The sequence below is a fragment of the Rothia sp. HMSC069C10 genome (assembly GCF_001812205.1).
GTDB lineage: Bacteria > Actinomycetota > Actinomycetes > Actinomycetales > Micrococcaceae > Rothia > Rothia mucilaginosa.
On sequence record NZ_KV808303.1, the window covers coordinates 86,460 to 170,782 of the forward strand.

Sequence of the window (84,323 nt, forward strand, 5' to 3'; positions counted from 1 at the left end):
CCACCAGAATGCAATGAAGATGCACGGTCATTCATCCAACCCAGATGAGGGTTATCCCAGGTGTACATACGGGACCCAAGGAAATTGGCATCCGAATAGAAAGTAACACCCGCATGTGCCGGAGGTGCTACCGCACCGAAAGTCACCGCAGCCACACAGGCCGCAACAGCAAGAGACTTATTAAAGATCCTCATCAGAATCTCCTTTCAAAAGAATGACGCCGCGGTCATTCATATCCACAACCCGCAATCATTAGCGAGCCGAAGTCAGGAAATCCATCGCATGTCCCAAACCGAATTTGAGAGTGCGATTCTCATATTCCCTGTGACTTGAATTAACACTAGCACACCTAGACTATTTATTTAGTGACCTAAATCACTTATGTGATAATATGTGATTTACCCGATTTAGATATATTTAAATATTATTTACTACATTTACAAGACAAAAAATCCAGATAACATCACACAACCCCACCACAAACAACGCATCAAACCCCGTGGGTACCCACATTCATGTGAAAAACTCAACACCCCACTCTAACAAAAAAATCACCCAAACCCCCAATAAAAACCCCCAACAAAAAAGGTTCCGACGCGCACACAACGCATCGGAACCTTTAAACACCAAACAGCCGCCAGGCTACGACGGAATCTGGCCAAACACATGGCGGCGAACCCACGCATGCATCGCAATACCCGCAGCCGTCGCCGCATTCATCGAACGCGTTGACCCAAACTGCTCAATCGACAGAGTATCCCTAGCCGCCGCATGCAACTCCTCCGACAAACCCGGGCCCTCCTGACCAAAAACCAGCACACACCTCTTCGGCAGATCATACGTCTCCAGGGGCACCGAATCCGGAAAAATATCAATACCAATAATTTCCAGACCCTCAGCCTGCGCCCACGCCACAAAATCCTCAATCGTCGGATGATGACGCACATGCTGATAACGATCCGTCACCATCGCACCACGACGATTCCAACGGCGACGCCCAATAATATGGACCTCCTTCGCCAACATCGCATTCGCAGTACGCACCACCGTGCCAATATTCAAATCATGCTGCCAATTCTCAATCGCCACATGAAAATCATGGCGGCGCGTATCCAGGTCAGCAATAATCGCGTCCATCGACCAGTAACGGTACTTATCCACCACGTTACGGCGGTCGCCCTCACGCAGCAGCTCCTCATCCCAATGGTCGCCCTCAGGCCACGGACCCTCCCACGGGCCCACACCCACCTCAAAACGGGCAGTACCCTGCTCAGTACCCTCAACAGCCTCAGCTACAGCCGCCTCAGCAGGCACAGCCTCAGCAGGTACAGCCTCAGCAGGTACAGCCTCAGCCGCCTCACGATTCTCAACCATCACAACCACCTTCACGCCAACAACCAGCGCCACTCCGGCGCCCACAGAGCCATCTTACAGACAAAAACCCGCACCACCAGCCACACACAGTAGCCAGCGGCACGGGTTCACCCGCCGCAGCGGAACGTCTTAAAAATTCACGAGGTCCTAGTCCAAGCTAGTAGAGACTAGTCCAGGCCCAGCTCATCCTTCGAGTACGCGTACAGGCACGGAACGCCCGCAACCTCTTCCACATGCTCCTTAGCGCCGGTCGCACGGTCAACAATCACAGCAACCGCCACAACCTCAGCGCCAGCCTTACGCAGCGCCTCAACAGCAGTCAGCGCAGAACCACCGGTAGTGGAAGTGTCCTCAACAGCAACCACGCGGCGACCCTCAACGCTCGGGCCCTCCACCTGACGGCCCATGCCGTAAGACTTCTGAGCCTTACGCACCACAAACGCGTCAATCGCACGGTCCTGATCACCAGCGGCACGCATAATCGCGGTACCCACCGGGTCAGCGCCCATGGTCAGGCCGCCAGCAGCCTCAAACTCGATGCCGTTCTTATCCAGCAGGTCCAGCATGACCTGACCAACCAGGCGAGAAGCCTCGTGGTGCAGGGTGATGCGGCGCAGGTCAACGTAGTAGTCGGCTTCCTTGCCGGAGGCGAGGACCACGTGCCCGCGCACCACAGCCAGCTCAGAAATCAGCTGGCGCAGGCGTTCACGGGCTTCTTCAATGGGGAGATTTTCAGAAAGCTTAGTCATAGTTCAAGTGTAGCGGCTCACGTACAGGCGGCGCAGGCTATTCCCTGCACTATTCCAGCCCTAGGCTATTCCACCACGCGACCCACCGACGGCGGCAACGCAGCACGCAACTTCGTCAGCATCTCCTCATACTCGGCGGTCGGGTCGGAATCAGCCACGATAGCGCCACCGGCGGCAAGAGTCACCGTGCCCTCATCGTGCGCCACGAGCGTGCGAATCACAATCGACAGGTTCGCCGAACCATCCGCCGACACAAAACCCAAAGCACCCGAATACACGCCGCGAGCGCGACCCTCCAGGCCCTCAATAATCTGCATGGTCGAAGGCTTCGGCGCACCCGTCATCGAACCACCCGGGAAGCACGCCCGCGCGGCAGCCACCGCGGAAATTCCCTCACGCAGACGCGAACTGACCGTAGACACCAGCTGATGCACCGTCGAATAGCTCTCCACGCCCATAAGCACGGGCACGCGCACGGACGCCGGGTCAGACACCGTAGACAGGTCATTACGCAGCAAATCCACGATCATGAGGTTCTCGGCGCGGGTCTTCTCATCGGTACGCAACCATGCCGCAGCGGCGGCATCTTCTTCCGGGGTGGCGCCGCGAGCAATCGTGCCCTTAATCGGCTTGGTCTGCGCGTTGCGGTGCGTATCCACGCTCAAAAAACGCTCCGGCGAAGAAGAAAGCACCGAAAAATCACCGCACCGCAGATACGCCGCATACGGTGCCGAGTTGTGGGCGCGCTGGCGGCGGTACAGCTCAAAGAAAAGCTCCGGGCTCGGATTGGGGATGCGCGCGACCGTCTGCGCGGTAAGGCACACCTCGTAGCTGTTACCCTCGTAAATTTCGCGCTGACTAGTGCGAACGGCATCCATGTAGGCTTCCGCGGCAGGTGCCGGGAAGAGCAGGGGCTCGGTGAGCTCGGGGGTATTTACGGGGGCATTATCTGAGGCACTCTCCCCCACCGCGCTCAGCGCCGGAGCCAGCACCGTGCTCAGCAGCCGCTCCGCCGCCTCACACCACGACTCATCGCCCACCAGCCAGCTACGCGCCGCAGCCCCCGGGCGGGCATGCTCATGCACCAGGTAGCGGACCGCCGGCAACCACAGAGAATCCGGGGTCGGCGCCTCATGCGCCGGCAGGTAGCCGGGCACCGGGTGGCCGTGCTCCATGCCCATGGCGGCACGCGCCTCATAGCCGAAATAGCCCACGTAACCGCCACGCAAACCCGCGGGCAGACCGGTTGCCGCCGCGGTATCCGGGTGCACGCGCGGTGCGCGGGCGAGCGCCGCCTCCAACTGGGCGAAAGGGTCTTCCCCGCCAGACTCAGCCGCCGCACGCGCCGAATCCACGCGCAGGGGCGACAGCTGCGGCGGGACCACGCCCACATACGAGGCAACCGACATAGGCGACTCCTCACGCGCCGAATCCAGCCAGAAGGAATACTCGGCACCACCGGTCAGCAGCGGGTACGCCTCCTCGCAGTTCACCGCGAAAGGAAGCGGGCGCACGATAAGCTCCCGCGTCTGCGCATCCCACGGGATGCTCTGCAGAATACTCGGCAGGGCATGAGGGGACGCAGAAGCGGGAGCGTTCGGGGTAGAAAAAATACGGTCCGCGGAAGTTTCAGTCACGGACTCCATTGTATGGCGTACAGGCGAACTGGCGGTTTAGTGAACGACTGCGGGTGCTTCGCCGTTTTCGCTGGTCATCGGCAGACCGGCAGCGAACCATGCGCTGGTGCCGCCCGCAATGTTGTGTGCGGCGTAGCCGTGCTCGCGCAGGAAGGTTGCAGCGCGGTTCGAACGGCCGCCACCGTGGCAGATGACGTAGAAGTCTTCGCCGGGTGCGGGCAGTTCAGCCAGACGCTCAGCGATGGTACCGAGGGTGATGTGCTTGGCGCCGGTGGCGTGGCCGCCCTCCCACTCGTAGTCTTCACGCACGTCGATGATGGTTGCGCCGGCAGGAACGTCGCGGGGGTCAACCTGGGGTACAGCGGTCATGGGGTTCTCCTTTGAAATGGTTAAAAATGAGCCGGTCGGCACGGCGGGGTGCCGGGTGGGCATAGTTATGGTTCCACTCTAGCGCTTTGGGGGTGCGTGGCGCATCTAGCCCGGTATTTGGGGGTTTGCGAGATTCGGAAGCAGTGCATACGAAAAAATCGAAATGGTTTTTCATGCACTGAATAAGAGTTTATTCTGTGAAATATAGGTGCGTGCCATGTATACATATGCATGGGCAAGGGTATACACTTATACACATATTGCCCGGGTCACACAGAACCCCGGGCTTGCACAGAAAAGAATTACCACCATGTCCAACACCATCACAGGTGCCGAACCCAAGGACACCAAGACCTTCTTCGGCCACCCGAGCATGCTCGCGAACCTGTTCACCGTAGAAATGTGGGAGCGCTTCTCCTTCTACGGTATGCAGGGCATCATGATCTACTACCTGTACTACACCGCCGACAAGGGCGGCCTGGGCCTCGACAAGGACCTCGCCACCGGCGTTATCGGCGCGTACGGTGCAGTCGTGTACCTCATGGCAATCCTCGGCGGTATCCTCGGTGACCGCATCCTCGGCCCCGAGCGTACCCTCTTCTACTCCGCCATCGGCATTATGGCAGGTCACATCTCCCTCTCCCTCATCCCCGGCGTGCCGGGTGTGGTGATTGGTCTGCTGCTGGTCGCTATCGGCTCCGGCGGTCTGAAGAGTAACGCATCCGTGCTGGTCGGTTCGCTCTACAGCGACAACGACTCACGCCGCGACGCAGGCTTCACCATCTTCTACATCGGTGTGAACACCGGTGCACTGCTCGGCCCGATCCTGACCGGTTGGGGCTGGCAGACCGGCGGCTTCCACCTCGGCTTCGGCCTTGCCGCAATCGGTATGGCTGCCGGCCTGATTCAGTACTCGCTGACCCGCAAGAACCTGCCCGCCTCTGTGCACCACGTGGGTACCCCCTTCACCGGCGCCCAGAAGCGTAACTTCTTCCTGGCACTGGTCGGTATCGTCGTCGTTCTCGGCATCCTGCTGGCGACCGGCCTGATGACCGCAGACAACCTCAAGAACTGGGTCATGGGCTTCATCTTCATCGGCGCTATCGCCCTGTTCGCACAGATGCTGACCGCTAAGGATGTCACCGCTGATGAGCGTTCCCGCGTCACCGCATTCATCCCCCTGTGGATTGCAAACTCCGTATTCTGGGCACTGTACCAGCAGCAGTTCACCGTCATGGCGGTGTACTCGGACGAGCGCCTCAACTGGAACATCCTGGGCATGGAGCTGACCCCGAACCTGGTCAACTCCATCAACCCCGTCTTCATCATCATCTTCGGCATGATGTTCTCCGCCCTGTGGACCAAGTGGGGCGACCGCCAGCCGGTCACCACCCTGAAGTTCTCCGCAGCGCTGATTATCATCGGCCTGGCGTTCTGGATCTTCCTCGCTCAGGCGGGCGTTCAGAGCGTGAACGTCGGCTGGATCGTGCTGATCCTGTTCGTCTGCACCATCGCCGAGCTGATTATTTCACCGGTGGGTATTTCGCTGGCGACCAAACTCGCCCCGAAGGCGCACCGAGTGAACATGATGGCGCTGTACTTCACCTCCGTGGCAATGGGTACCGTGCTTTCCGGTTGGCTGGCTCCGTTCTACAGCATGGAGACTGAGGTTCCCTACTTCACCTGGATGGGTATTATCACCATCGCGACCGGTATTCTGCTGTTCCTGGTGCACAAGCCGGTTCAGAAGATGATGCGCGGCGTGAAGTAGCCACAAAGCTGCTTGTCTAGGCTGCTGACTCGCTGTTTTCAGGCGGCGTGAGCGTGTATAGGCGAGCGTATATTAGGCTAGGGGCCCCGAATCCTTGAATTACCAAGGGTTCGGGGCCCTTGCTGTATGCACTTGGTGCATGCCCTGGTGTATGTGCCAGCAGTCGGAGCGCCGGAATGTTGAAGGGAGGTTCAGGAGGGGCGGGTTTAGGGGCGTTCGGGGCGTTTTCCTTAATGAGACAATCCGCGCAGATTTTCTTATTAAGCGCCTTAATAAGAAAATCGAAGTGTATTGTCTTATTAAGACCCCCACCCCACGACCAGCAACCAACACGCAGGAGGAGGAACCATGCCCTCAGCCATCACCTGGCCCGCCCTCACATGGGAGCCGCAAACCCCCTGGGTGCACCGGGACGCCCTCGCCTCCCGACGAGCAACGCGCCGCAACTCCGGCACCTTCTCCAGCGCCGTACCCGCCTCCATTGCTGAGCTCAACATCGAACTCAGCCCCGCACTGCGAGCGCGCCTCCAAGAGAACGCCACCGCAATGACCCGCTTCGATGAGCGGCTCCACCACATCGGCAGCATACCCTTCTCCGCGGTTCTTCTGCGCGGCGAATCCGCCTCCAGCTCGCAAATTGAAAACCTCACCGTTAGCGCACGCAGGCTCTCGCTTGCCGTCCTGGGTGCAAGCGGGTCGAAGGTCGGTGTTAACGCCGAGCTGGTGGCGCGCAATGTTCACGCCATGCGTGCAGCCCTAAACACGGCAGAGAACATTAGTGTCGATAACATTCTGGCGATGCACCGCGAACTGACTCGCGGCCTGCAGCAGGACTCCGGCGTGCTTCGCACCCAGTGGGTGTGGATTAAGGGTGATTCACCCGTGACCGCCGACTACGTGGCACCGCATCACGAGCGGGTTCCTGCCGCCCTCGAAGACCTTGTAGCCTTCATGAACCGCCGCGATATTGACCCCCTCGCACAGGCGGCTATCGCGCACGCCCAATTTGAGACAATCCACCCCTTCACCGACGGCAACGGTCGAACCGGGCGAGCCCTCATCTCCGCGCTCCTGCTCGCCCGCGGCGTCACCCGCCACGTGATTCTGCCCGTCTCCTCCGGCCTGTTGCACGATACCGAAGGGTACGTTCAGGCGCTCACCGACTACCGTGCAGGCGACGCCGAACCCATCATCGAGCTCTTCATCGACGCCACGCAGAAGGCAATCACCAACGCAGAAATCCTGGCGCAAGACATTGAAATCTTGCGCGATGAGGTGCTGTCCATTGCCCAGCGCAAAACCCCTCTCCTGCGTTCCCTCGCCGACCTGTGCTGCACCGAGCCCGCCTTCACCGCGCGCATGGTGGAGGAGCACACGCAGGGGTCGAAAGCCAGCGTGTACCGCCTCCTCAACCGCATGGTGGAGCTGCAGATTCTGCGTGAAGAACGCGTCAAAATTCAGGGGCAAAAAGTGTGGACTGTCCCCGCTCTCAACCGCGCCCTCGACGACTTTGCAGCACGAGCGGGACGGCGCGGATAGATGCGCCTCCGGGTTCGATAACCCACGCGAAAATTCTGCGGCTGTAGGCGGGTTCCCATGCACGGAACTGTGACGATTTATGTCTCCGCATGAACACACATGACGAACATTAGAGTCAAAAAGGACGTATTAAGCCACGAACAGAAATCTACTAGACAGCCCTCAACCACGGGTCTAAGGTGAATCCATAACAAACCGGAAGGCCCCTTCCGGAACAACCCTTCAACCCTTAGCCGAGGAGAAAATCATGGCACTTTACCTGGTAGAACTGACCCCCGCACAGCCGTCCAAGGACGAAGCAACCGCACTCATCGAGACCGTCAACTCGTCCCTGACCAACGGCGCCGAGCTCATCGAAACCCAGGTCTCCGCAGACCACAAGATCGTCTTCGTCATCGTCGAATCCGAGAACACCGCATTCGGCCCCGACCTCGCCGCAGCAATCGGTGAGCGCGCAGCCGTCGCAGGCCCCGACGCAGTCCGCCTGGTCGGCGCAGAGCTCGAAGACATCAAGAAGCTCAAGAAGGACGCAGACTACCTGGTTGAGTGGGACATCCCCGCAGAGATCACTATGGAACAGTACCTGACCCGCAAGAAGGCAAACGCCCCCAAGTACGCTGAAGTACCCGAGGTTTCCTTCCTGCGCACCTACGTTCGCGAAGACACCGCCAAGTGCCTCTGCTTCTACGACGCACCCGACGAAGAAGCTGTTGTTCGCGCCCGTAAGGCCGTCAGCACCCCCATTGACCGACTGTTCAAGCTGCACGCATAGACGCGATGCTCCCCTCTTAGGAGAAACCCCATGTCTGAGTTCACTCTCGAACCCCTCTACGACTACCCCCAGCGCGAGCAGGTGCTCGCACTCGCCCAAACCCACGCTAACGCGGTTGACCGTGGCGAGCGTTCCCCCTTCGAAAACCTGCGCGAAATCGCTAAGGACGGCCTGATTACCCTGGGCCGCGACGGCGGCTCCCTGGTCCCCCAGGTTTCGGTAGCGTTCGACCTTGCCACTGAGGATGCCTCGACGGCGTTCTCCCTGTGGGCTCACCGCTCCACCATCGCGTTCTTTGACGCTGTGGGTCGCGAACTGCCCGAGGGCCTGTCGGATGCGACCGTCAGCGGCACCACCGCAATGGCGGCGGCCTACAAGGAAGCTTCGGGCCTGGCACCGATCAAGGTTGAGGGCACCCTCGTTGAGGGCGGCTTGAAGCTGAACGGTTCCGTGTCGTGGGCGTCGAACCTGTATCCGGGCGGCGTGATTGTTCTTCCGGTGGCTGTGCAGAACGCCCCGGAGAGCCACCCGAACCGCTACATCGTGACGGTTCGCCAGGATGTTGAGGGTCTGAGCATTGACTACCACCGCAACCTGCTGGCGCTGAACGGCACCGAGTCCGGCACCCTGAAGTTCGAGGACGTTTTCGTTCCGAGCGAGGACATTCTGAGCGACAACATTGAGGCGTTCCTGCACGATGTGACCGCGCCGTTCCTGCTGGTTCAGTCGTCGTTCTGCCTGGGTCTTGCCGCTGGCGCCCTGCAGGAGGCTGCTAAGCACCTGGACGTCTCTCAGGGCGTATTCCGTCCTGAGTTCCCGCTGATTCTGACCGAGTACCAGAGCCTGCGTGAGGAACTGATTCGTCTGGCGTCTGAGCCGGAGCGTGCTGAGCGTCGTGACCTGCTGAGCCTGCGCCTGGGTGTTTCGCACTTTGCAACCATTGCTACTCACTTTGAGCTGCAGGTTGTTGGAGGCGCCGGTTACGTGGCTGATTCCCCGACGGCTCGCCGCCTGCGTGAGGCGACGTTCCTGCCGGTTCAGTCCCCGACCGAGGGTCACCTGCGTTACGAACTGGCGCGTTACGATCACTTGGAGAACCTGCGTGACGCTCTCTAAGCCACTGAGCTAGCTGTAGCGAGTGTTTTTATTCGCTCTTTGCATCAATACCCTGTATATGCGATTTATTGCATATACAGGGTATTGATGCTTTCTGGGTTATATACGCGACATAGAGCCCACGATAAGAGAATATATGCACCACTCAACGTATCCCTGCTCATATTTACAGCCGTTTAGCTGTGACCCACGCTTGTATACGCGTAGAATGATGTGGAATTTTATACACCACCACATTCACCTCAGGAGCTCCCTTTGAGCATCTCTAAGCTTCTCGGCTTTGACTGGTCGATCCACGGCGACGGCCGCAGCATCAAGCCCGGTTCCTTCGTTGCCCCGAACGAGCGCCTCGCATGGCCGATTACCATCGGTATCGGCGCGCAGCACGTGGTCGCAATGTTCGGCGCGACCTTCCTCGTGCCGATTATTACCGGCTTCCCGCCGGCAACCACCCTGTTCTTCTCGGGTATCGGTACGGTCCTGTTCCTGCTGATTACCCGCGGACGCGTCCCCTCCTACCTGGGTTCCTCGTTCGCATTCATTGCACCCCTGGCGGCTGCTATGAACTCGCACGGCCCGGCCGGTGCCCTAGGCGGTATCGTCATGGCGGGTGCGGCGCTGTTCCTGGTCGGCCTAATCGTTCAGTTCGCTGGCACCGGCTGGCTCACCAAGCTCATGCCCCCGGTCGTGACCGGTTCGATTGTGGCGCTGATTGGCTTCAACCTGGCAAAGAGCGCTAAGGACAACTTCATGGTGGCACCGGTGACCGCGCTGGTGACCCTGTGCTCCATCATCCTGATTTCGGTGCTCTTCAAGGGCATCATTGGCCGCCTGTCCATCCTGCTGGGTGTGGGTATCGGCTACATCACCGCCGTGATTCGCGGTGAGGTAGACTTCTCCAAGATTGACAAGGCTGTGCAGACCCAGGGCATCATTGGCCTACCGCAGTTCCAGACCCCCGAGTTCCACTGGGAGCTCGCAGGCCTGTTCATCCCCGTGATTCTGGTGCTCGTGGCTGAGAACATCGGTCACGTGAAGTCGGTGGCTCAGATGAGCGGCGAAAACCTGGACGACTACTCCGGCCGCGCCCTCATGGCGGACGGCCTGGCAACCACCATCGCAGGCATGGGTGGCGGTTCGGGTACCACCACCTACGCTGAGAACATCGGTGTTATGGCTGCAACCAAGGTGTACTCCACCGCGGCGTACTGGGTGGCTGCTATCTTCGCGATTGTTCTGTCGCTCTTCCCGGGCTTCGGCGCGGCTATTGCGTCTGTTCCTGCGGGTGTTCTGGGCGGTGCCGCAACCGTGCTGTACGGCATGATCGGTATGCTCGGTGTTCGTATTTGGAGCGAGAACCGCGTGAATTTCTCGAACCAGATTAACCTGACCACCGCCGCTGTGGCGCTGATTGTGGGTATCGCGGACTACACCTGGACCTTCGATGGGATGACCTTCGCCGGTATTGCTCTGGGTACCGCTGCGACCCTGATTATCTTCCACCTGATGACCTTCATTGCGAAGTACACGAAGGCTGCTGGCGACCCGCTGGAGCCCTTCGACCCTGAGAAGAGCACTGAGGGACACTAAGTTCTTCACCGCCCGTTGGAGTAATTCTCCTGAGGCGTAGGCTGTAGAAAAGCGGCCCGGATGGATTGGTTTCCATCCGGGCCGCTTTTGCATGTTAGCCCGATATTCGGTTAGGCCAGGCGGTATGTCGTATTGCGGTTACCTCGACCACCTTCACGCACGATTACGCCCTCTTGAAGGAGCTTCGTGAGGACGTACCGGACCTGCGGCTTCTGCAGCTCAGCAAAAGGCTCAGGTAGCACAGCCATGATGTCCTCGATACCGGCGGGGTAACGCAGCGAGCGCAGGGCGAGGAGCACCGCCTCCTGACGGTTACTAGGAACCGTAGGCGACGATTGGCGCGGGTCTACTTCCGACTTCTGCTGCGGTGAACCAACATCGGCGGCACAAGCACCAGCCAGAGGCTCCCTGCTAATAATCGCAGTAAAACGAATGACCCCATCAACGAATTGGATGGGTTTCAGCCCTGCCTGACGCACCGCCTCCTGGGCAGTGTAGATGCCGCTACCTTCACCTTCGATGACGCGGTATCCGTCTTCAGGGGTTGTTACATGCGTGCAGATGTCATACAGGCGGTCATTCACGCGGGAGCGTTCGCCGTACTCTTGCAGACGCTGGAGAGTGATTCCGTATAGACCACCAGGGTTCTCTACAGAGATTCGGTCGGGGAAAATCCTGACGCGCACCTCTTCGGTATCTGCTTTGGGGTTGAGGCTGCGGTGTACGAGTGCATTCGACAGGATCTCGCGAAGGGCAATATCGGGTACTTCCTGCCCGTTGATGAGGTGCCCGTTGGACAGTTCGACAACCGGGTGTGCCAGGTTCCGCTTGACCCATGCCAGAGTCTCTTCGAGCATCGCGGGGATGGGGCCATCCGCCTCGAATTTGTCGAGGTTGCGGGCTTTACCGCTTGGGTCGATGACGACTCCGGTGACTTTGAGCGAGGGCCTGAACTCCTGAGGGTAAGAACCCAAGGCGTACAAGCCCGCAAGGGAAAGATTATTGGTTCCGAGGGCAATAATTCCCTTACGGCGGAGGACTTCTTCATCGGAGCTTCCGGCGAGGCGGCGTGATTTAGCACGGACGTCTCGCAGATAAGCAGTTTTGAGGCCTTCGTCTAGGTCAGCCAGGGAGGTGTATTCTACCGGCTCCTCATCGAATCCGGTGCGTGTCCGCTGAGCTACCATCAGGTCGGTTTCGTGGCGGCTCATTTCGTGGTCACCGTCGCCGGAACGCACGTACGCTTTACCGCCAATGTAGGCGGGGCGTTCATAGGGAGGCAGCGGAGGGATTGCGGCGACAAAGATTTTGGCGTCTTCGTAGAGGATGGTGCCGGATTCCATGGTGTTCGGCGGCTTGAGGCCCCTGCGGAGCTTGTTGCCGAGGGTTTTTTCTAGGTCTGCAGGGTCGTATACGCCTACAGGTGCAAAGTCATTATTCTCGTCGAGGCCGCAGATAATGATTCCGCCCGTGGAACTATTGGAGAAGCTACTCAGGGTTGCGTCTAGGCTTCCGGGGTAGCCTCCGTGGGCTTTTTTAACCTCGATAAACTGCGTATCGCTGCCGTGAGTGCACAGTAGTTTGATGGTTTCAGCAAGCCATTCGGGGGTCCATTCCACGTTGTTCATACAAAAAATTTTAGTCTAGACACAAATTAGATGTAAATCAGACACAAAAATTTGAGTCTAGACATAAATTTTTATGTCTAGACTCAAATTTTTTATGTGTAGACATAAAAGTTTATGTCTGAGTTATGTCTGCGGAGGCTCACCTAGCCGCTAGTGCTGGATAGCTAGTGCTAGGCGGCTAGGACCGTTCGGCGAGCATCGCCTCAATCGTCTGCGCCACACCGTCCTCATGGAAGGGCGGGCAAGTGCGCCCCACCTTCGCAATGAGCGCCGGCTGCCCCGAGGCCATGGCGAAGCCCTCCCCCGCCCAGCAAAGCATCTCAGCGTCATTCGGCATGTCACCAAACGCCATCACCTCGTGCGCCTCAATGCCGTGGCGTGCCGCGAACTTCTCCAAAATCCGCCCCTTATTCACGGTCTTAGAGCCCATCTCGATGAGCGGCTCACCGACCACGCCGCGGGTCACCGACACCAGCGAACCCACCGCCTGATGCACGCGTGCCTGCAGAATATCCGGGTCCATGCCGGGCACACGAATCAGGTACTTAATGACCGGGGTTGAACCAATACGTTCGAGCGCCTCGGCGATTTTCGCCTCCACCACGCGGGCGCCCTCAAGCACCTCACCGCCGTCGTGCGGGCCCTGAATGTAGACGGTGTCCACGGTTTCGAGGGTGTAGGTGGCGTCGGGGAAAATGGGCTCCAGCAGCTCGTGAGTACGGGCAATCACCGCGGGATCAGCGCCGTTGACTTCTTCCACCTCGTTCGCGCCCAGGTGGTACACCACGGCACCGTTGGAGCAGATGGCGTAGGAGTCGAAGTCGGTCTGCTCGCGCAGGGGCGTGAGCCAGCGGCTCGGGCGGCCGGTGACGAAGACGATATCAATCCCGGCGGCGCGGGCGGCCTCAAGGGCGCGCAAGGTACGCGGACGGAATCGGAAATCGTGCCCGATGAGGGTGCCGTCCAGGTCGCTGGCGATGAGTTTAATCATGCAGATATGCCTTCAGTGGTGGGGTGTATCGGTGCTGGTCAGGGTGCAGGGCTGGCAGGGTGCGGGTCTGGTGAGACTGTGCCGGTGTACCGCTATGCCGCCGGTTCCGCGTAGGTGACGGTCAGGAACGCACGACCCAGACCGTGGCCGAGCAGGTTAAAGTTCACGACGGCGGGGCTGGCGTTCTCGTCAATGTCGAGCTTCTCCACATCCACGGCGGTGACGCAGAAGATGTAGCGGTGCGGGCCGTGACCAGCCGGAGGGGCAGCACCCAGGAAGCCCGCCACACCGGCGTCGTTGCGGTGCGTCAGGGCGCCGGCGGGTGCATCCGCGCCAGTGTCAATGCTGGTCACGTTGGCGGGAATGTTGGAGACAGTCCAGTGCCAGAAGCCGCTGGGGACGGGCGCATCCGGGTCGAAGCAGGTCAGTACGAAAGACTTGGTGCCCTCGGGGAATCCGCTCCAGGACAGCTGCGGGGAGCGGTCCTGACCGCCCGCCAGGCCGAAGAGGGCGGAGCGCATCCATTCGGGGGCGGTGCCGCCGTCCTGAACGTCGGTGGAGGTCAGGGTGAATTCGGGTAGTTCGGGCAGGCCCGCGTAGGGTTCGCGGGGCAGGGGCGCGGTGCCAATGTTGGTCATGGTGCTCCTCAGCGTTGGGGTGCGGGTGGATATGGCGACGCCGGCGGACAGAGTGAGCTATCCGCCGGCGAGGCGTGAATTTTTTAGCCGTTGAGTACGGCGTCGAGTTCTTCGCGGGTGGGCGGGTTAGCGCCCGCGCGGGAGACGGTGATGCCGGCTGCGGTTGCGGAGAAACGCAGCAGGTCGGCAATCTCTTCTGCGGTCAGTGCGGCGACCTTAGCGTGTGCCTCGGAACCGGCAATGCCGCGGTCGAGCAGGCCAGCAATGAGCGCCGCCATGAGGGAGTCACCGGCACCGACGGTGTCCGCAACCTCAACGCGGTGTGCGGGCTGGCTGATGCCCTCGGGGTACTTCTTGGTGAAGGCGATGGGGCCATCTTCGCCGCGGGTGATGACCATCAGCTCTGCGCCGAGGTCAAGCCATGCGCGGGCGGTGTCGTCGAGGGAGCGCTCGGGGTAGAGCCACTGCAGGTCCTCGTCGGATGCCTTCACGACGGTGGAGAGGGAGACGAACTTTTCAGCCCATGCGCGGCCCTCATCAACATTGTGGATGAGGGTGGGACGGCAGTTCGGGTCGTAGCTGAGCAGGGCGCTGTCGCGGGCGGCTTCGAAGGCTGCGGCCACCACGTGCGCGCCAGGTTCGAGCATGGCGGCGATGGAGCCTGTGTGTACCGCATTGGAGGTGCGTGCCAGTTCGGTGAGCTTCTCGGCGACGGAGTCGAGGGACCAGGTGATGTCGAATTCGTACTCTGCTGCGCCGTCGGCACCGATAGTTGCCTGGGCGACGGAGGTGCGCTCAGCACTGTGTTCGAAGGGCAGGGTCACCTGGGATGCTTCCAGGTGTGCGTCAATGCTCTTGCCGTAGGCGTCGGGGCCGTAGTGGCCGACGAAGTTGGTGGGGTGGCCGAGGCGGCGTGCGCCCACGGCTACGTTCATGGGCGATCCGCCGGGGTAGGCGCGGGTTTCTCCGTCGTGCTGGTGGACGACGTCTACGAGTGCTTCACCGATTACAGTCAACATGGTTTCAATTTTACCTATGTTTTCCCATGTCGTGGGGTGTGTTTTTGTGGGTATTTGAAGTGGTTTTACTTTTCCTTTTGAGGGCTTGTGTTGGCTTGCCGGGCGGGTGCAGGAACTGACTTTTACCTCTTCTGACTTTTAGCCCCAATATCACTAATTTTGAGGCTCTAGAGGGGTTCGCACGGGTTAGACTTAAACCGACGCCGGGTCTTTAACGCCCGGCACGGTATTGACGCGACAGCACCGTCGCGCCTACCCTCCAACGACGAAGTTAGGAAGAAGGTCATACGTGACGACTGCAACCGCTACCTGGGTTAACCGTGAGGCTACCGCAGAGGAGCTGATCCCCCTCATCGGTAAGCTGCACCGCGAGAACGGTGTGGTGCTGAGCATTCACGGCCGTAGCCTGGTCAACAAGTCTGTCATTGAGCTGCTGAAGCTGCACGATTTTGTATCTCACATTGATGGTGCACCTCTGAACCCCGCACACACCCTGGAGCTGGTTCGCGCTCTGGCTGAGCTGAACCTGGGTGCATGCTCGATTAACATTGCTGCTCTGCACAAGGCTCACCGTGAGGCTGGCTCCCCCGAGCTGTCCATGTGGCTGCCCGAGCAGCTGGGTTCCTCCGTGAACCACCAGGGCGACCAGCCTAAGGAGCAGGACGTTGTGCTGTACGGCTTCGGTCGTATTGGTCGCCTGCTGGCTCGTATTCTGCTGGAGCGTTCCTCCTCGCCGCTGGGTTCTGGCCTGAACCTGCGCGCTGTTGTGGTGCGTAAGAATGGTGACAAGGACCTGGTCAAGCGTGCATCCCTGCTGGAGCGCGACTCGGTTCACGGCCCCTTCAAGGGCGTTATTGAGGTGGATGAGGAGAACAGCACCATCATCGCTAACGGTGTTCCGGTTCGCTTCATTTACTCCTCAGACCCGACCACCGTCGACTACACCGAGTACGGCATCAAGGACGCTCTGCTGGTGGACAACACCGGCCGCTGGCGCGACGTTCCGGGCCTCGAGCAGCACCTGAACCGCCCCGGTATTTCTCGTGTTCTGCTGACCGCTCCCGGTAAGGGCGACATGAAGAACATCGTGTTCGGCGTGAACGATGACGTCATCACCGATGAGGACAAGATTCTCTCCGCAGCATCCTGCACCACCAACGCGATTACTCCGGCACTGAAGGTTCTGGATGACGCATACGGTGTTGAGCGCGGCCACGTTGAGACCGTTCACGCATTCACCAACGATCAGAACCTGATTGACAACTTCCACAAGGGTGACCGCCGCGGTCGCTCCGCTGTGCTGAACATGGTCATCACCGAGACCGGTGCTGCAAAGGCTGTTTCTAAGGCTCTGCCGCAGCTGGAAGGCAAGCTGACCGGTAACGCTATCCGCGTTCCCACCCCGGACGTCTCCATGGCAATCCTGAACGTGAAGCTGACCAAGCCCGCAGGTTCCGCTGAGGAGCTGAATGAGCTGTTCCGCCGCGAGTCCATCGACGGCGAGTTGCGCCGCCAGGTGGGCTACTCGGATTCCCCCGAGGCTGTTTCCACCGACTTCGTGGGTTCCCGCACCGCAGGTGTTGTGGACTCGCTGGCTACCGTGGTGACCGATGACTCCGCAATTGTCTACGTCTGGTACGACAACGAGTTCGGTTACTCCTGCCAGGTGATTCGCGTTCTGGAGCGCATGGGCGGCTACGACGTGCCCTCCTACCCCGCTAAGTAAGCTACCCCAGCTCATCTAGCACACATATAGCAAACCCACCGGTACATATAGCCATTTGGCTATATTGCCGGTGGGTTTGTTTATGAGGTTATCTACGCAGATAAGCGGTGCCGCGCAGAAGCTCAGAAGAGCTATGCGAGCGGTAATTAAGCCTTACGGCGGTACACCACACCCTGATGCGCCCGCAGCGTGAAGCTCGAAGGCACCGGGCGGTTTGCCGCATCCACCAAGCCGGACGGGACCTTCACGATCACATCCTTCGAGCCGGTGTTCAGGGCAGCCCAGCCGCGCGTAAAGGCACGAGTCTGAGCGGTCTTCTGAGCAATAATGCCGCCGACCGGATCCCCCAGGTCATAGGAAAGCTCCGGGGCGTGCGGGATCTCGTCGTAGGCGTCGTGGTGGGTTGCGCTGATGCCGGTGAAGGCGCCTCCACCAAACACCCAGAAGCCCGCCAAACCGTACAGGAAGTTCTCATCCGTACCGGTAATAGCAGCCTTGCGGTCGCTGAGCGGGGTACGCAGAATCGTCACCTTCTTCTGCGAGGCGGCGCTACGGCCACCCAGACCCGCAAAAGTAGTACCCAGGTTCACGTCGCCCGCCGAGCCGTTCGCAATCTCACGACCCTGCATCACGGCGTACGGCGAAGACAGGTAGTCGTTCGGACCCCAGCCGAGCCACACCTCCTCAAAGCCGCCACCGTAGGCGCTGTGACGCTCCCACTTGCCGTAACGCAGACGAGACTCAGCAATATTGGGCACCAGAATCTTGCCGATTTTATTCAGCTCAATACCGGCGTACGCGACCAGAAAATCCAGGTGCTCACGGATCTTCGTCATAGACTCCACACCCTGGATGGGCAGGTTCAGGTCGTAGTAGTCGTTCTCGATGTCGTTATCCGCCATGACCCCGTCGAAGGGTGAGTTGCGCATTTCGCGCACCACAGCGTCCACCCAGTGCCAACGGTAGTCGGCGTTCCACACCTGCATCTGGAAGTGCTTGGGGTAGCCCTTCCACTCGATACGGTCGCCGTTGAGGCGGTGGGCGAAGAAATCCTTACCGGAGTTCGCCATCGATTGCGCCAGCGGGTAAGAGACACCCGAAGAATAGATCGGGCCGGGTTCATAAGAGCGGGTGGAAGACAGGCACTTGTACGCCAGCACCACCATTTGAGGTGCACGCTTCTTCAGGTAGCGTGCCGCGTCCAGTTCCCAGGGCTGCAGGATTGCGACAGAGTAGTTCTTGACCGCAAAATCAAGCTGCTGCTGGGTAATGGGCTTACCGCCGTAGCGGACCCAGGCACCAAATTTGCCGGGTCCGCCCAAGCGGGTGAGTTTATTCGCCATCGTACTCCGGGTCGAATTCGGGGGCGCGAGGGGGCAGCTTGCCCAGCTCGCGGTAGATCGTGTTGTAGCGGTCCATGACCAGTCGCAGCTGGAAGAAGCTGACGATACGGTCGTAGGCGTTCACACAGTAGCGTTCGTAGATGCTGGGCTCCTCCATGAGGGTGCGCAGCGCCGCCGCGAAGCCGTGAATATCGCCGGGGATGGTCAAGATACCGCAGTTACCGATTTCGTGGCCGTCGGGGGCGACCAGCACATCGTCGATGAGCTGGGACATACCGCCCACGTCGGTGCTGACCAGCGGGATGGACGCAGCCATCGCCTCGAGCGCCACAATCGGCTGACCCTCATTGTAGCTGGGCATGAGCAGCAGGTCGAAGCGGTCGAGCATCGCACGCACGTTCACGGTGCCGTGGAAGGTGATGTACTCGCCCATGTTGAGCTCTTCGATGGTACGCAGGCACAGTTCGTAGTACTCGGGCAGGTGGTCCTTGGGGCCGAGCACGTCCAGGTGGAAGTTCACCAGACCCTGATCGCGCAGCACCGCGAGGGAGCGAATCAGATCGGTCAGGCCCTTAATGGGCACCACGCGGGCAATGAACACAAAGCGCCACACGTGGCCGCGGCCCTCAGCGAGGATGCGGGCACGCGCCGCCTGGCGGGCGTAGTAGGCTTCCGCCACGGACTCGATGAGCATACCGTTGGGCAGAATGATCGCGCGGTCCTTCTCACCCTCGTTCATCTGGTCGATGGGCGCGCCAATACCGCGTGCCTCTTCCAGAGCCTTGGGGTACAGGTAGGTTGCCATGTCAGCGCTGGGGTAGCAGAAGCGTCCCATTTCGACGAACCAGACGGACCAGGCACGCTCGTCAAGGGTGACCGGGCCCAGGCCGGGGTGCTCACGCTCCTCGTTGAGGAAGGCGTAGTCGGTGGTGACGGGCTTCGCCATGTTGCGTTCGAGCTTGGTGTTCACGGTGTCGCGAATGTACAGGTTATGCTCGGTCAGCAGGAAGCTGGTGCCGTGGTCACGTGCGGCTGCGGCGGCGATGAGTGCAGCGTAGCCGGTGGTGTGGGCGTGGTAGACGCGGGCGTGCGGCATCCGCTCGTGCAGGATTGCAAAGAGGATGGAGACGAAGTCGCGCACCTTCCAGAAGAGCTCACCGAAGGGCACCTCGGAGAAGAAGCCCAGACCCGCAATCGCCTGCATGAACTCACGGGTTCCGAAGAGGCCGAAGAGGTTGTAGCTGCGGGTTGCGGGGTTGATGCCCTCGTCGTAGAGCTTCCAGAGGGGGTTCACGTCGCCGACGATGAGGGCACTGAAGCCGTCCATGAGGCGGTTAGTGAGTGCCTGACGCTCCGCAAAGTTCATGCGCAGTGCGGAGGGGTCGCAGGCTTCCGCGAAGGCGTCGCGGTTGACTTCCAGGCTCAGGTACAGCACCTTGACCCACTTGACGTTCTCGGGCATGCCGTAGAGGTCTTCGTGGGGGGAGTTCTTATCCCAGGCGATGTGAATAATGCCGTAGGTCAGATCCGGGTTTTCGCAGACGATATCGTGCACCACCGCAGACACACCACCCTTGAGGTAGGGGTAGGTGGATTCCATGATGATGGCGACGTCAACGTCCGGGTATTCGGGGTCGCTGTAGTGGGGGCCGGGAGCCGGAAGCTGCAGCGGCGCGTAGTGGTTTCGGTACATCTGTTCAGTCATTGTCGTATGTATCTTTCGCGGACCGTGCGGTTCTTACCAGGCGAGGGCTCGACGCCAGAAGAGGGAGTACTCGGGGGCTGCCCACGCCTGACGGTAGACGCGGTAGCATGCGAAGGCGAGCACCGCCTCGCCCGCGATGATGGGCAGGTAGCCGGTCTCGTTGGGCAGGATCATGAAGGAGATGAAGAGCAGCACCAGGTGCGCTGCGGAGAGCAGCTGCACGGTGACGTACATGGTCATGTACTCGATCTGGTAGATCAGCAGTGCCACTGCAACGAAGAGGAACGCCACGACCAGGCCGGAGAGCGCCAGCGGGTAGGACTGCGGCAGGAAGATGAACATCAGGATGCCGGTGACAATAGCGCTGGCGATGTAAATCAGCAGGGAGTTGCGGATAGCGCGGTTGGAGGTGCGCAGAGCCTTGGAGGACTCCTCCTGAACGCCCTTGTAGGGCAGTCGGTCGAAGATAGTCCACAGGTGCTGGATGCTTGCGTTGACGCGGTCTGCTTCCACCACGAAGAAGTAGTTGTAGGCGATAACGCAGGGGATCAGGCTCAGGTAGATTGCCACGACGTTGATTTCACCGCCGGTGACCAGGAAGAGCATGTACTTATCAGCCCAGATGATGGAGCCGGTGAAGAAGCCGCGCAGGGCGTCGAGCGCAATGTCCTTGAGCGGGATGCGCGCGAAGTGCAGCAGGTGCACCAGGTCCTTACCGAGGCTCACCAACAGGATGAGCGAACCAACCAGCGGCGGCAGGAACCAGATGACGGGGTAGCAGTACAGGGCAAGAGTGTAGCCAAGCCACGCGATGAACCAGATGATGCGGTTCTTCGCGAGGTTCGGGATGACCAGCAGCTGCGCGAACGCAATGTTGAGAACGCCCAGGACGAAGAACGCACCGAATGCAGTCGGGCTCCAGTGAAGGACGAGGGCGACCGGAATTGCGAAGAGCAGCACCAGCGGCATGGTCATGAAGAAGAGGTAGAGCCAGTTGCGGGTGAACGCGGTCAGGTCGGTAATGTCCTGGAACTGCGGCTCGGACATGCGTGCGCGTACGGCTCGTGCTTCGGCGCGCTTGAGCTGGTGCTCAAGGGTTTCAGCGTGAATGCGCAGGCCTTCGCGGGCGTCCGCAATCTTCTTGTGCTCCATCTGGATAGCACGGTAAAGGGGCAGGCAGGCTGCCTGGCTGAGCCAAGGAACGGTAATGGACGCCGCCAGAATCACCTGGATCAGGGGTACACCATCAAGGTTGTACCGGTTAATGGTCGGGGTAACCATGGGGAAGACGGTGGTCAGCAGGGCGACCGGAGAGACGTAAAGCAGAAAGTTAATGAGGAGGCGCCATGCGCTATTGCTTTTTTCCTCAGTACCGTGGTTGGTAGACAATCTTGCAGACTTTCAGTCGATAATCGTAAAGATTAGGGGCAGTGTGTTTGAACAGCACCGTGTGACGCGCCAGGGGAAAGAGTCGTCGTACCGAGAAGTGCCGGGTCCCCATGGCTTGCGCTGATGCCGCCGTGAATCAATATACGGCATATATCAACTAAAACCTTTGGTTTCCTTAACCCTCTACTTGATATTTGGAGGGATTTAGGACACACCCACATAATGCGCATCACACAAGAATGCAAAACATCTAGTGAGAGCAATATTCTATGCAATATACGCGGGGTGCAACAACCTTGATTTGGGTGCTCCACGCGAGGTGCTGACGCGCTGGCACACCGGCACAAGGTTCACCCAACCAAGGATCCCCCGCACTACCTGTGCATGCACCATGTGTCCCTGCGCAAAAGCATCCCGGCCCCTCCCACCGGGAGGGAACCGGGATGCTCTAAGCGACCCTAACGGGCCTTAGCTATTTAGGATGCACTCGAGAGAGTACGCAGTGCCACGGACACTACAGCCAGGCGCGGGTGACCCGTGACGTCCAGAGCGGCCTCGCCAATCTCCTTCAGGATGCGGTCGATGTTACCCACGCGGGTCGGGTGCTCTTCAATCCAGGTAGCCAGTGCCTTCTGCGCACCGTCCACGGTGGAGAAGTCACCCTTCGCGCCCTCTGCCACAGACAGTGCCAGACCTGCAGCGGTCTCGTAGAGGCTGCCGCGCAGTGCCTGACGTGCCAGGATCTCCCAGCGGTCGCTGCGGGGCAGGTCGGAGATGAGGCCGAGCAGCTCGTCCACCTTGAAGCGGTCGTAGGTTGCGAAGTAGACCGGTGCCAGCGAGGTTGCCTCGAAGTCGTGGTCGCGTGCCGAACGGATGACGTCCAGCAGGGCGTAGCCCTCGAAACCGCGGATCCAGATGACGATGAGTTCCTCGGGCAGGCCCCATGCCTCGCCTGCGTCGCGCTTTGCACGAACACGCTCGCGGGAGGTACCGGAGAGGTACTCGGGTAGGTTATGGCGCATCTCGACGACGGAACCGAAGGTCTCCAGCAGTTCAGAGATGCTGGTGCCAGCAACCACGCCACGCTCGGTGATGAACCAGCGGACAGCACGATCCAGAACGCGCTGGTTGTCGCGCAGAACGGTGAACCATGCATCCAGCGGGGTCTTCGGGGGCAGTTCGCGGTGCAGCTTAGCTGCGGTGCCCAGCTCGAAGAGCTCGCGAGCGACGATGAAGGCGCGTGCGACGGAATCGATACCGACGTTGAACTCCTCCATCACGCGGTATGCGAAGGTGATACCGCCAATGTTGACCAGCTCGTTAGCGACGCGGGTGCAAATGATTTCCTTACGCAGCGGGTGCGAGTCCAGGTGCTGACCGAAACGCTCGACCAGTGCTGCCGGGAAGTAGCTGCGCAGAACGCCTTCCAGGTAGGGGTCGTCCGCGAAGTCGGTCTGCTCCAGTGCGTGGGTGAGGTAAATCTTCACGTACGCAGCCAGGACGGACAGCTCGGGGCGGGTCAGGCGGTCGCCGGTGGTCTCCAGACGCTCGTCCAGCTCCTCGTCGGTGGGCAGGAACTCGACGGCGCGGTTCAGGCCGGCGTGCTCTTCCAGGTCGTGCATGAGGCGCTTGTACAGGTTGGTGCCCAGGAAGGAGCCGTGGAACTCACCCTGCAGCAGAACGTTCTGCTCAACGTTGGTCTCGAGGACCTTGCCGCCGACCTCGTCCTGCAGGGACTCGATGAAGGAAGCACGCTCTTCGCTGGACAGCTCGCCGTGTGCCACGAGGCGGTCCACCAGAATCTTGATGTTGACCTCGCGGTCACTGGTTTCCACACCTGCGGAGTTGTCGATTGCGTCGGTGTTGAGGATGACGCCGTTGAGCGCAGCCTCAATACGACCCAGCTGGGTGAAGCCGAGGTTACCGCCCTCGCCAACAATCTTGGCGCGCAGGTCCTTACCGTTGACGCGCAGTGCGTCGTTAGCCTTGTCGCCAACCTGTGCGTTGGTCTCGGTGGAGGCCTTCACGTAGGTACCGATACCGCCGTTGTAAATCAGGTCGACCGGTGCCTTGAGGATTGCGGAAATCAGCTCGGTCGGTGCGAGCTCGGTGACGGACTCGTCCAGGCCCAGAACCTCGCGCACCTCGGGGGTGATCTCGATGGACTTCAGACCGCGAGAGTACACGCCACCACCGGCGGAAATCAGGTCGCGGTTGTAGTCCTGCCAGGAGGAACGGGGCAGGTTGTACAGGCGCTGACGCTCGTCGAAGGACACTGCCGCGTTCGGGTTCGGGTCCAGGAAGATGTCGCGGTGGTCGAATGCTGCGACCAGGCGGGTTGCCTTGGAGCGGAGCAGACCGTTACCGAACACGTCACCGGACATGTCGCCAATGCCGACTGCGGTGAACTCTTCGGTCTGAGCGTCGTGGCCCAGCTCAGCGAAGTGACGCTTGACGGACTCCCATGCACCGCGTGCGGTGATGCCCATTGCCTTGTGGTCGTAGCCGACGGAGCCGCCGGATGCGAAGGCATCGCCCAGCCAGAAGCCGCGCTCCAGGCTGATTGCGTTTGCGGTGTCGGAGAATGCTGCGGTGCCCTTATCCGCTGCAACCACCAGGTAGTAGTCGTCAGCGTCGCGTGCGATAACGCCCTCGGGGCGGACAACAGTCTCGGAGCCGTCGGTGCCAACTGCGAGGTTGTCGGTGACGTCCAGCAGAGAGCCGATGAAGACCTTGTAGGACTCGCGGCCCTCGGTGATCCATGCGTCACGATCCACTGCGGGGTCGGGCAGCTGCTTGGGGTAGAAGCCACCCTTCGCGCCGGTGGGGATAATGACGGCGTTCTTCACCATCTGTGCCTTGACCAGGCCGAGCACCTCGGTGCGGAAGTCGTCGCGGCGGTCCGACCAGCGCAGGCCACCACGTGCGACGCTACCGAAGCGCAGGTGAACACCCTCAACGCGCGGGGAGTAGACGAAAATCTCGAACTTGGGGCGGGGCAGGGGTGCGAAGTCAATCTCCTGCGGTGCCACCTTGAACGCGAGTGCGGGGCGGTCAGCAAGGTATGCGTTGGTGCGCAGGATAGCGCGGATGACCTTGCCGAGGGAACGCAGGTAGCGGTCAGCGTCCAGGGTGGGGATCTGGTTCAGTTCCTCAACCAGGGCTGCTTCGATTTCGTCACGGCGTGCGTTGCGCTGCTCATCGTTGAGACCGTTGTTCGGGTCGAAGCTGACCTCGAAGAACTCGACCAGGTGCTTGGTGATGGCCGGGTTTGCGAGCAGGGTGTTCGACATGAAGGACGGGGTGTAGCCCAGGCCCAGCTGAATCAGGTAGTGGTTCAGGGCACGGAACAGACGTACTTCCTGCCAGGTCAGGCCCTCAGCCAGGATCAGGCGGTCCAGGGTATCGGACTCGCGCTCACCGAGCAGGTAGGCGTTCAGGGCATCCTCGTACAGGGAAGCCACAGCGTTTGCGTCCACGCCCTCGGGGAATTCAACTCCGAAGTCGTAGAGGTAGCCGTAGTCTTCGCCATCCTCAGGCTTGAACTCGTAAGGCTTCTGATCAACAACGACCAGACCCATATTCTGCATAACCGGCAGCAGCTCGGTGAGGGTGTGAGGTGCGGACAGGTAGGTCTTCAGTCGGGTGGTGTTGGCTTCGCCGGCTTCAACCTTGATTGCGGCGGGCTTCTGGCCCGAGAGAGATTCAAGAATCACGATATCCTCGATTGCTTGTTCTACTGTGTAATCGGCTCGGTAGGCTGCACTAGTCGCATCTGCCCAGGCTGATGCGAGTCGGCGGCCTGCCGCTCCGGGTTTCCATGCCTCAATAGCAGCTGCGGTTGCTTCCACCCAGGAGCGGGCGGCTTCTTGCAGTCGCTTTTCGAGAGCTTGATGATCCGTCTTCGGCACATCATTGGGGTTGGTGAGCCGAATGCGGAAAAATAGACGCGCCAGCGATGAGGAGGACAGGTACACCTCATGGTCGATGGCACTAAAATCAAATTCCTGTTGGAACACCCGCTGAATACGGGAGCACACGTTCGTGTTGTAACGATCCCGAGGCAGGTACACCACGGCGGAAATAAACCGGTTGAACTGGTCGGCGCGCAGGAACAGGCGGGTCTTGCGGCGCTCCTCCAGGCCCATGATGCCGCCGAACGTATCGGTCAGGTCATTAGCGGAAGCGTGCAACAGCTCCAGGCGCGGGTAATCTTCCAAGGCACCCAGAAGCGCCTTGTCAGAGTAAGAACCGGGGTGGTAGCCGAGGCGGCGGCGCACCATCGCGATACGCTCACGCACCAGCGGAGTCTCAATAGCGGGCAGTGCGTACGACTGACGGGTGAACAGACCCAGAATGACGTACTCACCAATCACGCGGCCGTTCAGGTCGAAGCGGCGCACACCAATGTAGTCCAGGTAGTCGTTCCGTGCTACGGTGGAGCGGGAATTCGCCTTCGTGATGTACAGGGGGCGCGGGAACAGGGCACGCTCCAGGGTCTCGCCCGAAAGGGGGATGCGGCTCTTACCCTCCGTGGTGCGCAGAATACCGAGCGCCGAACCGGGGCGGTCCACCAGAGAAATAGCGCCGGAGGTGCCGTCCAGCACGCGCTCCTTAACGCCCATAAACACGAAGTTGCCGCGGGTCAGCCAGCGCAGGAAGTCCTGTGCCACCTCCACACGGGAGGCAGGCTCCACACCGCGCGGGTTAGCGGCGTAGGATTCCTCGCCGTGACCCAGGGTTGCGCCGCGCAGGTCGTACATGGACTGCGCCAGGTCGAAAACGCGGGCGACCATGGCATCCAGGTCGGTGTGGCAGGCGCGAACATCAGCGAGGACGCGCTCAACTTCCTTCTCGCAGCGGCGCTGCTCTTCCTCAGTGAGGTAGCGGGTCAGGCGAACCGCAATCCAGGCTTCAATAGCGACAGTGGTACCCGCCGGGGCGTTCTCGCTGAGCTTGAGGGAGGGCACGCCAAGAGTGGCGGTATCGCCACTGGCGAGGTTGCCGCGCATGCCGGTGCCGCGCAGGCTCAGGAGGGTACCGTCCGGGCCGCGTTCAGCGAGGAAGGTGGGGTGAAGAATGGTGACGAAACCACCAAAGTGCGCGGCAAGGCATGCGGTCAGGGAGCTGACGATGTGCGGCATGTCGTCGGTCGCGACGTACAGGGTGGTGTTGTACTCGTCGTTGCGTGCGGCAACGACAGGGGTCTTGGGCAGGCGGATTTGAGCCAGCGCACGGTGGGTGCGAGCCAAATCCTCTAACTCTGCCGGGGTGAACTCTTCACGCTCATCTTCGGGGCTGTTCAGGAAATACTGCTCGACCCATGCATCGGCGCCAGCGAAGTGTGCCATAGCCTTGTCAGTCATTGACAATCTATCCTCCGAATATCGGTATCACTTCACTGTGACGGTGTCTGTGTGGTCTCATGTGCGCGCCGTGGCGCGCGAGCACTTATACCAAGCTTATACCTTCGAGGTGTTTCTGTCAGACATATCGCTCTTGTGAGCGTAGAAATTATTTTTATCTTCTTCCCAAATCCAGCACGCATTTGGTACGGGTTCAAGAAAGTAGGTGCATCTTGAGGGATGGACACGTACAGTGAAACTATGAGTTTGCGTACTGAATCTTTCCTGGTGGGTCTCATTGGTGACGGCATCACCTCCTCCCTGACCCCTCCCATGCATGAGGCGGAGGCGGACGCGCACGGGGTGCGCTACCTGTACCGCCCTGTCGACCTGGACGCCCTGAACCTGGATGGCGCCTCCGCACCGGCGCTTCTGGATGCTGCGGCACTGCTCGGCTTTAACGCTTTCAATATCACGCACCCGTGCAAGCAGTCGGTCATGGAGCACCTGCACGAGCTTTCGGATGCGGCACGCGCCCTGGGTGCGGTCAATTGCGTGGTGATTGGTGAGGACGGCAGCTTCTACGGCGATAACACGGACTACTCCGGGTTCATTGCGGGATTGAAGCGCGGCCTGCCGCAGGTGGCGGAGGATCCGGCGCGCCTGGAGCACGTGGTGCAGCTGGGTGCTGGCGGTGCCGGTAGCGCCACGGCATACGCCCTGTGCCGCCTGGGGGTGCGCCACCTGAGTCTCTTTGAGCGTGACGCGGCGAAGGCGCAGGGGCTTGCGGAGCAGCTGGGTGGGCTCTTCCCGCAGACCCGGATCGAGGTGCTGACCGACGATGAGCGCTTGATTGAAGTTCTACTAGAAGCTCAGGGTTTGGTGAACGCAACCCCGGTGGGTATGCACGTGCATCCGGGTATGCCGTTGAGTGAATCGGCACTGAGTGCCGGGGTGTTGCGTGAAGGCCTGTGGGTTGCGGACGTCATCTATCTGCCGCAACAGACGCAGCTGGTGCGCGCGGCGCGTGCCGCCGGATGCGAGGTGCTAACGGGCGGCTACATGGCGGTGGGTCAGGCGGTGGATGCATTCCGCCTCTTCACCGGGCTGGAACCGAACGCTGAGCGTATGGCGGCGCATTTTGAGACGCTGATTGCGGCTCAGCAGCGGGCTTAGAAGGTTAAACACGCAGGTGGGGATGGATAGCTAACTATCCATCCCCACCTGTATTTATTCTATATACGGAATATATTGTTCGGGTTATGCATCCAGCTCAGCCAGGGACTTCTTGTACCCTTCACGAACCGTCAGCGCACCCAACGCCACGAGCACACACATGGCAACCGTGAACACGGCGGGCAGCACCGCATTATGCAGGTCGGCACCGGCGAGGCTCGTCGCCACGGCGGGCGCCACGCCTCCAGAAATTGCGAAGCCAATCTGGGTACCCAACGCCAGGCCGGTCACGCGCACGCGAGTCGGGAACATCTCCGCATAGAAGGCGGGCCACACGCCGTTCGCCATGGAGTACAGCGCACCGTGCATGAGCACGCCGTAGGCGAAGATACCCACCCAGTTACCCTCGGTAATCGCGCCGAGGTACGGGAACATCACCAGGGACGAAGCAACCGCACCGGTAATGAACACGGGCTTACGACCGATCCGGTCGGCAAGCATGGCGGCGAGCGGAATCGCAATCAGGCCGAGAGTGTTGGAGGCGACCGGCACCAGCAGCATCGTGCTGCGGTCAAGGTCGTAACCCTTGGTGGCGAAGGACAGCGCGAAGGTCGTGAAGACCATGTTCACAGTGTTGACCATGGCACACACGGCGATGGTGAGCACAGCGCGCTTGTGGTGTTTGAAGACCAGCGTGAGCGGGGATTCGGTGAGCTTTTCGCGCTGCAGGTAGGCGGGCGGCTCGGAGAGGGTGCGGCGAATCAGCCAGGCAGTCACCACCACGAAGGCGGAGAGCCAGAAGGGTACGCGCCAGCCCCAGCTCAGCAGGTGCTCGTCCGGCAGGGCGGCGAAGGGAATGAACACGGCGGTTGCCAGTAGCGAGCCGAACTGGGTGCCTTGCAGGGTCCAGCTGGTCGTGAAGGCGCGCTGATGCTCGTTGGCGTGCTCCAGGGAGATGGAGATGGAGCTTGCCTGCTCACCGGCGGCGGAGAGGCCCTGAATCATGCGGCAGATGACCAGCAGGGTGGGGGCGAGGATACCCGCCTCGCTGTAGGTCGGCAGGCAACCGATTGCGAAGGTGGCAAAGCCCATCAGGAAGAGCGTGAGCATCAGGACGAATCGGCGGCCGTAGCGGTCACCGAGGGGTCCAACGATCATGGCGCCGAAGGGACGCACAACGTAGGCGACGCCCACAACCACCATGGACTTGAGGATGCCGATGGCGGCGGTGTCTTCGGGGAAGAAGATGCGGTTGAGCACGATTGCGGCGGCGGTGCCGTAGACGGCGAAGTCGTAGTATTCAAGGGCGGAGCCTATCCAGCTGGCGAGGGCGGCTCGTCGTGGTGATCGGGCGGGCGCGTCGGTGCGTCGGCTCATGGGTGGCTCCTTCGGTGCTATACCCGTTGGGAGGGGCGGGGCCGCGGTGTGGGCGGCCCGTGCGGTTTGTCATTGTGTCCTTCCAGTGTAGGGAGCACCCCGCCTGTTTTCCATAGGGTTACCTAAGTTCCCAGGGTTTGAAGTAGTAATAGCGGGTGGACACCTCCAGCCCCCGTCAGTTCATGAGCAATAAAAAATGAGGGGTTGAGCATAACTACTCGTTTGCTCAACCCCTCATCATTTATTTATTAAATATTCTCCAGCTCAGCATTGCCGCTATTCGACACAGAACGCGCCTGCCACACCATCGCACCCAAATGCACTAGCAGGCCAAGAATCGGACCCACATACAGGGCAAGAAGAGTGCGAGTCAGAAGAGGCAACGGCGACACCGCCACCACACAAGCAACCGCAGCCGCCAGCACCCAACCGGCCACATACGAACGGTGCATATTCAATGCAATCACCAGCGACCCTGACAGCACCAGAAGCGCCAGGAAAGCAGAAGCAAACACCAGAAGTGCAAGCACCGGAGAAGTCACCACCTGAGCGTATGCTTCAACCTCTGAAGGCTTCGGCGGATAAAGCAGACCAAACAGCCACGGCCCCAGCACGTAAGCCGCCGCAGCGCCCACAAGACCCACACCCAACAGTGCACCAGCAGGCTTCGCAAAAGCACGCAACGGATGATTCTGTTGCTTCAAGAAAGCAGACACCGCCACGCCCTGAAAAGCCTGCAAAGGAATCATAATCGGCGAGCGCGTAATCGAAATCGCCAGAATCAGAACCGCCAAAATAACCTGTTGTAGCGGGTCGTTTGAATCGATGCTAACGTTCAGCAGAAGCGGCAAGCCCATCATAAGAACCGCATTAGCAGTCGACGACCCCATCGACAGCGTGTAGTTATACAGCAGACGGCCCGAGGAAACATCCGCACGAGAGCTAAAAACTCGCCGAGCTTCTGGAAGCAGAAGCACCATCAGCAGCCACAGAAGTACCGGAGAAACCGTTGCGGCTTCAAGACCGATTAGATGTGCAGAGACCAGACCGACCGCACAGATAGCTACGATACGCCAAATAGCGTCGAACCCCAACACACTCGCGAAGAGGTACCAGCTTTCCTGGCCAGCAGACGCACCGTAGAGAGTCATGTGCATGGCGTAGAGGGCCACACCGGCACTCAGGAGCAGCACACCGCTAAACCCGCTCAAAGGAATCTGGGCAGGAGCCCACAGAGGGCTCGTCACTAAGGTCAGCCCGCCCACAATAAGACCCACTAGAGCACCCACGGGTGCAATACGTGCACCAGTTTTACCGTCGCGGCGTGCAGTACCCACAGCGCGGGTAGCTTCCTGCTGGATACCTACCACCACACCGTAGAGGGCAAAAAGAAGCGACCAGAAGAGAAGGAACTCCGTCAGGCTTTCGCCCTCCAGAAACCGTTTCACCACAACGGTAATTCCTAGAGAAGATAGTGCAGCTAAACCGGACGATCCCAAAATTGCCATCGAATGACCACGAGTCATTTTCTTCGGCTGGGACTCTGCCGATGATTCCACGCTATCTCCGTTCTCTACTGGTCGCACCTATAGAATTGAAGTCTTTACTTTACGACGTGCTCGGCAAGGTTCTTAACACCCTGCCACTTCTTCGCCAGAGCCGCCTTCGGTAGCAGAGTCAGCGCGTGAGCACGCGAAGAGAAGCGAATACGAGCCACGCGGGCAGCCTTCGTCCAACCCAGGGCAGTCATCTCTTCAACCATGGTGTTGTAGTAGCGGCGCTCCTCCTCAAAGCGGGTACCCTCAAGGGCGCGCCAAGACGAGTCAGAACCACCGTGACGGCGGTACATGAACGCAATCTGCGGGTCGTAGTACAGGGAGCCGCCGCGCATCGTAATGTCGAGAATCAGCGCCATGTCCTGGATAACGTTCAGGCCCTCACGGAAGCCGGTGCCCACGATAGCGTCCTTACGCCAACCCAGGGACGGGAAGTAGAACCACGCGCCGCGCAGCAGGGAGGTAGCCAGCTCCTCACCCTGCAGAACAGCCTCACCCTTGGGACGGTAGAACGCCTTAGTCTGCTCCACCAGAGTGTTCGACAGGCCGTTGTTCTCATCAATCACGACCACGCCGGGCTGGAAAATGGACGCCTCGGGGTGCTTAGCCGCTGCATCCACGAGCCACTGCACGTAGTTGGGGAGCATGACGTCGTCAGCACCCATGACGGTGACCAGTTCGTTCTCCACGAAGGTCAGGCACTTGCGGTAGTTCGCGTTCGCACCCAGGTTGGTTTCATTACGCATGTAGGTGATGCGCTCGTCCTTCAGCGACTCGAACCAGCCAGGAATCGAGTCGTCCGGGTAGCCATCATCGACAACAATCAGGCGCCAGTCCGGGTTGGTCTGACCGACCACAGACAGTACAGCCTGCTTCATCATGGCGACGTCGCCGTAGTAGGGGAACAGAATATCAACGGTCATAAGGTATTACTCCAGGTCAAAGGGGTAAAAAATACTAAAAGAAAATTATGGTTCCTACTGCTCGCCCCGTGCAGAGGATTTACGGCCTAAGCCAGATGCACCCTCCGGCTGCTCCTGAAGCGCCTTCAAAATGGCGACTTCCTCAGCCAGGATACGGGTCTTCTCCGACAGGCGCGACAGCTCCAGGGTCAGGTGAATACTGACGCCCATGAGCAAAAGAATCGACAGCAGGAACAACAGGTTCACCGGCAGGGCAACACCCACAAAGTCCGCCACACCGTTTAGCAGACTCGGGAAAGCGCCCAGCACGATAATGACCGCGCCGATAATCAGCCACAGGGCGGCGTACCGCTCCTTCATGCGCTGGTGACGCACCTGCACAATCACAAAGGCACACACCAGTACGGACAGAATGAGGAAAAAAACACTCGCGCTCATGATTACTTCTCCTCGGGGCGGCGGCTCACCGAAATGCCGTAGGCAAACAGTGAACGAACCAGATAGACAGCAGACTTCAGCGGACCGGAGGAGGGGGTACCTCCCTGACGTTCACGCATATTCACCGGCACCTGACGCACCTTCAAGCCATTGTTAATAGCCATGGCGGTGATGTCGATTGTGTCGCCCAAATATTCGGCGGGCAGGTTGCGGCAGTAGAAGTCGATGCCGCGGCGGTTAGCAATCTTAAAGCCGCTGGTCACGTCCGTGAACGGGGTGCCCGCCGAGCGGGTGAACAGGAACGATAGCAGGCCCATCGCCCACTTGCGTGGACCTGACACCTCATAGTCGGCAGCCCCCTCCGCAAAGCGGGAACCAATTACAATATCGTAGTCCTTGATTGCCTCAATCAGCGTGGGGATACTTTCGGGGTGGTGCTGACCATCCGAATCCACCTGCATGGCGTAGTCGTAACCCATGCGCTGCGCGTACTTGTAGCCGGTGCGCATGGCGGCACCCACGCCCATGTTGTAGGGCAGGTCAATCACAAAAGCACCCGCCTCACGAGCCACAGCGGAGGTGTTGTCGGTGGAGCCGTCATTGACCACCACCAGGTCCACGAAGGGCACCGTCTCCTGCAGCTCAGTAATAGTGCCGGGCAGTGCTTCTTCCTCGTTCCAGGCGGGCATAATCACCAGCGTACGAGGATACGTGTGGGGGGTAAGAGGCGATGTGGGAGAACCCATAGGGCAGCTACCCCTCCTAACGAATGTGTCTTACCGTGCGTGTGAAAGCCGGCATGCCCTAGTAGACATACCGACTTTCATCATATCAGTGGTTCCGCAGTATCTCAGATTTAGCGCCAGAATGCAGACCACTGCACGAATTTCTGCAGATGCGTGCACCCCCGTAGGAGCGCTGAGGCACCGTTTAGTTATCGCATTAGTTATCGCACGCGCTAATACGGTACAGAGTCATCGGACCCGAGGAGTACACCGGAGTCAGAACATCCGTATCGATAGCAGCCACGAGGCCGTCGTAGTTTTTCTGGGCGTCCGGGCCGAAGTTCAGCTGGTTCTCCAGGTGAACGTACCAGTGGGCCTTGTACTCGTTCACTTCGCGGCACACCTCCGGGTTTGTACGAGCGTCCTTGAGGTTGTGCATAATCGCCGAGTACTTGGGTGAGGTCTCAAACTCGAAGTGGTATCCCGTCAGGTGACGATCCGCCAGCGCGTAAATATAGGCGCTACCGTCCCAGGGGTTATTCACGATCACATCGTCCTTCGGTACGATCTTCGGGATTTCATTAATGACGTTCATCTCGTCCTGATTCAACACCACCGAGGTCGGGGTCAGGCGGTATTCACGAGAGACCGCCTGGGTCGTCTCCTGCACCGAAGGAACACGCGAAGAAAGACCAGCAACTACCAGTACCAGGATCATCGCGACACCCATGCCGATGGTCGCAACCTTCAAGCGTGCCGGGCGTGGTGCTCGGCGCGCAACCCAGGTAAGCAGACCTTCTACGAAGCCACCCAAGCCGATACCAGCTAGGATCACTGAGGGGAATACCACCAGAGCCGCCAGGCGGAAGTGGTCGGTGTACCAGGGGCCCACCATCAGCAGGCGGAACTCACCGCGCGGCACCGAGGCGGATACAATCCACAGGTAACCAATCAGCCCCCAGCTGGCAATCAGCCACAGGTTACGGCGCTTGTACAGCAGGTACCCCACACCCCACAGAACCAGGAAACCCGCCAAGTAGGAGGGATTAAACTTATCACCCAGCTGATTACCATTCTCCAGGCCCAGGAAGAGGAACTGATAGAGGGCCTCACCCTCGGTCAGAATCGGCGACCAAGTATTACTTGCAAACTCAGCGGGACGTAATACACGCCAGGCCCCTACACAACCAGCCAGGAAAGCCAGTAGCAGGATGGAACCCACCCATTTCTGTCGAGCAATCAACTCATGCGAACGCAGGACCTGCGCCACACCAGCCAGTAGCAGGGGTACAGCAAAGGCTGCGGCAGAAACCACCGCATTCGGATGCACCAGCGCCAGACCCGCAAGACCCACCAGGGAGGCTAAACCCAGCGATAGGGATGCCGAATACTCGCGGCGTACCATCACCTGTACCAGGTACACCATGAGTGCCACAAATGAAGGTAGCAGGGCATAGCCCAGCAGGTTCGGGAAAAGCACACCCCAGCGCAGTAGCAGGCCCGGGAAAGCCGCAAAACCGCAAATCATCGCCGGAATAGCTAGGGCCTGCAGGCGGCGCAGCTTCGGGATGCTCAGGCTCAGCGCCACCAGCGAGCAGGGCCACAAAATGCCGGAAGCCAGTAGCACGGTCACAATGGTGGCGGTCGCAATACTCGTACCCGTGGTGCTATAAATCAGGGACACAAAATCGTGCCAACCCGCCGGGTAAAACGTCGGCTCCTGGTTCGCAGCAGCGACTGCTCCAAGGGTCAGGCTGGAGGCATCGCCGTGCTCCTGAATCCAGCGAATCGCATTCATATGGAAGGAATTATCCAGGCTCTGCGAGAACGCCTCCGGACCATACACCATGTCCTCGGTCATATGCGTCACCAGGAACCCGCCCAGCACCGCACCCATCACGGGCCAGGTCACCGGAACATCGTTACCCGGCCAAGCCGCAGAGGTCAGGGCAGGCCAGCGGCGGCCCACCAGCCACATGAGACCAGCAGCCACAGCCACCATCACGGCAGCGACCGGCACAAAAGAAATCAGGCTCCACGGAATGCCGGTCTTACCCAGCACAATCGCAGAGACAGCCACCAGGGCAAAAGTCAGCAGCGGCGCATAAAAAACACGCAGACGCACAGGAACACGCAACGCCCAGCCCATCGCATAGCCGGGACCAAAAGCCAACACGACCGCAAAAAGTAGCAGCGGAATAGTTGCCAACCAGCTCATTAACCCTCTTCTCCCCACAGTTCACGCACCGAAAAACCCCTCAAATACGGGGCGCGGTGCGCTTTCGCGTACCAAGCAAGGATACCCTAGAGCCCTCTTCACCCCCGCAAAACCCCCAGAAGAGAGAGGGATAGCACCTCAATCATGTGTTGCAGGGCGCTGGTTGGGCTGTCTGTGTGAAGCTCCCATATGACGAAGAATATGACGTAATATTTCACGCCCTACGTCATGAAAGGTGCACCTAAGAAACATAGGGCAATAAATAAGGTGTTCAGCACCCATTAGCTTTACTCTGAAACATATCTCCCCTTAACAAAGGGTCGCCCAACGCATACACATCTGGACGACCCCTCAAACGCAGCCGCAGAAGAAAGGGTCGATCATGACCGAAACCATTGCAGCACAGGCACCCATCGCCGACACCTCCGAGCAGTTCAAGCTCGCCTTCGGCCACCAGCCCGCCGGCGTTGCCATCATCACCGCCACCGACGAAAACGGCGAACCCGCAGGCTTCACCGCCTCCTCGCTGACCTCCGTCGCCGCAGAACCGCCCATCATCGCCTTCTCCCTCAAGGCAAACAGCGGCTCCGCAGCAAAGATCGCGGCTGCTTCCTCCTTCCTCGTGCACATGCTCGACGCTGAGAATGTCACCCTCGCGAAGAACTTCGCAACCCACGACTACCCCCGCTTTGAGGACCCCAGCACCTGGGAATTCGTCCACACCGGTGAGCCCCTCGTCCACGGCGTGCGCCGCGTACTGCGCGCAACCCCGCTCAGCCGCGTTGAGGCAGGCCCCGCACTCGTCTTCACCGCGCAGGTTGAAGAGTTCATCCGCAACGACTGCGAAGGCACCCCGCTGGTCTACCACTCGCGCAACTTCCACGCGCTGGGCGACCACTCCAACGTGAACAACTACAGCATCTAACCCCGCGCAGGGGTCACGGGGCGGTATTCGACGACCATGAGGCGACGAATGCCGCCCCGCGGCGTACCCTGAACATAACAGCGCACGCGGCACATGACAGCGCACAGCATTACATTGCAGAAGGAATAGTTATGACGGCTCAGACCACCCAGCCCGCTTCCCTCCCCTGGCTCGAAAAGCTCATCGCGATTCCCACCATCTCCGGCAGCTCCAACCTGGAACTCATTGAGCTCATCGAAGCCGAGTTCGCCCGCTACGGTTACAGCGGCGTGCGCACCTACAACGAGGACGGCACCCGCGCCAACCTGCTGGTCACCGTCCCCGCAGCGGACGGCACCACCCGCGGCGGTGTTATTCTCTCCGGCCACACGGACGTCGTGCCCGTCGCCGGTCAGGACTGGGACGCCGACCCGTTCACCCTGCGCGTGGAGGGTACCCGCGCCTACGGCCGCGGTGTCTGCGATATGAAGGGCTTCCTCGCAGTCGCCCTCTGGCTGCTGCCGCGCGTTGCCGAGGCGAAGCTGCGCACTCCCCTGCACTTCGCGTTCTCCTACGACGAGGAAATCGGCTGCGTCGGTGCACCCTCCCTCATCGAGGAGTTCGTGGCGCGCGACCTCGCCCCCGACTACGCGATTGTGGGTGAGCCCTCCAGCATGCGCATCATCGACGCGCACAAGGGCGCGCACCGCGGCCGCGTCACCTTCACCGGCGTGCCCAAGCACGGTTCCCTCGCCACCCACGGCGTGAACGCGGTTGCTGCCGCTGGCGAGTTCATCACCTTCTTCACCGATATGGCGGACCAGTGGGAAGAAGAAGGTCCCTACGACGAGTCGTTCATCATCCCCCACTCCACCGGTAGCGTGAACCTGGCAAACGGCGGCCTGCAGTACAACATCGTCGCCGAGCAGGCGGTCGTGGAGTACGATGTGCGCACCCTGCCGCAGGTGACTACCGAGTCCTTCGTGGAGCGCATTGACCGCGAGATTTCCGAGGTGATTCTGCCCGATCTGCAGGCACGCGCCGCACGCGCGGAGAAGCTGACCGGCGCGGAGCCCGGTAGCCTCACCTCCCGCGTGGGTGTGAAGCATGAACTGCTCGCCGCCGTGCCGGGTTTGGGTACCGAAGACGACGCACCCATCGTGCGCCTCGCCCACGAGTGGCTCGGCACCAACGACGCACCGCAGAAGGTCACCTACGGCACCGAAGCGGGCCAGTTCCAGCGCGCCGGCGTGCAGAGCATCATCTGCGGCCCCGGCGACATCGCGCAGGCGCACACGCCGAACGAGTGGATTGAGCTGGAACAGCTGAGCGAATGCGAGCGCTTCTTCGAGGCGATTCTCGGCTGGGCGAGCGCCAAGTAGCAGCCACATAGCAGCCGTGTAGCGGCGTAGAACCCAGACCACGGCGGTTCATAAGAGCCGCACGAAAATTACAGAAAATGCCCGGGTACCTCAAGAAGGTGCCCGGGCATTTTTGCGCTGATGGCGGGTGGTGTTGGCGGGGTTCAAGTGTTGGTTGAGCCATGGATTTAACGATCGGTTGAACTGTGGGTTTAAGTATGGGTTTATGGAATGAGTCCAAGGTGTGGACTATGCCTGTTTTTCCCCTCATCCACCACATTTATTTTTAAACGAAAAACCCGAAAAACCGCTTATGTCTAAGGGTGAAATAACACAAAAGTATTGTCTTCCAGGGGTATTCAAGGTTCCATAGATGCCAAAGGGTAAACACGCCACTCGGGCGGCATAACCCCACACAAAACCACACCTCCCTCACGCTCGGCACTGCACACCCGGTCGAACCCCGGTTCACCACCCGCAGTTCACTACCTGAAGGACACCCCGTGTACACCATCAGCCCCTACCTCGCCGAATTCCTCGGCACGCTCATCATGTGCACCATCGGCTGCGGCGTCATCGCCAACGTCGAACTCCGCCGCTCCAAAGGCCACGGCGACAACTTCTTCACCATCGCCTTCGGCTGGGGCTTCGCCGTCACCTTCGGCGTCTACGCCTCCCACGCCTACTCCGGCGGCCACCTAAACCCCGCCGTATCCATCGGACTGGCAGCCTACGGCGAATTCCCCTGGGAGAAGGTCCCCGGCTACATCATCGCCCAGGTCCTCGGCGCAATGGTCGGTGCCGGACTGGTCTACCTCAACTACCTGCCCCACTGGAAGGCAACCGCCGACAAGAAGATTAAGCTCGGCGTTTTCGGCACCGTCCCCGCTATTCACAACTACTTCACCAACGCCCTCTCCGAAATGATCGGCACGTTCATGCTGGTCTTCTCGGCACTGTACACCGGTGTGAACTTCAAGCCGTCCATCAGCGGCGGTGTGGAACTCTCTCTCAACCTCAACGACGTGCTCAAGCCCCTCGCCTTCGGCTTCATGGTCACCGTACTCGTGATCGGTCTGGGCGGTCAGACCGGCTACGCTCTGAACCCCGCCCGTGACTTCGGTCCGCGCCTCATGCACGCCCTGCTGCCCATCCACGATAAGGGCTCCTCGCGCTGGTTCTACGCGTGGGTTCCGATCTGCGGCCCGATTGCCGGCGGTTTCATGGGTGGCGCATTCTTCAAGCTCTACTACGAGGGTCAGGTCAGCCCGTGGCTGTTCGTCTCCAGCGCCCTGGCGATTGCGGTTCTGCTCTTCGCGTGGTGGGCTAATAGCCACCTGTACCGTGCACCCAGCTCCGAGGTTATCCCCGAGTTTGAGGATACCCACGCTACCGCGGCGGCACGCGCGGCAACCTACACGCCGACCGGCTCCATGCCGATTCTGCTCCCCGAAGAGGTGAAGGGCAACCGTAGCACCCGCGTCGTCAACCAGGTGATTGAGGACGACTAGTCTTCCCGCCCGAGAACTTCCCTGTCTAGGGTTTCATCTAAAAACGGCGAACCCCTCATTTTCATAACCTGCACAATATCGGTCAGGTTATGAAAATGAGGGGTTCGTTGCGTCTACCTCACGGAAGGAGGTTCATTCAGGGGTGCCGAAAAGAAATACAGTCTAGAAAGGTCCTAGCTTAGGAATAAAAAGAGTCATCTCCTGAACGATATACTCTGCATCTTCCAAAGCCTCTTCAGCTTCCTCCACAGCTATAGGCTCATAATCCAGACCAGGATACTCAACCTCGTGGCGAGTTCGACGCAAGCGAGAATACAGCTTACCCACCGCATCATGAGGGCCTCGCTGAGCACGCAAGGCATCACCCACCACGATATGACCTCCCCGAGTAGTTGGACGCAGACCCTGCACCGCCAAGGCGGCAGTCATGGCTAGTCTCGAAGCATCATAGAGGAGCGTATAGGCACCTTCCGAATCATCAACTACCAGACGATGCGCCGTCTTTAGATGCCGGCGAGCACGCAACAACAGGCCTTGAGCATGCTCACGATTTACAACGACCCGCTCCAGCTCGCCAGATTCAATCAGCTCAAGAATGCGTTCCCGGCCTACAGTCCAGGGACCCGGGGTTGGGGCATTAGGCTTCAGCGTGGACATCGTTTACCTCCAGCTGCCCAAAGAGAACCTCCATAGGACGCGACCGCACAGTCTGCACGAAGCCGTCCTGCGAGTTCCAAGCCTCAGGAGATAGCCGCTTCACGTTTACCTCATAGCCAAGCTTCTGCTCAGCATCATCGATAGCCTCATACAGCTTCTGCCGTGAAGGGGAGCCCACAACCAGCACATCAATATCATTCGGCACGTGCCCCGCCACCCCAGAACGACGGCTAGCCCACGAACCATAAATAGCAGCACCCTCAATATTGGAAACGCCCTGCAAAGTATCCCGGAGCACCGGAACGGGGCCATACGTTACCAGAATCAACTGACGCATCGCCTGGCCCACCGGATTATCAACCTTGGCTTGCACCATACGGGTCCTACCAACATTCTGGACAGCCACCAAACCGGACTGTTCCAGACGATTCACCTCTCGGGAAACAGTCGGCAACGATGCACGTGTCGCATCAGCAATCTGTGACACCGTGTATTGCTGCTCAGGGTGAGAGAACAGCAATGCCATCACTTCACCCTGCAGGTCACTACGCAAGATGGGAAGGAGGCTAGGAGCAGACGTTTTCATAACATGAATTATATCAATCATGTTATGAAAACATCTGCTAATTTGGAGGGGTACTAGGCCGCGGCGGTAGCCATTGCCAGCGCCCGGTCATGCTTAGCCGCGCGGCGCTTCTGAATCGCGCGCACCACCCAGATGCAGACCGCACCCAGGACCGCGCCAGCAGTATTATTCACAATGTCATCCACATCAAAGGTGCGGTAGGTGAAGCCCGCCAGACCCCAGTTGCCGGTCAGCTGGCTCAACTCAATGAAGCTCGACAGCGCGAAGCCACTCAGCGCCGTGGCGCGCAGACCCCAGCGCAGGCAGCCCGCAGTAAAGAAGCCCAAGGGGATGAACATGGCGACATTGAAGAAAAGCTGCGCATACACGGTCGTTGCGAAGCGGCGCAGACCCATACCGGCAGTCAAATCCCATGCCTGCTGCCAGCTCCAGCCCACGTAGAAACGCGGGTAGTACAGCTCGGGGTTCGTGACGCTATTGGAAGAGCCAATCGGGGTCAGCGTCAGAGAAAGAATAGAAGCAAGGAACAGTGCAAAGGACGCAGTCAACAAGTACTGGCGGATGCTGTGCGCTCGACCGGTCTTCTTGGCACGCAGGCGCATACCAATAAATCCGATAATGGAGAGCGCGATAGTAAGCGCCGCAATCTCGATGGCGAAGGTGCCAATCATGTGTTTACTGAGCAGTTCCTGCATGCCGCGTGTTCCTTAGGTCGTGAGAGTGAGTTATATGAACCCCACCTATATATATGCCTGTTCTAACATATATTCCCGGTGGTATATAGCGGGTTACCGTTCATACCCGCCGCATATCGTTCACCACCAGTGTAAAAGACCGCTCTATGGCTCACCCTAGGCGAAACTGTGAAAAAGCTGTACATGCGCCCGCACACCACCACAGCCGGCGCCGTCAGTACAGAACATCCGGCGGGAACACCGGCGCAATATACCGACCAAACAGCAACACAAACAAGAGCGCACCCGCCAGAGCTGCCACCATCGCGCCCACAACCTGCACCAGCCACAGCATCAGGAACTTCACCATCTTGCCCTCAGAGCGGGCGGTCAGCGCCTCCACCATGGCGGTCGAAAACGTCGTAAACCCACCCAGCAGACCGGTCGTAATCACCGTGCACCAGAACGCCACCTGATCCGTGGCGTTATAGTGCACCCCCAGCGCGCGAGGATTAGACACCGGCATAATCAGCAGGCCGTACAGGAACGAGCCCACCAGGTTAATCACGAACACCGGGCTAATAATCGACGACTCCGTACGCAGGCGAGGCGACATCGCCTTATCCAAGAAGAAACGGGTCATCGCACCCAAACCGCCGCACAGGAAAACCATCAGAGCGAAAAACATTAGCGGCCCTCCTCAACATCACGGGCGGGCACCAAGCGGGACGCCACAAAACGACCCGTCAGCATGCCCGCCGCGGCGGCAACCAAACCACCCACCAGCAGCACCGCCACAGCCAGCATCATATATTGAGCATGCACCGTGTACGGCAGAAAAATCGTCTGCGCCAAAACCGCCGCAATCGACGAATACGTCGTATAGCCGCCCATCATGCCAGCACCAAAAAGCAGACGGAACGAATGAATCCGCTCCTCACCGTCACGGCGCGCGTAGGCGTTCCACACCATCGTCAGCAGGCCCAGCGTAAACGAACCCAGCAGGTTCGCCACCAGCACGCCGCCGGGAGTGTACACGCGGCACAGCGCACCCGTACCGCCTCCCAAAAAGACAAGAAAAGGGGCAGGCACACGGCTCAGAACGCCTCCTATCCATTGTCGGATACTCGCGCGGTTCCTCATCGCCGTACACCTGCCCTTTCGTCTCGTACTAGTCTTCAGAGTGCGCCGTAGCGCACAAACGCACACTAATACTTTACTCTGACCCGAGCTTGCTACCCGAGTCGGCAGCAGCAGACTCACGCTCGTGCTGAATATTCTCACTCAGTGCAGCACCCTCAACATCCATATTCGGAGTGAGGCGATCCAGCCACTTCGGCATCCACCACGCCTTATCGCCCAGCAGAGCCATAATCGCCGGGGTCAGCGTCATACGCACAATGAACGCATCCACAAGCACACCGAACGCCAAACCAAAGCCCATCGGGCGGATCATCGTCGAATCAGCAAAGATGAAGCCGCCAAACACCGAAATCATGATGATCGCGGCAGCCACCACCACACGCACCGCATGGTTGTAACCGCTCACAATGGCGGTCGCCGCATCCTTGCCGTGCACGTACGCTTCACGCATGCCGGTCACCAAGAACATCTGGTAATCCATCGCAAGACCGAAAAGAATACCGATGAGCAGGGTCGGCAAGAAGGACAACACCGGACCCGGATGGTCCACGCCAAAGAGGGAACTCATGAAGCCCAACTGGTAAATCGACACCACGGCACCGAAGCTCGCCAGCACCGAGAAGAGGAAGCCCACTGAGGCAACCAGCGGAACCATAATCGAACGAAACACCAGGATCAGCACCAGGAAGGACAGCCCCATCACCACGCCCAGGTACAGGGGCAGCTTCTGCGCGAGCACCTCGGAGACGTCAATATTGCCGCTGGTCTGACCCGCAATGCCGAGAGACACCTCAGAGCCCTGAACCGGAACGGTCACGGCTCGCAGCTCGTGGACAAGCTCTTCAGTCTCCACAGAACTTGCACTGTGGGCAGGAATCACCTGGAAAATCATCAGGGTACGGTCATCGGTCATACCGCCGGGAACCACAGCCTGCACGTTCGCGCCGCCGCGCTCCTTCACCGCAGAGACGATATCAATCTGTGCCTGCTGAGCCTGCTCCTCGCTCATGTTCGCGGGCGTGTGCGCGACCGCAACCAGCGGGGCGCTCATGCCCTCACCGAACTTGTCCTTGACCAGCGCATACGACTTGTACGCGGCGCTATCGGAGGGGTAGTTTGAGGCGTCCGGCAGACCCAGGCGCATCTGAGACATAGGGGCGGCAACCGCCAGCAGCGCCAGCGTACCGGCCACCAGGGTCAGTAGCGGACGCGCCAGCACGAGGCGCAACCAGCCGTTCGGTTTCTCGGTGCGTTCGGCATCCTGCGCGCGGCGTTCCGCAATCTTCTGCGGGGTATCGATGGAAGCCCACAGCTTCTTCGACATGATTTTGGTACCCGCCAGGGACAGCACCGCCGGGGTGAGCGTCACCGCGATCAGGGCGGCAACAACCACGCAGAACGCGGCGGCATTACCCATCACGCCCAGGAAGGGAATACCGGTCACGTTCAGCGCCACGAGCGCAATAATCACGGTACTCGCCGCAAAAATCACGGCGTTACCGCTCGTGCCGTTCGCCAGAGCAATCGCCTGGACCTTCGGCATGCCATCCAGCAGGTTCGTGCGGTAGCGGTTCAGAATGAACAGCGAATAGTCGATACCGACCGCCAGACCAAGCATCAGACCCAGGGTGTAGGCGGTAGAACTCATCTCCACGACGGAGGAAAGCGAAAGCGTGCCGAGCACACCCACCACCACGCCCACCAGAGACATGAGAATCGGCAGGCCGGCAGCAACGAGAGTACCGAGCATAACCATGAGCACGATGAAGGCGATGACCATACCCGCAACCTCACCGGTGTGCGAGCCGCCGCCAAGCGCGGATTCACTCAGGTTCGCGTCGAACTGGACGGTCGCCCCGTGCAGGTTCGCCGACTCGAGATCGGACATGACCTTCTGCAATTCGGCGGACGGCACCTCGTAAATCTTCTTCTTAAACGAGACAGTCGCAATCGCCGTGGACTGATCCTCAGAGACCATACGGTAGCCGGCGGTGAAGTCGTAGAGCTTCTGCTGACGCTCCAGCTGCTCACGCTGTGCAGGCAGGTCACTCTCGGTCTTCTGAAGCTGGTTGCGCTGCTCGTCCAGCTTCTTCTTGCCCTCAGCCAGCTCGTCCTTCTTGGAGGCGATTTCTGCGCGACCCGCGTCAACCTGCTTCTGACTCTCGGCGAGAGTGTCGCGCTGCTGATTGAGCGCGTTCTGCTGTTCGGTCAGCTGCGTCTGCTGGGCGTTGAGCTGCTCCATCATGGCGGCGGGTGAGCCTGCCGCCTCCGCCTGGGCGTAGCCGTCCTTCAGCTGTGCCTGCGCGTCGTCCAACTGCTTCTGTGCGGAGGTGAGCTGCTTTCGACCTGCACTAATCTGCTCCTGCGAGTCGTCGAGCTTCTTCTCGTTGTCGGCAATCTGCTTCATGCCGTCCTCAAGCTGCGAGGCGGCGGCATTCAGCTGCTTTTTGCCGTCCTCGATCTGGGAGGGGGCGGCGTCAATCTTGGCGTGCGCCTCGTCAAGCTGGGTTTTCGCTTCTGCAAGCTTAGAGGTGGTGGTGAACGGGTCGGTGACCGCATCCACGGAGGGCACCTCGCTGGGCAGTGCGCTCAGAGCGGCGGAGAATGCTTGCTTCTGCTCTTCGGTGAGGGCGGTGCCGTCACCGGTGGTGAGAATGATCTGGCCGGAGCCGCGGTTGGCGCTGGGGAAGCGCTGTGCGAGCTCGTCGGAGAGCTGCTGGGTCTGCGTTCCGGGCATGGTGAAGGTGTTACTGAGCTTGCCGTGGAACGCGGTGTAGGCACCCGCTACACCGGCGACGATGAGTACCCAGGTGAGGATGACAGCCCATGCACGACGGGCGGCGGCTTCACCGATGCGGTAGAGCCATGTAGCCATGATTCAGTCCTTTGAAGTTGAGTGAGTGAAGAGTTTGGGTGTTGGGTGCGCGTGGTGTTTGCCCTGCCGTTTTACCCAATAGTTTTGCCCTACACTACGAACGCTACTGCCTGTTTTTGGGCAAAAAACACCCCGCCCCGGGCACCTGCAGATGAGGTGCCCGAAGCGAGAGTGTTTGAGCGTTAACGCTATGGGGCTTAGCTTGCGAATTCGCCCTGGACCAGACGACCCAGGTAGTCGAGTGCTTCGAGTACGCACTGGCGCATTGCTTCAATGGCGAGTGCTTCGGGGTGGGTGCCTTCGGGGGCTTCCGCTGCGACCTTGGCGGTTACTTCTTCGGCGCGGGTGAGGTAGTAGTAGACGCCTTCACCGATGGTTTCGGAGAGGTTGGAGGCGAAGACTGCCACGCGCAGGTAGGGCAGGTCGGGGTATGCCTCGAGGTACTGTTCGAGGAAGATGTCGTAGGTGCGCTCGAGGATGACATGCGAGTATTCCTCGAACTTTGCGGGGCTGTCCATTTCGAGGGCGTAGAGCAGGTGTGCGAAGGGTGCGATGTACTCTTCGAGGGTGTTGCTCATGAAGACGTTGCGGGCGATGGAGAGCATTTCGGCTTCCATGCTTGCGTTTTCGCCGGAGATGCTGAAGTCGCATTCTTCGAAGATGCGGTTGAAGTACTGGTTCATGCGGGTGACCAGCACGTCGTCTACGGAGGCGAAGTGGTTGAAGATGGTGCGGCGGGAGACGCCGGCGCGTTCTGCGAGTGCTTCTGCGTTGAGGGCGCCGTAGCCGCCCTCGAGGATGAGGGATTCTGCTGCCTCAACGATTGCGATGCGGTTCTCTGCCTTGCGGGCGGAACGCTTGTCCGTGATGTTTGCGGGGGATTCAACAAGATTAGCCATGTTTTTTACAATACGCGCATTGTTTCACCGAGGGTAACTATTTTGGGGTTAGATTGACCACATATTTGCACTCCAGGTAATAAACTTGAAGTGCAGATTTAATGTTTACTCAACAAGCAATTTAGCGTTTTGGCATGTCAAACCAATATAAAACCGCAAAAGCACAACAAAAGGGGAGCAGAGTGCACACACAACACACCCCGCTCCCCCTCAAGCAGCCATTCACAGAGTGGACACACAGACCAGCTAGCAGGCCAGACGGCTAATTAGACACCGGACTAGGCAACCGACTGAAGACGCGCATCCAGCGGCAGACGCACTGTAAAGACCGTATGGCCCGGCTGGCTCTGCACCTGAATCGAACCGCCGTGCGCCTGCACGATTGCCTGCACAATCGCCAAGCCCAGGCCGGTGGTTCCATCCGAGCCGGAGCGCGCCTTATCGGCACGAGTGAAGCGGTCAAAAATCTTCGGCAGGAACTCGGGCGCAATACCCGGACCGTTATCGGTCACGGTAACTACGGTCTCGCGACGTGCCGCATCCACCGACAGACCCGCGGTCACGCGCGTACCCTCATCGGTATGCTTGCGGGCGTTCGAGAGCAGGTTCAGAATCACGCGCTGAATCTGGGAGCGATCCGCCACCACTTCGACGGGCTCATCGGGCAGGTTCAGGTGCCACTCGTGGGTGCGGGCTGCCGCCTGCATATCCGAGGTGCATTCGAGTACCAGCTCGGTCAGGTCAACCTGCTCTAGCTTGGGTTCGCGGCCTTCATCGAGGCGGGCGAGGGTCAGCAGGTCTTCCACGAGGCGGGACATACGCTCAGTCTGCGAGTCGATGCGCGCCAGGGAGGACTGGCCGGACTCACTGAGTGGTTCGGTCCAGCGGAGCATATCGGAGTAGCCCTTAATGGCGGCAAGGGGCGTGCGCAGCTCGTGGGATGCGTCCGCAATGAAGGCGCGAATCTGGTGCTCGGTGCGTTCGCGCACTTCAAGGGCGGAATTTACGTTATCGAGCAGCTGGTTGAGGGCGTAGCCCACCGCACCCACTTCGGTACGCGGGTCGGAGTCTCTCGGTTCCACGCGCACCGCCGAGGAGATGGTGTGTTCTTCCAGATCCAGGTGCGCCACATCGGTTGCCACCGCGGAGACTCGCTCCAGGGGCTTCATGGTGCCACGAATAATGTAGGAGCCCGCCACGCCGGCGCCGACCATCACGGCAATGGAACCGAGGGCTACCACAATCACGAAGATGGTGAGGGTCTGCTGTACATTGGCGAGCGGAATACCAACCACCTGGGCGTCAGCGCTGCTATTAGCCTTCGGGGTGATTTTGATGAGGTACAGGCCGGATTCCAGTTTGACCTCTCGGACTTCTTCTTTGGTGGCGTTCAGCGCCATGGTTCCGAGGGTTACCTGGTCGTTGGCGGAGAGGGTTTGTACGGTGCCCTCCTTGGTGAGCTTGCTTGCGATTTCTACGGCACCTTCGGATTCCACGCAGGTGATGATAGTTCCGGACGCCTGACCGGGCGCAAAGAGGGAGCTGCTCTTCTGCAGGTCGCTGCAGTCCACTTCTTCTCGCTTGCCGTCTCGGGAGGTCGGCTGCACTACGCGGTGGCTGGTTTCTTTGAGGTCGCTTTGTGCCTGCTGGTAGAGGGAGTTCTGCAGGGTCACGTAGGTGGACAGGCCAATGATGAGGCATGCAATGCCGAGGGCTGTCACGAGGATGGCGATAAGGCGCGAACGCAGGTGGGGTACGTACCCGAGCTCTTCGGGGGATGCCTCGGGGTTCCTCATGCTCTTCCAGGCTGCGCGTAGGCGCACAAAGAAGTTCCCCGGGGAGGGTGCGGAACCATCCTGCGCGGGGGAACCCGCACGTAGGGGGCGGGTTGCTTCGTTATCCGGGGAGGCGGTTTCACCGGGTGAGTAGGAGCCCACGAACATCCTTTCTTTCTATATTCGAAATACAGAATATAACTGATATGGCGCGGTATAACCGGGTGTTATACCGCGCCATATGAAGAGCAGAGAATAAACTTAGACGGCGGGACGCAGCACGTAACCGGCACCGCGCACGGTGTGAATCATCGGTTCGCGACCCACATCAATCTTCTTACGCAGGTACGAGATGTACAGCTCCACAATATTTGCCTGACCACCAAAATCGTAGTTCCAGACGTTATCAAGAATCTGGCTCTTGGAGACCACGCGCTTCGCGTTCTCCATGAGGTAGCGCAACAGGTCGAACTGGGTTGCAGTGAGGTTAATCTGCTCGCCACCGCGGGTCACCTCGCGGGTGTCCTGGTTCAGCACCAGATCGCCGACGACCAGCTCAGCATCATCAATGGAGGCAACACCGGAGCGCTGCACCAGGCGGTGCAAACGGATCATGACCTCTTCCATGGAGAAGGGCTTAGTCACGTAGTCGTCCGCACCGGCGGCAAGGCCTTCAATACGGTTATCAACCGAATCCTTAGCGGTCAGAAAGAGGCAGGGAACCTCGGGGTAGAACTTGCGGATACGGGAGAGCAACTCCAGGCCGTCGAAGCCGGGCATCATAATATCCAGCACAAGCACGTCGGGGCGCCAATCGCGCGCAATCGCGAGCGCGGAGGGGCCGTCGCCTGCGGACTGCACCTCCCAGCCGATCATTTTCAGACCCATGCTGACGAGTTCTTTGAGCATCTCCTCATCATCAACAACGAGGGCGCGGATGGGGCTACCGTCCGGATGCTCTAGTGTGGGAAGGTTCTTTGCGATTTCGGTTGCTTTGCTGCTCATGTGATTAAGGGTATCGCGATTTAGGGTTCGCGGTGAGGCGGGAGCCGGTTTTCAGCCGCAAACTTATGGAATGCTTGCCCGCGTCACAGCTGGGGCACAGCTTTACCCCGCATTTGCGCGTCAACCCTTCATGACAGCTTCAAACTTTCGGTAGAATTTGTACTAGCTTAGGTAACGCTCAATCACCTTTGCGTATCTTTTGAATTTGCCGTTTCTGTTCCGGCGACCAACACCCGTGAAGGAGGACGACGCATGCGCATTAGCCGTATTTATAACAATAATGTTGTCCTCACGGTGGATCATTACGGCAAGGAGTCCGTGATGATTGGTCGCGGCATTGCTTTTGGTAAGCGTAAGGGTCAGCTGATTGACCCGTCTGCGGTGGAGCAGACGTTTGTGCCGGAGCAGGGCATGTCGGGTGAGCGCTTGAGCATGACTCTGTCTGAGATTCCGGCGGAGATTCTGTCGATTGCCACACTTTTGGAGTCGAAGGTGCGCGCCGAGGGTGCATTGGAGCTGTCGAACTCGTTTATTCTTCCGCTGGCTGATCACTTGCACTATGCGGTGGTTCGTGCGCGTGACGGGGTGCGGGTGCAGTATCCGCTCGCCCCGGAGGTGACTGTTCTCTACCCGCGCGAGGTGGAGTACGGCCGCACGGTTTTGGAAATGGTTCGCGAGCGCCTGCAGGTTGAGCTGGACCCGAATGAGGCTATTCCTTTGGCGTTGCACCTAGTCAACGCGCAATTTGCGACGGCGGATATGTCTCAGGCATTCCGCATGACTGAGGTTTTCGCGCAGGTTTTTGAAATTATTGAGGCAAGCTACGAGCGCAAGCTCGACCCGGATTCCATGAGTGCGGCACGTTTTGTGACGCACCTGCGGTACCTGTTTGTGCGGGCGAGCCGCGCCTCCGCAAATCGTGCGGAGGATGTTGATGAGGTGTCGCAGCCGAGTTTGTTGGCTGCTCTTCGTGCGGATGCACCGCGCGCCTACGCGTGTGCACAGAAGGTTTTGTTGGTGCTGCAGATGCAGTTGAAGCAGACCCTGACTCGTGATGAGTTGACGTATTTGACGATTCATATTGCGCGCCTGGCGCGGGATATGTGGGGCATTAACGCCTAGCGTTGGTGCTTCCAAAAAATGCAGGGGCGAAAGCGGTTGGAGGGTACTCCGGCCGCTTTTCTGTATCCGCCGCTTTTCTGTATCCAGGTTTGGGGGCGCGCCGGGCGGAACGTGGCCGTTAAAGGTGGGTTGCTATTTATATATACAACCTGTCACTAAATTGTCGTTTTCCCGGGTTTTCCTTCGCGCGTTAGCGCGTCGATTTAAATTTTGAAATGACGGTTTATAGCGGCGTATTCCAGAAATACCATTCTGTGGACAGACCGCAGGAAAATGTGGGTTTTTTATTAATCCCACATCTTTTGATTCGCACACTCATTTTTTGCTCGGTATTTTCTTTGTAAATCATTTTCTCGCACTCGTGCGCTCCACATATTCCACGTCAAACACCTCGCCAGTCCATCAGCAAGACGCCAATACTCCCGAATTTTCGCGAGAGTAACGCTAACCCCTTCGCGCAGACAAGCATTTTTCGGTGTTCTGTTTAAATTTTTTACACCCTGGCAATAAATACGTGTTTTGACATCAAAAACCCATATTCCAACACTTGAAAAAATGTCACAAGAACCTAAAGTGTGCATGCTCAGAAAAAACCCACAAAACACAAAAACAACGTGTTACTATCTGAGAATTATGAGGCTCCTCACGGGGCCACTACACACCATGTCACGAACACGAGAGGACCACTATGGTCACTATCATTGTGGCGGCACACGGCGAGTCGGCTCCGGCTCTGCTGAAGACCGCCGGCATGATCCTCGGTAACTTCGAAAACGTCCACCCGGTCACGTTCCTGCCGGGTCAGGGCCCCGAAGATCTCGTCGAAGAGTACACCCGCATCGTTGAGGCATCTGAAGCAGAAGAAACCCTGCTGCTGGTCGACCTCTTCGGCGGTAGCCCCTACAACGCCGGTGCGCAGTTCGCAGCCACCCGCGAGGGCGTCGACGTCGTCTCCGGTGTCAACGTACCGATGCTTATTGAGGTCATCTCCGGCGCAGGCCGTAAGAACGCAACCCTCAAGTCCCTGGTCGCTAAGGCGCACAAGGCAGGCACTAAGGGTATTCGCTCCTTCCAGGAGGCAAACCAGCCCGTAGCCGCCAAGCCTGCCGACTCGAAGCCCGCAGAGACCAAGCCTGCAGAGACCAAGGCGGTCGAGGTTCCGGCTGCTCAGCAGGTTCCCGGCGGCACCATGGACGCTATCTTCACCCGCATCGACTCCCGCCTGATTCACGGTCAGGTGGCAGGCACCTGGGTTCCGCATATCGCACCGCAGACCTTCATCGCGGCATCCGATAATGCGGCACACGATCAGCTGCGCAAGTCCCTGCTGCTGCAGGTCGCGCCGACCAGCGTGAAGACCAACGTCCTGGACATCGCTAAGGCTGGTCGCGTGTACAACAACCCCAAGTACACCGGCATGAAGACCATGTTCGTCGTAGAATCCCCCGTTGACGTGGTGCGACTGCTCGACGAAGGCGTCAAAATCAACGAAGTGAACGTTGGTGGCGTCACCTTCAAGACCGGCATGGTTCAGCTCTCGGACGCAGTGTACGCCTCCGAGGAACACCTGGAAGCCTACCGCGAACTCATTAAGCGCGGTGTGAAGCTGACGGTGCAGCAGCTGCCCAACCACTCCCCGGTTGATTTGGAAAAGATCCTCAAGCAGAAAGGCCTGGACGCATGAGCGCCCTGACGTTTATTCTCGTTGTTCTCGTGGCGTTCATTGCGGGCGTCGCATCCGTGGTGGACGAGCGTCAGTTCCACCGCCCCCTGGTCGCTTGCACCCTGATGGGTTTTGCGCTGGGTGACCCGACTACCGGCATTATGCTCGGTGGCGCACTGGAGCTCATCGCCCTGGGCTGGATGAACGTCGGTGCGGCGATGGCTCCCGACTCAGCTCTGGCGTCCACCATCTCCGCTGTTGTTGTGATTCAGGGTCACCAGGACATCACCACCGGTATTGCTATTGCTGTGCCGCTGGCGGCAGCAGGTCAGGTTCTGACCATTTTCGTTCGTACCATTACGGTGTTCTTCCAGCATCAGGCGGATAATTTCGCAAAGACGGCTAACTTCCGCGGTATTGAGTTGATGCACATTAGCGGTATGGCTCTGCAGGGTCTGCGCGTGGCTATCCCGACCGCTATTGTGGCGCTGATTAGCTCCGACGAGCTGACCCGCCTGCTGGGCATGATTCCGGAACAGGTGACCATCGGTCTGCGTATTGCCGGTGGCATGATTACCGTGGTCGGTTTCGCAATGGTCATCAACATGATGCGTTCGAAGGCCCTCATGCCCTTCTTCTTCCTCGGCTTCATCGCCGCCGCCGCTATCCCGGCAACCCAGTCGATTGTGCCGCTACCCGGCGGAAGCTCAAAGGACGTCCTCGTGGCACTGTCCACCCCGGCACAGTTCAACCTGGTTGCTATCGGCCTGGTCGGCGCCTGCCTGGGCCTGCTGTACACGCAGCTGAACCCGCTCTTCCATAAGAGTGAGGCACCCGCCGTAGCACCGGCCGCCGCCAATGACCTCGACAACGAGCTCGAATAAGGAGCATCACCATGACTGAAAACAAGAACGTCGAGCTCGTTGAAGTTCCCGAGCTCACCCAGCGCGATAAGGTCGACACCTACATCCGCTCCACCTTCCTGCTCGGTTCGTTCAACTTCGAACGCATGCAGTCCATCGGTTTCGCGGTTTCCATGATTCCGGCCATTAAGCGCTTCTACACCAAGAAAGAAGACCAGGCGGAGGCGCTGACCCGCCACCTGGAGTTCTTCAACACCCAGCCGTGGGTTGCATCCTCGATTATGGGCGTGACCGCTGCGATGGAGCGTGAGAAGGCAGCCGGTAAGGACATTGACGAAGCCGCCATCACCAACGTTAAGGTGGGCCTGATGGGCCCACTGGCCGGCGTGGGCGACCCGATTTTCTGGGGTACCGCACGTATCGTGCTGGCGGCTCTGGGCGCATCCCTGGCGGTGACCGGCAATATTCTGGGCCCGCTGCTGTTCTTCTTCGGCATGACCGCAATTCGTTGGGCAACCCGCTGGTACGGCTTCAAGTACGGCTACGAGAAGGGCACCCAGATTGTGACCGAGGCGGGCGGCAACACCCTGCAGAAGATTACTCAGGGCGCCTCCGTGATGGGCCTGTTCGTGATGGGTGCTCTGGTGTACCGCTGGACGAGCGTGAACATTCCGTTGCCACTGACTAGCTACACAAACCAGGCGGGCGAGACGGTAAATGTGACCGTCCAGTCCGTGCTGAACGATCTGCTGCCGGGCCTGGCCTCGCTGGGTCTGTGCTTCCTGTGCATGTGGCTTCTGAAGAAGAAGATTAACGCCATCTGGTTGATTTTCGCCCTCTTTGGCGTGGGCATCCTCGGTTCCTACCTGGGATTCCTGGCTCTCTAAAAATATGAGGAATGAGCCCTTTCACCCTTCAGTGAAGGCGTGAGATTCAGGGGCTATATCTCAAGTGGTGGGGGTGCGGTCGGTACACTTAAAAGTACCGGCGGCACCCCCGTTTTTTATGGGTTGCGGCGCACAATTCGCGGCAATGCAGCCCTCCCGCGAAGGAGTTTCTATGACCAAATTGATGGCTTTCGATCTTGACGGCACGATCCTGTTTAACCGTGCCGTGGAGCCTGCCACTGAGCAGGCGATTGCCCGCTGGCAGGCGGAGGGTAACCTGGCGGTCTCGTGCACGGGCAAGAGCATTTTTGCCACGCAACTGGCGTTGAACCCGACCGCCATCCGTTTTGATTACCACGTGCTGTACACGGGTGCGGTGATTACTGACCGGCAGTACCGGGTGATTTACCATCAGCCTCTTCCGGTGAGTGTTGTGCAAGCGTGCTACGAGCATTTCAGCACCGTGGACGGCGTGGCTCTGTTCGCGACGACTCTGGATAACGATTACAGCCTCTGCGACCGGGTGGGCTCCTCGACGAATATCCTGCCGGAGTTCACTCCCCTGCCGGCTGACGACCTGCAGAACCACGAGTACGTGGGTGTGCCCCTGTGGATTCCGGATGCTCAGGTTCGCGAGGCGGCGTACACCTGGATTCTGGAGCGTTTTGGTGATTCGGTGGACTGCCACAAGAACCAGGATTTCCTGGATATTGTGCCGCCCGCCTGCACAAAGGGCACCGGTCTGCAGCATCTGGTGGAGTACCTGCAGTCGGAGCATCCGGGCACCTCCTATGAGGTGCACACGATTGGCGACTCGTGGAACGATATCGACATGCACCGCTACGCCGACCGTTCGGCGTCTTTCAGCTACTCCCCCGATGAGGTCAAGGCCGTCACCACCGATTGTGTGGATAAGGCGTACGAGTTCATTGAGGCTTCCCTGTAGCTGATTCGAAGGCGGTGGCTAGGCGAGCGCTGAACCCGTCTAGCCGCTTTCTCTTGCGCAGCTCCCCCTCCCCGTCACATCCGCTCCCCCGTTTCACGTGAAACACCGCTTTCCCGTTACTCCCCGTGTACCCTCGTGAGGTTTCTATGTGCCCTTCCGCTTCTCAGCCCCGTAAGAACCAGCCCGGCAAGGATCAGTTTCCCAAGAGCCAGTCCCAGAAGAGCCAGCAACCGGAGCCTGCCCAGTCTTACGACCCGTCCAGCTTCTCTGACACCTTCCGCGCTATGGCGCGTGAATCACTCGTGAAGAACCAGAAGAACCGCCCGGACTCCCCCATCGTCTCGATTTCCCCGGTGCTGATTGTTTTGGGCGCCATTGCGGCGGCGCTGTACGGGCTGTGGCAGAGCTGGGCGTGTCTCATCCCGCTGGTGCTGATTCTGGTGCTCATGTGGGTTCGCTACACGATGCAGCGTCAGGCGCTCAACGATTTTGCGGAGCTGGAGGCGGCACGCACCGCCTGGAAGAAAACCCGCGACCGCCAGTACCTGGAGCTGATGGCGGTGCAGTCGGCGCGCATCCTGGAGGAGAATAAGGCGCTGACCAAGCAGGCTCGCGCGCACGTGCAGGAGTACGCGGATTTCGCGGCACAGAAGCTGGGTGCTCAGCGCTAAACATCGTGAGTGCACAGGCATCAAGAAACCCCCTCAGATGTTCTCTGAGGGGGTTTTAGCGTCTAAAGGTATAAAGCCTAGTTGGTCTTCTGCGTGGGCGCTTCAACAAGTGCTTCAGCAGGTTCTTCTGCGGCGCCCTCGGTGAGCTCCGCAGGTTCTTCGCCCGCATCATCAGTAGCCGGAACCTCATCCAGGCGCTGCACCACAGCGGGGCGATTATCAAAGCCGCGGCGGGAGGCGCGAACCGCCTTCGCGTCCATGGTGTACAGCTGCTCGCGGTTCGTCAGCACGACCAGGGTCATGGCGTTCAGGCAGACGCCCACAATGCACAGAATCCAGCCGATCAGCATGAACCGACCGCCGGAAAGCACCGCACCGGAAAGCATCAGGGCAACAGAAACCAGGTACGCCGGGGAAAGCAAAAACTTCGTATTCACGACCGACCTGCCTTAGCGTGCGTTGGAGCGGGGCTTGGGGGTGCGACCCGAACGGGGGCGCGAGGGCAGAACGCTCATGCGACCGGGGGCGGGAGCAACAATCGGCTGAGATTCGGTGGGCTCTTCCTCGCGGACCTCTGCAGCTTCAGCGGGCTCGGTCGCTTCAACAGCCTCAGCGGGAGCTACTTCCTGCTCAGCCTGCGCCACTACCTCGTGCTCGCCCGCCTCCTGCTCGACTACCTCATGCTCAGCAGCTTCACGCTCTTCACGGCGGTGCTCCGAGCGCTCGCGGATGCGGTTCTCCACAGAGGACTCGAAGCCGTCCAGGTTGGCAACCAGTGCGGGGGTCGGGTTACCCTTCGCCTTACCCACGGACAGCACGAAGGCAAGGACGTTCAGACCCAGCGCAAGAATCAGAAGAATCCAGCCGAGCCACAGGAGCCAGGGGCTGGAGGTTCCGATCAAGAGCGCGCCGCAAAAAATCACGCCGAGGGAGGTCAGGTACGCAGGCGAAAGAGTCTTGAAATCCATGTCTACTTTCAATGTGTTCGTGAGTTTGAGAGAGCTAACGTTCGGTTCTCATTTTAGGTGATAGTTGAGGCTTAATCTGCTTCTGCCCCTGTCTATCGCCTGTGAGCTAAAGACCAGCGGGCTTTACTCGGTGGCGTAGGCAGGGGCAGAAACGTAGTGTTCGCGCACGGGCGTACCGGCTAGGACTTGGGGGTTACCTCGTTAGTGACCAGGGGCGAGGCGGGCGCGTTCTCCACCACGGGGATTGCGCGGGTGCTCAGGGTGCCCTGGTGCTTCTTCCAGAGGTTGTAGCGTTCCATGGCGACCGCGCCGGCGGTCATGGCGGGCAGAATGAACATGCCGGAGGAGCGGATGCTTTCAGCCTGCGCCAGGATGTCCAGCTTACGCACCACGCGGGTCACGTCGTGGGAGTCGTAGCGGTCCTGCGCCGCAATGACCTCATTCTGCGCGGCGACGAGGGCGGCGTCGCGCAGGCGTACAAAGTCGTTCCTCTTGTCCTTAAGTTTCTCCATGTACTGCTTGTATTCTTCGGGCAGTGCCTCACTAATTTCGTCTCGGCGGGTAATGGCGGAGCACATTTCCTTCACGCGAGCGTAGGTTTCCGGGTCGGTGGTTGCCTTCGCTTCAGCCTGTAGCGCTTCAAGGGCGGCGTCCTGCGCAATTTGGAGCAGCTCGGGTACGGCGGTTTCTTCTTCATGGTTAGCCTGCACGCCAAGGACCTTCACGAGCAGGGGCAGGGTCAGGCCGGGCAGCACGAGGGTGAAGAAGAGTACGGAGAGCATCATGACGATGGCGTCCTGGCGTACCTGTTCGGTGCCGTTGACCACGGGGATGGACAGGGCAAGAATCAGGGTCACGAGGCCTCGCATGCCGGACCAGGTCATAACGATAACTTCAGCAAAGCTTTCGGGTGCACCCTCGTGGATGGGGTTCTTGCGTCCTGCCAGCCAGACGATGGTGAACCAGATGAGGCGCACCAGGATGGCGACCAGTGCGACCAGGGCACCGTCAGCGAAGAGGCTTGCGATACGGGAGGGGTCGGCGGTGGCGATGATACTACTTGCCTGCAGGCCGATGAGGCCGAAAGCGACACCGGTCATGAGCAGCTCAATAATCTGCCAGAAGGAGGTGGAGGAGAGGCGTTCTTCCGCTTCGAGTGCCGCCATGTATTTGGTGCTGGTGAACTGGATAGCGCCGATGACCACGGCAATAACGCCGGAGGCGTGCACGCTTTCAGCAGCGAGGTAGGCGCCGAAGGGGATCATGAGGGTCACGGCGTTGCTGGTGACCACGTCGTGGGCACGCTGGCGAACGTAGCCGCCAAGCCAGCCGAAGATATAACCAATAATGACCGCGAGGATCGAGCCGAGCACGAAGTCCTTGGCGACCGAGAGCGGCTCGATGTGGTGGCCGCTGGTCATGGAGTGGATTGCGGCGTGGAAGAGAACGATTGCGATAGCGTCGTTGAAGCTACCTTCAGTCTGCAGAGTACCGATGAGGCGGCGGGGGATGCCGACGGGCTCAGCGACTGCTTCCACGGCGACGGGGTCGGGCGGGGAGACGGCGGCACCGACGGCAAGGGCGACGGCGATGGTCATACCGGGGACCCACCACATGGCTGCGCTGGCAATTGCCAGGGCGGAGACGGTGGTGAGAAGGACCGAGTAGAGCAGTACGGATCTCCAGCGGCGGCGCAGGGTGCCCCAGGAGAATTTAACGCCGATGGCCCACAGTAGCGGCGGAAGGAAGATCGGCAGGATGATGTCGCTGTCGATAGTAAGATCCGGTCGGTTGGGGATGAAGAGCGCGGCGGTGCCGAGCAGGGTCATCATGACCGGCCAGGGGAGGTTGAGTCGATCACCGACGCTGACCATAAACACGGTCGCAATCAGGATGATGACAATAACGGAGAGGTAAAGCATTGGTCCGGTGTTGTTCCTTTCGCGCGGCTAGGGTTAGTCGGCTACGTCTTTCTACTCTACCGGAGGGGCTCATTCCGCTTTTCGGATATGGGGGTTCTGCACCGTTTATTGTGGTGTTGTTTACCTCTAAGCCTAATGCTCTTTACGGAATATAGAGTTTTCCCCTGAATATCCTTGCTTTTCAGCAGGTTATCCAGGGGAAAATTCTATATTTGGAATATATCGATTGGGGTAGTTACCTCTAGCGGATTACTTAGAGCCGCATCCACCAGCACCACAGCCACAACCGCCAGCGGAGGCTTCCTCGACAACCGGTTCAGGCTCGTCGTGACCACCGCAGCAGCCACCCTTTTCTTCCTTCGGCTCGTCGTGGCCGCCGCAGCAACCGCCACCACCGTGGGAGTGGCCGTGAGGCTCACCGGGAGCTTCAGCGGAAGAACCGCATCCGCCCGAGCCGCAACCGCAACCACCGGCGGAATGTGCCGGCTCCTCGTGGCTACCGCAGCCACCCGAGCCACAGCCACAGCCGCCACCGTCGACCGAGCCGCAGGCGGAGCCGCGTGCATCGCGGTGACCCATGAGATCCACACCCAGGTCGGAGAGGTAACGCAGGTAGCCTGCGAGGGCGTCGCGTCCACCGGTGCCGGAGATGACGATACCACCGTGGCGCAGTGCCTTGAGCACCTCGTTAACCATCGGCCACTGCTCAATGTCGTCGGTAATGGTAATGGCGCTGACCACGTGCATTGCGAGGGAAGTCAGCGAGCGCAGGGACTGTTCGTAGCCTTCGGGCAGGTGAATGACCTTGGCGGGTGCTGCCAGGCGCAGGATGGACAGCACGCGCATCAGCATCATGGGTACTGCATTTTCGGGCAGTAGTACGGTCACGCCGATGGCGGAGGATTCAGCAATACGTTCGATGGTTGCCGCGAGTTCTTCGGAATCGATATCGCGGGAGATATCCAGTACTTCGTAGGAGTCCACGGCGATGGAGCGGGTACCGAGGGCGTCGGCGAGTGCTTCATCTTCGGTGTGGATCGCAATCATGTTGCGGAATTCGTTGCGGCGCACGACGGAGGCTGCCTCGATGAGGGCGAAGTCCTGGCCTTCACCATCCACGAGGAGGGTGTGGATTTCTTCGCGGTTGAGGCCTTCGCCTGCGGTGGCGCGCTCGATTAGTTCAGAAAATGCATTGCTCATACCGAATATTAAACACCTGATTTTGGGGCGTGCGCCCGCGAGGTTTACCTGTCTTGGCGGTTTTGGGCGGTTTAAGACGTGATTTTATGCCGAGAGCGTGGGCGGCTACCTGTTCTGTGCGTGCTGGAGTGGTTTTGGTGGCAAAAGTGCTCGTGAAACGCGAACCGTTCGCTCCGGGTGAGTGAGAATCAACATTGCTTTTTGGGTTTGTGCCGCGTATTTGTGGGGTTTTTGTTTGCCGTGGGGTGCATCTTGCTCACGTTACAGATTTGAACACCCTAAAATGAAAGGGTGGTACTTTCCCGTGAAAAGATTCTAGATACCGCCTACGAGGTCTTGGCGACCTACGGTTTGGCGGACCTTTCCATGCGCCGACTCGCTCAGGAGCTTCACGTGGCTCCCGGCGCCCTGTACTACCACGTGAAGAATAAGCAGCAGCTTCTGATTCTGTTGGCGGATTACATTCTGGCTCGTGCCCCGAAGTCGATGTCTGAGGAGGCTGAGGCGAATCCGGAGGCTATTCGTGCTTCGATGATTCGCCGCGGCGATACGTTGTTCTCCCTGCTGTACCCGATTCGTGAGTGCCCTGAGGTGGTGCGTTTGAGTTTGGCTCTGCACCCGCGTGAGTTGAAGCCTGTGGTGGCTATGGCTCATGAGTTCCAGGCTCTTGGTTTGGGTCATGCGGAGGCGCTACGTCGTGCTCGTTTGTTGACCCATATTGCGTTGAGCCTGGTGGAGGAGTATCAGACTCTGCCGCTGATTTCGCCTCAGGAGGCTGTGGCGAGTGGCGATGTTCCTCTGATTGAGAATGCGTTTAACCGTTACCGCCAGGATCTGCTTTCTGCCATTGACACGATGATGGTGGTGCAGGAGCCTTATACGCAGGATGCGTAATCGCTTGGCCCTTCTGTTGGTTTATTAGTTATGTATGTTGCCCCGTGCCCCCTTGTAGGGTGCGGGGCTTTTGCGTGCGTTGGCTTTTGGCTGCCCTGCCGCACGCTGATACCGGTGCGGTTTGGCGGCTGAGTCGATGTTCGCTGGTTTTCTGCTTTAGTCTAGAGGTGACACGTGCTTGTACCCGGAGTGTATCGGGTGCGCGAAGGGTGTCGTTTATGTTTTAGTGCCCTGTTGGGCTTTATCAGAGGTGTTCCATGTCGATGACCGCTACCGCCCAGTGGGCGGCTCTTCCGGACCATAGCGCGGAGATTGCGCGTGTGCGTGAGGAGTTTATTACTGCGTATGGTTACGAGCCGGATGGTGTGTGGTCTGCGCCTGGGCGTCTGAATCTTTTGGGCGAGTACATTGATTTTTTGGGTGGCTCGTGCCTGCCGATGCCGTTGCCGTACCGCACCTATGTGGCGGGTGCGTTGCGTCGTGATGGTGTGTTGCGCGCGGCTTCTTTGCAGATGCCCGGCGACGAGCGCACGGTCGTGATTCGCGATATCCAGCCGGGTCATTTAAAGGGCTGGTTCACCTATGTGGCGGGTGTTGCGTGGGCGATGAATCAGGAGGGCGGCAGGGATATTATGCTGCCCGATGAGTTTGGTGCTGACCTGCTGATTAATTCTCGTGTTCCGGTGGGTGGCGGTTTGTCGTCTTCGGCGGCTTTGGAGTGTTCGACGGCGTTGGCGTTGTTGGAGCTCTCGTGTCCGGTGCGTGAGGAGTGCCCGCAGGCGGATGCTACCCCGGCTGATAGTGATGCTTTGCGTGCGCGTCTGGCTCAGGTGTGTATTACGGCTGAGAATAAGGTGGCTGGCGCGCATACGGGTGGCCTGGATCAGACGGCGTCGTTGCGTTCGTATCCGGAGCAGGCTCTGGTGATTGATTTCCGTGATTTTTCGATTGAGCCGGTTGCGGTGGATATTGCCCAGCATGGCCTGAGTTTTTTGGTGATCGATACGAACACTCCGCATGAGCTGACGGATGGCGGTTTTGCGGCTCGTCGTGCGGCGTCTGAGACGTGCGCTGACGCTTTGGGTCTGCGTTTTTTGCGTGATGCCCTACCGGAGGATTTGTCGTGTGCGGGTATGGATGCGCGTGCGGCAAAGGCGTGGCGTGCTGACTTGGTGGATTCTTCGGTGAATCGTGCCTTGGATGCTCTGGAGGATGCGGGTCGTCCGTGTTCGTTCCCGCGTGGTTGGGTGCGTCATGCGTTCCACGATATGACTCTGGTGGGTCGTGCGAGCTATTTGCTGCAACATGCTGATGAGCTGGGCTTTGCGGCGTTTGAGGAGGCGGGCCGCATTTTCACGGAGTCGTTTGTATCGATGCGTGATGAGTTGCGTGTTTCTCGCCCTGAGATTGATGATGCGGTGCAGGTGTGCCTGGATCGGGGCGCGTTGGGTGCCCGTATTGTGGGTGGTGGTTTTGGTGGCGCGGTGATGGCGCTGATTCCGACCTCTCAGCTGGAGGCTGCCGCGGATGCGGTGGCGACTGCGTATGCTGTGCGCGGCTATGCGGCGCCTCGTTTTTTGCCGATGGTTGCTGGTTTTGCGGCGTCTCATGATTGGGCTGCGGGCGCTGCTCCTACGGATATTCCGGTGTTGTAGGGTTGGGTGCTGAAGTCTGTCATAAATCAGCGGGGTGTCATAGGGGCGTTTTTTCGGGGTTTTGAACAATATTCATAGCTGGAAGTTTCCTGCGAGTTTCTGCAAATTTCCTCCGCTCATCCCCCGTAATAACGCGCTGATAAGCCATAATTTTTTGGTCATTGGTCAAAAGTGGCGCCACGTTTTCTGAGGGTGGTTTTTCTTGCCTTCGCGGGTATGTACACTTATCGACGGACGCAATCCGTGAGCTGTAAAGTTTCGATGCGCATAGTCCGGCATATGGATAGCATCTACACTGGGTTCTACCGTCACATACAAACCCAGCTTGCAGGTTTCGTCCACCAAAGCATCACACTCCAGTTTTCTGCCCGTCCGGGCAGACCCCTCACTTGAAGTGAGGCTTTAGAGCGCGAAAGCGCAGAAAGGAGGCCCCCATGGGCTTCGATATCAAGGGCACCGTTGAGCAGGGCCTCGACAAGGCTCAGGAAGTCATCAACGAGAAGGCTGGCAAGGAGGTCGTCACCGACGAGCACGTTGCCAAGGTTGAAGAGGTCGTGACCGAGAACGTCTCCAAGCTGACCGAGAAGTTCGGCAAGTAAGGCGACAGCCTCCTTTGGATTGGCGCCCTGCCTCGCTTCCTCATGGGGTAGGGCGCCATTTCCCTGGGTTTGCATCACAGGCTTTCACTCAACGGCTTTCACTCAACATCTCTCTCGAATAATGGGGCGTTCTGCCCCGCCTGGGTTCTTTCATTCACCGACTCACTCGGCATATTGCTCAGCTTCGGTTACCGCCTGGTAGCCTGTTTTCACTCTTCTTTTACTCTTACTCAGCACAAGTGCTCGCGCTTTCTCGCGAACTGTATACGCCCCGCATCATTGGTCCGGCAACCTTGGTGTGGGGCGTATGCCGTTAATGCGCGGGGGAAGGCTTCTGGGGCGCAGGGTGAAGGCTTCTGCGGGAGTGCTGTGCGGGTTGCCGGGGTGCGGCGCGGGCGTTCGCCCGATGAGGGCCTCTCCCCCGCACCTACGTACTCAGGCTATGCTTGATACATCAACTTATTGAGCTGCGCCCTCAGGCAGGTTTTAGCGCCTCCTGGAGACCGCGGAGCACCCTGTTTATGGAGGAACTATGTTTGAACGTCAGCAGTCCGATCAGCAGAAGGCACGCGAGGTCATGAAGGATGGCGGCGTCGTCATTTATTGGCGCCCCGGCTGCCCCTACTGCGAGGCTCTGGATTCTAAGCTGGGCGAGCTGGGCGACCACGCTACCTGGGTCAACATTTGGGAGGATCCGCAGGCTGAAGCGCACGTGAAGTCCCTCAACGACGGCAACGCAACCGTCCCCACCGTGGATACCGGCGACACCCACTTTGTGGTCGCTGACCTGGTGAGCCGCAACAAGGTGAAGAAGCTGATCCAGAACACTCTCGACGCTGGCGGCGAGGCTTAAGATGACTCGCCCGGCGCTGAACCGCGATACGACGGTCTGCATTTCCTTGTCTGGTCGCCCGTCGAATCACGGCATTAAGTTCCACAATTACCTGTACGAGAAGCACGGTCTGGATTACCTGTACAAGGCGATGACCACCACCGACATTGAGGGTGCTATCGCCGGCGTACGTGCTCTGGGTATTCGTGGCTGCTCGGTGTCTATGCCGTTTAAGCAGGCTGTTATCCCGCTGATGGACGATATGGACCACTCAGCTGCGGTTATTGGTGCGGTGAACACGATTGTGAACACTGACGGCTTCTTGAAGGCGTACAACACGGATGTGATTGCGGTGGCCTCCCTGCTGCGTTCGCATAATGTGGATCCGTCTCTGCCGTTCCTGCTGCGCGGTTCGGGCGGTATGGCTGCGGCTGTGGCTGGTGCGTTCTTTGATGCGGGCTTCTCGCAGGGCATGATTATTGCCCGTAACGAGGAGACCGGCCGCGCGCTGGCTGAGCGTTACGAGTACGCCTGGGCGCCGGAGGTGGGCAACCTGCGAGCGCCGATTCTGGTGAACGTGACCCCGATTGGCATGGCTGGCGGTGAGGAGAGCGAGGAGCTGTCCTACCCGCAGGAGGCTATTGCTGAGGCACAGGTGGTCTTTGACGTGGTGGCGATGCCCGTTGAGACTCCGCTGGTTCGTGCGGCTCGCGCGGCGGGTAAGGAAGTTATTCACGGCGGCGAGGTGATTGCTCTGCAGGCCGCTGAGCAGTTCCGCCTGTACACCGGCGTGGAGCTCACCCCCGAGGAGGTTGAGGAGGCGGAAGCTCAGGCGAACTAGGTTCGCACCCGCTGCTTCTTTGCCCCGTAAGGGGCTCGATACGTGAAAGTGCCCGGAAGGTTGATCCTTCCGGGCACTTTTTGTTGGTGCGTAGCACCGGAATTTTTTGTAATTACACACACCCTGGTATTTAAGGTTTTCCACATCTGTGGAGAAATCTGGGGAAAACTCTTACACCCGTGTAATTCACCCCGTGTAATTCGGTTGTTTTAGCCTGTATCCACAGGTTTTTAACATGTACTCACACTCGTGGAATTACACGAATGTAGTTATACACAGTGTGGAAAACTGCTGTGGATAACGTGTCTCTGCACCGGATTTCCGCGGTTTTCCAGGCTTAATACCTGCCGTTGAGCCACTGCTGCGGGCTCTGCGGCGGCGGATTCGAGGACTCGGGTTTCTTCACGAACGGGATAATCAGCAGGGTTGCTAGTGCGCCACTGACAAGACCGCCAAAGTGTCCCGCGTGAGAAATATTCGGGTGGAAGAGGCTCTGCACAACGTCAATACCCATGAGCAGAATAAAGAGGCGTGCAGTATCCTTCTGCTTCCGAAGAAGCAGAAGGACGAAGAACGCGCCGTAGAGGCCGTACACACCGCCTGATGCGCCCACGGCACCACGGTAGTAGGTGAAGAGGTACACACTGCAGCCGGCACCTACGGTAGCCGCCATATATACAAAGAGGAATTTCCACCGCCCCATCATGCGTTCGAGGGACACACCGAAGATGAAGAGGTAAATCATGTTCCACACCAGGTGCATCGGGTCAGTTTGCGAGTGCACAAACCCGTGCGTGATGAGGCGGTAGTACTCGCCGTGGTGGACACGGGGACCAGACATCATGCCGAGATTGTGTACCCAGCGGAACGGAATGATCAGCTGCAGGCCGTACACCACGACATTAATCAGGATGAGCGTGTACGTAATATGCCAGTGACGGGCGATGAAGGAACGCTTCGGGCTCGAGGCGCCTCCATTGAGGTCACGGTAGCAATCGGGGCAGACTACACCCGCATCCTGTGCCGTCTGGCATTCACCGCAGATGGTGCGGTTGCAGCGCCCGCACTGGGCGTAGCTGACACGGTCGGGGTGGTTGACGCAGACCGTGGGGCTCTGCCCGTAGTTCATGTAGTTGGGAAAGTTCTCCACTGACCCTCCAAAGATTTTGTGCCGGATTTTCCGAAGATTTTTCACGTATTTTCAGGCTTAGTACCTGCCGTTTTGCCATTGCTGCGGACTCTGTTGCGGCGGATTCGAGGACTCGGGCTTATCCACAAGCGGGACAAACAGCAGTGTCAACAGCACACCACCGATAAAACCACCCGCGTGGCATGCGTGGGAGATATTCGACGGGGTCAGAATGCTATAGATGATGTTCGGGGCAGTAATCATGACGAACACTCGTGCGGTGTCCTTCTGCTTCATGATGATTAGCAGGGTCAAGAACGAGCCCATGAGACCGAATAGACCACCGGAGGCACCCACCACGCTCGTTCCAGGAGCCAGCACATACACGCCTAATGCACCAAAGATGATAGAGCCCAGGTACACCACAAGGAACTTCCATCGCCCAATCATGCGTTCGAGGGACACACCGTAGATGAAGAGGTTAATCATGTTCCACACCAGGTGCATCGGGTCGTTCTGCATGTGCAGAAAACCGTAGCTGATGATGCGGTAGTACTCGCCGTGCTGGACATAGGGCCACCAGATGTTGCCATGCCTAACCACCCATTCGTTGGGAATAAGCTGTTGCAGACCATACACCACGACGTTAATCAGAATGAGCGTGTACGTAATATGCCAGTGGCGCGCCAGGAACGAGCCTTTCGCCTTCGAGCTACCGCTTTTAAGTTCGCGGTAGCAATCGGGGCAGACCATGCCCACATCCAGCGCTACCTGGCATTCGCCGCAGACGGTGCGGTTGCAGCGCCCGCACTGGGCGTAGCTGACACGGTCGGGGTGGTTGACGCAGACCGTGGGGCTCTGCCCGTAGTTCATGTAGTTGGGAAAGTTCTCCACTGAACCTCCAGGGGTGGTATGCCGGATCAACCGGGGTGGTGTGGGGGGGGCATATAAGCGCAGGGACCCACCGGAAGAATCCTGGCGGGCCCCTGAACTATACGTGTTTTCTCAACACCTTCAGCAGAATGCTCGTATGAGCCTTCCGATGGGGTTTATTAGAGCTTTTCGATGTCGATCGAGGAGATGACAACGTCCTTGACCGGGCGGTCCTGGAAGCCGGTCTCAACGCCCTCAATAGCGTCAACAACCTTCTTGGATGCCTCGTCGGTAACCTCACCGAAGATGGTGTGGCGGCCGTTCAGCCAAGGGGTCTCAACGGTGGTGATGAAGAACTGAGAACCGTTGGTGCCGGGGCCTGCGTTAGCCATTGCCAGCAGGTAGGGCTTGGAGAAGGAGAGCTCGGGGTGAATCTCGTCCTTGAACTGGTAGCCGGGGCCACCAACGCCCATGCCCAGGGGGTCACCACCCTGAATCATGAAGTCCTTGATGATGCGGTGGAACACGACGTCCTTGTACAGGGGGGTGTTCATGATTTCACCGGTGCGGGGGTGCTTCCACTGACGGGAGCCGTCAGCCAGGCCGATGAAGTTCTCAACAGTCAGCGGTGCGTGGTTGCCGAAGAGCTCGACGACGATGTCACCGTAGTTAGTGTGGATAGTTGCCTTAGCAGTTGCATTAGTCATGGCTCTATTGTGGCACGGGGCGGCGCTCATTCGCCATCTAACATGTTTTTTCGCCCCGGGCGCACCGTTGGGCGGGCTTTTTGGGCGGGAATTGAATATCCTGAGAGGTGAACACTACGCGCGCGGCGGCGTTTTCTGGTCGCTGGCGCATTTCAACCGATGGAGGTCACCCCATGTTCTGCTGCAAGAAGCGTAAGGCACGCAAGGCTGCTAAGGCTCAGACTATTGTCTCTTCTCTGGCTGCTGTTGAGTCCGCGCTGGAAGGCAAGACCGCTGAGATGTTCGCTGAGAAGCTGACCGGCAACAAGAAGGCCCTGAAGAAGGCTCGTAAGGCTACCGCAAAGACTGTTCGTGCCGCTGAGAAGGAACTGGCTCGTATTGAGCGTAACGGCGGCAAGCGCCCCCGTAAGGGCCTGGCGTTCCTGGGTCTGCTGGTTGCTCTGGGTGTTGCAGGCGCCGCAGCCTACAACGCAGCTCGTCCCGTGGAGGACCCCTGGAAGAACGCATAAGCGTTCCCGTATCTTCTTCTTCTCTCAGGGGATCTAAGATAGCTTTCTGAGGCGCCGCTAGCGGCGCGAGGGAGCGCTTTATGAAAGATAGCCGCCCGCCAAGAGTTTTACTCTGGCGGGCGGCTATTGTTTGTTCTTTATGGGGGGAGGAAAGGGGAGAGAGGAGGCGCTACAGATGCTACAGGTAGAGCGCTGAATCTCCCCGTGCATATACCCCGGGGTGCCCCCTGCGGTAGTTCCCTGACATGCCCGGATATACCCTGACGTACCCGATATACAAAGAACCCCATGTCTTTCGACATGGGGTTCTCGGTTCAAAAATAAACCGGCGATGACCTACTCTCCCACACCCACAAAAGTGCAGTACCATCGGCGCGAAGAGTCTTAGCTTCTGGGTTCGGAATGGAACCAGGCGTTTCCCTCTTGCTATAATCACCGGAAAGTGGAGGCGAGGGGACTCGAACCCCTAACCCTCTGCTTGCAAAGCAGATGCGCTACCAATTGCGCCACGCCCCCGTGGTGCTCTACTAGTCTATAACACCTTTTGCGGCTTCACCAAATCCTCATGCATATTTTTTTAGTTAGACCCATCACATTACTGATGGGTTTAGGTAATCACCTCACCCGGCACTGTCGCCTCCCGCTTCGTCAGAGCCTGCAGGGGGACGCTAACCTCCTGCAGATATTTACGAATCGCGGTACGTTGCGCCTCCTTCGCGGACTCCTCCTTCGACTCCGGTCCCTTGAAGCCCAGCTTGAAAGCATCCCACTGGCTCGCTGAGGGGTACTTTTCACGGGCATTCCACACCAGCGAGAACGATGCCAGGGTATTCAGCTCCTTCCTCGTGGCGGCCTTCGATAGCACATCAGCCACCGTTGCCACACGCGAAGACTCCGCAACACTCACCGAAACCTTCGACTGCGCACCCGAGGGCAGGGTTACTGCCTTCTCCGGAGCCAACTGAATATTCAGGTGAATCTGCTGCACCCGCTCGTTCTTCAGATCCAGCTCAGCCAGGGAGCGGAAACGCTTCAGCAGGGATTCATAGTTCTCATCAATCACAACGGCATTCAGGCGCAACTCATCCGCCAGCAGACCCACCTGCGCATAGCTCACATTAGTTCCCAACGCCGCGTTAGCGGTCAGCACCTTCAGCCACTGCTCTTCTTTCAGGGTCGCCGAATCATTGACGCGCAGCGGGCTCACCGGAGCATCCGTAGCGGTGTTAGCAACGTTCTGTGGGTCATTCGCCGAGTCCACGCCACCGTAGGTGACGCTCAGCCGATGCAGAGAACCGTAAACGGACAGGTTCGTCAGAGCCGTAGCGGCCGCCGCCAAATCGGCCTGTGCCACCTCCGTGAGGGAGAAAGAACCCACCAGGCGCAGGTCCTGTTCACTACGCCCCTTACCCACATAGATACGCCCCAGCGACTCAATCTTCAGGTAGCGGGTATCAATATTCTCGCGAACCAGACGCTCACGGCGTGCCAGCAGCTTCTCGTTTGAAACCACCGCCGCCGCATCCTCGCCCAGCACACCGGTGGCGGCAATCTGCGGCATTGCGGCAAGCACCCCGGCGGCGGCAACCACGCCGCCGGTCAGAAGCAGGGAACGGCGGGGCACCACGAGGCGGCGCGCCTGCCCGGCGATAGCCTCTTTAGCGGCATCGACGCGGGTAGAAGGGGTCTTAGCCACAGAGTCCTCAGCGGCAACGGATGCCGCCTCAGAAGAGCCCTGAGAGGCTCCCCGGGTAGAAGTATCGGGAATGTGAGAGTTCTCGGGTTCCAAAGAAGGGGAAGAAGACACAGAATCTCCATGATGCAGGGCGAGCGCAAAGCCCACCAACGGTTTGAGGGGAGTGAAGTCCCTCTAGAATACCGCCCGCACCCATGCACATGCCGACAACCCGCTGCGCATCATTCGAAGGGCATAAAGAAAACCTATGGGGTGGACTCAGTCCACCCCATAGGTCACAAACTTCATGAGAGCTCTCAACCCTCACCGCAGGCTATTTAGTTATCCTGCGCAGCCGTAGCATTCGGAGCCGGAATATTAGCCGATTCAGCAGCCAACTCAGCAATACGGATCTCGCCGGTCGTCGGATCGTCGTAGGTCACGTACTCGGTACCGCCAGTCGTAGGCTCAGCGTCCTCGTTCACGTGGTTCTCCGCAATCAGGAAGCCGTGCGCACCCAGAATCTTAGCGACGCGGTCAATATCCTGCGGGGTCGGGGTATGATCCACCACTCGACGAATGTACTCGTTAATGCGCTGGTCGCTCACGTACGCCTCGCCACGAGCAGCACGAGACTGCATGAGCTGGCGAACAACTTCCTGCAGCTGCTCATCGGTCAGACGCATCTTCAAAATAGCCATCACTGCCGCGCGGTCCTGCACCGGAACATCCTTGGGATACCCGACGCTCAGCCAGTCGATTACTCGAGAGATTATGCTCTTATCAGGCATCGAGCCCCTCCTTCGAAGCAGTCATCATATGCAATTTAGTGTTCACGGGATTAGTGGCCTCCACCGGTTACGCCGAAGATATTCCAGCCGAAAGTGTGGTCGATAAAGTCCTTAGCGACCCAGAGAATACCGATGATTACGATTGCTACGATAATAGCAAAAATGCAAGACGCGGCAATCTTCGCCACCGTTCCCGGAGGCTCAATTTCAACGAGCTTACCGTCCGCAGTGTACTCGGTACGGCCAGCCAGCAGACGCAGACCCAGAGCATACAGCGCCGGAAGGCCCGCACCAAAGAACAGACCGGCAATCAGCACCGGAATAACCTTGTTCACAATGTCCATCAGATATTCCACGGCTACGAACCTGCCTTCTCAGTAGCAAGAGTCTGCTCTGCGGATGCGTCAGCGCTGGTGACTGCAGCGCCTTCCTCTTCATCCCAGTCGCCAGTCACGTTCGAAGCGTCAATGTTGTCCTTCTGGGAATGACGCCACATCAGGAAGCAGAAGATAATCAGCAGCGCGAACACGGTCAGCTCGCCAACGAACTGGGTGCCGGTCAGAGCGTTCAGGCCGTGACCAATCAGCCAGGTCAGAGCACCCACAATTGCGGCAGCCGGCAGAGTAATCAGCCAAGCAACCACCATGCGGCCAGCAACAGACCAGCGAACCTCAGCACCCTTACGGCCCAGGCCACTACCCAGAATCGAACCGGATGCCACGTGAGTGGTGGACAGTGCCATACCGAAGTGGGAGGAGGTCAGAATAATCGCGGCGGATGCACCATCAGCAGCAACACCCTGCGGGGTGTCTACCTCAACGATACCCTTACCGAGGGTGCGGATAATGCGCCAGCCACCCAGGTAAGTACCCAGAGCAATAGCGATAGCGCAGGAAGCCTTCACCCACAGGGGGATCGCGTCATCGTTGCTCAGAGCGCCCGAGGCAACCAGAGCCAGGAAGATCACGCCCATGGTCTTCTGCGCATCGTTAGTACCGTGCGCCAGAGACATCAGGGATGCGGTCGCAACCTGTCCTTTACGGAAGCCGCCGTGCTTACGGTCGTCAGCCACCGGGGCAGCAATACGGTATACCAGCCAAGTGCCGGTTGCCGCCACAATAGCCGCAATGACGGGGGAGAGGACCGCGGGAACAATAATCTTGGACAGAACGCCCATCCACTGCACGCCGTCAAAGCCAATCGCGACAATAGCCGAACCAATCAGGCCACCAAACAGAGCGTGCGACGAGGATGAGGGAAGACCCAGAAGCCAGGTCAAAACGTTCCAGAGGATACCGCCCACCAGACCGGTAAAGACGATAAGCATCAGCGCCGGACCGTCCGTTGTTACATCGATACGGTCCAGGTTCACGATGCCGCTACCGACCGAACGCGCCACCTCAACAGAGAGGAACGCGCCGACAAGGTTCAGGGACGCAGACAGCGCCACGGCGGTCTTAGGCTTCAGTGCACCGGTGGCGATGGAGGTTGCCATCGCGTTACCGGTGTCGTGGAAGCCATTCGTAAAGTCGAAGGCGAGCGCGGTAAGCACCACGATCACGAGAATAATGAGTTCTGTAGTCACAAGAAAATTATCTGTCGGTTTTCGTGAAATCTAAAGTATTCCGAATTAACACGAAATAACAGATAAACCCACGGTATTGAGCAGGTTTTTATGAGGGTTTTACTATAGAGCCCATATTTTAGGGGAAACTCTCCCGATATTCCGCGGAAAAAAGGGTGCACCTATCGGAATGCTTAAGTTGGTTTATGTGGCTTATGCGAGAGTGCGGGGGAGAGGGGTGATTATATCCATCAAGAGGATAAAGTGTGTTCACCAAGTGTTCACTTTCAGGAACCTCCCAGCTTTCTTTTTGTGACACACCTTTATTATTCAGACCTCATTTAGGTCGCCGAGCTACCCGTACAGGATGCCCCTGTGGGTTTTTGCGGCACTGGGGTTACAGTACTGGGGTTTCGGCGGCGCAAGTTCTCTGCGGTAGCTGGTTTTCTATAGCGGCGCACGCTTGAGCGTCGAGAAGGAACAGCCCCAGCTGCCAATTCGTAGCGCGCACAATACGCCAGCTTCACGAGGCGCCCATGCCGAATCTGCCACTCGCATCAGCGAATACAATAAAAGACCCCGTATCTTTCGATACGGGGTCTTCTTTAAAAATAAACCGGCGATGACCTACTCTCCCACACCCACAAAAGTGCAGTACCATCGGCGCGAAGAGTCTTAGCTTCTGGGTTCGGAATGGAACCAGGCGTTTCCCTCTTGCTATAATCACCGGAAAGTGGAGGCGAGGGGACTCGAACCCCTAACCCTCTGCTTGCAAAGCAGATGCGCTACCAATTGCGCCACGCCCCCGTCTCAGCGGAAACCACTGTTTAGTTATTTTTCCAAGCCTTTACGACTTCATTGCTCTGATACTTTTTCAGAACCATCACAGTGACACACGAAAGAACAGCAAGAATCAATAATTTCTTCATTATTGCCTTTCATAGTGTGGAGTGGGCGTACCAAGAATCGAACTTGGGACCTCTTCGTTATCAGCGAAGCGCTCTAACCGTCTGAGCTATACGCCCTCCCTCTGCGGAATTTCTTCCGTAGAACGAGATATAACTATACAGGTGTTTGCAGGCAACACCAAATCGAAAAAGCATGTTCTGCATCACACTTTAATATTGGGGGGTTCCCGAGCATACAGAGCGGGGCATGCAGAACGGGCGGCACCGCCTCCACCAGAGACAGCACCGCCCGCACACAAAGCTCAAAAGCTACAAACTAGGACTCATCGCTCAGAGTCAAGGTCACGCCACCAACCAGCTTCGCAGCCAGGTTGTACAGAATCGCGCCAATCATACCCAGCAGAGTAAAGACCACAGTGTTGACCACAGCAAAAATAGTAGTCACCAAAGCAACCTGACCCAGCGAAATCATCTGCGAAATATCCACAGTGGTCGAACCGGTACCCAGCGAGCTAATCAGCTGGTTCACACCGGTAAACGCGCCAGAAGCCTGCAGGAACAGCCAGAGAATCACCGAAGCCACGACGGTCACGATACCCAGGGCAATAGACAGCAGGAAGATTAGCTTAGCAACCGACCACGTATCAACCTTCTGAACCACCAGACGCGCGCGACGAATCTTCGAACGCGGCGCCGGACGCACCAACTGACGGCGTGAACCGGTCGGACGCTTAGCGTTTACAGGGCGCTTGCCGGCAGGACGCTTAGCGGTACCGCCAGGACGAGCCTGGCCCGAACGCGACTGAGCCGGGCGACGCGCGCCAGCCTTAGCCGCGCCCGAAGACTTAGATGCGCCAGCCGACGCCGAACGCTGTGCCGACGCAGGAGAGGAGCTCGCGGGAGTGCTGCTCATTAGTTACCTCCAGTAGCGGTGAGATCGGCAGCCGCCGCTTCACCCTCGTTGTCCGTACCGGGCGCCTCAGAAGACTCCGAAGCCTCGGTGTTCTCAGTGGTTTCATCGTCGCTATCATCCAGCTGACGATCCTGGTTGCGTGCAACACCAATAATAGAATCGCCCTTACCGGGCTTTGCAAAGATAACACCCATAGTATCGCGTCCCTTCGCAGGAACCTCATTCACGTTAGAACGAACGACCTTGCCGCTGGCCATAACCACCAGCACCTCGTCCTCTTCGTCCACGATGAGGCCACCCACCAGGGCGCCACGATCCTCAACTAGCTTAGCAACCTTAATGCCGAAACCGTTACGGCCCTGCACGCGGTACTCATCCACGCTCGTACGCTTCGCGTAACCACCCTCAGTGACCACGAAGACGAAGGAGCCCTCAGTAACCACATTCGCAGAAATCAGCTCATCGTCCTCACGGAACTTCATACCGGTCACACCGGAAGTCGAACGACCCATCGGGCGCAACGATGCATCATCAGCATGGAAGCGCAACGACATACCGTTACGCGACACCAGCAGAATATCGTCCTTATCCGAAACGGTGAACGCCGAAACAACCTCATCGCCCTCACGCAGGTTAATCGCAATCAGGCCGGCAGTACGGTTCGTATCGTAATCGCTCAGACGGCTCTTCTTCACCATACCGCCGCGAGTAGCAAGCACCAGGTACTCAGCATCCTCATAGCTCTTCAGCTCCATGACCTGAGCAATATGCTCACCGCCCTGGAACTCCAGCAGGTTAGCAATGTGCTGACCCTTGGCGTCACGACCAGCTTCCTGCAGCTCGTAACCCTTCGCACGGTACACGCGACCCAGGTTCGTGAAGAACAGAATCCAGCTGTGTGTAGTGGTCACAAAGAAGTGCTCCACCACGTCATCACCGCGCAGCGAGGCACCCTTAATACCCTTACCGCCGCGGTGCTGGCTACGGTACTGATCGCTACGGGTGCGCTTAATGTAGCCACCGCGAGTAATCGTCACCACGACCTCTTCCTCAGGGATGAGGTCTTCCATGGACATGTCGCCGTTGTAGCCGTACATAATCTGGGTGCGACGCTCATCGCCGTAGCGGTTCACAATCTCACCCAGCTCCTCAGAGATAATCTCGCGCTGGCGAGTCTCCGAAGCAATAATCGCGTTGTACTCAGCGATCATGCGCATCAGCTCATCGTGACGATCCTGAATCTTCTGACGCTCCAAAGCAGCCAAACGACGCAGCTGCATGTTTAGAATTGCCTGAGCCTGAGCCTCATCAATCTGCAGGAACTCCATCAGGCCGCTACGCGCCTCATCAGCGGTGGGGGAGCGGCGAATCAGAGCAATAACCTCATCCAGAGCATCCAGAGCCTTCAGCAGGCCACGCAGGATGTGCGCCTCTTCCTCCGCCTGACGCAGACGGTAACGGGTACGACGAACGATAACGTCCATCTGGTGATCCACCCAGTGACGCACAAACGCATCCAGGGACAGGGTACGCGGCACGCCATCCACAATGGCGAGCATATTCGCGGAGAAGTTCTCCTGCAGCTGGGTGTGCTTGTACAGGTTGTTCAGCACAACCTTCGGGGAAGCATCACGCTTGAGAACAATCACCAGACGCTGACCGGTACGACCCGAAGTCTCATCGCGCAAATCCGCAATGCCGGTGACCTTACCGTCCTTGATGAGCTCAGCAATCTTAATCGCCAGGTTATCCGGGTTCGCCTGGTACGGCAGCTCGGTCACCACAAGGCAGGTGCGACCGTGGATTTCTTCCACGTTGACCACCGCGCGCATGGTGATAGAGCCGCGGCCAGTACGGTACGCATCCTCAATGCCCTTGGTGCCCAGAATCTGCGCACCGGTCGGGAAGTCAGGGCCCTTAATGCGCGCCATCAGAGCGTTCAACAGCTCCTCATTGGTGGCGTGCGGGTTCTTCAGGAACCACTCCACACCCTCAGCAACCTCACGCAGGTTATGCGGCGGAATATTGGTCGCCATACCCACAGCAATACCCGAAGAACCGTTGACCAGCAGGTTCGGGATGCGCGCGGGCAAAACGGTCGGTTCCAGGGACTTGCCGTCGTAGTTGGGCTGGAAATCAACGGTGTCTTCGTTGATGTCACGCACCATCTCAAGGGCAATGGGAGCCATCTTGGTCTCGGTGTATCGAGGCGCTGCAGCACCGTCGTTACCGGGGGAGCCGAAGTTACCCTGACCCAGAGCCAGCGGGTAACGCATAATCCAGCTCTGAATCAAACGCACCAGGGTATAGTAGATAGCGCTATCGCAGTGGGGGTGGAACTGACCCATCACATCGCCAACCACGCGGGCGCACTTATTGAAGGATCGGTCCGGGCGGTAGCCGCCGTCGTACATCGCGTAGATTACGCGGCGGTGCACGGGCTTGAGGCCGTCACGCACATCCGGCAGGGCGCGGCCAATAATAACCGCCATTGCGTAGTCCAGGTAGGAACGCTGCATTTCAGTCTGCAGGTCCACCTGTTCAATGTGACCGTGGTGGTCTACGCTTTCAGCGCCACCGTTGCTGACTACGTCAACCTCAGCGGATTTATTCTGCTGTTCTTCGCTCATTACTTTCTCATTCCTCAATGACTCGCTCGGCTATATAGCTCATTTGACATATTCCATACGGGACATATGTCGTTTCATGCTAGATATCGAGGAATCGAATGTCCTTTGCGTTCTGCTGGATAAACTCACGGCGAGCCTCAACGTCCTCGCCCATCAGAACAGAGAAGATCTGGTCAGCCGCTGCTGCATCTTCCATCTTCACCTGTAGCAGGGTGCGGCGAGCCGGATCCATGGTGGTATCCCACAGCTCGGTGTAGTCCATCTCGCCCAGACCCTTGTAACGCTGAATACCGTTATCCTTGGGCAGGCGCAGGTTCTTCGCAGCACCACGAGCCAGAGCCTCATCACGCTCAGCGTCCGAGTACACGTAGTCGTGCGGAGCGTTCGACCACTTGATGCGGTACAGCGGCGGCTGAGCCAGATACACGTAGCCAGCCTCAATCAGCGGACGCATGAAGCGGAAGAGCAGAGTCAGCAACAGAGTCGTAATGTGCTGGCCGTCAACGTCCGCATCCGCCATCAGAACGATTTTGTGGTAGCGTGCCTTCTCAATATCGAAGTCATCACCGATGCCGGTACCAAAAGCGGTAATCATCGCCTGAATTTCAGCGTTGGACAGGGCACGGTCCAGGCGAGCGCGCTCAACGTTCAGGATCTTACCGCGTAGCGGCAGAATAGCCTGAGTGTTCGGGTTGCGACCCTGAACAGCCGAACCACCCGCGGAGTCACCCTCCACCAGGTAAATCTCAGAGATCGACGGGTCCTTCGAGGAGCAGTCCTTGAGCTTACCGGGCATGGAGCTGGTCTCCAGCAGGCCCTTACGGCGGGTCGTCTCGCGTGCCTTACGAGCTGCAATACGCGCCTGAGCGGCAGTGATTGCGCGGCGCACAATATCCTTCGCCACCGCGGGGTTACGACCGAACCAGTCGCCAAGGTGGTCGTTCACCTCACGCTGGGTGAAGGACTTAGCCTCCGAGTTACCCAGCTTGGTCTTGGTCTGGCCCTCGAACTGCGGCTCAGAAATCTTAATCGAAATCACCGCGGTCAGGCCCTCACGCACGTCTTCACCGGTGAGGTTATCGTCCTTATCGCGCAGCAGCTTGTTCTCACGCGCGTAACGGTTCACCAACGAGGTCAGAGCGGCACGGAAACCCTCTTCGTGGGTACCGCCCTCGTGGGTGTTAATCGTGTTCGCGTACGAGTAGACGGATTCCTTGTAGGCGCCGGTCCACTGCATCGCCACTTCCAGGCTCATATTGCGCTCAGTGTCTTCGGCTTCGAAGGAGACAATCTCCTCGTTCACGATGGTCTTCGCGCCTGCGTTGAGGAAGTGTACGTAGTCGAACAGACCGTTGTCGTAACGGTAGGTGACAGTCGTGAAACCCTCAGCGTTCGCGCGCACGCGGTTGAGGATGTTTTCCTTCTTCTCGCTCTCTTCAGCAACCTCGTCACCGACGAACTTCTCGCGCTCATCGGTCAGAGTGATGGTCAGACCCTTGTTCAGGAATGCCATCTGCTGGAAACGCGCACGCAGAGTCTCAAAGTCGAACTCGACGGTCTCAAAAATCTCCGGGTCCGGGTAGAACGTCTGAATCGTGCCGGTCTTATCGGAGGGCTCACCGCGATGCAGGGGACCGTCGGGCACGCCACCGTTGGAGAAGGAAATATGCCATGCGTAGCCCTGGCGGTGCACCTCGGTAATCACGCGGGTCGATAGGGCGTTCACTACGGAGATACCCACGCCGTGCAGACCACCGGAGACCGAGTAGCCGCCGCCGCCGAACTTACCGCCAGCGTGCAGCACGGTCATGACAACCTCAACGGTGGACTTGTGCTCGGTGGGGTGCTCATCCACGGGGATACCGCGGCCGTCGTCCTTCACGCGGACGGAGCCGTCAGCCTGAATGGTCACGTCAATTTCGGAGGCGTAGCCGGCGAGCGCCTCATCGACCGAGTTATCTACAACCTCGTAGACCAGGTGGTGCAGACCGCGCTCAGTGGTCGAGCCAATGTACATGCCGGGGCGCTTACGAACCGCTTCCAGACCTTCCAGCACGGTAATATCGGATGCACCGTATTCATGCGGCTGTTCAGATGCATTCTGTTCAGATGCCACGAGGCAGAACTCCTTGAGTAGATGATGCAACCGGCGAAGAAGAACTGCGGGCAGCTCAGAGGGGAGCCTAGAACGCCTCACGAAGGGCACCAGATGGCGCCTGCACAACCCGCGTTGCCGGTGATGCCCATAGGTGGGCACACTTTACGCATTGTCTCTTTTATTTTACCGAGCAAGAGAGCATAAAACCATCTACATACGTCACATATTGAGCTTTTTTGGGCGCCACCACCCGCTCAAAAGCCCGCAAAGGCGCGGTTTAGAGTGTTTCAACCCCCTTTTGAGATAGGGGGTACGGTTCACCACTTCGTGGAGGTTGCCGGCGATTCTAAAGCTTTCATAGCGTGCAGAAAATCATGAGGTGCAGAAAAGGGGCACGTTTCATACAACGCCCCCAATGTCTCAGTTTCCCGCCGTGGCAATGCGACGCAGCGACGCGATGCGCCTACCCGTAGGTATCGCGCACACCGCGCATGCCGGTGGCGCGCCGATAGCCTCGCTGACTCCAGCGACCGTTATTCGGGCCCAACACGCGGACCTGAGCTACGACACCCTCGCCCAGTTCCCTGCGGAAAAGTTCGATAAGGTGCCCATGCATCAGACGCAGCTGCGTGGTCCAGGCGGTAGAGTCGCACTGGACTTCAACGATGGAGTTTTCGAAGCTGATCGGGCGGGTATGCGCGGCGATTTCGGGGCCCACAAGCTCAGCCCAACGCGCCAGCACGCTAGAGACCGCCACGGGCTCTTTCCAGCCGCGAGAGCGAATCAGGGCACTAACGATGCCACCGAGGGGTTTAGGGTCGCGAGAGCTCTCTCCGGGGCCGCTATAGCCACCCATGACGCGGGGATCCCAGCCCTGCGCTCGCCGCGATTTCTTCTTCGAGGCGGCACCGGACATGACCGCCCCAAAATCACGCATGATTTTATTCGCCGAGAAGACATTCAGGGGCGCCTCGCCGCGTTCTTGAGCCGCCACTCGCATGCGGGTTAGCAGGGCGGAGGGGGCGTCCACCTCGTCACGGTAGAACTCATCCACGCCGTCAACCTCGTGCGGGTTTTGAGGCTCCGCAAACTGCGATTCCGCGAACTCATCGAATGTTTCACGTGAAACATGGTTTTGAGGGTGGACGGGGCTACTCATCGCCGCCACCTTCCGCGAGCGCAGAAACGGTCGAGTTCGACTGCCCCACAGAGTCAGTGACAGAGTCGCCGGCGGGTTGCACATACTCGGCGTGCCCCGCCGTCACCGACACCAGGCGGTAGTCGCCCAGCTCCTCCGGAATATCGCTAAGTACTGCGCAGGTAATCAGCACCTGCTCCGCGTTGGCGACCATCGCACCCAGGCGGTGGCGGCGCGCAGAATCAAGCTCCGCAAACACATCATCAAGAATCAGAATCGGCGAAGAACCCACCGAGGAGTCATCCTCAACATGCACAAACCAGGACGCCAACTTCAGAGCCAGAGCAAAAGACCAGCTCTCGCCGTGCGAGGCAAAATGCTTCACCGGCATGCCACCGAGCAGCAGGGTAATATCCTCACGGTGCGGACCCACCAGGGTCACGCCACGCTCAATCTCGTCGCGTCGGCGCTCCGTAAAACCACGCATCAAAGCCTCCTTGAGATCCTCAATGCGCATCAGTGCCGCATGCTCGATTGAGCGCTCGCCCATGCTCGAAAAAACAGTCGACTCATAGTTGAAACCAACCTCTTTAGAGCCGTCTGTCAGCCCCGTGTAGGCGCGGCGAAGCTGCGGCAAAAAACGCTGTAACAGACGAAAACGCGCTGAAAGCAGCTGAGCACCCAGGGTCGACAGCTGCTCATCCCATACCGAGAGCGTGCTCAAGGCGTTCTCGTCCCGAGCCTTACGCTGCATGGATTTCAGCAACGAATTACGTTGCCGCAAAATCCGCTCATACTCGCTACGGTACCCGGAAACCACCGGACGCAAAGAGCTCGCCAAATCGTCCACAAAACGACGACGCCCCGCAGGGTCCCCCTTCACCAGTTGCAGATCCTCCGGGGAAAACAGCACCGTGCGGGCAATACCCAGGGCTTCCTTGGCACGCACCGGCGCGGCACGATTAATGCGCACCCGGTTACTCTGCCCCGGAGCAATCTCAAACTCGGTCACCGTCTGCTGCGAACCGCGCACCGTACGGGTACGGATATAGGCGCGCGAAGCACCCGCCCGCACCAGCGGTCCGTCATGGCTCACACGGTGCGAAGACAGCGACGCCGCATAGTCGATCGCCTCAACAATATTGGTTTTACCCACACCGTTCGACCCCAGAAACACCGTAACTCCCGCCGAAAGAGGCAGGCTCAGCAGAGCGTACGTGCGGTAATCCAACAACGAAATATGGTCGATATACACCGGAGCAGCTCCTTTCACGGGGTTTCACATACGGGGTCGCAGGGGTTTACAGCGCCAGCAGGCGGGCACAGCGCGCGGGCAAAAATACTGTGGTTTTTCCGCACGGATGAGCGCAGAAAAAACAGCGCAACCCCGCACATACCCACGATGCATAGGGCACCGAAAGACGTGCGGGGTAGCGACGCTGAAACTAGTTCGACGGCAGGCGAACCGGCATCAGCAGGTAACGGTAGTTGCGGTCATCCTCAGCCAGAGGCTCATCCTGACCGGAAATTACGGCAGGCTTCGGCGCATCGGTGAAGGAGAAACGAACGAACTCGGTACCAAAAACCTTCAAACCATCCGAGAGGTAGGCGGGGTTGTACGCAACGGTGATGTCATCACCGGACAGGTGCGCCTGCAGAGTCTCGGATGCCTGAGCCTCATCACCGCGGCCGGCATCAATAGCAACCGAACCCTGAGTGAACTTCAGACGCAGGGGAGTGTTGCGTTCCGCCACGAGGGAGATACGGCGAGCAGCCTCAGCCAGGTCGGAGGTGCGAACCACCGCGTGAATCGGGGTCTGTTCGGGGAACAGCGCACGGATGTTGGGGTAGTCGCCGTCCATCAGAACGCTGGTGGTGCGGCGGGTACCCGCTGCGAAGCCGATCAGCTCACCCGCTGCGGGCAGGGCGATAGACAGATCGCCGGAACCGGAGAGGGTGCTACCGACCTCAGAGACGGTCTTAGCCTTCAGCAGCACAGCCGCCTGAACGTCAGGGTTGGTCGGGTTCCACTTGATTTCGCGCATTGCCAGGCGGTAGCGGTCGGTGGCGAGCAGGGTCATGGTATCGCCATTGATTTCTACGCGGATACCGGTCAGCAGCGGCAGGGTCTCATCCTTGGACACCGCAATCTGAACCTGCTTGACGGCTTCAGCGAATTCGGCGCCGTCCACGGTACCGGAAATTTCGGGAAGCTCGGGAAGCTCGGGGTAGTCCACGACCGGCATGCCAGCGAGCTGGAAGTTAGCGGAACGGCAGTGAATACGAATCACGGACTCATCTGCGGTGAACTCGACGGGTGCGTTCGGTAGGGAGCGGCAAATTTCTGCCAGGATCTTGCCGGGAACCAGGCACACGCCTTCTGCTTCAACATCGGCTGCAATGACCTGGCGGGCGCTGGTCTCGTGATCGAAGCTTGCGATGCTGACCTCACCTGCGGAGGCGGTAATCAGCAGACCGTTGAGTACGGGGGAAGTGGGACGCAGCGGAAGTGAGCGTGCCGTCCAGCCGACTGCTTCGGCAAGGACATCGCGTTCAACGGTGAATTTCATCGAGAAGGCGCCTTTCACGGAATTAGAGAGTAGTTTTTGGGCGCACGTAAAGCTTTGGGCGATAGAGCCGGAAATACCGCGTGCTCTGATGCGCAGTGAATCTTCCGCGCGCGCGTCTATCCATCCTACCGGATTTTGTAATTACACAGAGACTCGAAAGTCGATCCCGCAGCGAAAAATCGGGTGAGATGAGGCATGCAGAGCCGCTGTATTTTTGTAATTACAAAGATAGGCGGAAGGTGTAGTAAATCCAGTCGAAAACAGGTTCGAATTAGGTAATGGTTCGATGTTGGTTTCTTCTTCAAACCCAACCTTCACATCCAACCTAAGAGATAGCGTGCAGCCATCGATCCAAATCCGCGAAAATCTACGTTTTCAGTAGGGGCGCACAGAAAAACCTGAACCGGCTCGGTCGGTTGAGCAGAGCTACTTGTTATGGGGAGGATTTTTTCTTTAAGTACAGTAGTATTGTTAACGCTTGTGGAAACGGTGGAAAACCCCTTCCTTGCCTGCAATGACGCGGAAGTAGCCTGTGGACATTAAGTGGAAGAATCCACTCAGTGCTGAGGATGCATTGTGCATGGATATTTATACATTTCCTCAATTCCACACCTTTTGAATATTCATGCACTTAACGTCCACATGAACGCATGAGTTAAAGCACAGCTTATCCACACCCCGAAAATCCAGCGTTGAGAGTCGCTAAAGTCCTTGAATCCAGCGTGAAGCCCCCGCCCCAAAGCCTATAAAACACCTAGTCGAGGCATAAAATAAGCTACGGGACAGGAATAAAAGCGCATCTAGCCAGCGGCGCGCTGCTCCTGGCGGATCAAATTCGTCAGCTCAGTAACCTGATTGAAAATCGTCTGACGCTCCGCCATTTGCGCACTCACCTTACGCACCGCGTGCATCACCGTTGTATGGTCGCGGCCGCCCAAATCGTTACCAATACGCGGCAGGGACATCTCGGTCAGCTCACGCAGAAGATACATCGCCACCTGGCGCGCATTCGTGAGCGTACGGGTGCGAGACTTCGACTGCATATCCTCAATGGACACATCAAAATACTTCGCCACCGTCGCCAAAACCAGCGCCGACGTAATCTCCGCACCACCGGTATCAGAGAGCAAATCCTTCAGATAGGTCTCAGCCTCAGCCAGGGTAATAGGCTCCGGCGGCTTCTTCATCGAGGCGGCAGCGCTCGCACGAATCAGAGCGCCCTCCAACTCGCGAATATTGGCCGTGACATGGGAAGCAATGTACTCCATGACGTCATCGCGCACCGGCAAAATCTCGTTCTGAGCCTTCTTCCGCAGAATCGCGATACGAGTCTCCAGCTCCGGAGGCTGCACATCCACGTTCAGGCCCGAACCGAAACGCGAACGCATACGCTCAGCGAAACCGGTCAGCTGCTTCGGCGGCAAATCAGAGGTAATCACGATCTGCTTCTGGTGGTTGTACAGGGCGTTAAACGTATGGAAGAACTCCTCCATCGTCGCCTCTTTACCCGCCAAAAACTGGATATCGTCAATCAGAAGAACGTCAACATTGCGGTAAATCTGCTTGAACGACGACCCCTCATCGTCACGGATCGAGTTAATGAAGTCATTCGTGAACTCCTCAGAATTCACGTAGCGCACCCGCAAATTCGGGTACAGATACTTGGTGTAATGGCCAATCGCGTGCAGCAGGTGGGTCTTACCCAGACCCGAACCGCCGTAGATGAACAGCGGGTTATAGACAATGCCGGGCTGCTCCGCCACCGCGAAAGCGCTCGCGTGCGCAAAGCGGTTGGACTGACCAATCACGAAGGTGTCGAAGGTATAGTTCGGGTTCAGTCGGGCAGAGCTATCCCAAGTCGGCGCGTTTTCCGGGTCTTCATGCGGATGCACCTGCTGGGCCTCCGGTACCGCCGGGGCGTCCGGAACGAAAGTGGGTGCCGGGTACTCGCGAGGCGCCGGCGCACCCGCAACAGGAGCAGTCGACTGCTGCGCGGAGGGGAATCCGGCACGCTCCGCCTCCAAAGCCTGCAGGGAGGGGCGGGTGACCTGCTCATCGGCGGGCACCTCGTAGTGGTCAGGACCCGGATGCGGCTCGGTGTAGTACTCAAAAGCACGCGAACCGGCGGGCACCTCAGGATGTGCAGAAGCCGTCGGGACCGAAGGGGTGGGCTGGTGCTCGACAGGCACCTCACGCTCACCATGGAAAACGTCTTGACTTGCAGGTTCAACCGGAATCATCGACTCATTCACATCGAAAAGCGCGGTAGTCGACGGGCCAAATGCCTCGTGCAGAGCCGCACGGAACGACGCACTGATCTGCTCCTCAAAGACCGCACGGGTGAGCTTATTCGGCACCTCAATGATGAGGCGAGAAGAACCCATCAATCCCTGAGGCTGCGCAAGATTCACGAAACCGCGCTGACGTGCCGTCACCGCCGGATCGGCGGCAAGAATGGAGAGCAGATGCGCCCAGCGCGCCTGAAGGGAGTCGGTCATGGAATTCTTTACTTTCACTCGATGTGAAGCGGTGGTGCAGTAAAGAAATCATGCCGGAAACCACCGCGAGGTCATTAAGATTCTACCCGCTTAATACACAGGGGGAGAAAGTTATCCACAAGAGTTTTCCACACGGTGGAAAACTTGTAATTACAGAGGTGGATAAGCGGTGGATTTAAGTGCATAACAGGTCTTCTTCCCTGATATTTAGCGGAAAACTCCAAAAGCTCAAGGGTGTGGATAACTCGCTGATAGTAGGAAGTATGGGTGGGATATGCACCGTGGTGGATACCGTGCTGCCGCAAATATCCCCAGGCTTACACTCCAAGAACACGTAGTGTCTCCACAGCCTGTACACCCGCCGCGATCACCGCCTCCGCACCACAAACGAGCCCGGAATCACGCGGAAAAAAGCGTTAAGAACTTGATTTACGCCCTCCACTCTTCTAAAGTTGTGCTGTTGTGTGTGCACCGCCTACTGCGAATAGTCGCGGTACCTCCGTGCACCAAGAAGCGTACGGTTCCGATACCCGTGAGGGCACGAACCGCAAAAATCAAGGAGACAAAGTATGAGCAAGCGTACTTTCCAGCCGAACAACCGCCGTCGCGCTAAGAAGCACGGCTTCCGTCTGCGTATGCGTACCCGTGCAGGCCGCGCGATTCTGTCGAGCCGCCGCGGTAAGGGCCGCGCAAAGCTCTCGGCCTAATCACGGCATATAGTTCGCCCGCCGATGCACACGCATCGGCGGGGGG

General features: G+C 58.8%; 69 protein-coding genes, 3 tRNA genes and 2 rRNA genes. 23 read left to right on the forward strand and 51 right to left on the reverse strand.

The annotated features are described in order from the left end of the window. The 5 genes from HMPREF2842_RS09310 to HMPREF2842_RS06805 all read right to left on the reverse strand — a co-directional run. Positions 1–194: hypothetical protein (locus HMPREF2842_RS09310; protein ID WP_210398798.1), on the reverse strand; the 194-nt coding region annotated here is incomplete at its 3' end. Positions 195–642: 448 nt separating this feature from the next. Next, a complete protein-coding gene (locus tag HMPREF2842_RS06790) occupies positions 643–1,419 on the reverse strand; it encodes a TrmH family RNA methyltransferase (RefSeq protein WP_239662183.1) in 777 nt (258 codons plus the stop codon). Between the two features lie 122 nt (positions 1,420–1,541). Further along, a complete protein-coding gene (pyrE, locus tag HMPREF2842_RS06795) occupies positions 1,542–2,123 on the reverse strand; it encodes an orotate phosphoribosyltransferase (protein WP_005507935.1) in 582 nt (193 codons plus the stop codon). A gap of 65 nt (positions 2,124–2,188) precedes the next feature. Beyond that, complete coding sequence (locus tag HMPREF2842_RS06800) at positions 2,189–3,769, reverse strand: anthranilate synthase component I family protein (RefSeq protein WP_070643707.1); 1,581 nt, start codon at positions 3,767–3,769, stop codon at positions 2,189–2,191. A gap of 27 nt (positions 3,770–3,796) precedes the next feature. Beyond that, positions 3,797–4,129 carry a rhodanese-like domain-containing protein gene (locus HMPREF2842_RS06805; RefSeq protein WP_049350220.1) on the reverse strand — a complete coding sequence of 111 codons (333 nt, stop codon included), beginning with the start codon at positions 4,127–4,129 and terminating at the stop codon, positions 3,797–3,799. A 310-nt stretch (positions 4,130–4,439) separates the two neighbouring features. Between HMPREF2842_RS06805 and HMPREF2842_RS06810 the strand changes: the two genes are divergently transcribed. The 5 genes from HMPREF2842_RS06810 (at position 4,440) to HMPREF2842_RS06830 (ending at position 10,917) form a co-directional block, all read left to right on the forward strand. Continuing rightward, positions 4,440–5,900, forward strand: a complete 1,461-nt coding sequence (locus HMPREF2842_RS06810) for a peptide MFS transporter (protein ID WP_070643712.1) — start codon at positions 4,440–4,442, stop codon at positions 5,898–5,900. A gap of 348 nt (positions 5,901–6,248) precedes the next feature. Beyond that, the gene (locus HMPREF2842_RS06815; RefSeq protein ID WP_070593543.1) at positions 6,249–7,439 is read left to right on the forward strand and encodes a Fic family protein; all 1,191 of its coding nucleotides are present in this window, start codon (positions 6,249–6,251) and stop codon (positions 7,437–7,439) included. 247 nt (positions 7,440–7,686) lie between these two features. Beyond that, positions 7,687–8,211, forward strand: a complete 525-nt coding sequence (locus HMPREF2842_RS06820; protein WP_005507939.1) for a DUF4242 domain-containing protein — start codon at positions 7,687–7,689, stop codon at positions 8,209–8,211. Positions 8,212–8,241: 30 nt separating this feature from the next. Beyond that, positions 8,242–9,327 carry an acyl-CoA dehydrogenase family protein gene (locus HMPREF2842_RS06825; RefSeq protein WP_070593542.1) on the forward strand — a complete coding sequence of 362 codons (1,086 nt, stop codon included), beginning with the start codon at positions 8,242–8,244 and terminating at the stop codon, positions 9,325–9,327. 255 nt (positions 9,328–9,582) lie between these two features. Next, positions 9,583–10,917 (forward strand): uracil-xanthine permease family protein, encoded by a 1,335-nt coding sequence (locus tag HMPREF2842_RS06830; RefSeq protein ID WP_070593541.1) that lies wholly within the window; start codon positions 9,583–9,585, stop codon positions 10,915–10,917. 110 nt (positions 10,918–11,027) lie between these two features. On the opposite strand, the gene HMPREF2842_RS06835 is transcribed toward HMPREF2842_RS06830, so the two are convergent. The 4 genes from HMPREF2842_RS06835 to HMPREF2842_RS06850 all read right to left on the reverse strand — a co-directional run bounded on the left by HMPREF2842_RS06835 (position 11,028) and on the right by HMPREF2842_RS06850 (position 15,193). Continuing rightward, complete coding sequence (locus tag HMPREF2842_RS06835) at positions 11,028–12,545, reverse strand: ATP-binding protein (protein WP_070593540.1); 1,518 nt, start codon at positions 12,543–12,545, stop codon at positions 11,028–11,030. Positions 12,546–12,723: 178 nt separating this feature from the next. Further along, positions 12,724–13,536, reverse strand: a complete 813-nt coding sequence (locus HMPREF2842_RS06840) for an HAD-IIB family hydrolase (RefSeq protein WP_070643716.1) — start codon at positions 13,534–13,536, stop codon at positions 12,724–12,726. Positions 13,537–13,628: 92 nt separating this feature from the next. Further along, complete coding sequence (locus HMPREF2842_RS06845; protein ID WP_049326809.1) at positions 13,629–14,174, reverse strand: YbhB/YbcL family Raf kinase inhibitor-like protein; 546 nt, start codon at positions 14,172–14,174, stop codon at positions 13,629–13,631. An 83-nt stretch (positions 14,175–14,257) separates the two neighbouring features. Then, on the reverse strand, positions 14,258–15,193 hold the full coding sequence (locus tag HMPREF2842_RS06850) for a carbohydrate kinase family protein (protein ID WP_070643719.1): 936 nt from the start codon (positions 15,191–15,193) through the stop codon (positions 14,258–14,260). A gap of 289 nt (positions 15,194–15,482) precedes the next feature. On the opposite strand from HMPREF2842_RS06850, the gene HMPREF2842_RS06855 reads away from it, so the two are divergent. Continuing rightward, complete coding sequence (locus HMPREF2842_RS06855) at positions 15,483–16,919, forward strand: glyceraldehyde-3-phosphate dehydrogenase (protein ID WP_005504207.1); 1,437 nt, start codon at positions 15,483–15,485, stop codon at positions 16,917–16,919. 146 nt (positions 16,920–17,065) lie between these two features. On the opposite strand, the gene HMPREF2842_RS06860 is transcribed toward HMPREF2842_RS06855, so the two are convergent. The 4 genes from HMPREF2842_RS06860 to HMPREF2842_RS06875 form a co-directional block, all read right to left on the reverse strand. Then, on the reverse strand, positions 17,066–18,262 hold the full coding sequence (locus HMPREF2842_RS06860; RefSeq protein WP_070643722.1) for a putative glycoside hydrolase family 15 protein: 1,197 nt from the start codon (positions 18,260–18,262) through the stop codon (positions 17,066–17,068). After that, positions 18,252–19,967, reverse strand: a complete 1,716-nt coding sequence (pelF, locus tag HMPREF2842_RS06865; RefSeq protein WP_070643727.1) for a GT4 family glycosyltransferase PelF — start codon at positions 19,965–19,967, stop codon at positions 18,252–18,254. Before pelF ends, HMPREF2842_RS06860 begins: the two co-directional genes overlap by 11 nt. Positions 19,968–20,000: 33 nt before the next feature. Beyond that, complete coding sequence (locus HMPREF2842_RS06870; RefSeq protein ID WP_070643731.1) at positions 20,001–21,356, reverse strand: hypothetical protein; 1,356 nt, start codon at positions 21,354–21,356, stop codon at positions 20,001–20,003. 476 nt (positions 21,357–21,832) lie between these two features. Continuing rightward, the gene (locus HMPREF2842_RS06875; RefSeq protein ID WP_070643736.1) at positions 21,833–26,722 is read right to left on the reverse strand and encodes an NAD-glutamate dehydrogenase; all 4,890 of its coding nucleotides are present in this window, start codon (positions 26,720–26,722) and stop codon (positions 21,833–21,835) included. Between the two features lie 240 nt (positions 26,723–26,962). Between HMPREF2842_RS06875 and HMPREF2842_RS06880 the strand changes: the two genes are divergently transcribed. Continuing rightward, positions 26,963–27,877, forward strand: coding sequence for a shikimate dehydrogenase (locus tag HMPREF2842_RS06880; RefSeq protein ID WP_070643821.1), 915 nt, complete (start codon positions 26,963–26,965; stop codon positions 27,875–27,877). Between the two features lie 84 nt (positions 27,878–27,961). Here HMPREF2842_RS06880 and HMPREF2842_RS06885 read toward each other — a convergent pair whose 3' ends face one another. The 6 genes from HMPREF2842_RS06885 to HMPREF2842_RS06910 all read right to left on the reverse strand — a co-directional run bounded on the left by HMPREF2842_RS06885 (position 27,962) and on the right by HMPREF2842_RS06910 (position 35,114). Beyond that, the gene (locus tag HMPREF2842_RS06885) at positions 27,962–29,254 is read right to left on the reverse strand and encodes an MFS transporter (RefSeq protein ID WP_070643739.1); all 1,293 of its coding nucleotides are present in this window, start codon (positions 29,252–29,254) and stop codon (positions 27,962–27,964) included. Between the two features lie 248 nt (positions 29,255–29,502). Next, positions 29,503–30,705: a hypothetical protein gene (locus HMPREF2842_RS06890; protein WP_246823227.1), complete on the reverse strand. Its 1,203-nt coding sequence runs from the start codon at positions 30,703–30,705 to the stop codon at positions 29,503–29,505. Between the two features lie 152 nt (positions 30,706–30,857). Then, entirely contained in the window at positions 30,858–31,733 is an 876-nt protein-coding gene (locus tag HMPREF2842_RS06895) for a glycosyltransferase family 2 protein (protein WP_049352287.1), read from the reverse strand. A gap of 54 nt (positions 31,734–31,787) precedes the next feature. Continuing rightward, positions 31,788–32,171 carry a DUF2304 domain-containing protein gene (locus HMPREF2842_RS06900; protein WP_049345954.1) on the reverse strand — a complete coding sequence of 128 codons (384 nt, stop codon included), beginning with the start codon at positions 32,169–32,171 and terminating at the stop codon, positions 31,788–31,790. Positions 32,172–32,173: 2 nt separating this feature from the next. Further along, complete coding sequence (locus HMPREF2842_RS06905; protein WP_049345957.1) at positions 32,174–32,917, reverse strand: glycosyltransferase family 2 protein; 744 nt, start codon at positions 32,915–32,917, stop codon at positions 32,174–32,176. 196 nt (positions 32,918–33,113) lie between these two features. Then, positions 33,114–35,114, reverse strand: a complete 2,001-nt coding sequence (locus tag HMPREF2842_RS06910; RefSeq protein ID WP_049345958.1) for a DUF6541 family protein — start codon at positions 35,112–35,114, stop codon at positions 33,114–33,116. 382 nt (positions 35,115–35,496) lie between these two features. Here HMPREF2842_RS06910 and HMPREF2842_RS06915 point away from each other — a divergent pair, with 382 nt between their 5' ends. The 3 genes from HMPREF2842_RS06915 to HMPREF2842_RS06925 all read left to right on the forward strand — a co-directional run bounded on the left by HMPREF2842_RS06915 (position 35,497) and on the right by HMPREF2842_RS06925 (position 38,890). Next, positions 35,497–36,039, forward strand: coding sequence for a flavin reductase family protein (locus HMPREF2842_RS06915; RefSeq protein ID WP_049340082.1), 543 nt, complete (start codon positions 35,497–35,499; stop codon positions 36,037–36,039). Between the two features lie 131 nt (positions 36,040–36,170). After that, on the forward strand, positions 36,171–37,400 hold the full coding sequence (argE, locus tag HMPREF2842_RS06920) for an acetylornithine deacetylase (RefSeq protein WP_070643748.1): 1,230 nt from the start codon (positions 36,171–36,173) through the stop codon (positions 37,398–37,400). A 482-nt stretch (positions 37,401–37,882) separates the two neighbouring features. Beyond that, on the forward strand, positions 37,883–38,890 hold the full coding sequence (locus HMPREF2842_RS06925; protein ID WP_070643752.1) for an MIP/aquaporin family protein: 1,008 nt from the start codon (positions 37,883–37,885) through the stop codon (positions 38,888–38,890). 162 nt (positions 38,891–39,052) lie between these two features. Here HMPREF2842_RS06925 and HMPREF2842_RS06930 read toward each other — a convergent pair whose 3' ends face one another. From HMPREF2842_RS06930 to HMPREF2842_RS06970, 9 genes are all read right to left on the reverse strand, one after another. Then, positions 39,053–39,547 carry a HEPN domain-containing protein gene (locus HMPREF2842_RS06930; protein ID WP_005504176.1) on the reverse strand — a complete coding sequence of 165 codons (495 nt, stop codon included), beginning with the start codon at positions 39,545–39,547 and terminating at the stop codon, positions 39,053–39,055. Beyond that, the gene (locus HMPREF2842_RS06935; RefSeq protein ID WP_005504163.1) at positions 39,528–40,154 is read right to left on the reverse strand and encodes an ArsR family transcriptional regulator; all 627 of its coding nucleotides are present in this window, start codon (positions 40,152–40,154) and stop codon (positions 39,528–39,530) included. The genes HMPREF2842_RS06930 and HMPREF2842_RS06935 overlap by 20 nt, the downstream gene beginning before the upstream one ends. A 32-nt stretch (positions 40,155–40,186) precedes the next feature. Further along, positions 40,187–40,828 (reverse strand): VanZ family protein, encoded by a 642-nt coding sequence (locus tag HMPREF2842_RS06940; protein WP_070643755.1) that lies wholly within the window; start codon positions 40,826–40,828, stop codon positions 40,187–40,189. Positions 40,829–41,042: 214 nt separating this feature from the next. Continuing rightward, positions 41,043–41,495 carry a fluoride efflux transporter FluC gene (locus HMPREF2842_RS06945; protein WP_005504159.1) on the reverse strand — a complete coding sequence of 151 codons (453 nt, stop codon included), beginning with the start codon at positions 41,493–41,495 and terminating at the stop codon, positions 41,043–41,045. Next, positions 41,495–41,899 carry a fluoride efflux transporter FluC gene (locus tag HMPREF2842_RS06950; protein WP_239662311.1) on the reverse strand — a complete coding sequence of 135 codons (405 nt, stop codon included), beginning with the start codon at positions 41,897–41,899 and terminating at the stop codon, positions 41,495–41,497. The genes HMPREF2842_RS06945 and HMPREF2842_RS06950 overlap by 1 nt, the downstream gene beginning before the upstream one ends. Before the next feature lie 124 nt (positions 41,900–42,023). Further along, positions 42,024–44,825 carry an MMPL family transporter gene (locus HMPREF2842_RS06955; RefSeq protein ID WP_070643758.1) on the reverse strand — a complete coding sequence of 934 codons (2,802 nt, stop codon included), beginning with the start codon at positions 44,823–44,825 and terminating at the stop codon, positions 42,024–42,026. A gap of 197 nt (positions 44,826–45,022) precedes the next feature. Then, the gene (locus HMPREF2842_RS06960; protein ID WP_049357527.1) at positions 45,023–45,724 is read right to left on the reverse strand and encodes a TetR/AcrR family transcriptional regulator; all 702 of its coding nucleotides are present in this window, start codon (positions 45,722–45,724) and stop codon (positions 45,023–45,025) included. Positions 45,725–46,002: 278 nt separating this feature from the next. Next, the gene (locus HMPREF2842_RS06965; RefSeq protein ID WP_246823229.1) at positions 46,003–47,667 is read right to left on the reverse strand and encodes a sensor histidine kinase; all 1,665 of its coding nucleotides are present in this window, start codon (positions 47,665–47,667) and stop codon (positions 46,003–46,005) included. Between the two features lie 93 nt (positions 47,668–47,760). Then, positions 47,761–48,504, reverse strand: coding sequence for a response regulator transcription factor (locus tag HMPREF2842_RS06970; protein ID WP_012902660.1), 744 nt, complete (start codon positions 48,502–48,504; stop codon positions 47,761–47,763). Positions 48,505–48,756: 252 nt separating this feature from the next. Between HMPREF2842_RS06970 and HMPREF2842_RS06975 the strand changes: the two genes are divergently transcribed. The 6 genes from HMPREF2842_RS06975 (at position 48,757) to HMPREF2842_RS07000 (ending at position 54,656) form a co-directional block, all read left to right on the forward strand. Beyond that, a complete protein-coding gene (locus tag HMPREF2842_RS06975) occupies positions 48,757–49,626 on the forward strand; it encodes a PRD domain-containing protein (RefSeq protein WP_070643762.1) in 870 nt (289 codons plus the stop codon). Positions 49,627–50,314: 688 nt separating this feature from the next. Beyond that, positions 50,315–51,310 carry a mannose/fructose/sorbose PTS transporter subunit IIA gene (locus HMPREF2842_RS06980; protein ID WP_070643765.1) on the forward strand — a complete coding sequence of 332 codons (996 nt, stop codon included), beginning with the start codon at positions 50,315–50,317 and terminating at the stop codon, positions 51,308–51,310. Next, entirely contained in the window at positions 51,307–52,173 is an 867-nt protein-coding gene (locus HMPREF2842_RS06985; RefSeq protein ID WP_012902657.1) for a PTS mannose/fructose/sorbose transporter subunit IIC, read from the forward strand. The genes HMPREF2842_RS06980 and HMPREF2842_RS06985 overlap by 4 nt, the downstream gene beginning before the upstream one ends. 11 nt (positions 52,174–52,184) lie before the next feature. Beyond that, positions 52,185–53,039 carry a PTS system mannose/fructose/sorbose family transporter subunit IID gene (locus HMPREF2842_RS06990; protein WP_012902656.1) on the forward strand — a complete coding sequence of 285 codons (855 nt, stop codon included), beginning with the start codon at positions 52,185–52,187 and terminating at the stop codon, positions 53,037–53,039. 172 nt (positions 53,040–53,211) lie between these two features. After that, positions 53,212–53,985: an HAD-IIB family hydrolase gene (locus HMPREF2842_RS06995; RefSeq protein ID WP_049340065.1), complete on the forward strand. Its 774-nt coding sequence runs from the start codon at positions 53,212–53,214 to the stop codon at positions 53,983–53,985. Positions 53,986–54,131: 146 nt separating this feature from the next. Beyond that, positions 54,132–54,656: a hypothetical protein gene (locus HMPREF2842_RS07000; RefSeq protein ID WP_210398799.1), complete on the forward strand. Its 525-nt coding sequence runs from the start codon at positions 54,132–54,134 to the stop codon at positions 54,654–54,656. A 77-nt stretch (positions 54,657–54,733) separates the two neighbouring features. On the opposite strand, the gene HMPREF2842_RS07005 is transcribed toward HMPREF2842_RS07000, so the two are convergent. The 4 genes from HMPREF2842_RS07005 to HMPREF2842_RS07020 form a co-directional block, all read right to left on the reverse strand. After that, positions 54,734–55,093, reverse strand: coding sequence for an ATPase (locus HMPREF2842_RS07005; RefSeq protein ID WP_070643769.1), 360 nt, complete (start codon positions 55,091–55,093; stop codon positions 54,734–54,736). Between the two features lie 12 nt (positions 55,094–55,105). Then, on the reverse strand, positions 55,106–55,624 hold the full coding sequence (locus HMPREF2842_RS07010; RefSeq protein WP_070643776.1) for a hypothetical protein: 519 nt from the start codon (positions 55,622–55,624) through the stop codon (positions 55,106–55,108). 179 nt (positions 55,625–55,803) lie between these two features. Next, a complete protein-coding gene (locus tag HMPREF2842_RS07015) occupies positions 55,804–57,546 on the reverse strand; it encodes a cation:proton antiporter (protein WP_049340059.1) in 1,743 nt (580 codons plus the stop codon). A 249-nt stretch (positions 57,547–57,795) separates the two neighbouring features. Continuing rightward, positions 57,796–58,746: a biotin synthase gene (locus HMPREF2842_RS07020; RefSeq protein ID WP_070633562.1), complete on the reverse strand. Its 951-nt coding sequence runs from the start codon at positions 58,744–58,746 to the stop codon at positions 57,796–57,798. Positions 58,747–59,037: 291 nt separating this feature from the next. Between HMPREF2842_RS07020 and HMPREF2842_RS07025 the strand changes: the two genes are divergently transcribed. The 5 genes from HMPREF2842_RS07025 (at position 59,038) to HMPREF2842_RS07045 (ending at position 63,567) form a co-directional block, all read left to right on the forward strand. Continuing rightward, on the forward strand, positions 59,038–59,640 hold the full coding sequence (locus tag HMPREF2842_RS07025; protein ID WP_070633559.1) for a TetR/AcrR family transcriptional regulator: 603 nt from the start codon (positions 59,038–59,040) through the stop codon (positions 59,638–59,640). 257 nt (positions 59,641–59,897) lie between these two features. Beyond that, positions 59,898–61,295 carry a galactokinase gene (locus HMPREF2842_RS07030; protein WP_005504129.1) on the forward strand — a complete coding sequence of 466 codons (1,398 nt, stop codon included), beginning with the start codon at positions 59,898–59,900 and terminating at the stop codon, positions 61,293–61,295. A 434-nt stretch (positions 61,296–61,729) separates the two neighbouring features. Then, positions 61,730–61,894, forward strand: coding sequence for a hypothetical protein (locus HMPREF2842_RS07035; RefSeq protein ID WP_005504128.1), 165 nt, complete (start codon positions 61,730–61,732; stop codon positions 61,892–61,894). A 532-nt stretch (positions 61,895–62,426) separates the two neighbouring features. After that, a complete protein-coding gene (locus tag HMPREF2842_RS07040) occupies positions 62,427–62,747 on the forward strand; it encodes a glutaredoxin domain-containing protein (RefSeq protein WP_012902647.1) in 321 nt (106 codons plus the stop codon). Between the two features lies 1 nt (position 62,748). Further along, the gene (locus HMPREF2842_RS07045) at positions 62,749–63,567 is read left to right on the forward strand and encodes a shikimate 5-dehydrogenase (RefSeq protein ID WP_049354130.1); all 819 of its coding nucleotides are present in this window, start codon (positions 62,749–62,751) and stop codon (positions 63,565–63,567) included. A gap of 337 nt (positions 63,568–63,904) precedes the next feature. Here HMPREF2842_RS07045 and HMPREF2842_RS07050 read toward each other — a convergent pair whose 3' ends face one another. The 3 genes from HMPREF2842_RS07050 to HMPREF2842_RS07060 form a co-directional block, all read right to left on the reverse strand. Next, positions 63,905–64,717: a rhomboid family intramembrane serine protease gene (locus tag HMPREF2842_RS07050; RefSeq protein WP_083309225.1), complete on the reverse strand. Its 813-nt coding sequence runs from the start codon at positions 64,715–64,717 to the stop codon at positions 63,905–63,907. Between the two features lie 57 nt (positions 64,718–64,774). Beyond that, positions 64,775–65,590 (reverse strand): rhomboid family intramembrane serine protease, encoded by an 816-nt coding sequence (locus HMPREF2842_RS07055; protein ID WP_083309226.1) that lies wholly within the window; start codon positions 65,588–65,590, stop codon positions 64,775–64,777. Between the two features lie 158 nt (positions 65,591–65,748). Next, positions 65,749–66,276, reverse strand: a complete 528-nt coding sequence (locus HMPREF2842_RS07060) for a peptidylprolyl isomerase (RefSeq protein ID WP_005508008.1) — start codon at positions 66,274–66,276, stop codon at positions 65,749–65,751. 173 nt (positions 66,277–66,449) lie between these two features. Here HMPREF2842_RS07060 and HMPREF2842_RS07065 point away from each other — a divergent pair, with 173 nt between their 5' ends. Further along, on the forward strand, positions 66,450–66,785 hold the full coding sequence (locus HMPREF2842_RS07065; protein WP_070615733.1) for a hypothetical protein: 336 nt from the start codon (positions 66,450–66,452) through the stop codon (positions 66,783–66,785). Positions 66,786–67,108: 323 nt separating this feature from the next. Here the strand turns inward: HMPREF2842_RS07065 and rrf (HMPREF2842_RS07070) are convergent. From rrf (HMPREF2842_RS07070) to dnaA, 16 genes are all read right to left on the reverse strand, one after another. Beyond that, positions 67,109–67,225, reverse strand: a 5S ribosomal RNA gene (gene rrf, locus HMPREF2842_RS07070). 3 nt (positions 67,226–67,228) lie between these two features. Continuing rightward, positions 67,229–67,301, reverse strand: a tRNA-Ala gene (locus HMPREF2842_RS07075). Between the two features lie 91 nt (positions 67,302–67,392). Beyond that, positions 67,393–68,592 carry an acetamidase gene (locus HMPREF2842_RS07080; RefSeq protein WP_246823231.1) on the reverse strand — a complete coding sequence of 400 codons (1,200 nt, stop codon included), beginning with the start codon at positions 68,590–68,592 and terminating at the stop codon, positions 67,393–67,395. 206 nt (positions 68,593–68,798) lie between these two features. Further along, positions 68,799–69,251 carry a DUF3349 domain-containing protein gene (locus HMPREF2842_RS07085; RefSeq protein ID WP_070633553.1) on the reverse strand — a complete coding sequence of 151 codons (453 nt, stop codon included), beginning with the start codon at positions 69,249–69,251 and terminating at the stop codon, positions 68,799–68,801. A 50-nt stretch (positions 69,252–69,301) separates the two neighbouring features. Beyond that, positions 69,302–69,595, reverse strand: a complete 294-nt coding sequence (locus tag HMPREF2842_RS07090; protein ID WP_065423854.1) for a hypothetical protein — start codon at positions 69,593–69,595, stop codon at positions 69,302–69,304. Between the two features lie 14 nt (positions 69,596–69,609). After that, entirely contained in the window at positions 69,610–70,836 is a 1,227-nt protein-coding gene (locus tag HMPREF2842_RS07095; RefSeq protein WP_070633551.1) for an inorganic phosphate transporter, read from the reverse strand. A gap of 593 nt (positions 70,837–71,429) precedes the next feature. Then, a 5S ribosomal RNA gene (gene rrf, locus HMPREF2842_RS07100) occupies positions 71,430–71,546 on the reverse strand. Between the two features lie 3 nt (positions 71,547–71,549). Next, positions 71,550–71,622: transfer RNA gene (locus HMPREF2842_RS07105), tRNA-Ala, on the reverse strand. Positions 71,623–71,766: 144 nt separating this feature from the next. Further along, positions 71,767–71,840: transfer RNA gene (locus HMPREF2842_RS07110), tRNA-Ile, on the reverse strand. A gap of 199 nt (positions 71,841–72,039) precedes the next feature. Beyond that, positions 72,040–72,636, reverse strand: coding sequence for a DUF3566 domain-containing protein (locus tag HMPREF2842_RS07115; protein WP_005504108.1), 597 nt, complete (start codon positions 72,634–72,636; stop codon positions 72,040–72,042). After that, on the reverse strand, positions 72,636–75,266 hold the full coding sequence (gene gyrA / locus HMPREF2842_RS07120) for a DNA gyrase subunit A (protein ID WP_070643779.1): 2,631 nt from the start codon (positions 75,264–75,266) through the stop codon (positions 72,636–72,638). The genes HMPREF2842_RS07115 and gyrA overlap by 1 nt, the downstream gene beginning before the upstream one ends. Before the next feature lie 79 nt (positions 75,267–75,345). Beyond that, positions 75,346–77,382, reverse strand: a complete 2,037-nt coding sequence (gene gyrB / locus HMPREF2842_RS07125) for a DNA topoisomerase (ATP-hydrolyzing) subunit B (protein WP_070643784.1) — start codon at positions 77,380–77,382, stop codon at positions 75,346–75,348. Positions 77,383–77,827: 445 nt separating this feature from the next. Continuing rightward, complete coding sequence (locus tag HMPREF2842_RS07130) at positions 77,828–78,523, reverse strand: DciA family protein (RefSeq protein WP_070598866.1); 696 nt, start codon at positions 78,521–78,523, stop codon at positions 77,828–77,830. Next, positions 78,516–79,757, reverse strand: a complete 1,242-nt coding sequence (gene recF, locus HMPREF2842_RS07135; protein ID WP_070598864.1) for a DNA replication/repair protein RecF — start codon at positions 79,755–79,757, stop codon at positions 78,516–78,518. Before recF ends, HMPREF2842_RS07130 begins: the two co-directional genes overlap by 8 nt. Positions 79,758–79,947: 190 nt before the next feature. Beyond that, positions 79,948–81,072: a DNA polymerase III subunit beta gene (gene dnaN / locus HMPREF2842_RS07140; protein ID WP_049327445.1), complete on the reverse strand. Its 1,125-nt coding sequence runs from the start codon at positions 81,070–81,072 to the stop codon at positions 79,948–79,950. A gap of 800 nt (positions 81,073–81,872) precedes the next feature. Further along, positions 81,873–83,570, reverse strand: coding sequence for a chromosomal replication initiator protein DnaA (gene dnaA / locus HMPREF2842_RS07145; protein WP_070643790.1), 1,698 nt, complete (start codon positions 83,568–83,570; stop codon positions 81,873–81,875). A 569-nt stretch (positions 83,571–84,139) separates the two neighbouring features. On the opposite strand from dnaA, the gene rpmH reads away from it, so the two are divergent. Next, positions 84,140–84,277 (forward strand): 50S ribosomal protein L34, encoded by a 138-nt coding sequence (gene rpmH / locus HMPREF2842_RS07150; RefSeq protein WP_005504094.1) that lies wholly within the window; start codon positions 84,140–84,142, stop codon positions 84,275–84,277. The last annotated feature ends 46 nt before the right edge of the window (positions 84,278–84,323 follow it).

What these genes read in the sequence shown, in the direction of transcription:
- pyrE (WP_005507935.1), bottom strand. Translation starts at nt 2,123, where the DNA reads ATGACTAAGCTTTCTGAAAATCTCCCCATTGAAGAAGCCCGTGAACGC.
- HMPREF2842_RS06800 (WP_070643707.1), bottom strand. Translation starts at nt 3,769, where the DNA reads ATGGAGTCCGTGACTGAAACTTCCGCGGACCGTATTTTTTCTACCCCG.
- HMPREF2842_RS06805 (WP_049350220.1), bottom strand. Translation starts at nt 4,129, where the DNA reads ATGACCGCTGTACCCCAGGTTGACCCCCGCGACGTTCCTGCCGGCGCA.
- HMPREF2842_RS06810 (WP_070643712.1), top strand. Translation starts at nt 4,440, where the DNA reads ATGTCCAACACCATCACAGGTGCCGAACCCAAGGACACCAAGACCTTC.
- HMPREF2842_RS06815 (WP_070593543.1), top strand. Translation starts at nt 6,249, where the DNA reads ATGCCCTCAGCCATCACCTGGCCCGCCCTCACATGGGAGCCGCAAACC.
- HMPREF2842_RS06820 (WP_005507939.1), top strand. Translation starts at nt 7,687, where the DNA reads ATGGCACTTTACCTGGTAGAACTGACCCCCGCACAGCCGTCCAAGGAC.
- HMPREF2842_RS06825 (WP_070593542.1), top strand. Translation starts at nt 8,242, where the DNA reads ATGTCTGAGTTCACTCTCGAACCCCTCTACGACTACCCCCAGCGCGAG.
- HMPREF2842_RS06835 (WP_070593540.1), bottom strand. Translation starts at nt 12,545, where the DNA reads ATGAACAACGTGGAATGGACCCCCGAATGGCTTGCTGAAACCATCAAA.
- HMPREF2842_RS06840 (WP_070643716.1), bottom strand. Translation starts at nt 13,536, where the DNA reads ATGATTAAACTCATCGCCAGCGACCTGGACGGCACCCTCATCGGGCAC.
- HMPREF2842_RS06845 (WP_049326809.1), bottom strand. Translation starts at nt 14,174, where the DNA reads ATGACCAACATTGGCACCGCGCCCCTGCCCCGCGAACCCTACGCGGGC.
- HMPREF2842_RS06850 (WP_070643719.1), bottom strand. Translation starts at nt 15,193, where the DNA reads ATGTTGACTGTAATCGGTGAAGCACTCGTAGACGTCGTCCACCAGCAC.
- HMPREF2842_RS06860 (WP_070643722.1), bottom strand. Translation starts at nt 18,262, where the DNA reads ATGGCGAATAAACTCACCCGCTTGGGCGGACCCGGCAAATTTGGTGCC.
- pelF (WP_070643727.1), bottom strand. Translation starts at nt 19,967, where the DNA reads ATGACTGAACAGATGTACCGAAACCACTACGCGCCGCTGCAGCTTCCG.
- HMPREF2842_RS06875 (WP_070643736.1), bottom strand. Translation starts at nt 26,722, where the DNA reads ATGACTGACAAGGCTATGGCACACTTCGCTGGCGCCGATGCATGGGTC.
- HMPREF2842_RS06880 (WP_070643821.1), top strand. Translation starts at nt 26,963, where the DNA reads ATGAGTTTGCGTACTGAATCTTTCCTGGTGGGTCTCATTGGTGACGGC.
- HMPREF2842_RS06885 (WP_070643739.1), bottom strand. Translation starts at nt 29,254, where the DNA reads ATGAGCCGACGCACCGACGCGCCCGCCCGATCACCACGACGAGCCGCC.
- HMPREF2842_RS06895 (WP_049352287.1), bottom strand. Translation starts at nt 31,733, where the DNA reads ATGACCGTTGATATTCTGTTCCCCTACTACGGCGACGTCGCCATGATG.
- HMPREF2842_RS06900 (WP_049345954.1), bottom strand. Translation starts at nt 32,171, where the DNA reads ATGAGCGCGAGTGTTTTTTTCCTCATTCTGTCCGTACTGGTGTGTGCC.
- HMPREF2842_RS06905 (WP_049345957.1), bottom strand. Translation starts at nt 32,917, where the DNA reads ATGGGTTCTCCCACATCGCCTCTTACCCCCCACACGTATCCTCGTACG.
- HMPREF2842_RS06910 (WP_049345958.1), bottom strand. Translation starts at nt 35,114, where the DNA reads ATGAGCTGGTTGGCAACTATTCCGCTGCTACTTTTTGCGGTCGTGTTG.
- HMPREF2842_RS06915 (WP_049340082.1), top strand. Translation starts at nt 35,497, where the DNA reads ATGACCGAAACCATTGCAGCACAGGCACCCATCGCCGACACCTCCGAG.
- argE (WP_070643748.1), top strand. Translation starts at nt 36,171, where the DNA reads ATGACGGCTCAGACCACCCAGCCCGCTTCCCTCCCCTGGCTCGAAAAG.
- HMPREF2842_RS06930 (WP_005504176.1), bottom strand. Translation starts at nt 39,547, where the DNA reads ATGTCCACGCTGAAGCCTAATGCCCCAACCCCGGGTCCCTGGACTGTA.
- HMPREF2842_RS06935 (WP_005504163.1), bottom strand. Translation starts at nt 40,154, where the DNA reads ATGATTGATATAATTCATGTTATGAAAACGTCTGCTCCTAGCCTCCTT.
- HMPREF2842_RS06940 (WP_070643755.1), bottom strand. Translation starts at nt 40,828, where the DNA reads ATGCAGGAACTGCTCAGTAAACACATGATTGGCACCTTCGCCATCGAG.
- HMPREF2842_RS06945 (WP_005504159.1), bottom strand. Translation starts at nt 41,495, where the DNA reads ATGTTTTTCGCTCTGATGGTTTTCCTGTGCGGCGGTTTGGGTGCGATG.
- HMPREF2842_RS06955 (WP_070643758.1), bottom strand. Translation starts at nt 44,825, where the DNA reads ATGGCTACATGGCTCTACCGCATCGGTGAAGCCGCCGCCCGTCGTGCA.
- HMPREF2842_RS06960 (WP_049357527.1), bottom strand. Translation starts at nt 45,724, where the DNA reads ATGGCTAATCTTGTTGAATCCCCCGCAAACATCACGGACAAGCGTTCC.
- HMPREF2842_RS06965 (WP_246823229.1), bottom strand. Translation starts at nt 47,667, where the DNA reads ATGTTCGTGGGCTCCTACTCACCCGGTGAAACCGCCTCCCCGGATAAC.
- HMPREF2842_RS06970 (WP_012902660.1), bottom strand. Translation starts at nt 48,504, where the DNA reads ATGAGCAGCAAAGCAACCGAAATCGCAAAGAACCTTCCCACACTAGAG.
- HMPREF2842_RS06975 (WP_070643762.1), top strand. Translation starts at nt 48,757, where the DNA reads ATGCGCATTAGCCGTATTTATAACAATAATGTTGTCCTCACGGTGGAT.
- HMPREF2842_RS06980 (WP_070643765.1), top strand. Translation starts at nt 50,315, where the DNA reads ATGGTCACTATCATTGTGGCGGCACACGGCGAGTCGGCTCCGGCTCTG.
- HMPREF2842_RS06985 (WP_012902657.1), top strand. Translation starts at nt 51,307, where the DNA reads ATGAGCGCCCTGACGTTTATTCTCGTTGTTCTCGTGGCGTTCATTGCG.
- HMPREF2842_RS06990 (WP_012902656.1), top strand. Translation starts at nt 52,185, where the DNA reads ATGACTGAAAACAAGAACGTCGAGCTCGTTGAAGTTCCCGAGCTCACC.
- HMPREF2842_RS06995 (WP_049340065.1), top strand. Translation starts at nt 53,212, where the DNA reads ATGACCAAATTGATGGCTTTCGATCTTGACGGCACGATCCTGTTTAAC.
- HMPREF2842_RS07000 (WP_210398799.1), top strand. Translation starts at nt 54,132, where the DNA reads ATGTGCCCTTCCGCTTCTCAGCCCCGTAAGAACCAGCCCGGCAAGGAT.
- HMPREF2842_RS07010 (WP_070643776.1), bottom strand. Translation starts at nt 55,624, where the DNA reads ATGGATTTCAAGACTCTTTCGCCTGCGTACCTGACCTCCCTCGGCGTG.
- HMPREF2842_RS07015 (WP_049340059.1), bottom strand. Translation starts at nt 57,546, where the DNA reads ATGCTTTACCTCTCCGTTATTGTCATCATCCTGATTGCGACCGTGTTT.
- HMPREF2842_RS07020 (WP_070633562.1), bottom strand. Translation starts at nt 58,746, where the DNA reads ATGAGCAATGCATTTTCTGAACTAATCGAGCGCGCCACCGCAGGCGAA.
- HMPREF2842_RS07030 (WP_005504129.1), top strand. Translation starts at nt 59,898, where the DNA reads ATGTCGATGACCGCTACCGCCCAGTGGGCGGCTCTTCCGGACCATAGC.
- HMPREF2842_RS07035 (WP_005504128.1), top strand. Translation starts at nt 61,730, where the DNA reads ATGGGCTTCGATATCAAGGGCACCGTTGAGCAGGGCCTCGACAAGGCT.
- HMPREF2842_RS07040 (WP_012902647.1), top strand. Translation starts at nt 62,427, where the DNA reads ATGTTTGAACGTCAGCAGTCCGATCAGCAGAAGGCACGCGAGGTCATG.
- HMPREF2842_RS07045 (WP_049354130.1), top strand. Translation starts at nt 62,749, where the DNA reads ATGACTCGCCCGGCGCTGAACCGCGATACGACGGTCTGCATTTCCTTG.
- HMPREF2842_RS07060 (WP_005508008.1), bottom strand. Translation starts at nt 66,276, where the DNA reads ATGACTAATGCAACTGCTAAGGCAACTATCCACACTAACTACGGTGAC.
- HMPREF2842_RS07065 (WP_070615733.1), top strand. Translation starts at nt 66,450, where the DNA reads ATGTTCTGCTGCAAGAAGCGTAAGGCACGCAAGGCTGCTAAGGCTCAG.
- HMPREF2842_RS07085 (WP_070633553.1), bottom strand. Translation starts at nt 69,251, where the DNA reads ATGCCTGATAAGAGCATAATCTCTCGAGTAATCGACTGGCTGAGCGTC.
- HMPREF2842_RS07090 (WP_065423854.1), bottom strand. Translation starts at nt 69,595, where the DNA reads ATGGACATTGTGAACAAGGTTATTCCGGTGCTGATTGCCGGTCTGTTC.
- HMPREF2842_RS07115 (WP_005504108.1), bottom strand. Translation starts at nt 72,636, where the DNA reads ATGAGCAGCACTCCCGCGAGCTCCTCTCCTGCGTCGGCACAGCGTTCG.
- gyrA (WP_070643779.1), bottom strand. Translation starts at nt 75,266, where the DNA reads ATGAGCGAAGAACAGCAGAATAAATCCGCTGAGGTTGACGTAGTCAGC.
- HMPREF2842_RS07130 (WP_070598866.1), bottom strand. Translation starts at nt 78,523, where the DNA reads ATGAGTAGCCCCGTCCACCCTCAAAACCATGTTTCACGTGAAACATTC.
- dnaN (WP_049327445.1), bottom strand. Translation starts at nt 81,072, where the DNA reads ATGAAATTCACCGTTGAACGCGATGTCCTTGCCGAAGCAGTCGGCTGG.
- dnaA (WP_070643790.1), bottom strand. Translation starts at nt 83,570, where the DNA reads ATGACCGACTCCCTTCAGGCGCGCTGGGCGCATCTGCTCTCCATTCTT.
- rpmH (WP_005504094.1), top strand. Translation starts at nt 84,140, where the DNA reads ATGAGCAAGCGTACTTTCCAGCCGAACAACCGCCGTCGCGCTAAGAAG.